This is a genomic window from Candidatus Saccharibacteria bacterium oral taxon 488 (assembly GCA_013099195.1).
Classification (GTDB): Bacteria; Patescibacteriota; Saccharimonadia; order Saccharimonadales; family Saccharimonadaceae; genus Nanosynbacter.
Genome location: CP039999.1, coordinates 1 through 115,343, shown reverse-complemented (window position 1 = coordinate 115,343; position 115,343 = coordinate 1). Strand labels below are relative to the sequence as shown.

The window sequence follows — 115,343 nt, the reverse complement described above, 5'->3', positions numbered from 1 at the left end:
TACGCAAATCATCACTCAAATAACACACATGATTCTCCAACGCTACGATCCAATAGCGGCACTCCAGTATGCCGCTCAGCACCGCCTCATCACTTCTCGACGACGCGGCGGGAGGTCTTCGACCGTTTACGTGCAGCCGCCCTCTGGCGAGCGTTAATCGCCGCTGTAGCTTTTTCGGTGACGTCAAACTTATCGAGATATCGCCCGACTAACAGGCGAGTCTGCGCGGCAAACGCCGCAGCAGAGCTATAGACAATAGACGTCACTGGCATCAGCACCCACTGTAAAAGCATCCAGACACTTCGACGTCGCGTGTAGCGAACTGGACGCGGTGGTAAAATCTTGAAAGCACTAAAAATCGCTATCGCCATACCAATCAACGCAATTTGCTGCAGCGTACTCACCGTATCAGGCAATTGATGCGCGGCGACACTACGAGCTGCTTCGGCATTAACAATAAGCGGCACCCAGCCACCAAAAGCAACTAGAACCGAATTGCAGGCTAACGTCACATTTCCATCAAGTAGCCGCACAAACCGTGAGAAACCAGCCCAAAATGGTACATTACGCTGCTTAGTAAAGACCCGTTCACCAACATACGCAACATCAGATGCCCCATACGCCCAACGACGAAACTGGATAAACTGCGCTTTGAGCGTTTTTATATACGTAGCTGACAATACCGCGTCTTGATAAATCGGTACATGGAGTGGCACGACCCCGTAGTTACCACCAAAATAGAAGTAGCTGCGCCAATACTGGTGGCCGTCTTCGACGATCGTTCGAACACTCCAGAAGTCCATCTCAACGAGCGCATCCATCGGCTGAGCATGTGAAGCAAAATTACGTAGCGAATGAGGGCGCATTGAGCTAATAATATTCCAGAATGAGTTACCCGTCGCGACCACACGCATCGGCGCCGGCACATCCCAAATATTACTAGTAAATAGGCAAACCGGTTGATACGAGTAGTGCTTACGGTCCTCGCGGACGATATATTCGTATGTCAGGTAGTCAAAGTAGGTTTCATGTGGCTTATTATCACAGTCCATCGTCGTGACAATAACATTACCGTACGGAATATGCTGCTTCTCAAGCCACCCCTTCAGCCAGCGCCCGGCATGTGTAATATTGCCACCCTTGCCGATCACCTCATTCGGAATGTCTTTTGGATGCTTGACGATATGAAAGGCGTGAAAATACTTGCCATAGCGTTTTTGCAGTGTCTTGGCAGTTGTGTCAATATCCTTACCGCCTCGCTCTTCATACGCAAATACCATAATCATACGCTTTTTATCATACGTAGTAGCGATTACTGCTTGAATGGCTGGTTCGATTACCTCAATGCTCTCATTATAGGCTGGCATGATGACTGCATTATAAATTTCAGATGGTTTCGGGAAAAACCCTGGCTGTGCAGAAGCAATGAGACGTAAGTTTTCTTTGTGCTCTGCAAAGCCGACCTCCTTCTGTCGCTGGTCACGAATACGTGCATATACCGCCTGCGGATCTTCGAGATCTTCAAGACGCGCATGCCAATTGATCAGACACGCCTTATCCATCCTGGCACGGCCAGCGACCATATGATAGGTAATGCCAACCACGCGCACCATCATCGACAGGATGATAATAAGCAGATAGAGTGACGCAAGCAGTGGACTAAAAATCGACAGTATGACAAGAAGAATAATTGCACCATAGCTCAACAGACCCGGCAGAATCTCTAAAAATCGATAGAGCGGCTTTCGTTTACCAAGTGGTATTTCTATATCCATAATTCTACACCACCGACGCGATTACGATTATTGAGTAAGCAAACAGTGCTAGTATAACTGATATAGCGATTGTGAGCCAAAGAAGTGCCAGTGCTAAGTCTCGACGCTGTACCACAGCAAGCTTAGCGCTCAATATGATGTGCCCAACCGTAATCATAAGCTGCAACACGCCATACGTCCAAAGCGAATACCAGTGACCACGATAAAGCCCCGTCACACTAAATGCACTATGCTGAACAATAACTTGGGTTTCTTTAGGCTTGATAGTAACAGCAAAGGAGATAATAATTATTGACGCTAGTAAGATATTAACAATAACAAGACCAAGTAGCCAGCGGTCTTTCATTATCTGTCGTAATGTGTTTGTAATATGGTTCTTCATGCTGTTCTGGAGCCGCTGACCGGATTCGAACCGGTGACCTACGCTTTACGAAAGCGCCGCTCTACCAACTGAGCTACAGCGGCACGTCTCCCCAAGAATTATAGCAGATGAGTGAGGCTTTCGCAAAGATGATGACGAGCAGGCCGGAGGCTATTTCTACTCACCAGACTCACCAGACTTTTGTTCGGCTGGCTGATCAAGATGAACGTAATAGGTAACTTTCTTGTCATTGATCAACTTATCAAAATTAGCTTTAAATGTCGTCAATGGAATCTTGAGGTATGAGTAGGTGATTGAACCGTTATCCCGTGAGCGTGGCTGAACAAAGTAGTAGCCATCGCCACCGAGCGGCTTAATAACCCCAGAGATCGTGCCATCTGCGGTTCTAATCGCCGCCTCGGTCAAGCCACCGTCTTTGTTGGTCTTCGGAACAACAGTCTCTGGCATTACTTGTACTCGTTCGCCTAACGCCGCCGCGACATCGGTCAACGATTTACCGGCCTTGAGCTGTGCTTCAACTTCCTTAACAAGGTTGGCCGCCGCTTCATCAACGGCAAACGATACTTCCCAGCGCAGCAGCGATGCCCTAATGCCATCACGCGCCTCATCAAGCGACCAGCCAATCATATCTTTTACCGCCGAACGGTAGGCTTCTTTTGACAGGCCGGCATCCTTTTGCTGGCGGTCCATCTCTTCATCAACTTTTCGATCATCAACTGATATACCCCTTTCTCTCGCTAGCTTACGCACATATGCATCCTGCACCGCTTGGTTCATGGCCCGCTGCCGCTGAAAAGCGACTTTATCACCAGCCTGATCTTGACCCTGAGTCTTAAGCACCGCCATATTACCGCGGTTATATAGTAAATAATCACTATAGCGCACAAATTCCCCTTCAACTGAACCGGCCGGTAGCGGCAAAATTTTGGTAATACGATATGCTAAATCGCTTGTGTCCTTCCAGACATAGAGTTGCAGATACAATAGGACAATCACCGTCACGAGTCCAGCAATACTAATAAATACCGTGTTCCAGACTAGTTTATGTTTGGAGTATTGTATCGGGTATTTGTGTTTGCGCCCACCAGCCAGCACCTTTTCGCGATGCTCCGCGACCGTGTCATTGGTAATCCGTGACGGCAGTGAGCGTTTGTCCTTTTTCTTACCCTTCGTTGTCTTCTTTAGCATGATCACTCCTTTCAGCAGCGAGGTCCACCGCATCTTGCAGCTTATTATAAATCTTATCTGGGTGCTCGACATTTTTAATGACAAGGTCCCCGACAAACGTCTGAATAACTATTGTACCAAATTTGAACATTTCGCCCGTAAAACCAGGCACGACATAACTGATATTCTGGACTTTCGCTAGTTTAAGTTCAATTACATCCTTACCAAAAAAACCATGCTGCGTTATCTGGCGAAGTCGCTGATTTGTCACAATGTAATATGTATAAAACCACATTAAAAAATGATAACCAAACAGAACGAGTCCAAAGATGAAGCTGCCGAGAAATACCCATAAAAGATTGAGATTATCCTGCCAAATAAGATACGGCAGCGCGCCAATCGTCATCGGGATGAGTAATAGATAAAAACCCTTACGCATAGCAATAATATGCCGGCGAAACACAAACAGCAACTCCTCGCCATCGCGCTGGCCATCAAATGATTTATCTAATTTGGCTTTCTTCGTCATAATTCTTTGGTACCCCGGGCAGGAGTCGAACCTACAACCTTATCCTTAGGACGGATCTGCTCTATCCAGTTGAGCTACCGAGGCACACATAAAAAACCACCCGTGTTAATTATAACACGGGTGGTCGTCGGTCGCGACAATGCTACCGAGTAAACTTTTCGTTTAACGTCGCATAATCCATCAACTCTTCGGGTTTAAACCAGTGGGCGACTTCTTGCGCCGCCTCGTCAGGATCACCCGATGCGTGAATCAAGTTCGGCACACCCTTCTGGCACTCGTTGGCGTAGCCAAAGCTAACATGCGAATAGTCACCACGAATCGTACCCATATCGGCAGACTTTGGCTCGGTTGGGCCAACAATTTTACGCACCACGGCAACCGCTTCAACTCCTTCAAGAACCATAGCGATAACCGGCCCGTCCATCATCATATCAAGCGTCATGTCAAAAATTTCTTCACCACGACGGGTCACCATCTTGCCAATCGTTTCGTAGTGCGCAAAGTAGTGCTCACGACCCGGAGCAACCATCTTGACACCGATAATCTTGAGGCCAACACGCTCAAACCGCTGCAGGATTTCGCCGACGATCCCCCGCTGTACTGCATCAGGCTTGAACACAATCAGTGTTCGTTCAATGCCACACATATTCTTCTTTTTTGACTCAGCCATACGCCTCCTTCGTGTATTATTTTCTTCATCATAGCAAAAACTAGCCATTTGATAAACGGTATAGATGTTGTTAAAATTAACCTATGTATTTCTCCGAAGCATTAGCAGATTTCCTGGAACACCTAGAAGTTGAGGGTGGACGCAGTCCTCGCACCATTGAGAACTACAAACTATACCTTGAACGCTTCATTGATTTTGCTGGTGATATTGATGTTGCAAAAATAACATCAGAGACAATTCGTAAATATCGCCTCTGGTTAAACCGTTATAAAAATAGCAACACCGGTGAAGAATTGTTGTTAATTACACAAAACTATCACTTGATCGCCCTGCGTGGATTATTGACGTATTTATCACAACGAGACATCTCATCACTGGCGGCCGACAAGATTACCCTACCAAAAACCGTTCGCAAACAAGTCACATTTCTTCACTACGACGAGGTGGTACGACTAATTGAGCAGATCCCGCTGGACAATGAGCCGGGCCTTCGCGACCGAGCAATCATTGAGCTTTTGTTTTCGAGCGGACTGCGCGTGTCGGAGCTTGTTAACTTGAACCGTGACCACATAAATCTCGCTCGACGCGAGTTTATGGTGCGCGGCAAGGGCCAGAAAGACCGGCCTGTATTCGTTTCAATGTCCGCTGCCGAGCACGTCAAAAACTACCTTGATGCGCGAAGTGACAGCTTGCCGGCTCTATTCATCAGCTATAGCAGGCGCCTAGCAAAGCCATCAGTTTCCGGCGATTATCGTCGGCTGAGTGCTCGCTCAATCCAGCGGATGGTATCGCACTATGCCCGACTTGCTGGCATCACCAAGCACGTTAGCCCGCACACTATGCGTCATAGCTTTGCCACCGACCTTCTGATGAATGGAGCGGACCTACGGGCGGTACAATCGATGCTTGGTCATAGCAATATCGCCACGACCCAGATTTACACACACGTCACCGACCAGCACCTCAAAGACGTCCACGAACGCTTTCACAGTGATACGAGATAGACCCCTAAGACATTACGGCCGACAGCTACCCGGCGTTACGCTGCCTTCGGTCACCGAAAAATCTTTACAGAGGCTGTTCTCAAGATCAATGGCATTTTCAGGATACGGGAAATCGTCACCTATCTGGAGGCGTGCTTCAACCCGCCGAAACACATTACTAGCACGACCAGTCGCATCGACCGCCGGCTGAACGCCATCAAACTTGACCGGTTCTGCACCATTACGCAGGGCAATTCGTACGTGTGACATGCGATATAGCGGCGTCAAACGCAAGAATGAATTAACGCTGGCGGCGACTGTAACAGGCGATATATCAATTGTGGCTCGGCACGAATAGCCACTATTAGCAAAATCCGGAGAACAGCTCACCGGTGTCGGAGCATTGTTAAATTGCCCACCACCGCCCGCTCGCGGTAGATTAATTGCCGATACACCTCCGTTCGTCGGCCCGGGAACACTCAGCGTCCGTGGATAAAGGAACATCGTCGCAACACGAGAGCTATCAAGACTAGCAAGGTCGAATGTATCACCTGGAAAAATCATCTGAGTGCGTAATAGCGCGGGTGCAGGACGAGACGGCGACTCATCCCAATCACTGTACGCCGGCAGCGAAGTTGACGCCGAAGCAGCATTCTTTACTCGCCCAGCAGCCACGTTACCGTTCGCATCCTCTTTAGTAAACCACTCGAGGACAATTTTATTAAATTCAGATTTGGCTTTTAGTGGTACGAGACGAGATGACCCTTCGGGTATGCTTACCAGGAAATCTTCCGTATCCATCGTAATATTGACACAGGTATAGGCTTGGTTGAACTCTTTACCATCCCCTGAGCGACGTGACTGAATCAGTGTCTCTTTAGCGGTCACATTACCGGCAACACCCGCACGTGCGACCACTTTGCAGTCATTAGGCAGTCGTAACTGCTCGCAAGCCTTACCGCCGTTATCTCCTTTTTGACAGGCACGCACGACTCGCTTGGCGTCTTCAACACCGGACAGGGCCGCATCGTACGCACTTTGTGACAGCTCATTATTCAGGGCCTGTCGCTGATCAACCATTATGAGCCGCATGAAGCCGAGCATCAAAACCGTTAGTAGCAGTGTCGCAAAGATCACTGCAAATAACGATACTGCACCTAATTGATTATTTCTCGCTATTTTATCCATTTGTCCTCACAATCATCTCAAAGCTATTTATTGCGCAAAAGTCGAGATTCTCACTGTTATCCGCCGGTGGCTTACAGGTGCCATTAGCTGTATTGACCGCCTCAAGCTGACTGGTTCCAAGGACAAATTCCAAACGATACAGACTGTCTGCCCCGCTATCACCCGCCACTCGCGCTGCTTTCATGTGATGAATTGCCAACACCACATCATTCGACCCGGCTGGCTTGAGAAGATGCGTCACCTTATCCGTCGCGACCGTTGACATATACGCCCCCGTTGTTTCATTTTTTTGGCACAGCATGCCATCTGGGTCAATCACTCGAGCAAAATTAATCGGACGACCAGAATGCGGCCCGCCAACCTCGGTAATAATACCCGCGCCGGACTTCACTTCTCCAGAGACAACCTTTGGCACATTCCAGACATATGAATAGTCACCGAGGCAGAGTCGGCCGCTCCGATCAGTACCACCCGCCTGCACCATGACAACGGCCGAACTAGCATTACCACTTATCTTGCCAGCATTAGCCTGCAAAAAGTCGCGCCGCAAGCTATCGCTAATTTCGCGGCCGGACTGATTGATACTTTTGAGCGTGAGACCTCGATTATACAGCTTGCCAGCCTGGATCGCTATCGTAGCAATCGCCAGTAGCAACACCGACACAAATGCCATCGCCAGCATCAGTTCAATCAAGGTAAACCCGTATCGTCTATACCGCTGTGTCATACATCCTCACAATCGTCCCCGTGGTCATTGGCCGGTCAGTCCCCACACTCATCCAGCAGGCCTGAATATACGCATCATAGGCGCGGCCGCCTTCAACACGCACCAGCTGGATTGAAATACCTAAAGAAATTGGATTTCGGGCAGTTGAAATCTTGGCATATGTCGGCGATAATTCATACCTATTGGTAATCAACTGAAAGGTATTTTTGCTGGGCGCTAGTGCAAATCCCCCACTCGGCATTGCCTCTGGACATCGATTAACATTCAGTAGCGAATTGGCGTGGTCAATGGTCCGACCTTTCATTGCGTCCCAGAGGGTAGCAAATGAGCTGCCGGCCTGAGACGACTTGTCGTGAATGTAGCGCAGCATTTCTGCTTGACTATCAATCTGTTGCCGCACAAGCGTCAACTCTAATGATCGCTGCGCCATAGCAATACCGCTGTTCATGAGTGCCATGATACCGATCGCCAGCATGCTAAACATTGCTACCGCCATTACCACTTCAATGATCGTGTCGCCGCGCGCGCTATGCCGTCGCTTCATTATCGCACCCCTTTGTCGCATGACCGACCGTCACTGCCTCGCTCGAGCCGGCCTTTGCCCCCAGAAAGACTGACAGCCTCTGGCCAACTGACCAGCCAGTATCATAGATACAAAACTCTCGCTGCCGCAGCTGTAAATCGGCCGTATACATACCGCCATTCGGCTGCATATTGCGAATAAAATTATTAATATTAGCTGGTGAATACGGCGCGTCATTCGTGCGTACGATAACCTGCCCGCTATCTGGATCGCGGTATATTAATAGAGCCAGTTCTCTACCAATCGTATTAGTTGCCGTGAGCGAGCGTACCTGCGCACCCCAGCCAACCGTGTAGGTACTTGCCTCACTCTCACTGTAACTATACGTCCACACTCCCGAGCGCTTCAGGGCGTACAGCGGATAGGCAGTAAATGAACGTGCCTCGGAATTCGTCGACTTGACATAGCGACCAACGACAACGCAATTCGACTGGCCCCGAGCTCCGTCGTTTGTTGCACCCTTAACAGGACACGTGTCGCGATCGCCCCGATCATTCTCGATACTAATCACTCGGCTATACTGATCACGAATAAAGCCGGCGAACGATTGAACAGCGTCATGGTATTGTTGTTGGCGCAGTGCAGCACTCACGCCAGCTAACAAGCCAACGGTCAACAGGCCAGTGATCGCCAAGAACAACACCACTTCAACGATTGTAAACCCGGATTGCCACCGCTTCATATGCTCATTATTATAGCATAAGCACTATCAAATCACGATAAGCCAATCCACGATCCTGGCACCAAAAAACCACGAGATAAGAAAGCCAACGATTAGTAGCGGCCCGAATGGGATTCGCGCTCCACGCTGCACCGTACCTCGAAGCATCCCCGGTAGCACTAGTAGCGTGCCGAGTAAATTTGCCAGAAACAGCGCAAGAAATGCTAGCCGCCAATCCATCAAAAAGAGGGCGAGGCCGAGTGTCAGCTTGACATCACCGAACCCTATCCAGCGACCACTCGACACGACGTAGAGCAATGCGTACATGCCACTGAGGATAACAACCGCCGCTACCAACCCCAGCACTCCGCCCGGCAGCTGGCCAGTCGCTACGTGAATCCCAGCAAATAGCGCCCCCAACATCACGAACGGCCAATTCGCCACGTCCGGAAGCAAAAACCACCGCTTGTCATACACGAACAGGAACGCTAGATATGATAGCCCCATCAGCATAATCGCGACCTTCGTTATCACTAGTGGCGCCGTAAGCGTCATCATGCTATGCCACGTCACCACTGTAAACAGCCCGGCCATCGCCACTTCGAGCCCCAGTTCCATCCAGCCAATCGGTGCCTGGCAATACCGACAGCGACCTCTAGCAGCCAGCCAGCTCACCACTGGCAGCAAATCATACCAGCGTAGCTCGTGCCCACAGGAAAGACACTGCGATCGATCTTTCTTGAGAGGTTTGAGCAGCAGCTTCAGGCGGCGTAGCTCCAGCGTATCAACCGGTTCGCCGGCCTGCTTGTCTTCAACGAGCTGCCGAGCACGGACTCGCCACACCTGAGCACCGATAAAGCTCCCCATCACTGCGCCAAGAATTGCCACACCCACCAGTATTGTCACTACCATCATACTGTTAATGGTAACAAGAAATCATGAAAAAAGCAGCCCCCTAATAGTAGGAGGCTGCTAATAATTCGTTGTCTCTGGCTAGTTTTGATTGTCTTTACAAAACGCACCGCTTCCTTCTAGCTGCACCTTGACAGCGAACGAGCGCGGCGAACCACTTTTAGCAACAATATTTTCGCCATCACATTGAGCGCTCGTGGCATAGACCATCTTCTCGGTCGTTGCCGAACCCTGCTGAGCGACACCAGTTACCACGCTGTAATTGTTGCCTGTCTGCGGATCCTTGAATTCACCGTTGCCACGCTTCATATACGAATCGAGGAAACTATTAATCGACCCCGTATCGGTTTTCGGGATGCTTCCCTTGTTATTTGTTGCATAACTATTCACCTGCGAGACGAACCGAGTCACGTCACTGCGTCGTTGTGTGTCGCGCTGGCTGCGCTGCAAGGCCGGCCACGCCAAGAATACCATCAAAAATATCAGTCCGGCGATCGCCAGCACCAACACGACTTCAATAATTGTAAACCCTCGATTTGCTTTTTGCTGAGCCATGAAGTTGCCCACCTTTCTGTGACTTAACTTTCTTTCGTTATTGTACCGTACTGCTTATGGATTGTCTAGAGGCTAATATCTCCGACCAGATTATAAATTGGAAAGATTATTGCACCCACCATCACGCCGGCCACGACCGCCAAGACCACCATCAGCACTGGTTCAATGGTCGTCGTGATCGCCTTGATCTCCTCATCCAGCTCTTCTTCGTAAATCTGCGCGCACTTGCCCATCATCTCATCAATCTTACCCGACTGTTCGCCAATCTTGATCATCTGCGGCACCATCGGCAAGATATAATCCTCATTTTTTAAGGACACTGACAGCGCCTTGCCGCCCTTCACCTTTTCGCTAGCATGCTCAATACCTTGACGGATAACTGAATTATTGACCGCCCGAGCAGTGATGCGCAGCATATCCAGCATCGCTACCCCGCTATTAAGAAGCGTTTGACCGGTACGAGTAAAGCGAGCCATGTACAGCTTGCGGAACATGGCGTCAAACACTGGTATGTTCAGCTTGAACGTATCTTTAGCGCGAATACCAGCCTCGGTTTTGAGATACTGCTGAAAGAAATATAAACCGATGCCAAGTAAAATCACCAACGCCCACCAAAACTGCGCCAAAAAACCAGCGACGCTGACCATGGCCTTCGTTGTGAACGGTAGCTCTTTGTGTAAGCTGCCATACAGTCCTTCGACCTGCGGCACTACCATCACGAGCATGAATACCACCACTGCGATGATCACTAACAGCACAATCGCCGGATAGACCATGGCGCCACGCACTTTGCTAAGCATCGCTGTATCTTTTTCTTGTTGTGACGCGATGCGCTTAAGCGCTTCATCCAACGTTCCTGATACCTCACCGGCCGCCACCAATGCTACATACACATTGTCAAATACTTCTGGATGCTTCTCGAACGCACTTGATAATTGCCGACCGCCCTCAATATCGGAAATTATCTCCTGAATGATACTCTGCATCCGCTTGTTTTGCGTCTGCTCCAGTACCGTATGCATGCTCTGCGCCAGCGGCAACCCCGCACCAATCAACGTCGCTAGCTGCCGCGTAAAGACGATCTTGTCCTTGGACGATATTTTATTTGACAATCGCTGAAAGAAGCCCTCACGCTCATCTTGAAGCTCAATTTTCAGCGGCACGAAACCCTGAGCGCTCAGCAATTTCGCCGCAGCGACCTCGCTCTCAGCCTGCACAACCGACTTGGTAATCTTTTGCGTGGCCGAATCCCTGGCTTCATAGTAATATTTTTTCATGTGCTATCCCCTGATAAGCCGCTCAAACTCCGCTAGATCAACCGCAAACTCACGGGCACTATCATAGGTAATCGTACCGTTTTGTACCAGATTTACCAGCGTCCGATCCATGGTCTGCATGCCCTGATCAGCACCTGTCTGAATGACGGCATCCAGCTGATGGCTCTTGCCCTCGCGAATAATGTTACGCACCGCTGGATTAGCAATCATGATCTCGGCCGCCACCACCCGACCGCCACCGATAGACGGCACCAGCCGCTGCGAACAAATTGCCATCAGAATGTTTGATAGCTGCGCCCGGATTTGCGGCTGTTGATGCGGCGGGAAGACGTCGATCATACGGTCAATCGACTGCGCTGCCGAGTTGGTGTGTAGCGTCGCAAACACCAAGTGCCCGGTCTCGGCAATGGTAATCGCCGCCGAGATTGTCTCGAGGTCGCGCATCTCGCCGATCAGCACCACGTCTGGATCTTGGCGCAGGCTCGAGCGCAGCGCCGCTGAGAACGAATAGGTGTCATAATGAACCTCACGCTGCACCACCACTGATTTTTTTGACTTGTGCGTGAACTCAATCGGGTCTTCGATAGTAATGATGTGCTGCGACTTTTCGGTGTTAATTTTATCGACCAGCGCCGCCAGCGTCGTCGATTTACCAGAGCCAGTCGGCCCCGTCACCAACACCAAACCGCGTGGGAAATCGGCAAATGTATTAACAATTGGCGGCATGCCCAGCTCCTGCGCAGTCTTGATCTCGTTTGGAATTAAGCGCAGCGCCGCTGCCAAATTACCCCTCTCATGAAAGGCATTCACCCGGAATCGTCCTAGTGTACCGAACGCAAACGAAAAGTCAAACTCCTTATCTTTGAGCAAAATTTGCCGCTGATCCTCATCAAGAATCTGAAATACCAGCCGCTCCACGGTTGCCTCATCAAGCGGCTGCGTGCCCGTTGCTGCGACCAACGTTCCGTCAATACGCAGCATCGGTGGCAGGCCCACTTGAATGTGAAGGTCTGAGGCCCGCTTTTTAACCACCTCTTCGAGTAAAATTTCGATGCGTAATTCTTGATTGTTCATAATCGTCCCCCTTTTCTTTTATGCTGTATCGGCTGCTACCCGATTTACTTCCTCTAATGTTGTCACGCCACTGAGCGCCTTGAGATAACCATCTTGACGCATCGTTATCATGCCTTGCTGAATGGCGAGCCGCTGAATCTCGGCGCTCGTTGCCCGCTTGACGATCAGGTTTTGAACTTCCTCAGTGACGTCCATAACCTCGTACAAACCGCACCGGCCAGAGTAACCTTGCGGCGTCTGCGGCATATCGCGGCCCCTGACTAAAGTATAAGCGGCTTGACCAGATAATGGCAAGGCCTTGTAGCCCAAATCCTGCGAAACAGTCGATATGTCAGCCTGGGTTTTTGGCAGGAGGTGGCCAACCGTTGACTGAATGGTCTCCGTTTCAAGTGGTGACGATTGATATGAATCATATTTTGGCGCCACCCGCCTGACCAGCCGTTGACCAATGATAGTATTTACGGTACTAGCAATCAAGAACGGTTCAATCCCCATATCCAACAGCCGCGGCAGCACACCCGCCGCCGAATTAGTGTGCAGCGTCGAAAATACCAAGTGTCCGGTCAATGCCGCTTGCACCGCCAAGTTCGCCGTCTCAGTATCGCGGATCTCACCGACCATCACCACGTCGGGATCCTGCCGGAGGATTGACCGTAAGCCCGATGCAAACGTCAGTCCAACATCAGCGTGCACCTGAATCTGATTGACGCCGTCAATCTTGTACTCCACCGGATCCTCCAGCGTCACAATATTGATCGAGTCGTCCTTGATTTCCTTGATCAGCGCATACAAACTGGTTGACTTACCCGAACCAGTCGGCCCAGACGTCAAAATCATTCCGCTCGGCCGCTTGATGCCTTTTTTGATGGCTCTCAGTGCCCGCCCAGCATACCCCATATCAGTCAGATCAAACGAGTTACCTGTCTTATCAAGCAGACGAATCACCACCTGCTCTCCCCATACCACCGGCGAAATCGCGATACGTAGGTCGACGTCCTTGCCAGCCACATTGACTGCAAACTGGCCATCCTGCGGAATTCGATGCTCATCAATTTTGAGATTTGATAGAATCTTAATACGGCTAACCAGCGCTGGTTCAATACTTTTTGGTAGCTGCATAATTTCCCGCAACACGCCATCAACACGGCAGCGAATTTTCAACGCCTTTTCTAACGGCTCAATGTGCACGTCCGAGGCATGGCTCTTTACTGCATACTCTAGGATTGTACTAAGCGCCCGCGAGATCGGCGAATCTTGAACGATCGTCACAATGTTCTGCGACGACTCATCCAGTGCTTCGCGCTGTGAGTCCTCCGCTGCCTCATTGACCGATGATAAGTCTGTTCTGTACTGGCCAAGGACATGACGGATGCTTTCTTCGGAGGCCATAAATACCTTCAGCGGCCGCTGAATACGATTTGCTAGGTAGTCAACCGCCTGGACATTATTGGCGTCAATCATCGCCACCGCCAAGCGCCCCTGCACCTCGGCCAGCGGTACCGCCATAAATCGCTCGGCAACATCCTCCGGCAGCAGGTTCAAGATGTGCTGCTCAATCACGCTGCTTGCGAGATTAACATACGGCACACCAGACAATTGCGCCACCGCATGCACCAATAATTCATTCTCCAAAAGGTGCTCCTCAGTTAGCAGTGACAGTAACGGCTTACCCGACTCGCCGGCGCGTTTTTGCGCCTCCTTAACGACCGACCGCTCAATCAAGCCCTCGCTCGTCAGCAAGCCAATCAATTTTCCCTGCATATCATCCGTCAGTAGCGCCATATCACCTCCGCGCTAACTACCAGTCGCTTTGCCAACAATTGCTTCCACCGTTGGGTTAATAGCTTCACGATTAAATACTGTCTTATCTGGCTGCTCAATATCTGGACTAATCTTTGATATCGTCTGTACTTCTACACCCGATGATGGTACGCGCAAGAACGGAATACTACTGGCAACGAAATATGCCACTACAACGCCGAGGCTGGCTATCAACACGATCATCGCTATATCGCTCTTCTTCATGGCTTGATCACCTTCTTTCCTAATCCAACTTTTTGCGCCGGCTCAAAATAGGCCTTGCCAGAGATATCCATCGTCATCTTGCCGTCCTCGCTGGCCTGCATCTCGATCTCGGTAATATTGATAACCCGAATTGATTTTTCAAAGCGCGTTAATAGCTCCTTGAGGCTTGATGACGTACCGCTCACTGTCATGGTGAAACTCACCGCCGAGCGACCATCACCAGCGTCCTCTTGCTCCGCACCCGACTCATTCGCCGTATAGTGGACCGAAATGCTTTCTAGTGACAGACCGGCGATGCCATTGACGAACTTCTTCTGAATGGACGCGCCGAGCGCATCGGCATTCGCACTAGCCGGCAGCGCATCAAGAATCGTTTGCAGTGGACTACTACTATCCTTTAACTTCACTGAGTTAAGCGCCTCATTCGCCTCTAGTGAACGCACATTATCTTTGAGCGACTCGGCCGCCTTTTTATTATTCTCCAGTGTGTTGATGGTGTCTTGCTTCGCGAGTACCACTGCGCCATGAAACAAAATCTGCCGCACGAGGAAGAACGACACCACAATCGCCACCCCGCTAACAAATGCCGCCCCCGCCACGAACAGAAACATGGTTTTCTTTGATGAATCAATCTGCTGGCGCTTACGGATGGCAACGTCTTTGTTTTCAGGCATTAGTTTTTCTCCTTATTTGAAGCGTCTTTTGGCTTCTTGGCAAATAGGCTCTCTGGCACCCCCAGCCGCGAATCAGTCACATCAACTTTACCGTTTGGCGTCGCAATCACCACTGAGTCGCTCGTTTTCGAGAACAATTCTGCCGGATAGGTAAACGTGAACGAGAAGCGCAACACCTTCTTACCGTTGGCATCTTCACCAAAGCTGGCCTCACCCGCCTGCAGATTCTCAGCCAGCGGCTGTTTAACCTCTTGCCCATTTTGTGTTGTCTGCACAGTCGTATTAGTAATCGTCTTCTTAAATATCTCCAGCGCAATATAGCCATTCTCAGCTGATCCCTCAATAGTAATTGTCCGTGACTCTGGCTTGAGTTTTAGCGTCGCAATTTTAATACTATTTGGCGCCACCGGATTGACCGCCGTCATCACGTCAAATAGCCGCGAATCGGCCTGACGCTCACTTGATAGTTTGTTAATTGTCGCCAGCTGATGCTGAATGGTCACTAACTTATCGAGATCTTCAATCGACGTCAGCTCGCGCGTCTTACTCTTAATTGTTCCATCATGCAGCGCCTCCAAGGCTATCTGACCACCAAAGATTAAGCCGAGAGCAACCGCCACTCCGACCGCGATCATGCTGACGGTTATCGACATCGCTGTCACGGTGTTGCGCATCATTTTTGCCCGAAGCAGCTCGCGCTTGACATCGGGAATCAAGTTAATCTCAATCACGACCCACTCCTCCGCTGCGCTAGACCAACAACCGTCGCAAACTCCGAGGCAATTGGTGCTAATTTTTGCTGATCGGCCTGCCCAAGACTAACATGCTGCCACGGATCAGCCGTAGTCGCCGGTATACCAGTCTTGTTAGTAATATAATTATCCATCATCGGTATCGCCGCGCCAAAGCCCGATAGTAGAATTCCTGACACGGAAATACTCGGATAGCGCGTCTGAAAGAACTTAATTGATTTAGTCAGCTCGGTCGCAAAATTATCCAGCACACCGTCAATCGCCCTGAGAACTTGCCCTTCAAGCCGGTCGGGCGCCAAGCCAAACTTGATAATAAACTGGCGAGCCTGATCATCCTGTACATTGAGATTTTGCACCGCCGCTCGCACCAACGCCTGCAGTCCACTCGGCACCGTGCGCACTAACCGCGGCATATCGCCATAAATGACCGCCAAATCGGTCGAGTGTTCGCCCATATCTAGTACTAATTTTGCGGTCGCTCCATCAGTCGGCGCTAATGCCCGAAGCATCGCGATCGGATCCGGCTCCTCAGCAACTACATTAAAGCCAAGACCTTCAATGAACTCGAGCCGCTCCTCGACATAGCTAATCGCTGCACTGGTCAACAACACCTCATACTGGCCTTGCTCACGCAAACTGTCGCCGAGCAGCGCCCAATCAACCTTGGCATCCTCAATCGCCATAGGAATGTACTGATCGACCTGGTATTTCATAGTCGCCTTTAGCTCTTGGTCTGACACTTTTGGCACATCAATAATCGCCGTAAAGGTCTTGCTCGACGGTAGCCCAATCGCTACATTTTGCGTCTTGATACCGCTCTGTCCGACAGCAGTCATGATCACTTCACCAAGCTTACGCTGCGCCTCTGGCGAATCACTACCTGTAATCTTCGGGTCGACAGGCGCATAACCATAATGCAGCAGATTCCATCCGTTGCTCGTTCGCACCAGCTGAACCACGCGCACCGCATTCGTCCCGATGTCTAATCCGAAAAAGTCGCCCAGCCCTTTAGCTATTTTCATACTATTCTATTATACATAAGCATATTAAAATGTAAAACCCTTAAAAACGTGGCGGCAATTCCTTTAGATGCATCGTTTTGATAGCCCCCGATTCTTTCGACCGCTCATTTCCCCACAAATATGCATCGGCACGCAAATTCAATATTTCCGCCGGCTCGCCCGGATTATTGCCAGAGGTATCGCCACCCTTGGTAAAGGTACGACGCAAAAAGAGGTGCTTCGCGATAATTGGACCGTTAATCCGCAGCTGTTTTTCGCAGGTTTTTGCATCCAGCCCCGACAGCCACTGGCGACTATCACGAACTATGGTATCACAGGTGTTAATTGTACCGTTCTTGGCCACCAGCCAAGCATCAAGCTGCGTCACATTCGGCTCAATGATAATATGCCGAGCGCTGATAATCAACTGCGGCAGATCCCGAGCCACCGAATAGTTACCGCCCTCCTGCTTCACATCACCCTTGATAGTCACCACGCCGCCCGATTTGATAACAATTTGCCGACCACGTTTAATCTCGCCACCAGTAATCGTCAGGTTGCCAGCCTGATACACGCCACCGGCCACGTCGCTCATAGACACCGCCCCGGATAAATTTCCCGTGTTCGTAAAATAGGCATCAGGTGTGCGTACGGTCGGCATCTTGTCGCGGAAATTACCAAACGGGGTGTTAGTGTTCTGAAATGTCAGATCATTATATTGCCGTGCCTCAATCGCCCCCGTTCGCCCTGTCGGCGCAGACGACAAGCCTGCCCCTGAGGAAGAAATAATTTGTCCAGGCGCACTAATAGCATATTCCGCCCACGATCCGTACAGCCGCGGCTCCCCCGGCACCGGCTGCCACCCCTTTGGCGCATACACACCGAGCAGCCACCGAGCAGCCACATTAGCGTTGGCGAGGCTAGTTGGAGCAATCGCATCTTGCACCTCTAGGGCAATCACATTATCACCAGCCCGTAAATAATCCGCGATGATTCTCTTCATCTCGACACCAGACGACGCTTTCGGATTAGCAAAGACTGGCTTGCCATTAATGTACACCGCAGCATAATCATCAACCGCCAAACGCAAGTATAGTCCCGATCGCCCGTCGTTCAACAAATCCAGCTGACGAATCTCTTCAAGCTGCTGGCTAGTCAGCCGGAATTTCTGCCGAAATAGTGTTACACCAGACGACTTCACGTAATTTCCACCGTTGGTATCAGCTTGCAGTGCATTATGACGCCGGGTCAGTACCTCTTTCAACTTTGTCTCGTCCTTGCAGCGCGCACCCCAGAGCGGCTTTGATTGGCCGCCTTGATCATACATTGACTGCCGAAAAGCCCCGTCAGTCGCCCACGCCGATGTCCCCGATTCCTTGGCAACCCCGCCGCATTCGGCAAACTCGGCCGCCCCAGCCGCGCCCGATCGCTGGGCGGGCACACCAAACGGCACTTTCGTCGTGGCATTAGTATCCGTCGCCCAGCCACCATAAGCTCGTGGATTAACGTATGCTCCACCCGCTAGACCACCGCTATTAGCCGCTACCACATCATCAAACCAACTCGGTGCTGGCGTCGCCGAAGACGTGCTATTTTCACCATCCGGTGCCGTCCATGTTGACACCGATCCGCTACACTTATCCTGACCAGCCGTCCGATTACCGGACATCGGTAATGGCAGCATCGTAAACCCACCATAATTAAACGTCCCGCCAATACCATCGACCACTGTCGTAGCATTTACGTTCACACGACAGTCAGATCCACCATCCCCGGCCGTTGGCCAACTACTAATCCGTTCTGGCGTCCCGCCGATCTGCTCTCTCTCGCCAACCGGATATTTCTCCCACGGCATGTGATACGACGTGGCTGGGTCATAACTACTGCCGCCCGGTGGCGTTGTCGTACTTGCTGCTAGCACCGCCCTCTCGACGTGAGTTACGTCAGGTGCTACTTGCGCCGTTACGCTGATATAATGACGCCAGATATACACTCCAAGGCTTCCGAATACCACTAGCCCAACGGCACCGACTCCGATCCACCACCTTCGGGTTTTTAACTGTAGCGCCATCTATCGCCTCACTCTCGTCAGTGATGTCCTGACTTCCGCATTATTATTACCCGCACTGCCGTCTATCCCGACACCAACTCGCACATCCGCCCCCCAAAACTGAACTTTTGGCCGTCCGGCAACCTTTGCACAATCTACCGCATAGCGAAACATACTGGTATTCACATGTTGGTTGTATGTACTCACAATAGTCATATAGCACAACTGGTCACCAGTCGTCATCGTCACTCCGCTCAAGTTATCCTTGCCAAGCGGAATTTCCAGCCCACCTCGCTGGATAATTGTTCCCGCGCCATTACGCGCCAAATTATTTGATGTGCAATCTGCCACCTGCAAACCTGGCCGACTATTTTTAATCGTGTTCTTGGCGATATAACAATCCCAATCGCCCACTAAATTACCCGGCGAACGTCTATCATACGGCACAACAACCCCCTCACCGCCCGGCACGGTATAATTTCCACCGCCCCTTAACACAAACCGCACCACAGCATAATTTGCCCGATTTGACCGTGTCGATCCTGTATGATTAATTCGCGCGGTCACGCCACTCACCTCAATCGTTCCTTCATTAATATAATCTGGCGCCTGCACCTCCGGTCGCAACTCATAATCATACGGCACCGACGCACAGGCATTCGATGAGACCCCCCAGCCATCAGTATTCCACGCGCCCGGCAGCCATAAAATCTTTTGACACACTGTTTTACCGACATCATCCTGCGTCACGATCCCCTCAGCCCCAAAGACATTATTATATGGCTTAACATCGCTCGGCTCATAAAACGTATTCCACGGGCTAGCACTACGCGTATACGGCGATGCCCACGCATGATGCGTTGTCGTACCATTAACATCCTGATTAATTCCTATGCGCTTTAGGGTGTAGGGAGGAATCGTATACGAAGAATTATTCCGTAAATAATGAAAAAATCGTACGCGCTGTCCTGGCGCAGCGGTCGCATTTTGCACTAAACTGCCACCATTGATTGATACTCGCGATTGTCCTTCGACAGTCCATTGGTTTGGCGCCTGCTCACGCTTAATCCACACCTCAACATCTTGTGTCGCACAAACACCGCTACCGCCTGGACTACTATAGAAACAGCGCCGCACCTGCAAAATGATACGGCCGGAACTTCCTGGCGCAACTACACCAGATATGTCGATCCCGTTTACTCGAATGCTGCTACCGCCATCAACCCAGTGGTACGCGCCCGATGGATGCGTCCCCCGATCAAGCGTACCGCCAGACAGTAATGTCCGACCATTCTGACTAACCGTTACATTTGTCGCCCACACCCGTGCTCGCGACTGACCGTTGCCGTTCACCGACCCCCTCAAGTCAAGTGATAATGACGTCGCATTCCAGCTAACGGTGTTAATAACATCATTCGTATACGACGTCCCAGGCGACGACATCCACATCGCACCGCACCGCGTTCCACCGCCCTTACAGATATATTGCACCGCAAACCGTTCACCATCATTGCGTGCATTAATACACATCAAACGTCGTCGACCGCTCAAACCGCTACAGTCTACCGCCTCTGCTCTATCCGCACCAATAATCGCCAACGTCGATGCGACAACCACAAGTGCCAGCATATAGCCAATAACGAGCCGTAGTCCGACCCTAACCCTGACCCGGTGTACCATCCTTATTCCCCACACCCGCATCAGCCTTACCGATCTCGACCAGTGCTTTTACCGTATCCTGATTAATACCCAGTCGATAAAACGGCTCGACCGCCTGACGCATCTTCATCGAGTTAACCAGCCCTTGATGAATCTGATCAATCCGCTGGCGATCATTCCGTAGCGATGCATCGTGAAGCACAATATAGTGACACACCGTATCGTCACCCGGGCCGCCACGCTCTGAAATCTTCTTCACCAGCCCCTCAAGCGCTGTCGGACCATACCCATTTGGCGCAGCGATAATCGATTGATATTCTTTTATCATATCCTCGCCACATATCATCTTAGCGGTTGGCGCGATATCTTGGCTCGGCTCTTTTAGTCCAACATGCAATCGCCCCGTCACCATCATGATAACGGCGACTATCACCCCGACACTCAACACGATACCCACTATCATAAATATTCGCGAGATAATAACCTTATTCATACTGCTTATTCTAATACATATTATATACTGAGGCAAGTTTGTATAATTTGTTATAATACACGATATGAGTCTATCAATCGGAATCGTCGGCCTGCCAAATGTCGGTAAGTCGACCATATTTAATGCACTTACTAACAATAATATTCTAGCGGCTAATTACCCATTTGCCACCATTGAACCAAACACTGGCATTGTGCCGGTCCCCGACGAGCGGCTTGATGTACTCGCAAAACTGTATGATACACAAAAAATTATCCCCGCGACCGTAACGTTCGTCGACATCGCTGGATTGGTGGCTGGCGCCTCAAAAGGAGAAGGGCTCGGCAATAAATTCTTGCACAATATTCGTGAATGCGACGCCATTATCCATATCGTTCGCGCCTTTGAAAACTCAGATATATTACGACACGACAATACCCCGATCAACCCTCAGGCCGACATTGATATCATCAACACCGAACTTATCCTTGCTGACATCCAAACCATAGAACATCGTCTGCCTCGTCTCCAAAAAGAAGCCAAAGCCAAGCCGGAGGCACGACAGGTCGCTACATACCTTGAAACACTCCTGACATCACTTAATTCAGGTACGCCGATAGCATCCTTAGAAAATATCAAATATGAGATAATTAATGATCTTCATTTACTCACCGCCAAGCCAATTATTTATACATTTAATGTTGACGAGGCGGGGCTCGGCGACCATGCCCTACAAGAAAAGCTTGCCAAACTCGTCGCACCAGCCCGAGTATTATTTATTTGTGCCAAGCTTGAAGAAGAGCTCAGAGAATTGTCCAATAATGACGCCTTGGAACTACTTGATAGCTACGGGGCTTCCGAAACTGGATTGTCACAGCTTGTCCATGCCGCGTACGACACACTTGGTCTACAAAGCTATCTCACGGCAGGTCAGAAGGAAGTTAGAGCATGGACAATACATAAAGGCTGGACGGCACCACAGGCTGCTGGCGTCATCCACTCAGACTTCGAGCGCGGATTCATCGCCGCGCAAGTAATTAGTTACCACGACCTTGTTGCCGCAGGTTCAGAAGCTAAGGCCCGTGAAGCGGGTAAAATACGTACTGAGGGTAAAAATTACATCATGCAGCCTAATGATGTCGTCGAATTTCGGTTCAATGTCTAATATTATTGTATAGTATACTACGTTGACTTAAGTACAACGATGCCATTTTTACTACAACTATTACCCCTGTTATTTTTTTAGTTGTAGCTTATAAAAGCGCTCGACATTACCTTTACTGCCAGCGACGGTGCTATCCTTTTTATCAAGAACTACAAAGTACTGTTTTGCCCATTGTTCAAAATCGGTCAGGATCTTTCGTCGTATAGCAGCATTTTTTACAACACCCTTTTGTACCAAATGACGCCCCGCCTCGAACTGCGGCTTTACCATTGCTACAAGCACCGTCGCACTACCCATCAGTCGCTTTGCAACGTGTGGTAGAATGTCGCGCAGACTAATAAATGACACATCTCCCACGATAATGTCTGGTGGGAAATCAAGCTCAAAGTCACGAATGTCTGTCTTTTCGTGTAATGTTATGCGCCGATCGTCACGCAGTCGATGGTGCAACTGATTCGTGCCCACGTCAACAGCATACACGCGTCGGGCGCCATGACGCAGCGCAAAATCAGTAAATCCACCAGTACTCGACCCTATGTCCAGCACTGTTTTCCCCTGAAAGTCCAACCGAAAACTATCCGCCACACTCGCTAGCTTGAGGCCTGCACGCGAAACGTACCGCTCACGAGTCAGCAATGTAATGTCTGCTGTCTCATTAACGAAACATCCGGGACGCGTCGCCACCCTACCATTGACCATGACTTGCCCTAAGCCTATCCAGTTCTCTGCTTCTGAACGCGATTCAACCAACCCGCGTTCTAGTATCATTTTATCTAATCGCTGCTTCATGTCACTTCTCATTGTAGCCTGAATACATATTTTTCTCAATCACTAGTGACCTATTGCGATAGCGAAACTGCTGTTATAGATACATCAATAACTATTCTTTCTTTTACCTATAGGCCGATCTTCGCTATCGTTAATTCTACGTTAACTAAAATACAACGTTGTGTACTACACATCAGTGTAATTTATACATCAATAGTTATATTTACCTCTGTAGTAGTCAAGAAGACTCTCACCATTATCGCAAATAGGCCCATAATTTTCATGAAAACAATTGTCGTATGTATCACCAAAAACACCCCACCAGCTATACATATATTACGTTGTATTTTTAGCATCAATATCTAAAATATCGTTCCATTCTTTATCGTTATTTGATGTATTCATAACAACAAAAAGCGTCGCCCGAACACCCTGGGCGACGCTTCCGACAAGAAGGCCCTTTTGTTATTTTTTGCGCTCTCGATATTCACCCGTCGCCGTGTCGACACTGACAATATCGCCCTGCTTAATGAATGCTGGTACCTTAATAACAAGACCCGTCTCAAGCGTTGCATCCTTAAGTACGCTCGAGGTTGTATCGCCCTTTACGACATCTTCAGTATATGTAACTTCGAGATAGAGATTTTTTGGTAATTCAACATTAATCACTCGCCCGTCAAACACCTGGAGATTCAACTCACAACCCTCTTTCAAATAATTTTTTGCCTCATCTACCACATCATTAGACAGCTCAAATTGCTCAAAATTTTCTGGATCCATGAAGCAGAACATATCTCCGTCATGATATAAATATTGAACAGTCTTACTAGTCACCTCAGCTGACTCAATTTTGTCTTGGCCCTTAAAGGTCTTCGGGATGACACTTCCGTCTAGTAAATTTTTTAATTTAACGTTCACAATAGAGCCTCCACGCCCCATAACCTTCTGTCCATATTCAATGACGCGATATGGCTTACCGTCAATCTGACAAACCGTACCCTTTTTAAGATCTGTCGGCTGATACATGTTGTTTTTCCTTTCCTATAACTATTAAGCTACCGTACCTAATTCTAACATTCTTTCGGACGGCAGAGTATTTCTTGTCGGCTGAACATATTTTTTACTCAAACATCCCGCAGTGGGTTTAGTGGTATCATAATACTATCCTGTATCAAAAATAAAAACACACTGTACAGCAGCCCACAAACAACAGTGGCCCGTGCCTTACCCTGCACAGACCACTCGACTCTCTTTCTTATCTATAAATACGTTCGGGGGCTAGAGAGTTCCCTCAATGTATACTTTTATTGCCCTTGCGATACAAACGGCAGCAATGCTAAGTGCCGAGCACGCTTGATTGCCACTGCCAAGCTACGCTGCTGCTTGACACTGAGACCCGTCTTCGCTATCGGCTCAATTTGACCATACGCATTAACATAGCGCATTAATGTTTTAACATCCTTATAGTCAAAAACCGTTGGGGTGTCCTTCTTTAATCGTTTTGCCATTTTGTTCTCCTTTAGAACGGTATCTCGCTAAGATCGATCGGCTTATCGTCAATATCCGCTACGGTCTCAGCCTGCTTAGTATTAGTATTACGTGGTGCGGTTGTATTCGCGCTATCGCCGCTCGGAGCGTCAAGGAATGTTACATCGGTCGCCGTCACTTCAATACGCGAGCGGCGCTTGCCGGTTTCTTTATCATCCCAGCTGTCCTGTCGCAACCGACCCTGGACCAACACGCGGCGGCCTTTTGACAGGTACTGCATCACCAGTTCGCCCAATTTTTCCCACGCGGTAACGTCGAAAAAATCAACTTGATCATCCTGTCCGGCACGATCAACCGCGATACTAAAGCTAACAACTGTCCGACCTGATGGCGTTGTCCGCTGCTCTGGATCGCGCGTTAACCGCCCTAGTAAAATAACTTGGTTGATACTTCGTGCCATGATGACCCTCCTTTTTTATTATGTATCGCGTCGAATATTAGGCTTCTTTATCAGCCGCCTCGGTAGCGACCTTAGCTTCGCGCTCTTTCTGCTCAGCAAGCGCTCGACGTGTCTTCTCGTCGGTCTTAACCAACAAATAACGAAGCACCTCGTCGGTGATATTCAGAACATTTGATATCTTGAGCGGCGCACTGCTTGGCAACTTCACCTCAAAGTAAACATACACCGCAAAGTCTTCACGACGAATTGCATAGGCTAGCTTTTTCTTGCCCCAATTGTCTTCTTTAGTAATTTCGCCACCATTGGTAGTGACAAGCGACCGGACCTTGTCTAGGGCCGTATCCAAATTTGCTTCCAAATCTGGGTGAATAAGAACAGTCAGTTCGTATTCGTTCATGTTTCCTCCTTTGGAATCCATTACGGATGGTTATGTCATCGCACATAACCTTAGGTTATTATTCCTCCGTATTATACGGTAATCTAATGCAAAAGTCCAGTGATGCACCCCGCCAGACCATGCTACAATAGGGTCCATGCGTATCGCCATTCAAGGACAAGCTGGGTCATTTCACGAACAAGCGGCAAAACAATGGTATGGATCTGACATCACCATTGTTCCGTGCATGACCTTTGGCGATGTCTTTCAAACCTATGCTCGCAGTAAGGCCGACGCCGTTGTCGTAGCAGTGGAAAATACCATTTACGGCACCGTCAACGAAACTTACCGTCACATTGAATCCTGCAGTGCTCCCATCGTCGGGGAAGTAACACTTACCATTCAACAAACACTCATCACCAATCTGGGCACAAAACTTGAAGACATTACCGCTGTCTATTCACATCCTGTCGCCTTGTCACAATGTCAGCGTTTTCTCCAAGAACGCCTACCGCAAGCTGCACAAATTGAATATTTTGATACCGCTGGCGCTGTCGAATTCATCAAGCAACAGGGTTCACCACACCTGGCAGCCATCGCCGGTGAAACCGCTGCCCAACTATACAATATGCCAATTCTCAGGCGGCACATCCAAGACGGTCAGGACAACATCACTCGTTTCCTCGTCCTTGATCCAACCGCCACAGTGACTAACGCTAATCGAGCAACGCTTGTGGTGACCACTGCCCATCAACCAGGCAGCCTCCTTGAAATACTCCGTACATTCGCCGATCAGTCCATTAACCTCACCAGCCTCCAGTCCCAACCCATCATCGGCCAACCATGGAACTACAAATTCTTCATGACCGTTGACGCTGCCGGCCCGTCATTGCATCACGCCATCAATAAAATTACCTCAACTGGTCACAAAGTAACATTACTCGGTGAATATCTGGCGGCACGTTAGTTTACTGAGAAGGCAAGATATCGGATATATCACCATCGGTCGCGAGCCGATCAAATAGGCTTTTTGCCGCATCATATACCTTAGCACTCTTCACGGCCCGACCGTTAATCTCTCCCTTAGCCGGTACCGCCGCTATGCTTTCATAATCTGGTCTCGATGGCGAGACAGACTTTGGTGAAACGATTGTAATTGCCTTAGTCTCCGACCAACCATCAGTGATCTGTCTGTGCGACCATTCCACTTTCGTCAGTAACACGCCTTCGAGGGCCGGTAGTAGTGCTTCTGGAGATTCAATATGCTGATGCGCCACAGGTTCTGGAGACAAAAAATCTAACCGCCACGTTATCCGGTCCGTCTGTCTACTCTTTGCGCCAACCTCAATCATATCAGTGGCAACTTCTACTGCGATCTCACTTCCACCAAGCCTTTTGTCGCCTTGAGTAACATCAACCGATACCACATTTCCCCTATCATCTGTAATCGCTATTGACTGCTGTTTAAGCCTATTGTGATCATCATGATAATCTTGGCGAGTAAGTCGAGCGGCCTTACTATCAACCAACTTCCCCGCAGCAGTAAGCACTCGTCCGGCAATACCGCGTGCCTGTCGAAGCATATCAGGATTCTTTAAAAAGACCTCTGCCTCTTGACGGCCTTCGGTGTCTGGTAGCGTAAATGTAATTTCTTCCGCTCTCGAACTATCATTGGACTCTTTGAATGTTCCACCATCGGTATTTTCTACTGATGGTGCGGGCGGAACATTGTGTGACCGGCCAAGACTATACCCAAGTATACCCGATACGGCTAACGTGACCGCAGCAACCCCCAGCACAAGAGGCTTCCTTAATCTGTCGCCTCTACTATTAGGGGATAATTCTCCATTATTTCTACAACTTATGTGCGCCATGTAGCCATCCTTCCACATACAAATCAACTTCTCACTTAGCGTATTATAACCTATAAAATAATTATGTCAAGCTAGCTATTGCCCTAGCTCATCGACACTTGAGACCAAAACATCACGAGCTTTTGAGCCGTTCGCTGGGCCGACAATACCACGCTCTTCCATCTCTTCAATCAGTCGCGCTGCCTTGCCGTAGCCAATCCGTAGCCGCCGCTGCAGATAGCTGGTAGAGGCCTTGCCGCCCTCAATCACCACTCGCACCGCGTCCATAAATGCTTCATCTTCACCGCCACCGCCAAAATCAACCGCCATGCCACCCTTGCCGTTCAGCTGAACTGGCTGCGCCACCACCTCATCATTGTACTGCGGTGCTGACTGCATCCGCAGGTGATCAGTAATTTTATTGACCTCGTCATCGGTCACCCACGCACCTTGAATGCGCTTTGGCTTACTCATGCTCGGCGTATACAGCAGCATATCACCCTGGCCAAGTAGTTTCTCGGCGCCAATTTGATCAAGAATGGTCCGCGAGTCAACCTGCGACGCCACGGTAAAGCCGATACGCGCCGGCACGTTCGCCTTGATCAAACCAGTGATCACGTCAACACTTGGCCGCTGCGTTGCCAAGACCAGGTGGATACCCACCGCCCGCGCTTTCTGCGCCAAGCGAACGATCAGCGCCTCGACGTCGCGTGCTGCCACCATCATCAAATCGGCTAGCTCATCAATTACAATAACGATGTACGGCATCGCCCCGTCTTCGTGCTGTTGAATGTTGCCATCGGCGTCCGCTACCGGGATTTTTTTAGCTCGCGTGGCGAGGCGCTGATTATACCCCTTGATATCGCGAATCTTCTCGGCCGCCAACAGCTTATAGCGCCGCTCCATCTCATTGACCGCCCATTTCAAGGCCGAAATAGTCTTTTCTGGCTCAGTAATCACCGGAGTCAGCAAATGTGGGATATCTTCGTACGGTGCCATTTCCACCTGCTTTGGGTCAACCAAAATCAATTTCATGTCGCTCGGACTGTTGCGATATAGCAAACTGGTCAGCAAGGTATTAATCATCACCGACTTACCAGAACCAGTCTGACCAGCAATCAACATGTGTGGCATTTTGTTGAGCTCGCCAACCACTGCTTCGCCAGAGATATCCTTACCGATGGCAAAACTCAATGGTTCACGAGCGTGCTTCCACTGCTTAGAGTCCAACACACCATACAGCCGCACATCAGCGGCTCGGCGGTTCGGCACCTCAATACCAACGGCTTTTTGCCCAGGAATTGGAGCTTCAATCCGCAAGCTCTGCGCCGCCAAATTCAAAGCAATATTCGTCTCCAGCGCCGTGATGCGTGTCAACTTCACACCGCTCGGCGGCCGCAAGGTATACTGCGTCACCTTTGGTCCAATATTTGCGTCTTCCATCTCCACATCAATGTTAAATTCTGCCAAGGTATCATGAATAATCTGCGCATTCTGCCGAATATCACCAGCATCAGCTGGACTTTGCTTCTTCTCCAATAGATCAAGGCTCGGTGCCTGCCAATTCGGGTCGTGTGCCGCCACCAGTGCTGCCTGCTCCTCAGCTGCCTTATCCCGTGCTACACTACCACGCAGACTGCTCAACGGCGATGCCTTTTTATCCTTTGGCGTAACCGGATCGACGGTTGGGACGCCGGCATTCAACTTGATGTCGCTCGATGATTTGGCGCTGGCCGCATCTTCACGAGCCGCCTTCTTCATCACCGCCGCATTGTTATCCTCCTCGGAGTGGTCGCGCTTGAGCGCCTCGGCGATTTTCTTGATCACCATAAACGGCGACGTCTGAGTAATAAATAGCGCCGTGATGATGATGAGGACCACATATATCAAAGCAGCGATGCCCGGGTCGACCATGGCGCTCATCGCCCGATTGGCCGTATCACCGATAAATCCACCAGCATTTGGGCGGGTTGGTGTCTTTAATAATCCAAACAAACCAGACAACCACACCACCTCGAGGATGGCTGCTAATTTCATCGCCAGCGGCAACCGATTATTCTCCGCCCGGAAAATCTCCACAGCAATATATATCAGCAAAATCGGCAATCCATACATCGCGTAACCAAGCATGCTCAGGGTCGCTTTGTGTAACCACCCCAGTACCGGACCACCAACACCAAACCACGCCACCATCAGAAGAAGCGACAACACAACGAGCAGTACCGCGCCGACTTGCGCCCAAAAGCCGCTCGGCACATCATGCTTTGGAGCTGTGGAAACTGATTTCTTACGGGTAGATTTTCGTTTTTTTGGCATAACTATTTTTATTATATCACTTTACCGACATTCACATTGTAGCATATTTTACAACAAATAGCAAGCGTGGACTAGTATGCGCGCACTCGGCCGACCTCTCGAGCCTTGGTATCATTCGCCTCGGTGTCTGGCACCTGGCGGCGCGGGAAGCGGCGGCGCGGCATAGTTGGCAGAGTCATTTTCGGTTCCGCCGCTGAAGCGATGGTAGGTTTTTTGCTGCGCACCGGTGTCTTTGCGATAGAAGTATTCGAAGCAGCAGTCGATTTTACCGTTTTCAGACCGCCAACCTCGTTAATTACCGGGATAACGATCGGCGTCCGCCTGGTCTGGTCATATAATATATGGGTAATTTCATCCTTAATTTCTTTCTTTACCACATCAAGGTCGTACTTGCCAGCAAAACTACGCGCCGCCTTCTGCTTCAAGTACTGGCGAATCATATTCATCAATTCCTCGGAATCGCGTAGATAGATGAAACCACGGGAAATAATGTCTGGGCTGGTTAGCAACCGTCCCGTGCCACGCTGTACCGTTAACACCACCACAAACATTCCCTCTTGAGACATATGAATCCGGTCTTTTAGTACCACCTCAGAGACGATAGCGCCCGTATCATCATACATCACGCCGCCAGCCTGAATCCGACCGGCTTTCTTAGCTTGCCGCTCAACGTCAATTTCAATAACATCGCCGGCGTCGCACACAAAGATATTCTTCCTCGGAATACCACACTCTTTTTCTGCCAGCCGCGCATTGTGCACCAGCATGTGGAATTCACCATGAATTGGCATGTAGTACGTCGGGTTCAATGCGTTAATCAGCTTGATGTGATCGTCGTAGTAACCATGGCCCGACAAGTGCAGCGGCCCAATCCCCGTCAGGTGCGTCTTGCCGTTCTGAATCACATCAGAGCCCTCGCGCATCAAGCCGTCAACCGTTCGCACCACGTTTTTCTCATTGCCCGGAATCGGATTGGAGCTAAACACCACTACGTCAGAGCCCTTAATCTTCATGTATTTATGCGCGCCAGTCGCCATGCGGCTCAGCACGGCATTAAACTCACCCTGCGAACCGGTACAAACCACGGTGATCTGACTATCAGGCAGCTTGATGATGTCCTCCATCTTCATGACGGTGTCTTTCGGAATCTTGATGGTGCCTGAACGCAGCGCCACCTCCAAGTTCTGAATCATCGAGAATCCAGCAAACGCCACCTTGCGTCCGTGCTTATGCGCTTCTTCCAAAATCAATTGTAGGCGGTGTACCTGCGATGAGAAACAGCTTAAAATCACTCGGCTGTTACTAAATTTATCCATCACCTGACCGATGGAATATTGAATATCAAACTCGGTGTGCGTGTGCGTCCCCTCTGATTCACAGTTGGTCGATTCGTTCATGAACATCAACACGCCTTCTTTGGACGCCACTTCAGTCATCCGTTTGAGGTCGAACTTCTGACCATCAACCGGACTTTCCTCAAATCGCCAGTCACCAGAGTCAATCACCACGCCCAGCGGCGTCCGAATCACCACCGCCGTTGAATCTGGAATCGAGTGATTCACCCGCACCAATTCTACCGAAAAGTGCTTCGACACCTGAACAACTTCGTGGCTCAATGGGTCCATCACCCGAAAGTCCGGCTGGAAATCAGTATCCGCGTCAGCCAGCGACTTATCTAGCATGCCGATGGTAAATTTCGATGCATAGACCGGTGCTGGAATCCGGTGGATAAAGTGCCGGAATGAACCAATGTGATCAAGGTGCCCGTGGGTGAACACATGCGCCTTGATCTTATGCTTATTTTCTTCTAGCCACGTGATATCTGGCGTGATGTAATTAATACCTGGATAATCGCTCCCCGGAAACAGGAAACCCATGTCCACAATGATAATCTCATCGTCATACTCAATGGCGTTCATGTTTTTACCGATACCCATTTCGCCGACACCGCCGATTGGGATAATCCTCAACTTCGGTTTGCCGCCGCGAGTGCGTTTTGGCTGCATTTTGGCGCTAAATTGCTCGCCGCCATAGCCGTTGTAAACTGATTTGTTGACCGGAATATCGATCACGTGCTGCGACGCCCTGAGATTAACGTTCTCACTCGTGCGCCGCTGCGCCCGAAACACTTCGCCCTTGCGAGTGGTGGTACTATTCATCACCGCTGTGTTACTTTTTTTTGTAGCTGGTCGTTTTGACTGATCATCGCCCTTCGGCGTCGCAAGTCGTCTCTGGCCCATGCGTATTGTTCTCCTTTTATAAAAATAAATACCTTGCAAAATTAGAATGACAGGCGATAGACATGGGGGCAACGTACGACAAATCTATCCCCTAACAATTGCGTTCATTATAGCACGGGGTGCCAGCTCTTGTCAAAAATAGCTCAGACGCTCGCCTGGACGGCCAATTGCGCCGCCCGCACAAAATCGTCAATTAACGTCTGCCGCAACGCCCCGTTATACAGCGCCGCTGCCGGATGATACAGCGGAATCACCAAGAACTTCAAACCGTTGAACTGTGCCCAGCGCGGATTGCCATGATCACGCGAGATCGCCAAGTCAGGAATAAATGCCATGCCGCTATGCCGACCCAGTGTGATGACTACCTTTGGTTGAATAATTTGCAATTGGCGCATCAAATACGGCCAAAAAGCGCGCTTCTCCTCCGGCAGCGGGTCACGATTGTTTGGCGGCCGATATTTAACGATATTGGTGATATAGACATCTTGACGACGTAACTGGGCTGCGGCTAACATCTCGTCAAGAAATGTACCAGCTGCCCCAACGAATGGTTTGCCCTGAAGATCTTCGTTTTTTCCTGGCGCTTCACCGATAAATACAATGTCTGCGTCAGCCCGACCATCACCTATCACCAGCTGCGTCGCCTGCAGCGCCAAGTCATGACAAATATCACCAGCGATAATCTCTGCCGCCAAAACCTCCAGTTGCGCTGCCTCATCCATATTTCTATTATACAAAACACCTCGTCACTATGCGAGGTGTTTTGCTTGATGCTGAGGCGAAAATTACTTTTCAGCTTTTTCTTTCACTAAATTGATGAATTCTCGCTCGTGTTTCTGTAGGTTTGACTCTTGAATCTTTTTAGCAAAGCCGGCCAGTGGATTTGAGCTACCCGACGGTAGACGCGGTACCCGAGTAGTGTAGTCTTTATTAGCGCGTGCCACGAAGTAATCACCCAGCAACTTGTAATACTCTTTCATTTGCTTGCCAAAGTCCTGTGCTTCTTTCTGTTCTGATTTGGCAACGTTATCGAGTAGCTTATAGCAGTCGCTCATCTTTTCATCGTAGAGTTTCTTTACTTCGTCTCCTGACTTACCGACATAGCCGGAGAAGCTTGGTGCGCACTTCTTAGAAAAGTCCTTCATATCTCCTATCAGACTGGCAATGGCAAGCAAATTCGGGCGTACTTTTTCGTAGGCAGTCTTGTATTCACCGAAAGATTTTTTGGTCTCCTCGTCGCGCATAATCTTTGATGCATCAAGTTTTTTCATCATTGTATCAGCACGCTCCACCGATTCCTCAATCAGCTTCTTTGCATTATCAGCGCTTGCCGACCTGAGTGCTGAATTAAGGCTACCACCATCAAACTCTTTCATGGCCTTAGCAGCTTCTTGGTAATCAGCCTTTGATGGCCCACCAAGGAATATAACTGCCAACACGATACCAACGACAATGACTATCAAACCAATTGAGCCACCGATGATACCCCATAGCGCACCCTTGCTCAAGCCCTTTTTGGGCTGCATTGGCACACCCTGCTGCAGCGGCTGCTGCGATTGTGGAGCCGATGGTACTGGCTGTGGTACTACTGGAGCAGCCTGCTCATTTGCTGCTGGCGGTGTTGCTGTCGGTTGTGGTACGTTTTTATTATTCTTATCGTCCATAATCCCCCTCAATTAGTCTTATATTCTCCTATTGTAGCGTACTTTGCTAAAAAGCAAAAGTTACAACCCGATCATCGTCAAGTTAATCTTACCGCGCTCATCGATGCCGGTAATTTTTACTCGAACCATCTGGCCTTCCTTGACCACGTCAGTCACCTTAGCCACGCGGTGATCGGCCAGCTTCGAGATATGTACCATCCCGTCAACTCCCGGCAGAATATTCACGAACGCTCCGAAATCTTTGATACTGACGACCTTGCCTTCGTAGATTTTGCCAACTTCTGGCTCTTCGACCAGGCTTTTAATCCAGGCAAGTGCCTTCTCAATCGACTCACTATTCGGACTAGCGATGGTAATCAGGCCGTCTTCCTTAATATCAATCTCAGCACCAGTCTCACTGGTAATCTTGTTGATTACCTCGCCGCCCTTGCCAATCACGGCGCCGATTTTATCCGGATCAATCTTTAGCTTTTCAATTCGCGGCGCGTACGGGCTAAGTGCTTCGCGCGGCGCTGGTAGTACGCTTAGCATATGCTGCAAAATATGCGCCCGCCCCGCCTTGCTCTGTTCAATCGCTTGGCGCAGCACTGCCACCGGCAAGCCATGCACTTTCATATCCATCTGCAGCGCCGTGATACCCTTGGCTGTACCAGTCACCTTGAAATCCATATCACCGGCAAAATCCTCAGCATCGGCAATATCACTTAGTATGTACGGCGTATCACCGTCCATCATCAGACCCATAGCAATGCCGCTAACCGGTGCCGAGAGAGGCACGCCAGCGTCCATCAACGCCAGACAGCTCGAACAGGTCGCTGCCATCGACGTTGAACCGTTTTGGCTCATAATTTCGGTAACGCTGCGAATGGCATACGGGAAGTCTTCTTCGCTTGGCAATACCGGCGTCAAGGCACGCTCCGCCAAGTAGCCGTGACCAATTTCGCGCCGGCCCGGACTGCCCATCCGCTTAACCTCGCCAACCGTATAGCCCGGCGCATTGTAATGGTGCATATAGCGCCGCTCGCCATCGTTAACTTCCATAGTATCAACCAGCTGCGCGTAACTCAGCGGCGCCAGGGTGACAATATTCATACCCTGCGTCACGCCGCGAGTAAACAAGCTCGAACCGTGCGCTCGCGGCAGCAAGCCGACCTCTGAGCTGAGCGGACGAATTTCCGTCAAAGCGCGGCCATCCGGGCGCTTGCCGTCCTCGACAATCCCGCGGCGGACATCTTTGTGTAGCGCCAGCGTGAACGCTTCATCATACTCGTCGCGTACTTCATCATACTCCTCAGCGCTCAATCCCAGCTTTTCGGCCATCGCTTCGTGAAATGCCCAGCGAATCTCGTTAACCACTTCGTTGCGCTCCGGGTACGGCAGGCGGATTTTCTCGCCCAGCTTGCCGTCAACCCACGCATCAGCCGTCTGCTGAATTGTTTCGTCGGGTAAAACTAATTCATATTCCTGCGCGACTGGCGCCACTTTGGCCGCCAGTTCTCGCTGCAAAGCAATCGCCGGCTGCATCATCTGGTGTGCCCAGGCCATGGCATCGACGATCACCTCTTCTGATACCTCCTTGGCACCAGCTTCCACCATGGTGATGCCACTCTCGATACCAGCTACTACCAAATCCAAATCAGATTGCTCACGTTCCTCTGGCGTCAAAAAGGCCTTAAACTCACCATTCACGCGACCCACCCGCAAGCCCGCTACCGGCCCGTCAAACGGCGTCCCAGTCAGCATCAAGGCGCTCGAAGCCGCAATCATCGCCACCACATCTGGACGGAAATCCGGATCCATACTCAGCACCGTCGCCACCACTTGCACTTCTTGGCGGTAGCCCTTTGGAAACAGTGGCCGAATCGGACGGTCGATCAACCGGCCGATCAGCACCGCCTCGTCGCTCGGCCGGCCCTCGCGCTTAATAAACCGCGAGCCAGAAATTTTACCCGCTGCATAAAACCGTTCTTCATAATCAATCGACAGCGGGAAATAATCCAATTGCACCGGCCGGCTGCCCACCTGAGCACTGCCCAAGACCACCGTATCGCCATAGCGCACCAGTACGCTACCAGTCGTCCGAAAACCAACACGGTTGACCTCCAGCGTCAACGGCCGCCCACATAATTCAGTAGTAACCGAAAAAATCTCCTTGCCACTCGGGTTAATAATTGCCATAGATCCTCTCTTTCTCGCAAAGACAGTAACAGGTGTATGCATGCTGGTTTACTATCAACACACCACACATCCATCACCGTCTGCGGGTTATGCTTCGTACCATCTATTATATCACAGCGCCGCACGCTTTATAGGAAGCCGGCCTGAGCAAACGCATCCCGAACCGCAGCGAGCTGCTCACTTACTCGATCCAAAACCTCTGGCGTTGGTGACAACACCTCCGGTGAGCTACCGCCAGCCGCACCAATGACTTGTTGTATCACATTAAAACTCTCCATTCCCGGCAGCATAGCAGTCCACTCATACGGCTGCTCACTAGTTGGCGCTGTCGGTTGCCTCTGAGATACTGGCACAAAGGATAGCATCAGCTCTTCCGGATCAATTTCATACAGTATACCCCGAAAGGCACGTTCTGTCGGTAACCCTCGCCTCGATACTCCCCAAACCGCCATCAGCTCAGCAATCTTAGCTTCGGGCTTACCTGCCAACAATTCAAACGCGACGGCTACGTGCACCCTACTATCATCACCCAAATCCGAAGAGACTCCCGTGCCTATCACTGCTCGCTCAGAATGACCGGCCTTACGAAGTAGCGCACCCCCCGTCATAAAACCACGCCTACCTCCGTCTCGAGAGACAGATACCGACGTGGGCGGTGGCAATATCGGCGGTATCTCACTCGTAAACACGGGCGCCTCCTCAATACATTGCCGAAACATGTCACGGGCTTGACCATATATCTCATACGCCCAATCAAGATCAAGCTTTGAAGCATTCGTCTCTACCGATAGTATCCGTTGACTTTCATCGCCACAGTTCATAAGTAACCCACCAGCTATAGCCGCCGCTGTCCCAACCGCACCACATAATAGACCGCGCCGACTTATTGGACTCTTTTTTTCCGATTGTTCATGACTCGTCATATGAAGCTCCTACAGACATAAATAAGCATGTGCGCTCGGACACCCAGCCCCAGCAGCATCTTGTTGAGTAACCGTATGTAGTGCCAGCACATAGAGCATAAACACTGCCTCCTTAAGATCGGTAAGGTGCTCTTCACCAGCTGCTGACTCCAGGGTAGCAAGTTTGTGGCTATCAATATTGGTATCCTCAAATAACATCCCAAACAACTGCTGAACCGATGTGAGGAGTTCTCCTCCTGTTTCTTTAAGCAGTTTTCGCGGCGGTTTATTTAGGACCGTTGGCCCCAATAAGTCATCCTCAAACATTTTATCCGGAAAGAAGTACTGCCAAAAATTATTAACAAATTTACTCGGCAGTTTTTCAGACGTATCAGAGCCGTCTTGCGACGGATTTGCTCGCGACGGATCCATGCCGTTTTTCCAAAAATCATCTGCATTCGTAAACCTTGGGCTATGGTCATCAGCGCTCGGCTCTTCCAACTTCTCAAGATGCAGCGGGCCATCACTTAATCGTCCCCCATCCGGACCAATCTGCTTCTTAACAGCAGCCACAACTTCACTGACTCTTGCCGCTTGTTTAGCCACATCTGGCGGTAATTTATCAGCCCGCGGCGCGTATTCATTCATACTTTGTAATTTAGCATAAAAACTATAAAAAGTCAAACAACACCAAAAAACAGATCGGCTCACCCCGGTAAAACAACGACCCATGCTGCTAGGCTGACCCGCCCATGCTACAATTAACAAGTGAAGCAGACAACCCACGCCAAAAACCGCCGCCGATGGCTCAGTATGAGTCTGGCTATCATCATGCTCGCTGGCGGCGGCTACACACTCATCACGGCGTTTAGTCCATTCTTTCGCGCTCAGCTCATTAACCCAACGCGCAACCAAGCCACCCAGCTTCTCGCCGCTACGCCAGAAACCAGCATCACCGAGGACCGCCTCTACATCCCCAAAATTGACATTAGCGTACCGTACGCTACTGGCGGCGCCGAAACTATGGAGCGAGGTGCATGGTGGCGTCGGCCAGAGAATGGCAATCCAGTCGACGGCGGCAACTTCGTCTTGTCGGCCCATCGATTTATCATGGGCCTGACGCCGCAGCAAACCATCCAAAAATCACCATTCTACAATATTAATAAGCTGCGCATTGGCGATGAAATAATCATTGACTACCGTGGCAAACGCTACAGGTACGTCATATCTCAGTTATTTGATGTCAAGCCAGATGCCGTTCACATTGAAAACCGAACCAACAAGCCACAGCTCACCCTCTATTCATGCACGCTTGGCGGCGCAGCCGACGGCCGGACGGTTTTTGTAGCTACGCCACGTTAAATCAAAATATCCACCTCGTGATATATCAAGGTGGATATCCGTACAACTACCGAGGCGCGACTATTTACGCAGACCCAGGGCAGCCACAACCGCTTTATAACTCTCAAAATCAGTTCGCTCCAGGTATTTGAGCAGGCGCTTACGCTTGCCAACCATCTGGATTAAGCCACGGCGTGCCATGAAGTCGTGCTTATTCGCCTTCAGGTGCTTTGTGACCTCTTTGATACGAGCCGTCAAGATCGACACCTGCGCCTGCGGGCTGCCGACGTCGTCCTTGTTGACCTGAGTCAAAGCAATTGCTTTCGCTTTATCGTCTTTGCTAATCATAGCCTCGTCATTATACCAATGCTACGCTAAAAACGCAAATCAGCTGCACTACTAAAAGGTTTGCACGTAGTTATAGGCTGGCCTACCCGTAGTCGGCACAGCGGCACCCGGAATGTTACAGGTCGCCTTGACCGCATTAACCTGAGCCGACTCCTGCGGCTTGGCGGAATTAAGGGCCGCAAATACCGCAATACCTGTTATCTTACCAGAGGTATCTTTGCATGGATACCAGACAAAAATATCGTCTGGACTAGACGCGTTCTTGCTGCTGACACCCTCACGATACCCCGGCTGGATATACTGTGGTACAAGCGAGTCAACGCTATTAGCGTTGTTGAACGTCCCCTGTCCTGACGGCAGCGTTCGCTTCTGTGTATCATATATCTGCAGCGCGTCCCCAGCGATCTTGACGATGGAACGGATCTTGGTATCGGTAGCGTCCTGGCGCACGCCCGAATACGCCACAATACCGATGGTTGCCAAAATCGCGATCACGACCATCACAATTAATAGTTCAACGATTGTAAAACCTGTCTGCCTACCCATGCTTTGATAATAGCACTTCAAGACGAAATCCCAAAATCTGCTAATGGTTTTGCCTGAGCGACGTCATATTCAGCGATAGCCTGGCGGCGCAGCTGGTGGCAGTAGGCCCCTGTTCCCAGCTTCTGACCAATATCAACCGCTAGGCTCCGAATGTACGTACCGCTCGAAACATGCGCTCGAATCACCAGACGAGGATACTCATACGCGACAAGCTCCAGGGCATAGATCGACACGGTGCGCTCTGGCATATCGACCGACTGACCCTGACGTGCCAGCTGATAGGCCCGACGGCCATTGATCTTGATGGCGCTAAATATCGGTGGGCGCTGTTTAATTTCACCCACCAATGTACTGAGTACCGCTTCAACCTCACTGCGAGGCGGCTGCCGCTCCGACACGCGAGTCAGTTCACCCTCAGGATCACCGGTCGTCGACGTCTCGCCAAGCATGATTTCTGCTTCATACCACTTATCAAGCTTCGTAAAGGTATCAGCCTCACGGCACTTCTTGCCCGTCACAATAATCATCAGTCCCGTAGCGAACGGATCAAGCGTACCAGTATGGCCAACTTTCACTTTCTTGCCCGCCGCCTGGCTGAGCACCCGCCGCAACCGCGCTACTACCCCGAAACTTGTCATGCCAGCCGGCTTATCAATGAGCAGCACCTCATCCATGGGCTATTTTTGCCCCGGGATCTGGAATTGGGACGGATTAAAGGTGCGCGGCGGCGCCGGAGCGGATGGCGCTGAGGGTGAGGTGTTCAACGCTGGCAGTCCCCCATCTGCAGCACCGACCGGAGCTGGTGGCAGCGGCGGCAAACCTGATCCTGAGAAGTCAGAGAAATCAGGCAGCGGTGGCAGGCCATGCATTACATTAGACTCAATATCGGCGAGCGTGGCCGGAGCAGACGACACTGTCGGTAGTGGCGAAGGTGAAACTGCCGGAGCGGGCGAAGTCGCAGATTCAAGCGGTGGTGCAGCAGCCAGCGCCTCGGTAATTGCCGCTCGGGCGTCGCGCTCAGAATCTGGCAGCGATGGCGGCGCGGCAGGTTGAGTCTGCTTGTCAGCCAGCGCCTGCGTCTCCTCCTTGAGTGCGGCAATGACCGCTTCGTCTTTGTTGGTGGTCGCAAACGGGTCAACGCTCGGCGGTTCATCAGACTTCCCCATGGCGGCATTCAACGGCGATTCGCCGAGGGCCGGCCGCGACGCACCGACATAGGTACCGTGATGCAAGATAGTCTTGTTTTGATCAGTATCAAGATCACGACGCTTATCCTCAGCCGCCCGCTCCGTCGTTGCGTTTAGCGTTCCACCCAAGAGCGGTGCGGCCGTTTCTGGCTCAGCCGACACCGACGCACTGATTGGTTGCGATGTTGATGGCGCACCGCTCCGTCCGCTCGTCACTGACGCCGCTCGAAGGCGATCAAGCTGCGCCGTGGCCGCGCGGGCCGCCGCATCTTGCTCTTCGGCCCGAGTCTGCTTGGCCACCTCATCAAGGCTACCCCGCCGCTCATGGCTGATTGACAACGCGCCATCATCTCTTTTTGACTCAGCCGGCTTTGAGCGTTTTCCCCGCTCGACCTTAAAATTAGCACCATCCTGGCCGTCATTATCGTGCATCTCATCATCAGCTGCATCGGCCGCTTGCTTTGATTGCTCTAGCTCTGAGTGCTCCTCGGCTTTAATCGCCTGCCCCTCGGCCAACTTAGTAGCAATCAATTGCTGGTTCGCGCCAACCGCCATCAGCTCTGCCGCCAACGTCATCACCCGCGACGAGGTTAGGTTATTACTAAACCGCTCCGTCGCCGCCACGACACCGGTCAGCAACGCCGTCGCGATCTGCTCATCCATGGTTATTTTCGGTGTTCGTAACTCATCGATCAGGTCAACCAGCATCTCGCTCACGCCTGACGCCTTATCATCATGCCAATCAACCGTCCCGAGACTACTCCTCACCATACCGGCGGTCACCGTCGATACCACTGCATCATGCAAAATCTTGCCATGAGCCGTCAGCGCCTTGTCGAGATGGTCCTGGCTCTCAACATTCAATGCGAGCACCAGTTCAATGTTATAATCGCCCTGCGAAAACTCTAGATCAGCCTCGGTAATTGTCGCCCGGTACGGCGTGATAAAAATCTTCACTGCATCATCAACCACCTTGTAGCGCAGATGGTCGGCTTTTTCCTTATCAAGCGCGATGATAAAATCACGCAGGCTATCCGCCGTGGCTTCAAACGTCTCGTCAGGCTCGAGGAACGAAATCGCCGGCGGGACTTTGCCACTAAAAACAGCCGTGGCGTGCTTGCCCAGTTTATTGAGGAAAATTGTCAGCCCCAACGCTGCCGATAGCTCGTCCACCGATGGATCAGCGCTTACCGTCACCAAGATATTAGTCACATCTTTGATGCTCTGAATGATCTGCTGCTTTTGTGACTGGCTCGCCATTGTTGTGTCCCTGTTTATTTTTGTTTATACCGTTGAATCACATTATACATAAGCATTTCAGGAAAGTCAATAGATTATCGTCAATGCGAGCCACTCTTTACTTTTATTGGGTTTTTCTGTATAATCCATCCTTGATTAGCGAAACAAATTTATAGAGGTAAAGGAAATCTATGCCAATCATCAAATCCGCCATCAAACGGGCAAAACAAACCCTAAAACGCCGCGAGCGCAATATCGGTATCAAGCGCGACATCAAGTCAGCCGTCAAGGCCTTCATGGCCGAGCCAAGCGCCGCAACGCTGGCCGCTGCCCATAGTGAACTTGACACCGCTGTCAAGAAGAACCTGCTGAAGAAAAATACTGCTGCCCGGCGCAAGAGTGCCCTCTCAGCTATCGCGAAAAAAGCCGGTGTTAAGCTTGAAGCGACCAAAAAACCAGCTGCCAAAGCCCCAGCAAAGACGACGGCAAAGACTACCACCAAGTCAACCGCTACCAAAAAACCAGCTGCAAAAAAGCCAGCAGCCAAAGAAGCTAAATAGCCATTCGGTTTGCATCAACAATTACTCCCGTCGGTTGGCGGGAGTATTTTACAATTTGTGAGCCCTAGTACCGAGAAAGTCTAGTGCTTGCTCGCGGGCCAATATCCTCCTTTATTCTATGGAACAAGTCGTCCATCTTAACCCGTTCCAACAGAGTCCCTTGTGGCAAGCCCTTATCTACCTCGAGCGTTGTTATCATCCGAGTTACGAGCTGTGGGTAATAATTGTCCGTCTCACAAAAAACTCCACGAATCACATGCTCTTTTTTCCCTATAACCAGCTTTACCGCATCATAAAGACTTTCATCAGCAATTCTCAGTGTTTGCTCCTGTAGCTCATCAATGTCAGACACTCGCCCTGAGTTAAGTCGCATTTGTTGATATATCTGACTCTGCGGAGAGTCTGGGTGATAAACATAATTAAAATGAACGGATGCCACGGCCATTTTGTCAAAAAATTCCTCAGGAAGCCCGTTCCCCATCATACTTTCATACAAATACTGAGTTTTATAACCGTCACCACGTGGACCTCTTGAGCCAATTGGCGGTGCAGCCCTTCCCTCGGCCCACGTATCATAGTTATCCTTGATCTCCCCGGCAATCTCATACAATTCTTCGGGTCTTGTTTCATTTAACCTTATGTCTATATTTGCCGCTAATGAGCTCAGATGTTTGTCAGATAGTCGCATACGTTTAGTCTCCTCAAATACCTGAACGAGATGAGGACACTCTTCGCCAACATACTTTGCCATCTCGGCGATCACTAACGCAGGCTCATTGTCAATAGCTCCTCGGCTAATCTCTGTTTCTTTTCTAGCCATTTTCTCCTCGAGCCCCAGCTCCATCCATTGCTTTTGCCGTTCGTCTAAAGACTGTTGTTTATCAGACCCCTGCGTATCAAGCTCCGTATCTTTGAAGACCATGGCTAATTCCTTTTTACCTTTCTAGTAAACTAATAGTAGTTTGCATTGTACTATATCATACTTATTTTGTCAAGCATATAAATGGCTTATGCTGGCTTAGCGATCTATCCTAGTCACATCAATCAGCGCCGCCTCAACCAACAGCCACGGCGACACACGGGTTGTCTTCATATGTTCATCAGCCTGCGCCAAGGCAGAATTAATTACCGCAAGTTGCGCCGGTGTCGTCCGCGCTGCATACGGCGCTACCTTTCTTAGCGCATACGGATGGGCCGCAAAATCACGAGCCACCGCCCCCGTGTCACCGCCAGATAGCACCAACGCGTTCAGCTGCACCGATTGCGAAACCAACAGCCCCAGCGTCTGGTACGCCCCATCATCACCGCTCTCCGCCTCGAGGTAGGCAATGATTGCGCGCACTTTTCCCTGGTCACCATCCATCATCGCCGCAAACAGCTCAAACGCACTTTCAGCCGGAGCGAGCGGCACCAGTGCATTAATTAGCTCATCATTCAACTCGCCAGCCAACGCCAACTGCTGCAGCACCAGATCAAGCCGTGATTGATCAAACCCCAGCCGATCGATCAACGTCGTTGCCTGTGCCGCTGTCAACACTGCCCCATGCACCGTGGCCCGCTCAACACACCACGCACTCAGCTGCGGTTTTTGGCGTTCAGTGAAATGAGCGTATTCCCTTACCTCGGCATGGTTTTGCAGCCACTTATACGTTTTCGTGCGCTTATCAAGCTTTGCCTCCAGAAGGACAACCGTGATCGCCGTGTCGCTGAGTAGCTCCGGCAACTCACGCCACAGGGCCACATTCTGACTCGCATCAGTAATGACCACCGCCTGCTCTAGCGTGAACAGGCTCTGCCCCATCACCACTTCACAGACCTCGGCGGCCGTCAGCTCTTCGCCGTCACGCCGCACCACCTCCATATCACCAACCAGCGCCGCAAGCGCCGCCCGTTTCTCAAACTCGTTGTCGCCGTGAAAGAGATGGATCATATAACTTCCACCTGGCACACTGGACAAACATGCGTACCGCGACCGCCGACTTTCAATTTGATAATCTCCTGATCGGGGTGGCGATGGCAGGCTTGACCTTCACGGCGAAACACATGAGCAAATGTCAGGTAATTCCCTTTCCGGCCTTCGGCATCAACATAATTTTTATCGGTCGAGCCGCCCTGGTCAATACTCAATTGCAAGATTTGCCGCAACTCGTTAAATAATGTATTCAGCTGCTGATCGCTGATGTTTTTTACCCGCGTTTGCGGATGAATCCGCGCCGCCCACAACGCCTCGTCAGCATAAATATTACCAACCCCGGCGATCACTGTCTGGTCAAGAAAAGCTGGCTTGATCATCGAATTCTGGCGGCGGCGAATCCGCTGGATGAAATCCTCGGCGCGTGTATTGGGATCAAGCGGCTCCGGCCCAACTTTTTGCATGAACGGCAAGTTCTTCACCTCATCAGTCGGCAGTAATTTTACCCAACCAAACTTACGTTGATCATTGAAAAATAGCCGTGACCCATCCACAAAATCAACCTGCACCCGCGTCGACCGATCCGGCAGCGCACCAATTAAGCTATCGTTCGGATGACCGCCAGCAAAGTCGTCGATTTCGCGAGCGGTATCCGCAAAAAAATCTTGGGCAACTTTACGTGGGCCCCGAGATTTTTTTGGGGATACCCGAGCGCTATGACGAGAGCTTTGGCGAAAAACTAGCTGCCCCGTCATCTTCAAATGCACCACCAGCGAATAATGCGTATCCAAATCAATCATCAGCACCTTTGCCCGCCGCCGCACCGCCGTCACGCGCGCACCATATAAAAATTGTTCAACATCAGCCGGCGCATTCGGAAAGCTTTTTGGCGAATCAAACACTGCCACTCGCGCCACCACTCGGCCCGGCAGTAACTCCGCCAACCCGCGGCGAACCGTCTCGACTTCGGGAAGTTCCGGCATAAGACGCTCCTAAAACTTGAACAGCGTATCCCGCTGATACAACCCAATAGCGGTGGCCATCTTGTTGCCATCAGGGATTTGCTTGATAAACATATCGACAATTTCCTCGACATTAGCAACGGCTGAGCCCTTGGAGCCGCCACAATCTGACGTCCATAGCGCCTTGATCGATGTTCCATTCATCAACAATTCGAACTTATATACCTTGCCTGTCGCACAAATACCGCGCAGGTCATTTTGCTCATCGCTCAACTGTCGCCCCTCCATCATCTTGCGCTTGTCCAGTGCGTACACCAATTCTTCATAAGCCTTGGCGTTATTATTCAGCTGCTTGGTGTTCAGCTGCTTCTCGACATAGCCTTCATACGTCGTCATCACCCGCGACGACGGCGCAATAGTTATTTGATACGAACGGAATTTCTCATTAGCGACAATCGGGCCACGCACTGTCAGCCTGACCGATCGACCTTCGTCGGTTTGTAGTAAGTCGCTTTTTTTCTGCTCAGTTGTTTCTGGCTGCTGCTTTTGCTCATTGCCACCAAATATTGACCGGCTAATGCTGATAATCGCGACGATGGTCACGATGGTGATAATGATAACGAGCAAAATTGGCACAAACCGAGAAAAAGAATTAAACGAATTATACGTACGCCTCATGGGTTGATTATACCATATTCTGTCAGTTTTGCACTTACCACCCCGGCTACACCTCGTCCCAGTGTAGCCCCACGCCGACGTCCACTTTTAGCGCAATCGGTAGTTCCGGACAAATGCCTTCCATTTCTCTGCGCATGATTTCACCGACTCGCTCAGCGTCTTCCGGCGAACATTCCACCAAAATCGAGTCATGAACCTGCAGGACTGGCTCGGCCAGCCCAGCCAACTTGTCCTCCAGCCGAATCATCGCCAGCTTCATCAAATCCGCTTCCGTTCCCTGAATCGGCATGTTCATCGCCGCCCGCTCCGCCGCTGAACGCACCATAAAGTTGCTCGACTTAACGTCGGGCGTTGGTCGGCGCCGACCAAAATAGGTCTCGACAAAACCTCGTTCACGCGCTTGAACTAAAATTGTGTCCAAATACTGGCGGATTGGCTGGCGCACTGCAAAATAGTGTTCGATAAATTTTTTTGCCTCAGTAAAGGTCATGCCGGTAGCTGCCGCCAAGCCGTGCGGACTCATGCCGTACAGCACACCAAAGTTGATCACCTTGGCCGCGCGCCGCTGCAATTTTGTCACCTCAGCCATTGGCACGCCGTAGGTCTCGGCCGCCGTCTTGGTATGAATATCCACGTCGCTATTAAAATCATCAATCAGCTGCTCATCACCCGCCAACACCGCCGCCAGCCGCAGCTCAAATTGTGAATAATCCACACCAACAAACACCTTGCCCTGACTGGGCACAAACGCCTGACGAATCTTCCGGCCCAGTTCTGTGCGCACCGGAATATTCTGTAGGTTGGGATTGGTACTACTCAACCGCCCGGTGCTGGTGACGTCTTGATTAAAGGTGGTGTGAATCCGACCGTCCTCGGCCACCAATTTCGGCAGCGCTTCAATGTAGGTACTGATCAATTTAGTCAGCTCCCGATACCGCTCAATCAGCTCAATGATCGGGTGTCGCCCGCGCAGCTTATCCAGCTCTTTCTGCCCCGTCGAATAGCCGGTTTTACCTTTTTTGATACCGGTCGTCGGCAGCTGAAGTTTGGTAAATAACACCTCAGACAGCTGTGCCGGGCTGGCGGCATTGAGTTCACGCCCAGCCATCGTATACATTTGTTGTTCAAGCTGGCTCACCTCCGCCCTCAGCTCCTCACCCATCTGTTCAAGGAGCGCCGTGTCCAGCTTCATGCCGCGCTTTTCCATCTGAAACAGCGGCCAAATCACTGGAAAATCAAACTCGTGAAGCACCCTGGCAATCTGCTGATGCGTCGCCATATAATCCTGCTGCTGGCGGTAAATCTGACGAAGCCGCGCCAACTGCCGCAACGCGGAATTATCCTCAGAAAAATCGCCCGCCAGCGCCGCTAAACGACGGTCGCGCCTCAGTGGATCGATCAAAAACGCCGCCTGCCCAATATCCCAGACCTCGTGAAACCGCACCGTCACACCGTGAGCGTCCAGCGCATGATACAGCTCCTTGACATCCGCCGCGATCACCACGCCCTGCGCCAACAGCTGCCAAACCGACCAGCCAATTTCACTAACCTTCGCTCGCCACGCCACGTCAGGCTTGGAATTAATATAGACTATGTCCGGCTCCGATGGATCAATATAGATACTATTTTCCGCCTCAAACAGTGGCTCAGTCGGCAGATTTTCGACGCGCGGCAATTCCAACTCCGCCGTCTCCACTGCCTCATCCGCCGCCTGCATTGTCTTTGGCAGCCGCCCAATCAGCGAATGAAACTCCAATTTCCGCAAAATCTCCGCCACCCGCGCAAAGTCGCAGTCGTTAACATCCGCCACCTCCCAATCCAGCTCCACTGGCGCATCCGTCCACAGCTCCGCCACTTGCTTGGTCAAATATGCCGACTCGCGACCATTTTCCAGCTTTGTCCGTAGAGCGCCTGTTTGCTCATCCACATGCGCATACACGCCGTCCAGCGTGTCATACGCTTGCAATAATTTCACTGCTGTCTTTTCACCAACGCCCGGCACGCCCGGCAAATTGTCGCTGGAATCGCCCTTCAGCGCCTTCAAATCCAAAAACTGATCCGTCCGAATGCCATATTTTTGTTCAAAATATTCCGCGGTAAATTCCTCGATATTCCTCAGGCCATTTTTCATGGCGTAGACTTTGGTGAGGGGCGACACCAATTGCAGCGCATCCAAATCCGACGTCAGCAGACAGGTTTGCACGCCGCGCGCTTCCGCTTGCCTGGCAAACGCACCCATGATATCGTCCGCCTCATAGTCATCCAACTCATACAGCGGCCAGCCAAAGGCATCCAAAAGTTCCATCAAAATCGGAATTTGCTGATAAAAATCATCGGGCGCTGGCTTGCGACCCGCCTTGTACTCTGGGTATAATTCCCGCCGCTTACGGATGTTAGTGCCGCGCTTGTCCCACGCCACCGCCACATAATCCGGCTCCAATTTCTTGATCAGCTCAATTGCCAAACTCACAAATCCATACACGCCGCCAGTCGGCGTACCGTCCGCCGTACTGAGACCTGGCATGGCATAATACCCTCGGTAAAACACTGATTTTCCGTCGATGACCGCCAAACGCTTCATATACTCAGTATAGCAAATTTGCTATACTAACAACATGACACAACCACATGCAAACATTATCGCCCTCGTCGGTCTGGCTGGTAGCGGCAAAAGTTCGGCGGTCGAATATTTCACCAAAAAGGGTATTCCGAAAATCTATTTTGGCGGCATCATCTACAAGGCCATGGAAGAAGCTGGCATTGAACCAACGTGGGACAATCAGCAAAAATTCCGCGAGGAAATTCGCCGACGCGAAGGCAAAGATTTCGTGGTCAAGCGCGTCGTTAAATCCGCGCATGATTTGATTGACGCTGGCCAAAAACTTATCGTCCTGGACGGGCTGTACACTTGGAGCGAATATAAAATTCTCAAGCACGAATTCCCTGGCCAGATGTCCGTCATCGCCGTCGTCACACCAAAACACCTGCGCTATCAACGCATGGCCAAACGCCCTGAGCGGCCAATGCAACCACGCGAAGTTGACCAACGCGATTGGTCGGAAATTGAAAACCTAGAAAAAGGCGGGCCTATTGCCATTGCCGACTATTTCGTAACAAACGACCGCGGCCTGGATGAGCTGTACGCGCAGTTAGAAGCCGTCACTCACCACGAACATTTTTGCAAGGCGCCTGAGCAGTGCTAAATCACAACGCACCAAAAAGGCCAGACATACCCGCCTGGCCTTTTTATTATCGCCCGTCAATCTAGCTCAAATACTCATACAACTTTTTAGCATCCTTGTGCTTCCTCAGCTTTGCCAAAGCCTTGGCTTCAATCTGGCGAATTCGTTCGCGCGTCACGGCAAATTGTTGGCCGACTTCCTCAAGCGTATGGCTTTTGCCGCCATTGTCCAGCCCGAACCGCATGCGCACAATTTTTTGCTCGCGATCAGACAGGCTTGACAGCACCTCGGCGACCTTTTCTTTCAGCAGCTGATTGGTCGCTGATTCTTCTGGCGAAATTGTATCTTCATCCTCGATAAAATCGCCCAACACCGAATCTTCCTCGTCACCATCACGCCCGATGCCAGCATCCAGACTCGACGTCTCTTGTCGAATTTTATTGATGTACTCAATCTTTTCCGGCTCCATGTCCATTTCCTTGGACAATTCTTCCATTGTCGGCTCGCGGTTCAGCTCCTGAGTAAGCCGTCGCTGCGTCCGCACTAGCTTGTTAATCGTCTCGATCATGTGCACAGGGATGCGAATCGTCCGCGCCTGATCAGCGATCGCCCGGGTAATCGCCTGGCGAATCCACCACGTCGCGTAGGTCGAAAACTTAAAGCCCTTGTCCGGATCAAACTTCTCCACGGCGCGCAGCAAGCCAGTGTTGCCCTCCTGGATCAAGTCCAGAAAATCCAACCCGCGGCCCGAATACCGCTTGGCAATCGACACCACCAAACGCATGTTCGCCTCGGCCATCTTGTCCTTGGCCTTCTTGTCGCCCTCGATGATTCGCCGCGCCAGCTCCATTTCCTCATCCGAACTTAATAGCGGGATTTTACCAATCTCACGCAGATACAACCGCACCGAATCGTCCGAAATATCATCCAGATACTGGCCGGTGCTTAATGCCTCGAGATCTTCCATCTCCTCGTCATCATGTACCGCCGTCAAATCTGGCTCAAGTGGATCGTCATTGGTCGGGGTGTATTGCTGGTCGTTGTTCACGCATTCTCCTTAATCAATGCGTTCAGCTGCTGCCGCAAGATGCGCGCCCGCGCCTCATCGCTGAGCTCCTCAGCCTCACGCAAATCTTCTAATAATTGTTGTTTTTTTGTGTCGCGGTGTTTACGTATCAATTGCTTTACCAAACGCGCCATTTCACTGTCCAGAGCTTCTGGTTCCCAGTCCATGTAGCGGCGTTCACTTTTTAACTGTACTATTTTCACATACTGCTCAAATTTTTGCAAGGGGCGTGGCAACTTTTCTCGATCAAGTAGCGGCTCAGCTTGCAGCGCCGTCACCACTGCTCGAGCTGGCTCGTCCAAGCTTGCCGCCTCAAGCGCCCCGACCCAGCGCCGCGTCGATGGTTGACTAAGCGCTAGACCGACGATGATGTCCGCTAATTCGTCACGAGGTTTACTCGGAGTCGCCTTTTCAATCTTTGGTTTTTTAAGCTGAGCGGGCGGCGTTGATCCGTCAGCGCCCAGCTTCGCCCGCAAGGCCGCGAGACTGGCGCCAGTTTCTTTAGAAATCACCGCCAAGTAATGCTCTTGCTCCACCGGATCTTTCAAGCCGCGCACAATTCTGAGTGCAGTTGTTGAAAATCGCCGCTTGCCTTCGGCCGTCGCCAAATCTTCCATCTCGGCGTGCCGAGCGATCACCCAGTCCACCGCCGGCTGCGCCTGCTCAACCGCCGCTTGCCATAACACTGGGTCTTTTTGGATCAATTCATCCGGGTCTTTCACGTCATCCGGCAGGCTCACCACCTCTAGTTCCACGCCAATTTCCTGCGCCAAATTGATCGCCCGCTCCGTCGCGCCCACGCCCGCCCGGTCGCCATCAAACGCCAGGCGAATTCGTCCCGCCAACCGGCTCAGCGCCTTCAAATGCTGCAGCGTCATCGCTGTCCCCGCCGTCGCCACTACGTTTTTAATGCCAGCTTGATGGCTACTAACCACATCCAAATTCCCCTCGACAATCACCGCCGCATCACTCTTACGAATCGCCTCTTTCGCCTGATACAGCCCAAAAATATGGCGCGATTTATCAAATAGCAATGTCTGTGGCGTATTCAAATATTTCGGCGCACGCGGATCGTCGCGAATAATTCGCCCCGTAAAGCCAACCACCTCGCCGCTGCCGTCGCTCAAGGCCACCATCATCCGCCCCCGAAACAAGTCGCCGCCAAACCGATTCACCAGCCCCGCATCAGCCAGTTCCCGGCGCGAAAACCCCCGCTTCTCCAGCGCTTTGGTCAGCGCATCGCCCTGATCTGGCGCATAGCCAATGACAAAATCACCGATCGTCTGCCGATTCAGCCGCCGTTTTTTCACCGCGTACTTTAGCGCCGCCGAATTTTTCACCAAGTTTTGCTGATAAAAATTTGCTGCTAATTTTAGCGCTTCCCGCGCCCGCGCCCGCCGCTTGGCCGCCCGTCCATCACCATGAGAAAACAAACTCAAATCCACGCCCGCCTTGCGCGCCAAATGCTCCAACGCCTGGCGAAAATCCATCCCCTCCACCAGCATCACGAATGTAAAGATATCGCCGCCCTTGCCCGAAGAAAAATCATGCCAAATCTGCTTTTCCGGACTGACCATAAAACTCGGCGTCCGCTCGTCAGTGAACGGACTCAGTCCCTTCAGATTACGACCCGCCCGCTTCAGCTGAACATATTCGCCGATTACATCCTCGATATTCAGCCGCGCTCGCACTTCTTCCTTGGCATCATTCATGGTTTTTATTATATCACTCTTTACCTCTGTTGTTGTTTATGCTTTAATGGGTATATGCAGCCACACAATGACTATGACGTGCCAACCGGTATCGATTATCTCAATCAAATTTCTGCACCGCCAGCGCCGCAGGGCTTTGATAAAAAGTCAAAGATTATCTTGCTCGTTCTCGGTATCATCGGGCTGCTCGGTCTGGTCTTTATTATTAATGCCGCCCAAAACGCTTCCCGCGGCCCCTCATTAAATAATCTCATTGCTCGTCTACAAAAACTCCAAACCGTCTCCGAGAAATTTACTTCCCGCCTCAAATCCAGCCAGCTCCAAGATGCTAATAGCTCGCTCACAGCTGTACTCACCACTGCCAATAAGTCCATCGAAACACCAGCCGCTGCCCAGAATATCGACGTCAAAAAAGACCTCAAAAACATCACCGCGCTCGACCCACCAACAAAGCTCGAGGAAAAATTTGAGGAGGCCTATCTCAACGCCGACCTCGACAACACCTATGCCTACACCATGAATACCGAGCTAGCCGACACTCTGTTGATGATGAATCGTATCAAAGAGGGCTCGCGCAGCAAAAGCACAATTGACTTTCTCGAAAAAACTATTTCCGACCTCACCAACGTACGCAAGCAGCTCATGGCGATCACCGGTGATTCGGAAAAGTCATAAGTTTTATTCACTCTGTCACCAGCTGGGGCAAATCAGCGCTACTTTTCTCAGCGATTAGCCCCTGCTGTTTTACTCACTTCGCCGCCAGCTGATAACTCAGTCGCACCAAATCAAAAATTTCTTCATCACTCAATTGCCCCGAACAAATGATGGTGTTCCAGTGCTTCTTATTCAGATGATACCCCGGCAGCACCGTCTCGTACTTCTCGCGGAGATTCTCAGCCAATAGCGGATCGCACTTCAGACTAACTCTGAGTGGCTTTGAGCCCTCCGTCACTAGCGCCACCATCTTCCCCACACCGTTATTGCTCTTGCCAAATTTATACACCGCAACATCCTCGCCAAACGGATAGTCCAGCCATACGCCAGGCAAACTGAGAATAAACTCTTCAAATTGTTTATGGGTCATGGTTTTACCTTTTTCAGATAATACTGAAGCTCCTTGATGCTACCGCGAATGTCCTCCAGCGCCCGATGATCCTCTGGTTTAGCGAACTTTTTGCCGTACTTGCCCTCAAACACCACTTTCCAAGCACTGACATCCAGCATCCGATAGTGTAGCCTTTTTGACAACGTAGACCACCACCCGTCAATAAACCGCCGATCCTGGTGAATTGAATTACCGCCCAGTAAAATCCGCGGCTCGTCCGCAAAATATTCATCGCAAAACACCAGCAAATCATGCTCCACCTCGGCCAGCGGCTTGCCCGAGGCATTTTGTTGCTCCAACCCACGCCGCGCCTCTGGATGTTCGTTCCAAAAGCTAGCATTTCGATCCAGCAATTTACCTAGCTTCTCTGAATCATGGCACACCACTCCCTCATACGTCGCAATCTCCGTAAAATCCCAATCCGTGACGATCGCCGCCACCTCCAAAATCTCATCACGCACCGGATCCAGCCCGGTCATCTCCAAATCCATCCATAAAATCTTTTTCGGCTTAAAACTGGCTTTCATGTTTCTATTTTACCACTTCCTTGCAGCGTGCTACACTAAAACCATGACCAAACGTATCCTTCTCAAATTATCCGGCGAGCAGCTCCAGGGCGAGTTCGCCAGCGGCTTTGATCCCAAACGTGCCCGTTGGATCGCCGAACAAATTAAACCAGCTCTAGAAACCGGCGCCGAAATCGTCATCATGGTTGGCGGCGGCAATTATGTCCGCGGCAACCAAATCATTGGCCACGGTATCCAGCCCGTCTCAGCCCACAATATCGGCATGCTCTCAACCCTGATGAATGCCATTGCCTTGGCTGATGTCTTCAATGACACCGACCTACCGACCCGCGCTCTCTCTACTGTCGAGATTAATCAATTCATCGACCAATACACCTTCCGCCGCGCCCTTAGTCATATCAAGAAAGGTCGCGTCGTCATCGTTGCCTGCGGCACTGGCCGGCCATTCTTGACTACCGACACCGCCGCCCTCAACCTGGCCCTCGAGATGCAGTGCGACGTTGTGATCAAAACAACGAAAGTCGACGGCGTATACGACAAAGATCCAACCAAATTCCCTGACGCTGTTAAATTTGACCATCTTAATTACAACCAAATCCTCACCAACCCCGATATCACCATCATGGACAAGGCTGCCATCGGGCTGGCCGCCGAAGAAAATAAACCAGTTATCATCTGCGACCTCCTCACCGACGGCAACATCGCCCGGGCCGCTCGCGGCGAGACAGTCGGCACGCTGATTTCCTAGCCCTGAGTACGGTACGCATCTTGTTCCAGCATAAATCGTTTTACATAAAAAATCCGCCGTATTTATCCGGCGGATCTGTTTTTAAGGCCCAATTAGTCTTTTTTCTTGTCTAATTTATCCAGCTTCAAAAAGTGAATAATCGCATACACCACAAACGCCACCGCTAACAAAGTGATCAGCGAGCTAACGAATGCACCGTACAGGAATTCACCCTTGCGACCAGCAATCTCAACAGAGAATGATGCTGCCTGCAGGCCTTCCTGCGAACCAACAATCAGCTGCACCAGCGGGTCGATAAACGCTGTCACCAACTTTTTCACGGTATCGCCGGCCGCAGTACCGATCGCCAGACCGACAGCCAGGCCAACCACGCCTTGCTCACGGATAAAGGTCATAAAACCGCCGCCATGGCCCTTGACCGCCGCTGCCTTTTCTTTCAGCGCTGCCACGCTTGGTTTTTTCACAATCGATTTCTTAGTAGTCGTCTGTTTGGTAGTCGCCTTCTTGGCTACTTTCTTCTCTGCCATAAAAACTCCTTTATGTTAAGTAGTACCTTGATTGTAGCATAAAACTTTACAAATTATCTAAAAGTTTTCTGGCTGCAGCAAGCTTACCGTTGTGCAGGCTATTTGGTGGATTCTCCCCGTATAGTTTAATAGCCCGCCAGGCAAGCTCCTTGTTTCCTGTCTGTTTGGCAATTTTTCGTATGATATCTGGCAAAAATAACTTATTTTTCGATTTATCGTCTGGAACCAAGCTCTCGTCCACCATAGTCGCTAAATCAATTGCTTCGTCATATTTTCCTGCCAATATTAGCTGACGACACAACCCATCAACTTCCTTCAGGCCATTTCGCGAATCAACATCAAGATATACCCCTGATAATTCTGATAGCCCTTTACTCGCTGCTTCGATCTTGCCCGACCCCGCTCGTCGGACGGCATTGTACTGCTGAATCAGCAACATACGCCTCGGTACTGAGGGTAATGTTAAGAATTGTAATATCCGATTTCGAGGCTCATGTTCATGAGATTGTGCTACGTCAATAGCATCAAACGACAACCATGGCCTTGAATTAATAAACTTTTGCCTATCAATCGACGGCGGTAGCCGTTTCAAGAGTTCTCCTGAAAAAAATGTATTCACTGCCCGCAACTCACCCATCGCTAGCTGGTCAAGCGGGTTGGGCGCACCGCTGCCAATCACGCCGGTCATATCACAACATAGCTCCTGCGTCGCCACATCAAGCAAAAAAGCTCGCCTACTACTCCAATCAAATAGTGTCACCATGGCATGCTGATTCGCATAACTAATACAATGCTCAATGCCGAGCTGCTCCAGACATTCTGAGGCAATAATGACATGGCCAAAACAGTTTGTAGCCTCACGATTGGCAACTTCAACTGCATCGAGTAGCGGTGAGTTAGCCAAAGTCGGAGCAAAATCCACCGTTTGTCGTACCACCCGTGCTATGTCAACCGCTGCCTTCGTCGCATCATCAAACGTCTGCGGAGACTGTTCATACACCGCACGAATTAATTTCAGCTGCTGCGAATCTAATAAAAACTCACGCCGTAGTCCTGGCTCGGCCTTGATCAATCGCTGCTTAGGCGTCATCAAATTAGCAGAAAGATACTCGTCCATCTCTGCTATATCATACAATTATTTACTAATATTTTACAACTTATCAGGGGCGACGATACCAAGAATGGTGAGTCCCGCCTTCAAGATATCAGCATACACCGCCACAATACCGACGCGGTGCGCTTCTTTGTCGCTGCCGACAACTTGATTCTTCTCATAATAACGGTTGAACTCCTGCGCCAATTCAAACAAATAGGTGCAGATATGATGTGGCTCCAGTTGCTCAACTGCCCGCTCAACAACTTCCGTATATTCAGTCATTTTCCGGATAAGCGCTCGATCCTCACCTTCAATCACCCTTGGAAAGGTAACGGACTCTGAAGATTTAGCGAGAATACCGCAAGCGCGAGCGTGGGCGTATTGCAGATAGCTACCCGTATTGCCAGTCAGACTGACCGCATCATTAACGTCAAAGACCACATCGCTACCAATTTTGACCTTCAAAAATTGATAGCGCAGTGCGCCAGCCACCACGTCATCTGTTGGCTCACCGCCCCGCTCACCAATCGCCTTACTAAACTCGTCAAACAACCAGCCAATGGTGATCACGTCGCCGTCGCGTGAACTCATCTTGCCAGTCGCTAGCTTGACGGTACCGGTCGAGATGTTTTCAGTCACACCCGTTAGCTCTGGTATACATAACTCTGCCGCCTTGATCACTCCCTGGAAATAGGCTTTTTGCTCCTCGGCGGTCACAATATAGCTTTTCTTGGCATGAAAATCATCGTTCTTCAGCGTCATCAGTCCCAAGTCGCGCGCGCCATACAACCCCAACCCCTGACTCGTCACAAATACATTGTCAAAGCTGCCATATTGGCTACCCGGAAACACCAGCGCCCCGTCACTTTCCTTGAACACCTTTGGTACATGCTTCTTGACAATTGGCACGCCTTTGTTATCCGCCTCGCTCTCCAGATAACGCCGCTCAATCGGCTGATTGCCGATACGCTGCATGTTGTGATCAATTTCGTCAAAACTCCACTGCTTGCAGGTTTCATACACTTGCCTATAGAGTGGGTCATCCAGCGTAAACGATTGTTTGGCAAGCTCGGCAATCTTGGCCTTTACCGCCTCATCCTCCTTGTATGCCCGAGCGCCTTCAGCATACATTTTGCTCATAAAAGGATTGCGCTCAGCTGGAACAATCTCATCAAGTTTTTTCACATCACCATCGATGTATTGCAGGATCGCCCACATACTTTTGCCGACATGCGCCCCAACGTCGCCGTGATAACTCACGCGGTGTAGCTTGGTGCCGGCAAGCGCCAACAAGTTAGCAATCGTATCTGCCACAATCGCGTTGAACGCGTGACCGATATGCATGGCCTTGAACGGATTTGGATTATTAGTCTCGATAACTACCGTCTCACCGCTGCGCGCGCTGCGTGGATAGGTTTTGAGCAGCTCGAGTATCGCCTGATCACGTAATTTCACATTGATGAAACCCGGCCCAGCCACGCTCACCTCACTCAGCTCCTGGTGGCCGCGCAGCTCTTCAGCAATCGCCTCAGCAATCTCACGCGGATTTTTGCACAGCGGCTTCGCCAGCTGCAGCGCCACGTTCGTCGCAAAATCGCCAAACTTTGGATCGGGGCGCGTTAATTGCACCGACACATCTCGATCAAAACGTTGCTTCACCGCCTGAGAAATAATCTGTTCCATACCTTCCAGTATAGCAGACAACAAGCAGTTTTACTCCTGACCCATTTCTTCCAGCTGCAGCAGCGTCACCGAACTCGGACTCGAGCCCTTGACGTGACGCAAAACATACCCAAGTGCCGAGGCATCGTCATGACTCAGCGTCGTCTTATCAAGCGGATCCTGCATTTCAATTGTTTCTTCAGCCATTTTTATTCCTTTTTATTTTAGGTACTATCTGGCTGTATGCTAGCATAAGTTTTTTACTTTGTCAAGGCAGCTCGAATCAGCCCGTCAAATAGCGGATGCGGTCGGAATGGGCGCGACTTAAATTCAGGGTGAGCTTGCGTAGCCACGAAATACCGATGATGCGGCGCTTCGATAAATTCCACCAGCTGGCCGTCCGGCGATGTGCCGGAAATCACCAAACCGCCCCGCTCAATCGCTTGAACAAACTCTTGATTCACTTCGTAGCGATGGCGATGCCGCTCAGTTACCTCTGTTAAACCGTATGTTTTAGCCACAAGTGAACCAGATTTCAGCACCGCCGGATAATCGCCGAGGCGCATCGTGCCGCCGGTCGACTGCTTGCCCTGCTGGCCGTCCATGATGTACACCACATTCGCGCCAGGCTCAGCGCCAAACTCTTCACTGTTAGCATTCGCTACGCCGCCAAGGCGCGCTGCCGCAATGACCGCCGCCTGCAGGCCAAGACAAATTCCTAAATATGGTTTGTTGTTTTTTATACAATACTCAGCCGCCTTAATCTTGCCCTCCACGCCGCGCGTACCAAAACCACCCGGCACCACGATAGCGTCAACGCTGGCAAAATCAGCTTCGCTCGCCGTCTCAGCGTTAATCCACTTGATAGAAATCTCGCTTTTGTTCGCCCAAGCGGCAGACTTTAGCGCCTCAGTCACCGACAAGTAGGTATCAGAATTATCAATGTATTTAGCCACCAGACCGACGGTTACCCGCTTGGCATACTCAGTTTTATCACGCTTTGCCAAACGTTTCCATCGCTGCAAATTCGGCTCCACTGAATTGTCGGTAAATTCGCCCAATAACTTGCCCAGATCGCGATACACCGTCAATGGCACTTCATATACCGTATCAACATTTGGCATCATAATAATTCCCTCCTGGCGCACGCCAGATGAAATAGCAATTTTTTCGCCGATACTGCGCGGCGGCTTGTCATGGCCCTCCGTCCGGACTGCCACCACATCCGGCATAATGCCAAAACCGCGAAGATCCGCCAGCGCATTCTGAGCCGGCTTGGTCTTATATTCATGAGATGCCTCCAAAAATGGTACATACACCACGTGCACGAACAGGCAATTTTCCCGCCCCACATCCAGCGCAAAACCGCGAATCGCCTCGATAAAACTTAGGCCTTCGTAGTCGCCGACCGTACCGCCAATTTCCACGATGTGGACGTCGCCCTCGGCCGCCTCGCGGATAGCCGCCTTGATAGAATTAGTCAAATGCGGCACCATCTGTACCGTCTGGCCGCCAAACTTACCGGCCCGCTCATTGGCGATCAAATCGCGCAGCAGCCGGCCCGACAGTGTGGTGTTTTTCCGCGTCAGTTCCAAATCCAAAAACCGCTCGTAATGACCCAAATCCAAATCGGTCTCGGCACCGTCCTTGGTCACAAAGCACTCGCCATGCTCTTTTGGGTTCAATAGTCCAGCATCAACATTCAGATACGGATCGCACTTTTGTGCCGACACGGCGATGCCTTTGGCCTGCAATACCGCGCCGATACTCGCCGCCGTGATGCCCTTGCCAACACCAGACAATACCCCACCGGTTACAAAAATATATCTCTTTGTCATCACTTCTCCAACCTATCAAAAGAGGCGTCGAATTGACACCTCTGTTGTTTTATTCACAACCGTCACACACTGTCAAACTTGCGGGATCGAGTGGCGCCGCAATGCCGCCAGACTTCTTTGCCTGCTCGTCGGCCACCGCCTGCGCTGCCTGCATCGCCGCATCAATGGCATTCAATTTTTCTTCCAAAGTCATGTCGTCAGAAATAATTTGACTTGCGTTCATGTTCCTGTCTTTCTATATATTTAGTATCTGCTTATGCTTATAATACGCTACATGTAGCGTTTATGCAACATAGTGCAGCCAATTTCCTGTTGTAGTTTTTTCATCAAGATTACCAATTGGCATGATGTAAATTTGCCTATTTTCCACGCGCGGCATGAAGTCGCCTAACTTATTGGCATACGCCTGCAAAGCCGCCGCCTCCTCTTCCTCTGGCAACTCTCGTACCTTTGTTGTCAAAAAGACAGCACTCTTTTGATCATTCCACACTACAAATTCTACAACACCGCTGCGGTAGGCATTAACGGCATGGCGAGACTGTCGGTCAGAAATCCAAATAATGTTGTCATTTTTATAACGTACAAAGTGGAGCGGCGTGATTAACGGCGTGCGATCGCGATTAACAGTCGCCAAAGCGCCAATTTCAACTGTATCTAAAATATCTGTTGTAATTTTGTCCATGGCAGTTACTTCGTGGTGTTTACTTCATAGCTGGTGTTAGTGCTTTCAAAGAAATTGACCAATTCCAAAGTGTCGTTTGCGGTGGCCATCCATTTGGCTGGGTTGGCTACGTTGTACTCCGGCTCAAATCCAAGTTCAACCAAGCGCCGGTCAGTCATGTGCATGACGTATTGATTGACATAATCAGCGTTTAGGCCCAAGATCCCCTTTGGTAACATGTCCTTGTTGTATTCTTTTTCCAGCTCAACCGCCTGCAGGATAAGCCCACGAATTTCCTCGGCAAATTCCTGGGTTTGCAGCTCTGGGTTTTCGTCCAAAATAGTCAGTAGCAAATTGATACCAAAGGTCAAGTGCAAGTTCTCATCCTTGGTGATCCAGTCCAGCAATGTACCGACATTGCGCAGCAAGTTGCGCTGACGGAAGCTCATGCCAACCATAAAGCCCGAGTAGAACCAGATACCCTCAAGAACAATGTTATAGGCCACCAGCGAGCGGACAAAGTCTTTTTTGCCCTCCAATGTATAGATGTCGAGGTTTGGATCCAGCATGACATCGAGGTGCTTGTTCTGGAAATCTGCCTTGTCAGCCAACGATTTCTTACCAAAGCCCGCCGCATAAATTTCCTCACGGTCAAACGGAAACGTCTCGATGATATATTCAAACGTCATGAAGTGATTGGCCTCTTCCCACATCTGCTTTGACAGATAGAGCTGCGCTTCAGCGGCATTGACGTACGGATAAATGCCAAATGCCAGCGACTTGTTGATCAGTAGCTCGTTTGGGTTAAGATAACTAATGACGGTTTTGAGCGCATGCTTTTCCTCGTCACTGAGTTTCTCAAAATCCGCCAAATCTTGTACTAACTGCACCTCGTTTGGGAACCAGGTATTAGCCACTGCTTGGTTGTATAAATCGTATGCCCACGGATAACGAATTGGGTGCAAGCTCAGCCCATCGCGCAAGCCTGAGCCCAAAATTCCCTGTTTAGGATGTTGATAATCTGCCATATTATTCTCCTCTTTTAACTTTAGCAAATCCAAACCCGCGCGTTTTAGCGCCAGTTCGAATCTTCTGTTCTGCTAATTTTTCCACTGAAACCGTGGTCTGCTCTGACTGATGGCGTGGCTTAACGTGCAAGTAGTAGGTGGTTTTTAGGCCACGTCGCCAAGCTTCAGAATAAATCTCCACATATTCATCAATATCACGAGTCTCAAGATACATATTACGGCTAATCGCCTGGTCGACCCATTTTTGTGCCCGGGCTGCTACTTCAATGAATGCATACGGGCTTAATTGGAAGCTGGTTTTATAGACATCTTTCAACTTCTGCGGAATAGCATCAATGTGCTGAATATCCCCTTGATTAGCAAATACTTCTTCCTTAATTTCATCCCACAGGTTCAACCGCTTAAGATCACGCACTAAATTATTGTTTACCTCTAAGAACTTACCGTTCAGCGTCGAGCGGCTAAAAATCTGAGCAAACTGCGGATCAATCCCTGGGGTCGTTCCTGCCACATGACCGATGTTAGCGGTCGGTGCAATGGCCATCAAAGTGGCGTTACGCATACCTTTTTTAACTTTTTTGCGTAGTTTATCCCAATCTAGACGGGTTTTGTTATCAATTTTCACCTTAACCTTGCGATTGTTCGACAATTCCGCCACCGTATCAATCGGCAAAACACCCTTACTCCAGCCGCTGCCGTTATATGTCGGATAGCTGCCTAACTTGGCCGCCAAATCCGCTGACTGGTCGATGGCGTGGTAACTGATAAACTCGGTCAATTGGTCAATCAACTCATAGGCTTCGCTCGATTCATAGCAATAACCGAGTTTTTCCAATACGTCCGAAAAACCCATCATGCCCAGCCCAACAGCTCTCGTCTGCTGATTGGCGTGCATTGCCTCTTTAACTGGCGTCTCAGTAATATCGATCAGATTATCCAATTGCCGAATCGCTGCCCGTGAAGCCTCTTGCAAACGATCCCAGTCCCAAGTCTTATCCTCACGCAAAAACGCTGACAGATTGATACTAACCAAGTTACAGGTGGCGATATTATCCTTGTCTTGAGGTAAGGTAATTTCCGTACACAGATTGCTCAGATGAATCGTACCGGTGTTATTGTTCAGCGCCCGCACATTGATAGTGTCCTTCCAGGTGAGCCATGGGTGGCTAGTGGCCTGCAGGCTAGTCAAAATCTGCTTAAATTGCTGGCGAGCCGATGTCTTCTCAAAGACGCGCATTTTACCAGCTTCAGCCAACTTGATGTACTCTTTGTAGCGCACGGAAAATTCTTCACCATATAACTCTGGCAAATCTGGCGTTTCCGCTGGGTCGAACAGATACCAATCTTGATCTTTCTGCACCCGCTTCATAAACTCATCAGAGATAAATACCGCGGTGTTGGCAAAGCGCGTCCGCATATACGGGTCGCCAGAATTGGAGCGCAAATCAATGAATTGCCCAAAATTGAGGTGCCAGTTCTCCATATAAATTGCTGCCGCACCAGCTTTCTTACCCTTACGGCTAACCGCAAACAGCGCGGTATCGATCATCTTCATGAAAGGAATTGGGCCAGTTGATTCAGTATTAGTGGTTTTAACTGGGCTACCGGCTGCCCGCAACTTCGTAAAACCGATGCCGATACCGCCAGTACCCTTGGCGATAAACATCGTATCCCGCACACTCTTGGCAATTGATTCCATATCGTCATCAACATTTAGCAAAAAACAATTGCTAAGCTGCGGGAACGAGCCGCCAGCATTGACCCGCGTCGAGCCGCCCGGCAGATATTCCAACTTACTCATGTGTTCATAAAATTCAATCGCTGCTGCAGTTGGATCCGGTTCGTTATAGCTAAGTCCCATAGCGATACGCATATGAGTAAATTGCGGCGTTTCCAACGGGTCGCCGCTTTGTTTGCGCAAGGCGTAGCGGTTTTTATTGGTCATCACACCGAGATATTTACTGAGATCGTCGCGTTCTGGCTGTAATGCTTCACCCAACTTTTTCAAATCAAACCGGTCATCACCCATCCGCTTATCGAGCAGACCGTCCTTGACCGCCGCTTTAACAAACTTCGGAAACTCCCGTGCATGCAATTTCTTTAATTCGTCGGCCGTCTCGTAGTCGCCCAAAATACTCTTATAAATAGTCTTTAGCAGTAAGCGGGCTGCGATTTTATCATAATCTGGGTCATCCTTGACATTCTGTAAAACCGTCTGAATCACCGCCTCGTCCAGCTGCTCGGTGGTAATCCCGTCAAATAGCGTCAGCTGCAGCTCGGTCGCCACCTGTACCACCTTAGAAACCTGATCTGGCAGCCCGTCGCAAGCCTTCAAAATCGCCGCGTTAATTTTATTGGCATCAAACGGCTCTTTCGTCCCGTCGCGTTTGATGACGTTGATTTGTTGCACCTATTTCCCTCCTCGATGCTCAGCAAAACTACCGCCGACCTCTCTGTGGTGGCGACTGACCCCTCTCGTCTATTTGCTTTTTGTTTAGTACCCTCTACACATTTAGTGTATGTATACTATGATAAAGCACTAGATGTGGCGTGACAAGAGGATTTGTGAATTTTACAATGAAAGCAGCTCGCTAACTGATTACTCTCCGCCAACGAGCCACGGAGGCAATCATTAGTGGTCGCCCCTCGAGGCGTATCGACGAGGATATAGCCCGCGGTTATGGATGACCACCAGCTAATATCGACGTCTTAGGGGTTCTCGCCATTCTGCACCACGCTACGAGCCGCACCCAACGCACGCTCCATTAACCGAGAATCGTATTCATCCATCATTCACCACTATACAGCTTTCCACAAGTCACTCTTTCAAACCCTAGAGACGAGTACATCTCCTCCACTGGCGAGTCCGCTTCAGTCTGCAGCAGAATTGTAGGATTGTCGTGCTTAAACCGCGCGTTTACCTCACGCGCTATTGCTTTTGTAGCAAGAGAGCCGTAGCCTTTTCTTCTGGAATCAGGGGCTGTTCCTACCGAGTAGATCGCCCCAACATCTGGCCCAATCAGGGCCGAGCCGACTGCGACACACCGACCGTCTACCGTAACCTTGCTATGTACGGCATGAATCAACGGATGCTTGGGCTCCTGTTGTGCATACGACCGCACATATGCAAAGGGGAGCCCAGAATAGCCAATCCCCTCGCCCTCCTCCTCGGAAGTGCCATACGCAGCCTCGAAGACCATCAACATATCCTTATCGGGCCGAGCCACGATCGTGATGGAAGCTCCCGAGGAATCGGTGGTGGAATAGCCTGTTAGCGCAGTGTTGTTGACCAAGACCATCCATGCTTCACGAGATTCCAGAGAAAAGGACACGTCGTTAAGCGAATCCGTAGTCCAGATGTTGAGAGGATATCCGTACTGCCTACAGTAGGTGGATATCTGCGCCATGTCCCCCTTCGAAGGCGCCCTCCCATCAACGCGGTAAGCGTAGTTCCAGTAGCAGTCGTCAATTCCCGACTGCCCTTGGGCATACCACCACCCATTCCCAATCGAATGAATCCCACGCAAAAAGACGCCAACGTTTGCTTCATTGTGGAATTGAACGAGTTTTGGTAAGATCATAATTTCCACTCTATCGATGATGCTGAGGAATAGGTATCAACTCTGGCGGAAGGACGGGGATTCGAACCCCGGAGGCCCCGTGAAGAGCCTACACACTTTCCAGGCGTGCCAGTTCAACCACTCCTGCATCCTTCCGTGATGCATATTATAACAGAAAGTCCGCTAGCGGTTGCAACCGGAGCGGCTTTTTGTCTATAATAAAAAGCAATGATGAACGATCCTTCAACGCGAATTAAACTTACTAATGTAACGAAACGATTTGGCTTCGGTGACGCCGAGCAGGTGGCGCTGGACAATGTCAATCTCGAGGTCAAAAAGGGCGAGTTCATTGCCATCGTCGGCCCGTCCGGCTGCGGCAAGACGACCCTGCTTAATATCCTCGGATTACTCGACCACCCGTCAGAGGGCGAATATTACCTTGATAATAAATCAGTCGAGGATCTGACGGCGACACACCACGCCACAATTCGTTCGCGCGATATCGGCTTTATTTTTCAACATTTCAATCTCATCCCGCGCCTGACGGTGATTGATAACGTTGCCCTGCCACTTACTTATAAAGGCATTAGCAAGACCAAGCGCCTCCAAGAAGCTAGCCGAATTTTGCGCAACTTCCATCTGGGCGAGCGCGAATATTATCTGCCGCATCAACTATCCGGCGGCCAGGTTCAGCGCGTAGCGATTGCCCGAGCGCTAGTCAACAGCCCATCAATCATCCTAGCCGACGAGCCGACCGGCAACCTTGATTCCAAGTCCAGCCACATTATCATGGAGGAGCTGTCCGACATTCACCGCCGAGGCAACACAATTATCATGGTGACGCACAATCCAGAATTATTGTCATATGCCAGCCGGGTGATTTCCATGCTCGACGGGCGCATCGACACCGATACGCACCACATCAAGAAGATCTTTAAGCAAAAGCTGGGCGGCGATGACCAGCCAGCAACCCCAGTGACTTCAACTCCGCCACGCACGACAGCCGCCAAAGATGAAAAAGCTAAGCCAGACGAGAAAACTGAGCCAGTAAAAACCCCAACTGAGAAACAGACACCCGAACAGCCAGTCGCGGCGACTACTCCCGACGAACCTGCTACCCCAGTGAAGTCCCCGGATGACCTCCCGCCAAAGCGACCGCTTGGCACCACCTCGGCCAAAGCGACCACAAAGACTGTTAAAGCCGACAGCGACCATAGTAAAAAATCAGCAGATTCTGGCGCCGCAAAAACCGCTGCTCCATCGACCGAGAAGAAACCCGCCCCTAAGTCCGATAAAGCCGACGACGCAAAAACCGATGCCGCCAAATCAACGAAGAAACCAGTCAAAAAAGAACGGAAAGCTACGAAAAAGTCATGAAAATGCTCCTCAATAATCACTTCGAGAACGCTACTGAGTCGCTCAAGTCAAATAAAGTCCGCACCTACCTATCGATTTTTGGCATCATGGTCGGCATCGCCAGCATTACTATTATCCTGTCATTACTGACCGGCACGAGCCGCCTGTTTGGTGATCAGTCCGCCAAGATCTCTGACACCACCGCGCTCATTCGCTCTGGTAGCGAGGCGCGGCCGGATTCATTGCTGTCACTCAGCTCCGGACACGCTGCCCAGATGGTGAATACACTGACCGAACAGGACGCCCGAGAAATTGCCAAGGCGACCAACAACAGCGCCGCACCGCTGGCAACATTTCACACTAACGTATCGACACCGGACGGTAAGACGAAGCTAGAACACATCACTGTTACCGGCAGCTCGGGCGAACTGGCAAAGCTCGCCGGCCTCAAGTTGCGCGAGGGACAATTCATCGACGAGGCCAATGGCGTCGTGATCGGCAAGCAGCTGTCAATTGACCTATTCGGCACCGAAAAATCCCTCGGCAGCGTCCTCAAGCTCCGCGGCGAAACGCTCACGGTCGTCGGCGTGCTCGACGAGCCAGAAACTGCACCTAGTTACCTCGGCGTTGATTTTAATCGCTCTATCATCCTGCCGCTGGCCGTCAGCAAAAAGTTCACCCAAAACACCGCCCAAATCCAGCAAATCCTCATCACTGCCGACAACGGCACGGCGTTGCAAACTAAAATTGATGCCGCCAAAAAGGTCCTCGCCCAGCAGCATCAGGGCGATACCGACTACCACACCCTGGTCGGCCAGGCCATCACCGCACCAAATTCACACCTAGTGAACGCGCTCTCAACAGCCATGGCGGTCATCGCCGGCATCTCGCTGCTAGTTGGCGGTATCGGCATCACCAACATCATGCTAGTTTCGGTTGCCGAACGCCAGCGCGAAGTCGGTATCCGCAAGGCCGTTGGTGCCACCAACCGCACCATTGTCGCCCAATTCCTCATCGAATCAGCCATCATCGGTCTATTTGGCGGTGTTCTTGGCTACGTTATCGGTCTCGGCGCGTCATTCCTCCTTGGTATGTATCTGCCATTCACCCCAGTTCTCGAATGGCAAGCAGCCGCCCTGACCATCGGTGGAGCCTTGATCATCGGTATGCTCTTTGGCATCTATCCAGCCAGCCGCGCTGCCGGTAAAGATCCGATTGAGAGCTTGCGCCACTAATAAATCCACCTGGTTCTAAAATAAAAAGCGACGCCCCATCTCCCTCGGGCGTCGCTTTTCATGTTCTAGATCAAATTGATTACGACAATTCTTTCTTTAGCTGCTCCACCAGCGCCACTGGCTCTGGATTAACACCGTTGAGAATGCCCGCATAGATACTGACTATCTCACCCAGCGCCAGACCCCACAGCAGCTGCTCAAGCAGCGTCTCGCCTTGTAGCTCGACTACTTCGGCCTTTGGGCGCATACCCGATAGCAACCGATCGGTCAGCTCCATCCGCTCCCGGATCCGTGGACGCTCAAGGCCGCTCCGAAAATCCACGACCTTATACGGCTTATCGACCGGATGTGATGACCAGCCGATAAACTCATTATGATTAAACTCCGGATACTGATTCCAAAACGCCACGTTTTTCGCTGACTCGTTAAAGCTAATCTTCCACTTATACGCCAGCGGCCACGTCAGCTCGCCCGCATAAAACACCTGGGTCGAGCCAATCAGTTTGAGCGCCAGTTGCTTGGCATAATTATCCGCCGTCGGCACCCCCTCAGCCCACTGGCTCAGCTGATCTTTCAGCCACAAACCACTGGTTGCGACCGCGTGGTACAGGCTATCGTCGATCACTTCAAACTGGCTGAGCAGCTTTAGCAGCCCGCGCAAATGATAAATCGTTGACATCCGTGGTTGACTGCCCGACGGGACACGCACCCGCGGCACATTGTCCGCCTCGGCCGCCGCAAACAACTTCCCACCCGTCGCCATCACCGCCAACTGACAGCCATGCTCACGGGCCTGCTGGTAACAGCTCATCGTCTCCTCGGTGTTACCCGAGTGGCTGATAGCAACAACCAGTGTTTTTTCATTCACAAAATGTGGCAACTGGTAGCCTTTCACTACCTCAAGCGGCACCATAATCCGATCAGCTGTCAGCACCTTGACCATATCCGCCGCCAGCGCCGAGCCGCCCATACCCGCCAGCACCACATTAGCCACCTCACCAGGAGTCGCCGGTGACTCCACCTCGGCCGCAAAGTCCGTCTGCGTTGTTACCGCCACCGCACCTATTCGTGTACTACCCGGGTCACGCTGCGCTAAAAGATTTTTATCGTCAAGCATCTTGAAATTCCTCCTTTTCCTGTGTTACAGTATAACATAGGAAGCAAGCGTAACCGTAATGTGAAAAGAGGTGGGGTATGACAATTCAAGACAGCGGACAAGTCAACAGCGATCAAGATCTAGCCAACGTGCTGGCGGGTGTCTCTGGTGGCAGTGATGACAATCTACGGTTTGAAGAGACTGGTGCACAGAGCGCCGACACAACAGGCCGCCCGGCCAAGCCGCAAACCAGCACCACGCCCGGATTGGTCACGCCAACACCGCGGCCAACCACCGACAACGCCAGCCGACCATACACCACGCCGACCGATATGTCACTTGATGATATCAAGCAAAATGCTCTAAATGAGCTTCGACCACTGGTCAACAAGCTCAACGTCTCGCCCGAGGAAAAGTTCGACACCTACCTCCTATTGCTGCGCTCAACTGACGACACCTCGCTAATCGCCCCAGCACACGAAGCGGCCGTCGCCATCCCCGACGAGACCCGCAAAGCCCAGGCGCTGCTCGATATTATCAAGGAAATTGATTTCTTGTCGCAGAGCTGAGACTGCAGACTCAAACATAAACAGAGCGCAGGCCCAAGGTCGGTAATTCACTTCACGAGCAATATAAAATGTCCCGCTTCATACGGGACATTTTACTGGTAGAAGCAAGAGTCTTACATCATCCCCATACCTGGCATGCCACCAGGCACAGCTGGAGCTTCTGGCTCTGGTACGTCGACGACCAGTGCGCCCATGGTTGCTGCGGTTGAGGCGATAGATACCGCGTTCTGCACTGCTTCCTTAGTGACGCGCGCTGGGTCGATGACGCCAGCTTTTTTGACGTCCACCAGGCCTGCTTCCGGATCCATGACATTAACGCCAAAGCCAGCCTTGCCCGCCTCGACTTGCGCTAGCAGCGCGTCGGCATTCAAGCCAGCGTTACGCATAATCTGTAGGAACGGCTGCTTCAAGGCATCCTTTAGAATCTGCCGGCCAGCCGCGATGCTATCTGCACCGCTCACTTTCAAGCCGCCAGCCAAATTCACCAGCGTGACGCCACCACCGGCGACAATTCCTTCAGCCAAGGCTGCCTTGGTCGCTGCCACTGCGTCGTCCACCCGGAACTTCTTTTCGTCAATTTCTGTCTCGGTCGCGCCGCCGACTTTAATAACGGCCACCTTGCCGCTCAAGGCAGCTGCCCGCTTGTCGAATTGTTCTTTTTCGTACTCGCTGGAAGCATTGTCGGACAGTGCTTTGATCTGAGCGATCTGCTCCTTCACGGCTGACGGCTTGCCCGCGCCCTCAACGATGGTGGTTTCATCTTTGCCGACAATCACCTTGCGTGCCGAACCCAAGACCTCCAGGCCAGCATTTTCAAACGTCAAACCGTGGTCCTCAGAAATCACCGTTGCGCCAGTCAACACCGCGATATCGCGCAAAATCTCCTTGCGGCGGTCGCCGAAGCTTGGCGCCTTAACAGCCACGGTGTTAAACACACCTTTCAGCTTGTTCAGCACCAAAATACTCAGCGCTTCACCTTCGACCTCATCAGCGATCAACACCACGTCCTTTTTCCCGCTTTGTGCCAATTTTTCCAGCATCGGTAAGAATTCCTGCACGCTGGAAATTTTCTTATCGGTAATCAAAATTGCTGGTTTTTCATACACCGCCTCTTGCCGACCAGTGTCGGTGACGAAGAACGGACTGACCCAGCCCTTGTCTAGGCTAAAGCCTTCAACGACCTCAGCCTCCAGCTCCAAGCCTTGGCCAGCTTCAACCGTCACCACGCCGTCTTTGCCAACTTTTTCGATGACACTGGCGATCAATTTGCCAATTTCCGCGTCGCCCGCCGAGATGGTTGCCACTTCCGCCACGCGCTCAGACTTGCCCTCAATTGGCTCAGCTAATTCGTTCAGCTCTTTGACAATTTCCGCGCCGGCCTGCTCGATACCCTTGCGCAGCTCCATTGGGTTGTGGCCCGCTGCGATCAACCGGTTGGCTTCCTTCAAAATCGAATAAGTCAGCACCGTCACGGTCGTGGTGCCGTCGCCAGCTTGCTTGTTCAAGTTCTTGGCCGCTTGTTTGATCAAATCAGCGCCGACCTTATAACCCAGCGTCTCGTCGTCGTTCTCTGGCAGTTCAATGCCTTCCGCCACTGTTACACCATCATGCGTCACTGTTGGCCCGCCAAAACCCTTGGCGATCACCACATTGCGACCCTTTGGCCCGTAGGTTACCTTAACTGCGTTATACAGCGCCTCGGCACCGCCCAACACGCGAGCGCGCGCATCATCATCGTAAAAAACTTTTTTTGCCATAATAAAAACTTCCCTTTTCTCAAACAACCGTTGCTAAAATATCTTCCTCGCGGACGATCAAATATTCCGTGCCGTCAATCTTTAGATCCGTGGTCGAATATTCCTTATAGACAATCTTGTCACCCACTTTCACATGTTTGACATCGCCGCCAACTGCTTTAACCTCAGCCACCACCGGCTTCTCCTTGGCGTTGTCCGGCAAATATAATCCGCTAGCCGTCTGCGTCTTCGCCTCCTCGCGCACCGCTACCACGCGGTCGCCGAGAGGCTTGATAGGTGTATCCATATCATCCTCCATTTCGTTAACAATACACCCATTGTACCGCACCAAATTAGCACTCGTCAAGGGTGAGTGCTAGAAAAATCCGCCAAAGCCAACACCAATACTGCTTGACTTTATAAATATATTGTGTTAATATTCACAAGATGTGTTTAGAAAAAACAACAACTCCAGATGGCAGAAGGGCTTCTAGGTACGTACAGGAGGTGCTCCATGTAGAGCGCAACGAACATGACTTACCTACCTGTGTTAAAACTCGCCTAGGCGATGTAGCACTCGAGGTTGCTAATTCGATACGATTTGAACGAACTATACACTATGAGGGGAATGCAGTATTTCCAGAGGGTGACAGTAGCGACACTGGTCATAAAGCTGAGTCAGCACCCTTTTCTCTAACAATATATGATGATACACATAACGATATAGTAGGAGAATTAAGACGACTGCAGGCCTAAACGGTTCTTATTTTCTGAGCCTTTCTAATACCCTCATTATGCTTACGCAGTAGCAGATTACTGTTCTTATTTCCGGAGGATGCCCCCTGTTTGCTCTTTAGATATTCTGCTTTTCTCTTCGCTCTCGTATCACTGCGCGTCATCATAAAATCATTTATGCTCAGATAGCTTAGAGTGGCTATATCCCTCTTCAGCCGCTTCGTCCTCTCATCGACATCAGCGCCGACATCTTCTGGTGTTACACTCTCAATAAACCACGCTATCCGCCTTCTCAGGTTTTCTTGCGTAGGATTTTCATGATACAGCCTATCCATTACTCCCAAAGAAGGGTCTGAAACCTCCCTTCCGGCCGGTGAGGTTTTATCGTACCAAACCGGTGTATTATGCATCTGACGCTGCACCGATCTTGTGCCATCTTTGTTATCAATCTCTATAGATTTTCCCTCACTATATGGCACAGACCAAAAATACTCATTTGTAAACTCAGCATCTGGGACTGCGCGAGACAGTAACTGCTGGGTCATATAAGCTGTTGCACCGCTACTTTTAATCTCATCTACAATTAACACTTTTTTACCATCAAGTGTAGTAGGTAATTTCCATACCTCGGTCTTATAGTTATCAGGCGTCAGATCACCAACTACAAACTTGGCACGAATGGCACTAATGGTTTCCTCGGAAATTTCATTGACATTAAACTCAAGTGGGTCACGATTTTCTTCACGAACTAGCGGACGACCGACACGTGCCCACCACTCTTTACGATCAATATGAATAAAATCAAAATGAGGCTTTTTTGCTCCCTCATCGGCCATTACTTCCCATAATGAATCAACGAGCCACGCAACAGGTCTAGCCGATTTATCTAGAAACAGTACCTCATCTGGCACAAAATCCGGCTGCTCATTCTCATAACCACCAAGATGCTGAATCATTGCATCTGTAAGGTCAAGATAGCATGACAGTATCCACTCCCTGCTCCACCGACCATTGAGTTCACTGCCACTAGGGGCATCCCAAGTTCCTTGTTGCTCAAGTACCCCCCCATTGAGATAGCTTAAAACTGCTTCATTATCCTCTAAACCAGTTGTAATAGCATCAGCGTGACTTGTTAATTTTTCTTTACTACCCATACGATGGATATTAGCATAAACTTGATAAAAAATCAAGTTCCTGGATCACTACCTATTTCAAAAGATGCTATACTATACTCATGAGACTCTTCAAAACCCTCATCTCGCGCATTCTCGCCCGCTCTGTCACTACGTTCTTCCTGCATAATCCGCACATCAAGCTCGTTGCCGTTGTCGGTAGCGTCGGCAAAACTACTACCAAATCAACCCTCGTCAGCGTCCTAAACTCCAGTTATAAAGTCCGCACCAACCGCGGCAACTTCAACGCCGAGTTTAGCGCGCCGCTGGAAATTCTCGGTGTCGATTCACCACAGAACCCCCGCTCGGTATGGAATTGGTTATCGGTCTTGGGCCGAGCCCGCCGTGCTGCCCGCCGCCAGCACGACCTCGACGTTATCGTTCAAGAATTCGGCATTGATCACCCCGGCGAAATGGCCGCGTTCGGCCGCTATATTCGCCCTGACATTACCATTGTCACCGCCATCGCGCCTGAGCATATGGAGTTTTTCGGCTCACTAGAAACCGTCGCCCGCGAGGAGTTCGCCCTCGCTGAATATAGCGAAAAAGTGATCTACAACCGCGACGACATTCGCCCCGAGTTCGTGGACTTCGCCGATTGCAGCCAAATCATTTCCTACGGCACCGAGCCGGGCGCCGACTACCAGATGGCTATCGGTAAATTTACCAGCGGCAAGGGCTTTCAGTGCCGGCTCATCCACGCCGACCAAACCTCGCGTCCATTCATCATCCCCGTTGTCGGCGCGCATCAACTCCGCGTTGCCGGCGGCGCAGCGGCGGTGGCGTTGGAGCTTGGACTTGACATCGAATGTGTGATGACCATGCTCGAGAATTTCACGCCAGTCAGCGGCCGCATGAATATCTTGCCCGGTATCAACGATGCAACCATCATCGACGATTCGTATAATGCCAGTCCCCTCGCTGTAAAATCCGCCCTGACAACCCTCTACCAGCTGCCCGCCAAAACCAAAATCGCCGTCCTTGGCGACATGAACGAGCTGGGCGAGACCGCAGCCGATGAACACGCCGCTGTTGGCGCACTATGCGACCCAAAGCAGCTTGACCACGTTATCACCGTCGGCCGCTTGGCCGAGCAATTCCTCGCTCCAGTTGCTCGCCAAAATGGCTGCACCGTCACCTCGTTCGCCAAGGCCACCGATGCCACTGAGTTCCTCGCCCGCTTAGCCAATAAAGACACCACATTCCTCTTCAAGGGCTCCCAGGGTGGCATCTACCTCGAGGAAGCCATCAAGCCGCTCCTCAAAAACCCCGCCGACCGCCAAAAACTCGTCCGCCAGTCAGACGCGTGGCTCGAAAAGAAACAGCAGTTTTTTGAAAGTAACCATTGATGACCGAAAATACTCCATCAAAAAAATCAATTACCACTCGCATCATGCGTTGGCTTATTTACGGCCTGACGATTCTCGTTTTTGTGCTTGCAACCGCCCATAATGACCACCTACACAAGCTCAACTCTGACCAATTTGGCCCGCCTGACTATTATTATGACTACTATTTGCACGACTCAATGTGGTTCATTGTGGCCATGCTTATCACTTTGCTGATGATAGGGATAACGGACCGGTCAATCACCGCCGCCCGCCACCAGAATCTACGCAATCGCTGGCCACTGGTTATAACAGGCATCCTGTTTTACCTCGTAATACTCATACTGCTTCTCGATGTGACAATCGGCGGGTGGGGTATTCCTGGGCGTTGCGGTAGCGGATTTTCCATAGGTAACTGCTTTCTGGCTGATGGACTCGGGGAATTCGTATACCTGTTCTGTATGCCGCCGCTTTTCATCTGCGGAACATCTCTTATGATTATCAATCGCCGCACCAAGTACCGCGAGAGTCGCAAAAAATCACTGCGATAACTTATAAAGGAACGCCAGCCAGAACAACGCCGCTACCGCGAGGCTACTGAACGCACAGAGTTTATATATACCCTTCAGCCATACCACCATCCACACCCCCGCCGCCGACAACAGCATTGGCAGCGCCATTGCCGCTATCTCAGTAACATGATATTCACGAATCCACCACGTATCCCACCTCGCCACAACAAAGAGCAGCACGCACAAAGTTATCGGTGCGACTACCAGCAAAATCACGACCGTATCGCTCAAATATGGCTTGTCTGTCGTCGCTACATCATCTTTCATAACCTACTCTTCATGATAAATCGGCTGTGTTAGTTAATCAATCTATCACTGCGACCAGACAGCTACCAAATGTAATGAACTTTCCTGGTCGTGTCCTTGGCGCTTTGACGTACTTGTTGGCTCATCTTCACAACTCACCCTACCAAACTCCATCAACGATTCACTCTAAACAGCTGAATACTCGTCAATACTATAGCAACGACACCAACTATGAGTCCGGTTCTCGCCCAATTAAAAAGCCCTTCAAAACCACTCCCAAACAAGGATGTCTGCAGTAGGAACAAAAATGACACGGGGACAAATAACCACAAAATAGCCGCCAGATGTGAAAGTGGAAAATTCTTTCTTCTATTCGCAGAAGTAAACAATAATAACAGACTAATCACGGCTGCAATACATTCTATAATCAGCCCTATTTGATATGTATCACCTCGCACCACGAGTAGCGGCATGGTAGCCATAACGGCCGCCAATAATATATTCTGCGTTATCTTTTTATTCTTTTTCACAACCACCCCCCTTCGGTAGCTTGTTTAGTTTTATTAATCTTCATGATGTGATTAACCATGCGCTACTTCACCGTCCCCCTGCGAATGGCTGTGAAAACCAAAAATAATGAAAACATCCTTCTGCCAGTGCAAATGTGCATACGATGAGCAGCACTACGGCAATGGAGCGTAGACTTTTTATAAAAATTACCGTGAGCAGGTTTATAGCTATACCGATCACACTTGCCCACACAAGAATGATTCCTAACAGTGAGTTAACTTGCCTCGGATTCATGTCTAGATTCAGTATTCCTACGAATAAGCAAAATGCCATTACCGCCAATAGACATGTATAAGTTATCGTGGCGTATTTTACAATCTTATTTTTCTTCACAGCCCACTTTGTTGAACATAACACATTTTACTTTCCAAGCTCACTAGAACCGTATCTCTTTTACAGTTTCGGACAAAAAATATCCAAAAACGAGTAATAAGCTGGCGACGATACTGGGCACACAACAAAATTTATAACCCCCAGAAGCTCTCACTAAAATGACAATGCCCACTATCATAAATATAGCACTCAAAGCTAGCAACGAGCATTGTGCAACAAATATACTGACACCATCAGCCAATAGCGGACCGATTATGTAGTATTCTAGCAACAATATTAACATTGGGACAATAATTGATAATCCCACAATTATTTTCTTATTCTTCACGGATCAACCCCATTTCCAGTTAACTGCTAGATAATAATGAAAACCACCGACCAAGCCAAACACGATACACAACATTAGCAGGACAATAGCCAGGGTCCTCAATGTTCTAAGCCTTATTGCAATAATCACATTTATAATAACTCGGCCACACCTAACCACCATATAGTCGCTCCCAGCAACATCCTGTCGTGTCTTGAAGCTGTATCAAGGTTTGGTATGCCTAGAAACTGGCACAATCCTAAAACCGACAGTATACCAGTATACAGCATGATTGAGTACTTTATAACTTTCTTATTCTTCACAACTTGCCCCCTTCGGTAGTGTATTTAGTTTTATTAATCCTCGTAGCTTGTAGTCTTTTGCTCCAGGTTTGAGTGCTGGTGATAGGTAGTCTTCTGGTTTTAGGGCATAGCACTTCTCGTTCACATCTTTGGCGAGAATAATCGGCGTTCCTTTTTTGATGTCACCGTCAGCTTCTTTCATAACGACCAGTTTATTGAATGCAAGTCCGCGTGTCTCTTCGCTTAAAGTATGTCCAATCAGTGCATCAGCATTGTTCTGGTTTTTCGACTTGTCAACGTAATCGTTCGTGACACCAGTCAAGTTAGCTGCTCGCGTATTGCGAAAGAGATAAATCCGATCCTCATCCTCGCCAAGCGACGATTTACCATTGCGAGCAGTGCAGAGGATGGGGTCGGTAATTTCAGGGTCGCAGGCGTCGTCGATGCCATCAAGGTCTTCGTCTTTATTAGCAGCTTGAGTGAAAGCTCCGCAGGGTTGAAGTTTGTCCGGCGTGCCATTTTCGTCGATATCCTGGGATTTTGAGACCATAGCCATATATTCTCCTCTTTTTCCCACCGCTAAAAACGTATATCGCTATGTAAGTCCCAGCCAATCCAATAAGTTAAGATTGCGACAAAAACAAGAACAATAAACACCCAGATAAGTCGTTGCCACCATTTTTTAAGTAGGAGGACATTTACAAGCGAGCACAAAATTACTACTCCTACTATAATTTTATAGAGCATAGAGGTTTGGTCACTTATTAGATTCGCTACCATCCAGCTATATAACCAGAATACGACTAGAAGTCCGGCAAAAGTTTGAGTATACAGACCAGCCACCCGTCTTTTTTTACTGATAGATTTTTTATTTATTAACTTACCAGATATATTATCATTAACCATTTCTTTATTCTTCACAACTCACCCCCTTCGGTAGTCTATTTAATTTTATTAATCCTCGTGGTTTGTAACCGTTTGATCCTGGCCTCAATGCGGGCGACAAATAGTCTTCAGGCCCCAAAGCGTAGCACTTCTCGTTGATATCTTTGGCTAAAACTATAGGCATACCTTTTGAAATATTATTATCTTTATCGTCTTCTTTTGCGATGACAAGTTTACTAAAGGAGAGGTTTTTGGTATCTTCTGTAAGACTGCTGGCAATGAGTGCTTCGGTATTATCTTTATTACTTGATTTGTCAATATAGTCATTATTTACACCTGTTAATTTCGCTGCTCTAGTATTGCGAAAGACATAGATTTTACCTTCGTCTTCATTAAACTCTGATTTACCATTGCGGGCTGTATAGAGAATTGGGTCGGTAATTTCAGGGTCGCAGGCGTCGTCGATGCCGTCAAGATCCTCATCTTTCCCCGAAGCCTTCAAAAAGGCTCCACATGGTTGATTAGCGTCTTTTACTCCATCATCGTCAAGATCTTCCTTATCTTTGCCCGTTACTAGCAGTGTCTGAGTAATCTTGATATCCTCGCCACTTACGGATTTGCCATACACAAATAGGGTGTGATAGCCGGCGGGAATGTTATCTGGGATAGTTATCGTTTCCCTCATAGATCCGTCACTTGACACAGTATAGCTGCCTAGGTCCACTGGCTTAGATCGAATCTCGACACGAGCCGAACTACCAGGTTGCAGCGAGCTCTTTGCCAGCGCAACTCTCTGCTTGCTGCCTTTTGAAGGTTTGGAGTTTGCTAGCATTGTAGTATTCACAGACGAAGGTGCACCTTTGTCAAAATAGATTGATGAAGGTGCGTTCACTGATTCATCGCCAGCAGTAGGGTATTTGCTATAAGTCGATAAATCCTCATTATCAAGTTGTTTTGCTATTTCAGCGAATATCTTAACATGACCAAGCTTGTTTGGATGGTAACTTTCTTGCTCACCCAAGCCTACTATACCTGTCATGTAGATCTGATGCTTCTCACACATCTTACCACCGTTCAGTGCTTGTGAAATATCTACATATTTTACACCAGCTTTGCGCGCAGCAGCTTCGATTACTTCGTTCATATACTGAGTAGCGTGGACTATCATGCGTCGCTCATCCAGGTCTATAGCTCCAGCATTCAGTCCACATGCGGCTGGCTCTGTATCTGTGATAAATTGTGGATATCCTATTGCATATATTTTTGATTTAGGGCTTGCAGCTTTTAACTCTTTATATAGTCCGACAAGGCGATCAAATTGACCCTTAATCTGCGACCCCAGGGTGTTCATCTCGTCTTTGGCCCAATCACACGTTCCTATGCTTTTAATATAATGAACGCAATCCTTAATCTTTTTACCAAACCCCACATCATTCCCTCCCGCCGTCAGCGTGATCACCTTTGGTTGGTATTTCTTTACGAACTCGACTTGCTTGACGCGCCCTGGGATCATCTCGTTAAGCGCCATCTTCTGCAACACTCCTTTGTTGTCATAACCGTGCAGCCGCCCGAGCGGACTGTCCTGCCCTTCATAGCCGCCCGAATTGTCCCAATTCATGTCGTACACTGTCGCCCCACTACACGCAACCGACGCCCACGCCGCCGACGGGCCGCTACCCAGCCCCATCCAATTCGCCAGCTTGTGCGGATACGAACGCGTGCTAACATGGCACTTTTCCCTTGGCGCGCCCTTCGCCTTATCTTCATTCACATCCGTCCACTGGCGATAATACTTCCGGTCGGTCGCCGGATTTTTATCAGTATCGCCTTCACCGCTGGAGAAGGAATCGCCAAGAGCGAGATACTTGATATTGCGTCGATCGCCAGGAATCGGTTTACCCTTATAGCCGTCTGGATACTCGACGTCGAAGGTTGAGGTGAAGATTTTCATATTATTGCCACCGCTCAACGGTATATACGACTCGTTAAACCGAGCAGTAGGTATATAGCCGTTTAGATAATTTCCCTGCAAAAACTCAACTTCACAACCGCCACGTCCCCAGAGCGGTCCAGTGCTACCTGCGATCATACCGTACAACTTTGCACTGCTGCCCCACTTATGTGTAATGGTAGCAACTCTGTACGGAGCATCACCGTAAAACTTAATATGAAAGTCATCTCTATTTTCTGACCAAAATACCGTTATGAAATAGGGGTTTACTGTTTTACCATTAACCGTCGTTTGTTCATAAGCAACAGCATACGCTCCCGTCGCCATCGCCCGTTCAAGACTTGCCATATAACTTTTATGATACTTATGATTGTCAGGAATATTGGGATACTTAAACGCTGTAAACCAACTGTTAGAATAGTCTGATGGTGCACAAAATTTCTTGTGATAATTTATGTAATTTATTAATTTTTTTACTGTTATTTTGTCTGTAAAATCATCATATTGAGACGAGTCTGGCCACCATCCGATCGCTGAGCGATTGTCCGGAAACTTGGGGCCTGCGTAGCCACTTGGATAGTCAACAGAAAACGTAGACGTAAAGAGTTTTTTATTTGATCCTACAGATATATTCATATCAGATATAAAAGCCTGCGAATGTTTATATCCCCACAAGTATTCAGGGTCACAATTACTACCATTACCACCTCCTAAAATCAACTTAGGGCTGGCAACGGTAGCCACATAAAGTCTCGACTGACTACCCTCCTTCCTCGTGAGATAAATCCCGCTTATTTGATGATTTTTATAAAAACGATACGTATAATCATTCCTACCGTCCTCTGTCCAAAAAACTTTTATGAAATACGGGTTTGACGTGTCGTTATGTTTATTGTTCTGCTCATAAACAACCGCGTACGCACCCTTTGGTGACGACATAGCACGCTCTAAACTTTCTACCGCCGCCTGGTGGTCTTTGGGGTCGCCTGAATAATATCTCTTTTGCTTAAAGGAAAATAACCACTTTTTTGCATAATCATCATTGGGACTTCCACAGGTCTTGCCATGATAATTATCAATATGATGAATTAGTGTTTTTGTTGAGACTTTATCAATAATATCATCATACTCAGAAGCCGCTTCAGCCGTCGCCGACACCGCGATGCACACCGCCAACGTAGCCCCAATAACACTAATAATAAGTTTCCACATAAGCGCCCCCTCCGTTATGCTTATGTCAAAATTGTACCAGACCGCCCCCGCGCGCAACAAGAAACTAGCCACTCGCCTGCTCAAACCGTCGCCGCAGCGCGATGATGTCCAGCCGCGCTAATTCCTCGGCGGGCAGCTGCCGCATATATTCAATCACCCGGGCTGCCAGCGCCGGATCAGGACAGTCGGGCCTCGTTGATGGCTGCCGACCAGCCTGCAGCGCCGCCAGTGCTGTTCGCATCTGCCGCCAAAAGCTATAATAATCAAGCTTGACCTTAACCTGATAGCCACGAGCATCTTCGAGCACAAATCCCTCAACCCGCTCACCCTGCCACCGATACCCCATGCCGTGAAGCTGATCAAGCCACGCCGCAAACTCCCTCCACGACGAAAACTCCGCCGCCAGACGCTTGCTGTTCGCCCCGATCTCGCGCGCAAATCGCTCCCGCTCCTGCCGGTCGACCGCCTCGTATGCAACCTGCCGCTTAACGATATCGAGCAGCACCAGCTGATCCGACTCATACGCGATAATATGCGGATCAAATCGCGGCAACACGACCTCAAACAATAGGCACGCATTATACCGGCGCAGATAATCAGTGATGGACGGTAGCTTGGCTCGAAATTGCTCCAAAAACTCTCGCCGAAAGGCCGCCGCATAGTCACCCTCGGTCGTCGACTTTGACGCCATCACCAGCCCACCCGCTGCCGAATCATACCCGACTAATCCTAAAAATCCATTCTCCTTCACCCACGCCCGCGCCGGAAAAGTCATCGTCTGCTCCAGCGCCGCTAGTTCAGTATCGCGCCGCTCGCCGATGTTAAAAAACTTATCATAGGCCCGAATCACGATTTCGTTTGTCAGCGTATTGAGAAACAGTCCGCGCGCCCGCATCGTTTGCGTCGTCCATGCCTGGCGATAAAATGCCTCGGGCTTGAAATTAAACGAGCTAATATCACCCGGCAGAATTGATTCATGAATGTAGCGATTCTGCCGCAGCTGGCTCAGGAACGCTGCGTTTTCTGGATATAGCCGCGCTGTTGCCTGTTGGTTTCGAATAGCGATCGGTGTCATGCCATTCTCGTCCAGCCGCACTGTTCGCAGCTCGCCACCAAACTCAACCTTTCCCTCCAAATTGTAGCACCGTTCGTTGTAGCGCGTGGGGTAATTTTGCCTGTTGCGATGTCCGTGAATCTGAAACGTCGCGTCATCAGTCTGCGCCATAAATGCATCATCCACCGCCCCAACCTCATCATACGCCCCCACGCCATGGATCAGCTGGCTGGTCGCCACCAATGGTAACCGCTCCGGCAGCGTACTGAGCCCGCCATGCGTCACCAAGACCGTTTGACCTCGAAACTGATACAAAATATATTGATCCATCCGCCGCATTAGCCGCACTACGTTACGCTTATCGATGCCCGCTGCCTCCAGCTGTGGCTGCGTTTGTTCGCTAAATACCCGCGCCGCAACCGGCTGATCAGTCGCCCACTGCCAGAGATACAGCTCGTGATTACCCTCGACGAACCGCACGTTTGGTCGGTCAAGCAACTCGTCACAAATAAATCGTATCACCGCATCATTCTCCGTGCCGCGATCTAATAGGTCGCCGACAAAAATATACAGTTCATCATCCCGAAGCGGATACCGCTCGAAATATTCCTTGAGCGGCGTAAAACACCCCTGCACATCGCCAATATGATGAATCGCCCGATACCTATCAACATTCTCCGGCTGATTAGTAAGCAGTTGATTCACCTCCTCGGCTGTCCGCACCACCGTCACCCACTTCGGCAGTGAACTCTGCTGCAGCCGCCGATGCATACGCTCAAGTACGCTACTCGGCACCACCTTATAGCTCGGCCGCTCTCGATTACGCTGCTGACATACCGCCAGCGGCACATCAGCAAAATCAATTACCACCAGCCGGTAGCGATATTTCCGGCACAGCTCGCCGTACGTCTTGAAATAATTTGGCGTCGTGTGTGTTGCATCAACCACTGTCGTCTCACCCCGCGTCATCCGCTGCTCCAGCATCTCGTGTAGTAGCCGCCACACCACTGCATCTTGACGCGACGGCATGGTCGTTTGTCCGTCAAGCGTCAACTGCGGCGACGCCAGCATCAATCGTATCGCGTCCGGCGACAACGTATAATTATCAAGCCCCTGCTCCGCGAGAAACGTCGACTTACCAGAGCCAGGAATGCCTCTGGTTACCAATAGTAGCCGCATGCCTCACGCCACCCGTTCCCGACCAACGATCTCGCGCACCACCTGGCTATCATTCCACGGCAGCCGCTGACCATTGACGATCCGATACTGCTCGTGACCCATACCGGTGATCAGCACCATATCGCCCTTCTTGGCGCAGCCAAGCGCTCGCTCAATCGCCTGATGCCGATCGGCAATTTCCGTCGTTTTTGCGTCACCGCGACCGCGCTCAATTCCCTCCATCAACATCCGCCGGATTTGTTCTGGATCTTCGTTATAGCTCTCCTCATCAGTCAGGAAAATCCGATCCGCCCCACGCGCCGCGATCTCGCCCATAATCGGTCGCTTGCCCTGATCACGATCGCCACACGCCCCGAACACCAAGATCACCCGCTGCTTGGTGATGCCGCGGGCCGCCGCCAGCAGTTTTTCCAGCGCATCCGGCGTATGAGCATAATCAACGATCACGTCATAGCCCAGCCCCTCGACCGCTCGCTCAAACCGCCCCGGCACGGCCTCGACATTCGCTACGCCCTCCTGGATATCCTCCAGCTTGACACCCAAGAGATACGCCAGCGTCGTCGCGGCCGTCATATTCATCACGTTGAACTCGCCCGGCAGATTTGTCGCCAACTCCAAGTGTGTCTGATGATCCAGCACTACGTCGGCCTCGGTGCCCTTGCGGTACAACTTGACGTGGGTAATCTTTGCCTCAGCCTCCACGCTTCGGCCATACGTCATCTTTTGCTCGCTGGCGACAAACTGATTGAAATAATCATACCACTCGTCATCGCGGTTGAGCACGATAAACCGCGGCCGCAGCTGAAACAGCTTGCCCTTGGCCGCCGCGTACTCTTCCATCGTCTTGTGATAGTCGAGGTGATCCTGTGTCAAATTCGTCATCACCGCCGCCTCGATCGGTACACCGTCCAGCTTATGCTGATCCAGCGCATGACTCGTCACCTCCAGCACTATGTAGTCAGCGTTCGCCCGCTTGGCATCGCGGAAAAACCGCTGCATCCGCGCCGTACTCGCCACCGTGGCATTGAGGTCGTTGAGTTTTCGCTCACCCGCCACCTCGATCACCGCTGTGGTAAACATTGCGGTCGTGAAATGAGCCTCTTTCAAAATCTCATTAATATAGCACGATGTCGTCGTCTTGCCATTCGTCCCCGTCACCGCGATTACCCTGAGGTGCTTTGACGGATTACCATACCGCGCGCTAACCAGCTTGACGCGCAACCGCCGATACCCATTCTCTAACCGCCGCAGCATCCCGCCCGGCAGTACTTTCCTTACAAACTTCACCAATATGGCTTTCATATCCCTATTTTACCACTTATATTTGCTATAATAAAAGCAAATGAGGATTTTGGGAATCGAGTCCAGCTGCGATGAAACAGCGGCGGCGGTCGTTGAAGATGGCGAACGCCTGCTTTCTAATGTGGTCAATTCCCAAATCGACATCCATGCCGAATACGGCGGCGTCATCCCGGAAATCGCTGCCCGCAGCCACCTGGAAGTTATCAACCCGGTCATTAAAAAGGCTTTGTCTGATGCCGGCTGCACCTGGGACGACATCGATGCCATCGCCGTCACCTACGCGCCCGGCCTGATCGGCTCGCTGCTCATCGGCACTCTCACCGCCCGCACCCTCGCCATCATTCACAATAAGCCGCTCTACAAGATACACCATGTCGAGGCGCATGTGTACGCTAATTTCATCACCGAACAGAGAAAGAGAGGCTCAAAACATGACAAATTGCTGGAATTAACAACATCTGCACAAACCCGAGAGGCGAGCTTGTCAGATTCCTTGCGAGACGAGGACTGTTTGAGCAAAGCGAGTCCCGCAGTCGCCAAAGAATCTGACGAGAAAGCATCTCGGCGTGCGGAAGCCGTTGTTAATTCCAGCAATTTGGCACTGTCTTTACCGCATTATCAACCCGCCTTCCCCCTCCTCGCCCTCATCGTCTCTGGCGGACATTCACAGCTGGTCCTATTCCAAGGTCACGGTGACTACCAACTCATCGGCCAGACCCAAGACGATGCCGTCGGCGAGGCGTTCGACAAGGTCGCTAAAATCATTGGCCTGCCCTACCCTGGCGGCCCTGCCATCGCCAAAGCAGCCGAGCTCGGCGATCCCCACGCTTTTCACCTGCCCATCGCCAAGCTTGATGGCGAGTACGATTTCTCCTTCTCTGGCCTCAAGACAGCCGTTCTGAGGACCGTTCAGCGCGAGGTGGGCAAAGACTTCACCTTTCCGTCGCACGAGCTTCCAGAGCTAGTAAACGACAGTCTAAGGCATAATATGGCAGCCAGTTTCCAGTACACCGCCGTTAAAACCCTGGTCGATAAGACCAAGAAAGCTTACGACAATTTCCAGCCTGCCTCCGTCGTCATCGCCGGTGGCGTCGCCGCCAATCAAGAATTACGCCGCCAACTACGCCGGGCCTTGCCTATCGATATCGAATACGCGCCCATCCAGCTCTGCACCGACAACGCCGCCATGATCGCCGCGCTCGGTTATTTCCGCGCCCAAATCGACAAGCCCGCCGACCCGTACGACCTGGAAGTGCAACCAAGTTTATCAATGACAGCAATCTAACGTTGTGAGGATTACAACATGAACCAACATTTTTTACAATCAACCGCCTGGCAAGCCTTTCAAGGGTCGCTCGGGCGCACCACCTTTCGCGATAGCGGCCCGGACTGGGAATACTTGGCTATTTTAGAGCGCAGCACTGGCAATTCCCGCCTGTATTGCCCATACGGTCCTACTGCCAATGACGAGCATTCGCTCGCAGCAGCCCTTGATTCCCTAGCTCAGCTTGGTAAAACACACCGCGTTACTTTCCTGCGCGTTGAGCCAACCAACCTCGACTTTACCGCCCATCTGCAAACTCACGGCTGGAAAAAGGTCACCTACCAAAAGCTCCAGCCCGAGCACTCGCACGTCATCGACCTGACCCAGCCGCAAGACCAGCTGATCGCCCATATGGCACAGCCAGTTCGTAATGTGTACCGCAATTATCATAAAAAAGGCGTCTCTGTCCACCGCTCGACCGACCCGCATGACATTGATATCTTGCTAAAATTTGTCCACGAGGTCGCTCAGCAGCGCGGCATCACACCACACCCCGATAGTTATTTCCGCCAGCAAGCCGCCACTCTCTTCCCGCTCGGCGCAGCCACGCTGTATTACGCCGCGCTTGATGATCAGCCCATCGCCGCTGCCCTGTTTTACCACAGCAGCGACACGCTATATTACGCCCACGCTGGCGCCTCATCAGACCCAGCTCACCGCAAACTTAACGCTGGCACTGCCCTACTGGCCGAGGCAATTATTGACGCTCAGCAGCGCGGATTAACCAAAGCTGACCTCTACGGCATCGCCCCCGACGGTGCCGACAAAAACCATCCGTGGGCTGGCTTCACCAAGTTCAAACGCTCATTTGGCGGACATGACGTCACCTTTGCCGGGGCTTGGGATTTGCCATTACAGCGCTGCCGCTACTGGCTGTACCGCGCCTACCAAACGCTGCGTTAACACCCCCAGCCAGGCATCGTCCGCGGTTTTGCCGCCCCTTTTTCTGTGGTATAATTGGCTTGGTAATATAACCGCGTGGAGAGATCATTTACGCCTATTGTCTGAGTTTTCACGTGAAAAATCTTGACGGTAGCGATGCTCGCTTTTCACGTGAAAAGTAGGAATTATTCATGCAATTAGCCAAACAATACACCCCAAACGATTACGAACCAAACATTTACGCCATGTGGGAAACTAGCGGTGCATTAGAGCCGACTGGCACTGGCAAACCGTACTCCATCGTCATGCCGCCGCCCAACGCTAATGGTAACTTGCACATTGGCCATGCCCTAGACATGAATTTGAAGGATATTATGATCCGCTATCACCGCATGAAGGGCGACGACGCGGTATTTATTCCTGGGGCAGATCATGCTGGCTTTGAGACATGGGTAGTTTATGAAAAAGAACTGGCAAAACAGGGAAAAAGCCGTTTTGACTTTTCACGTGAACAACTGTACGACCAGGTTTGGCAATTTGTTGAAGAAAAACGCGGCAACATGGAGTTGCAGCTGCGGGCTCTGGGCGTCAGCGCTTCTTGGCGGCATTTGACCTTTACGCTGGACGATAAAGTCATCGCTACAGTGTACGAGACCTTCAAAAAGCTGTGGGATGATGGTCTGGTATATCGCGGTGAGCGGATCGTTAATTATTGCACCAAACACCAAACCAGCTTCGCCGACATTGAAGTTGAGCATAAAAATGAAAAGGGGAAGTTGTGGCAAATCGCTTACCCGACGCTGGATAAAATCGGCGAAATCGTAGTCGCCACCACGCGGCCGGAGACCATGCTAGGCGACGTGGCAGTGGCTGTCCACCCGGATGACGAGCGCTACAAACACCTCATCGGTACGCGAATTTTATTGCCAATCACCGACGAGGAAATCCCAATCATCGCCGACGAGTACGTCGATATGAACTATGGTACTGGCGCAGTGAAAATTACGCCAGCGCACGACCCGAACGACTTCGAAATGGCCCAGCGCCACCATCTGCCGCTCAAACAAATCATCAGCCAAGAAGGCAAGATGGTCAACGTACCGCCGCAATTCCTAGGCCTGACGCCGGCAGAAGCCCGCACCCGCGTGTTGGCGGCTTTGGAGTCGCTAGAGCTGCGCCGCGGCGAAACAGACATTGAACATGCCGTCGGACATTGTTACAAATGCGGCAGCGTGATTGAGCCGATGGTTAAGGAGCAGTGGTTTATTAAAATGCAGCCGTTGGCTCAACCAGCCATTGAAGCCTTAGAGAGGGAAGAGATTACCTTTTATCCAGCTGCCAAACGCAAAGAACTCATCGCTTATCTTAAACAACTGAAAGACTGGAATATCTCCCGGCAAATCCCATGGGGTATCCCGATTCCCGCATTCGTCAATGAAAGCGACCCACGCGACTGGATATTTAACATTCGTACTGACGAACGAAAGATAGTTGTAAATGGTACAACATATGTCAGAGAAGAGGACACTTTTGATACCTGGTTCTCATCTGGCCAGTGGCCGTACATCGTTACCGATTACCTAAACGGCGGGGAACTAGCCAAATATTTCCCAACCAGCCTGATGGAAACTGGTATGGACATTATGCGGGCGTGGGTAGCACGCATGATTATGCTTAGCCTGTACCGCACCGGCAAACTACCGTTCAAGGATGTTTATCTGCACGGTATGGTCAACGACGAACATAATCAAAAAATGTCCAAATCCAAGGGCAATGTCATAAATCCAATGGAGCTAGTGTCAGAATTTGGCTCGGACGCCACTCGCATGGGCATCATCGCTGGCCGCGCGCCGGCACAGCACCAGGCATTTAACAAGGGCGCGGTCATCGCTGCTCGCAATTTCTGTAATAAGCTGTGGAATATCGCTCGTTTCGTCGAGGCGCAAATCGGCGATGAACATCAAATCGTTGACCTGGAGCCGCAGACGCCGGCCGATCACTGGATTATCCGCCAACTGAATGACGCCGCCAATAACGTCGCCGTCCGCCTGGAGCAGTACCGCTTTTCTGAAGCCGCGGATACGGTCTATCACGCTATTTGGGACGACCTAGCTGATTGGTACATCGAGTCATCAAAAACTGCTATCAATCGCCCATTACTGTCATGGGCGCTGGCAACCAGCCTGAAAATCGCTCATCCGTTCGCGCCATTCGTTACTGAAACTATTTGGCAGACGCTTAATTACACCGACGGTATCTTGATGCGCGACCACTGGCCGACCCCAGAAAAGTTCGACCCTATCGCCGCCGAGCAGTTTGAACAGCTGAAGACGCTGGTCGCGGAAGGCCGCTGGGTGATCGCTGAACTGCCAGGTAATAAGAAATATCGACTACTATACGGTAATGACAGCCTCATCGCTGATAATCAAGACACCATTAAACACCTCATGCGCCTGGAGTCAATTGCACACACCGATCAACCGCGAGGCCTTAGGTTGGCGGCGGCAAACAGGGAAGCGTGGTTGGATATTGACGAGGAGACACTCTATCAGCACCAGACCGATCTGGAAGTGCGGCTAGGTGAAGCGCGGCGAACCCTGTCAAACCTCCAAGCACGGCTGGATAATCCAACTTATGTTGAAAAGGCGCCAGCCCATCTCGTCGAGGAAACTCGCCAGCAGCTGGCCGAGCAAGAAAAGCTCATCCAGCGCTTCATCGGCGAGCTCGAAGTCATCAGCTCACGCTAATCGGATCGACTATCAGTCGATGCCCATCAATGTCACCATCGCCACCACGACTGACAAGCTTGGTGTGTAGGTGTTTGCGATCAGCGCTGCGCGGCGTCGTCCGCGGATGAGTTTGTCCGTCCTTTAGCACCCCTGAAAAATCATGATGGTCAGAGTGAGTGTGCGGTGAGGAATGCGGCTTGCTGTGATGGTCGTCATCAACCTGGCGCGCATCACTCATGAGTTGCCAAGCAGAAACAATCGCTTTATCAATATTCGTATCGTGTAGAAACACGCCGAGGCTGGTCGACAGGCCCAGTGCCATCGTGGTAGTAGTAATAATGTGTGATAAATATTTCATATTCTTTTTATGTTTATCTGTATGGATCTGGCCATAGCAATGTTAGGATAATAGCATAAGGTTTTTAATTTGTCAATAATATTTCCTGATTTAGATGGTGCCATCGGCCCAAAATTCTATTCGATACCCACTCCGCGTACTAAACAAAACAATAAAATAAGTCCCGGATAAACCGAGACGAGAGCGGCATAACTCTGGCGGAGGAGGGGAGATTCGAACTCCCGCTACAGGTCTCCCCGTACTAACGATTTAGCAAACCGTCCCCTTCAGCCACTTGGGTACTCCTCCATGAGCCAAAAATAGTGTATCATAGAAGCAGTGGTCTGGCTAGCCCTGCGGCTAGCAGGCGGGCCGCAAAACTTGACAATAAACCTAAGAGAGAGGATAATAACGCGCATGAAGAGGTTTTTCGCAGGTATCGTTAGCATCATGCTGACCATCGGTGTCGGCACGGTAGTTTTGAGCACTCCAGCGTTCGCGCTCGGCGAGGGCGGCGTCACTCGTGGCATCAATGATGCGCGTGGCGACGGCGTGCCAACCAACTTAACTAACGGTGACAGCTCGTTGGTGAAAAAAATTATCAACATCATGCTCTATTTCATCGGTATCCTCGCTGTGGTGATGCTGATTTTTGGTGGTTTTCGCTACGTTGTCTCTAGCGGCAACAAAGACGCCGTCACCTCGGCAAAGAACACCATTCTCTATGCCGTCATTGGTCTGCTCGTCGCCCTATTTGCTTACGCCATCATTCAATTTGTCCTCAATACCGTAATTGGTCTTGGCGGTAATTCTACCGACGTATAGCAGATCATACCGCTCGTGGTATACTAGACATATGGAAGAGCAGCCACACGCAACCGACACCGAAAACACCCAACAAGACGCGGCCCAGCCGATGACTGACTTATCGCAGCCCATCGCCTGGCAAGCTCCCGAGGGCGTGCAGGCCCACCGCACGACTGGCTGGTATATTGCTGTTGGTTTCGTAGTGCTTGCCCTGATGGCGCTGGCGATCTTTGTTTTTAATAGCTGGACATTCGCGATTTTGCTGCCGATTATGGCGGTGGCGCTCGTACTACTTCGATCCAAGCCATCAGTGATGGTCAATTACGCCATCAGTCCCAAGGGGGTTTACGTCGCCGACCGCTTGTATGATTTTAGTGAATTTCGAGCCTTTGGGCTGGGGCAAGACGGCGATCAGCACTCGGCAATTTTACTGCCGGTCAAGCGGTTCTCACCGGCACTGACCATCTATTTTTCTGAGGCCGAGGGCGAGACCATCGTCGACATGCTGGGGGCACGACTACCGATGCAAGAAATCGCGCCAGATGCGCTGGAGAAGCTCATTCGGATCATCAGGCTATAGCTTGCCCCGAGTTAACAGGTGTGCTAGAATACAAAAGTTCATTGCCGCTGGCATTGAAAGTTCTTTATATTTTTGTTATAGCCAATCGGATTTCCGAAAGGCTGTATGCACCCGTAGCTCAGCTGGATAGAGCGTTGGCTTGCGGAGCCAAAGGTCGTACGTTCGAATCGTGCCGGGTGTACCATTTTTATTTGGAGAGGTGCAGGAGTGGTTGAACTGGCCGCTCTCGAAAAGCGGTATGGGGCAACTCATCGAGGGTTCGAATCCCTCTCTCTCCGCCAGAATCCAGTCGCTACGATTAATTGGAAGGGTGACCGAGTGGTTGAAGGTACCGGTCTTGAAAACCGGCGTGCGCTAACACGTACCGAGGGTTCGAATCCCTCCCCTTCCGCCAGACACGATATCATGGGAGAAAGATTAGAAACATTAGCCAAACGGGGGGTCGCTACGATAGCGGCCCTCACTTCATTAGCGCTATCAGCGTCCAGCCGCCCGATCATCTCGCCCGAGCAAGCAAAGCACACTTACGTCGTTGGCATGGGCGATTCAGTCGCCAGCGGGGCAGGGCTAGGAAATTACGACGACACAACAACAGAGTGCCGGCGCTCACCAGAAGCTTATGCGCGGCAACTCGAAGCGTCTGGCATTCCCCCGGGTAACATTACCCTCGTGGCCTGTCGTGGCGCCGGGCCAGAGCATATCTCCGACCAGCAGTTTGACGACCAGCCACCGCAAATCAACGCCCTTAGCCCCGAAACCGATATCGTCACACTGTCGCTTGGCGCCAATATGGTTGATCTCAACGTAGTGTTCGACGCCTGTCTGCACGGACGATGTGGTACGCGCAGCGAGATGTATATCGATGTCTTTCGCCGACTGTACTCAGACGAATATCGTCAGTCGCTCGAGCAAGCCTACCGCGCCATTCTTGAACATGCCCCCAACGCCCAGCTATACATCAATCTCTACACCACGCCCATTCAGCCACGCGACATCTGTCCAACGATTATCAATAACGATACCGACCACTTTGTCGCCAGCTTTATCGAGACGGTCAATCAAGCTATCCGCGACGTTGTGGCCAGTATGCATGAACCGCGGATCACCTTGGTCGAGCCGCCAAAGAACGTTGATGCTTGCGCCACGTTTGGTCTTGGTGTGGTAGCCACGGGTGATGACGTCGGTCATCCGACCGCTTATATCCATCACCAAATCGCCAAGGCAACCGCCGAAGCCATCTTGCATGATAATAACGCCCCACCGAAAGCCCGCACATGAAAATTACTATTCTCACCATCGGCAAGCGGCACGAGCCCTGGGTGGAACCAGGCATTAAGCGCTTTTTAGAGCGCCTCAGAGCGCCATTTGTCGCAGAAATGATCATCATCCCACATTCCGGCCAAATCGGCGACAGAGCGCGCCAGGATGAGTCAGAGCGCCTGATGTCTCGCCTCAAGCCGCACGATTTCATCATCCTTCTCGACGAGCGCGGCCGCAACCTGAGCTCGCCAGAACTATCGCGGCTCATTCTTGATCACACCGATCAGCACATCGTCATTATCATTGGCGGGGCCTATGGCGTTACCGAGACGCTTCACCGGCGAGCCGACATCGTTTGGTCGCTATCACGCCTGGTGTTTCCACACCAGTTGGTACGGCTCATGCTCGCCGAGCAGCTGTACCGCGCCCAAGAGATCGCTCGGGGCGGTTCGTATCATCACGACTAGGATGTGGCGGCGTTTTTACAGTAGCCTTTTTATTGTTCCCCTGGCGAGCAATAATCCCCACGCGAATGTCCCGCGCACCAGCCGCTCGTAGCGTTTGGGCTGCCGCTGTAATCGTTGAGCCAGTGGTGAAAATATCATCCAAAATCAGATAGGGAACATCGGCCCGAGCACTGCGCATGCGGAAAAACTGCTGCGCCTGCTTTCGACGCTCAGCCGCCGAGCGAGCATAATGCTGCGTCACATTCGTCTGTCTGACCAAGGGTCGCTCGACCCTCAGTCCCCGCCGCCGGGCAAATTGCCGAGCAACCAGCAACATATGATCATAGCCGCGCTTACGAATATTGGCAGGAGCTGTCGGCACCGATACAACCACCGTCGAGGCGTCGTATTCTGGGAGCAATTCGTCTAGGATCCTAGCCAACACCCCACTGGCGGCACGCACGCGATGGAACTTATAATCATCAATCAACCGCGCCACCGCACCTCGCCGCCACAACACACAGTCGAGCGCTTCGTAGGGCAGGGCATGTCGCCGACAGGCATTGCCATTAGCGCACGGCTGTCCACAAATCACACAGACCTGATAGCGGCTCCGCTTTTCTGCCGCAAGACACAACCGACACAAAAGCGAGCCAGTTGCATCGCAACCATAACAATAATGCGGCGCGATATATGATAATAACGTATCAATAGGCATTTTTCGCTTTTTCGCCTTTCACTCTTGATTATAGCGCACATAACCGTTATACTAATAGATGATATTGTCAATCAGCCTATAAAGGCGGAGGAAACATGGCACGCAGAAACGACGATTTGTTAATCGAAGATGAGCTAACCGCAGCTTTCTTGAATGATGATCTGGCTAATGACGCGCCGCAACCAGCCGCACCCGCAGCAGCACCGGCTACCGCAGCGCCCACTCCTGAGGATGACTGGGAGGATGAGGCCGATGATTTGATGGGGCAGCTAGCGGTCGATGTATTTGAATCAGAAACCGAACTTATTATCAAAGCCCGAACCGCTGGTGTTGATCGTAACGACCTAGACGTTAGCATCTCCGACGGCATCCTCACGATCAGCGGCACCCTATCAAGCGGTGACGAGACCGACGTCAAGAACTGGCACATCCAAGAATGCTACTGGGGTGAGTTTAGCCGCACCCTGGCGCTACCCGTCGCGGTCAACGAAGAAGGCGTCAAGGCCGAACTCAAAGACGGCGTGCTCACCATCACTTTCGAGAAAATTAAACAAGAACGTGCCAAGAAGATCCAGGTCTTGTAGTAGTCCTTCGTCAAACCCGTTGGTGTCGTAGTCGTCGTATTTGACGCCGCCGGACAACCAGAATAAAACACCCTCGCCATAAACGAGGGTGTAATTTTGTCTCGTAAAGTAAGCCGTCTTATGAACTCACGCCGCGTGATGTTGTGAGGACGAAGTTAACGATCGCATAGGCAAAGATCGCCACCACCAGACCAATCACCGCGTACATGATGGTGTTTTTGGCAGTAGTCACCTTATTCGAGTCACCAGATGAAGTCGTGTAAAGGATACCGCCCCAGATCAACATAATCACTGACAAGATACCGACGAAGTAGAGAATACCGTTGACGATACCCTTGACCAGCTGCTGTGGATCATCGACCTTCTCGGCAACCCGGTCACCCTTTGAGTCACTGATACCCTTATCCAGGTTGTAGTCTGCATGAGCTATTGGGACCGTTGCAAATGCCAATGCCAGAGTGGCCACAACGCCGACAACAATGAGTTTTAACTTGTTCATTCTTTATTCCTCGTTTATTATTTGATATGGTTTCAGCTGTTATTCTATCATCATTTAGCTACTTAAACAAGCCAAAGACCCAGTTAACAATAGCATACGACATGACCACGACGACGATACCAATCACCGCGTACATGATGGTGTTTTTGGCAGTGGTTGCTTTTTGGCTATCGCCTGACGAGGTAATGTACTGAAAGCCACCCCAGATCACAACAATAACCGCCACCGCACCGACAAAGTAGAGAAAGATATTAACCACCTCGCCAATGGTGGTGCCGATAGGCTTCGTGCTCATCTCATCCGTTCGAGCTGCATCCAAACCGCTCTTAAATTGGGCCGACGCGGACGGCAGGGCGATCGGCATGACGACGGCCACGACAGCAACTGCTAATGACAAAACGGCGGCTACTAGGGTTTTTCTATATCGTTTCATACATTTCTCCTTTTTTCTTATATTTTGCCAAACACAAAATCAACAATGGCATACGATAGAAGCGCTACAGCAACACCGATTACCGCATACATGATGGTCGACTTGGCAGTCTTGACCTTGTTAGAGTCGCCAGCCGAGGTCACATACTGAAAGCCACCGATGATGATCATGATGACAGAAATGGCGCCGAGGATGAGCAAGATAGCATTGATGAGATTCTTAAACAGCGGCTGCACCGTTGCGCCACGGTTTTTACAGACTTCACCACTGGAGCCCGAGCAGGCACCGTAAATGTCGACACTCTGGGCGGATACACTTGATGCCACCACTAGTGGGGCGACGAGCGCCGCTATCACACCGATAATGACTGTGAGTTTTTTCATATTGCCGATCCTTTCATGCCACTGATGACAAAGTTAGTTATGAGAAATGCGGAGAGAATGATAATAATGCCGATAACGGTACCGAGGATGGTATTTTTCGCCTTGGTAAGCTTGTTAGTGTCGCCGCCCGAATTGGCGTAATTGATACCGGCCAGCACCAACATCAAAATCGCGATCGCCCCGGCAAAGAAATACACCGTATTGAGAATGTTACCCAGTGCATCCGCTGAAGCACTGTTCGTCGGAATGCCCAGCGAATCTGGCGACCCCAATACACCGGCTACAAATCGCATCATGACCGTGGCAACCCCAATCCGTCAGCCACAACATTCACCAGTGCCACCGAGGCGATAGCGATCACTAGGCCGATCGCCGCATTAATCACCGTTTTCATGCCATTGGCCATCTGTCCCGGCTCACCATTGCTCGTCAAGTACAAAAAGCCGCCGTATATCACAAAGCCGACCGTCACAAAGCCCGCCAGCTGCAACAGATCCTCGACAACATTCAGTATCGCCCGCCAGATAAAGCCGTTGAGCGTGGCGTAATTACCCGGGTCGTTTTGGGCGCGCTTATCGTTATTGTCGACGATCGCTTTGAGATTACAATCCGACTTGGTCAGCCCATCGTACCACGGCTTGAGCGTCAAGATGTTGCCGCCACAAGCTGCGCTGGCCGGCGTTGCTTGAATCACCGACAGCATCAGTGACCCCGCGATCATCAGCCCCAGCGCGATCACAATATGCTTCATCAGAACACCCCCCCAGGAATCAGGAAATTAGTGATGGCTACAAAAAACGCGAATATGATGAGGCCGATGGCGGTGTTGACCCAGAGCTCTTTGGCCTTTTTGATATTGTCCGGACTACCGCCAGACGCAGAATAGAGAATACCGCCGTATATCACCGTACCGACCGCCAAGATGCCGATACCAGCAGTCATGATCTGGATAACCATTTTGATGATACCGAGAATAGCAGTATCGCCAGTCGCACCGCCACAGTTAATGATTGAGGTCTTTGCGCCGCCGCATTCAATATCAGCGAACGCAGGCATACCAGACAGCACGACGCCACAGATAATGGTTGCGAGAAAGATAGCGATGATAAAAATATTTCTTTTTGTCATATACGAATCTCTTACCCTAAATTGTAAAATAGTGACAGGAAAAATGCAAACGATTTCTTGAAAAAGCCATAAAAGTTTGCTATCATACGGAAAGTTATGCGCCCGTAGTGAAGTTGGCCTATCACGCCTCCCTGTCACGGAGGAGATCGCCGGTTCGAATCCGGTCGGGCGCGCCAGAATTAGCACTATTGTTACCTAGCAGCCCATTTCTTGTGAGATAGGGGCTGTTTTCATTTAATTTATTACTTAGGGTATTGCTAAATTTACAGAATGTGTTACAATGACACTATTCAGATTCAGAGTTTAGATCATCTACTCTGAGATGGATTAAAAACCATTCGTATGACTGGCCGCCGGCCAGAGAAAGGACTCCAAGCGTTATGGCAGGACACAACCATGACCCAAGTAGTTCATTAGAAAAAAGCTTATCTCGTCGCAAGGTGTTGGCCGGACTGGTTGGCGGAGCAACTATGCTGCTTGCCGGTTGTGGTAAAGGAGATCGAATAGCCGTTCCCCCAGACTACTCTACACAAAGCGCTTCACCATCAGAGTCACCATCCGCCCAACCATCATCAACTGAGACTATTGATCCAAAAGACTTGGCCGAGGAAAGATATAAGCAAACTAGAAAAAAGTATGCGGACATAACCCCCGAAGGGTTTGCTAGGCTTACGGACGAAGAGCGCTTGTTACCATGCAAGGAAGAGTTTCTTCTTGCAGAGGCGTGGGGAATCATACATAACCCAAACAATAGTTTATATAATCCATCAACGGGGGTTAAACCTGGTGAATTTTACGGAATACCCGCATCACCAACAGATTCCCCCGAAGAGGTCGCGGGCAAGCTATTTCTTCCTGTGGTCGCGGCTTTCGATGTTGGTCCGTGGGACCCTAACTTTGCAAGATATGTAGCATCTGCGGCAATCTATGGCAATCCTGAGTTAAGAATATCCGTCCTAAACGATATGTTGCGCAATGGAAAGATACCAGGCCCAGAGTACGACGGCAAAAAGGCCATAGCGACACTTCTAGAAGCTAAGGACGAGAAAGAAAAATCGAGCTACAAACATAAGGTGCCCGGCTCAAATATGTTTCCGATCCTTAAGCCAAGGTTTTGTAGTGCCAAACCCGTTGTGGATACAAAGACTGGCAAATCACTACCAACGGAAGGGCTCCAGATTTTTACCGAGGCAGAAACCACCGGCACAATTCTTGGTATGGCCTGGAGGGTTGTGATAGACAATGGATTGTGGCGAATCGTTGACAACGAGGTTAGCGACCTTAAGTCTACCCTCGATTAATTAAGAGACATAGCCGCATCGCCACAGTAAATAATAAATAATACCTCAAAAAGAGAGGCCACTCGGGGTTTCTCTTTTGAAATTATAGCATAAGCATGATACTATATTACACATAATGCTTGCGCAAAAGAAAACCTCGCATAAACGTATTCGCGCCATTCTAATCGGACTTGCCGCACTATTAGTCGTTCCGATGCTCATGACGTTTTTCGCGCTGTCGCCGACCGCTAACGCGGCTCGGGCGCGCCTTGATTATTCGCCATACCTCACTCAAGTCAAACAGCGCTCTCTCGCGTTGGCCATGAGCAACTGTATTAGTCATCGTCAAGGATTTGATGGCGGACTCACTCCAGCAAGAATCGCCAGCGGCGATTGGGGCGGCAGCTTCACTACTGTCACTACCGTCGGTCCAGTTGCTGACGGTGACGATGGGCAGTTTAGCTGTAAAGAACTAGTGTCCGCCACACGAGATACATTTGGCTACAGTTCTTTTACCGACATGTTCTGCGCGCTAAAGGGTGAGTGGCGAGATGACGCCGGCCTTGACTGTATTAGCAATATAACCAAGGGCGAGTACAGCGGTGGTAGGTGGAATATACCAAGGGACAGGGGCACGTACGCAATTCAGGTTCTTGAAAAAAAGGCTGGTAAAAGCCTAAAATTCGACTCGGCATTGGTTAATTATTCCACGGCGATGGCAGCACTCTTGTCGGCCCAAAACGCTGGTTGTAAGGCCGAGTGGCGAGGATATGATAGCGGGGATGACGCCGCAAGTAATGACATAAAGGCCGATCAGCGCAATAAAAAAATAGCGGTTGCTTTAACTGACAGTACGGCAGCTTATGGATATTTTTATCTCCCGGATGCAGGTAAAAGAGTTCGTATGTTTCATGGAGCTGACTCGCCTTATGGTCCTTCTGGTGGTGCAAAAACAGAGATGTCATGTGCGGAGATTGCACAGTGGGCATCAAACAACGCTGAAGCAGCCGCAAAATCAGCAAAAACCGACTCTACTGAAAATACCCGTAAAGCTATCCGTAGCGCCCTCATAAAGAGGTGTGTCCAGTCACGAGGCGGAGGGCCTGCACAACAAATTTGCGAAAGCCAGGTTGACAGCTGGATGAACGCCTGTAAGGATAAGATGCCATCAAGTGGCAACGTGGCAAACTCTAGTGAATATGTTGATTGTCTGAAAAAACAATCAGGGTATTCTGAAGACGACATAAAAAGCTCTCTTTCTAATATAACCGCCGACACCCCATCCGGTCAAAGCGATAATGGTAATGACGACAGACCCGACTGCGCCGTTAAGGAACTCGGCTGGCTCGTCTGCCCGGTGATTAATTTTATGGCACGTATAGCAGACGCGGCTTTCGCCATGATCGCCGACAACTTCCTAAAGATTGAGCCGGGCCTTGCTTCTGGGGGTGAGGTACAGGCAGCTTGGGGGATCATGCGCAACATTGCCAATGGTGCATTTATCATCATGTTCCTGGCAATTATCATATCTCAGCTCACTGGCTTTGGCATCTCAAACTACGGCATCAAAAAGATGCTGCCACGGCTCATCATCGCCGCAATCTTGGTGAACTTATCAATTTACATCTGTCAAATTGCCGTTGACTTATCTAATATCCTTGGCTACGGCCTGCGAGCAGGCCTGGGTGGTATCGGTGACGGTATTAGTGCTGCTAATAGTGTCCTAAAGTCAGGACAGGGAGGCGAAACCTGGGGAGGCATAGCATTAACTGTCCTCGCTGGGGCTACGGCCGCAGTTCTCGCTCTTGCGGTTCTAATCGGAGCGCTTGTTTCCGGACTGGTCGTAATGGTGACTATTGCCGCCCTATTGATCGCCCGCAAGGCACTCATCGTCATCCTTATCGTTATTTCACCGCTGGCTTTTGTTGCCTTTCTATTGCCGAATACCGAAAAATTCTTTAGTAAATGGCGCTCAACCTTTGTGGGGCTACTCATGGTCTTTCCAATCGTTGGATTGCTATTCGGCGGTGGTATCTTGGCAGGATCAATTGTTAAAGCGGGAGCTACAGATGCCGATAATATGGTCATGCAGATTGTCGGTGAGCTAATCAAAGTCCTGCCACTCATCGCCGTGTGGAGTGTCCTCAAGAAAGCTATCGACGTTGCTGGGGCGATCGGTCAGCACATCAACAACGCTGGCGGTAGTCTCGGTGGCGGCGCCAAAAACTGGGCAAAGGATAGGTATGCCAATTCACGACTTGGTCAGATGCAAGACTTTCGCAAGAAGCAAGTAGCACGCCGCAAACAGCTCATGCGAGCCGGGGCCTGGAAGGGTAGCGGACTTATGGATCACATATGGAGAAATCGAATGTCTGGGCTTAATGAGAAATTCAACAGGAGCAGGTTGGCAAATAATAAATTCCTCGGAGCGGGCAAAGACGTAAATTACGGCATCCGGAGTGCAGCCGCGGGTCAAGATGCCGTGGACAAAGAAGAGCTCGAGGCAGCAGAAGATCTACTTGCCTACCAATTCAATGGTGATGCGGCCGCTGCACTGAGAAACGCCGGGGACAATGAGATACTTAAACATGTTGCCTTTAAGAAATTAGAGTCAACTGGTAAGCGCGGTGCCGAACAAATGTACGAGTATCTCCAGGGTGGTGGAACCATCAGCAACCGCCGCATGGCAGAAACCCTTACCAGAATGAAAGATGACCATGCCGGTCTGTTTGAAATGGGTAGAACGGCTATCGACCAGATGGAACAGGACGGAGCAACCTCGGTCAGCTTTAGCCAGCAACAAATGGCCGAACTGACCGCCAAGGGAGTCAGCGGATTAAGTGATGAAAAATTGGCACGACAGACATCCAGTGCAATTAAGATCGCTGGTGAAACTGAATTCACCAAGGGCGACCATAAAATGGTCGGTGTCTCCGCCGAGAGGGCAGCCTCAGTGCTTGACAATAAACGTATTAATACCTCGATATCAGGTAGTGCGCGCAAAGAGCTTGAAAATATACGAAACAGTGATAGAGCAGCCGAACCTCAGGAGCTGCGAGTACCACATGACATGAGTGGCGTAACAGCAGATGACGTCAAAAATGCGATTAATTCTACGGTAGAAATTAACAATATCACCGAGGCAGTCCCGTCAGACACCCCGACGGGGAGAACATTCGTTGCCGGAACAGGCAGAGGGCCAGCTCCACCGCAATCCCCACCTTCAGCACCGCCAAATAATCAAAATAACCGCGATAATCGAAACAATAATCCACCTGCCACCAGCTAAAACTATTGACTTTTCTCTATAAAAATGCTACCATTGCCAGTAATGGAGTGGTTACGTTCACGAGAGCGATCGTCAATGCGATGGTTGCAGTGGTTTATATTGCTGGCGGTGGGCCTCCTAGTCAGTATTTTTTTGAGTACGGTCGTAACCTCGAGCCAGGCGCTGGCGGCGGACGCGAAATGGGATAGTAGCAAAATATCCTACGACAACGAGACCTTTGAGCGAGTTTCCGACGTCGACAAACTAAAGGCCCTTGACTTAGGGTCTGACCAAGTGGTCTACATGTCCAAGAAAACTGTGGCCAATAATCAAGACGTCCGCGTCATTCACTTTCCGTCAACAGGCGACCTCGGATCGATGACCTCGGTGTCCCTAACGACATTCACGTACACTGCGCCAAACACTTACACCAAGAAGGAATCGACCACACTATCAATTGACCCTCCGAGCCAAAACTCTGCCTCTTCGTGCGAGGTTGCCGGCGGCATTGGCTGGATCCTTTGTCCCGTTTCGGCGTGGTTAGCTAGCTCCATCGACTGGATGTTTGGGGTGCTTAAAAGCTTCCTTGTGGTGCCGCCGCTTCAGACGGGTAATCAGACCAGTGGCATCTTTCTGGCCTGGAACATCGTTCGCAATATCGCCAACGGTATCTTTATCGTCATGTTCATAGTCATTATTTATTCACAAATTACTTCTATGGGCATCTCCAATTATGGCATCAAAAAGATGTTGCCTCGGTTGATTGTCGCGGCGATACTGGTTAATTTGTCGTTCCACGTCTGCGCCATCCTCCTCGACCTATCAAACATCGCCGGAAGTGCGCTCCAAGACATGTTCATGAATATTCGTAACACAGTCGCCACCCTGGGCGGATCGGCGCCAGCGTCTGAACCAATGACCTGGCAAGAGGTCACCTTCCAGATTTTGGGAGGTGCCGCTGGCGGTGCGGCGCTGGCTGCGGGGCTCCATATGCGAGCCGAGCTACTTCCTTTTGTTGTGCCGCTTTTGTGCGGCATTGGACTTGTTATTCTTCTCGTTGTTATCATTATGGCCGCCCGTCAGGCGTTGATCGTTATTTTGATTATCATTTCACCGCTGGCTTTTGTGGCTTACTTGTTGCCGGGGACAGAAAAGTGGTTTGATAAATGGAAGGACGTCTTCTTGACGATGCTAATATTCTTCCCGGGGTTTGCGGCGGCCTTCGGTGGGGCACAGCTGGCGGGCTCAGTCATTATGCAAAATGCCGCGGGACCGAACGGGGCAGTGATGTATATCCTCGGTATGGCAGTCCAGATCGCACCACTCGCCCTAACGCCGTTGATGATTAAGTTGGGCGGCGGACTCCTCGGCAAATTCACCGGCCTCGTTAATGACCGCAGCAAGGGATTATTCGACCGATCTAAGAACTGGGCAAAAGAGCAGAGCGAGATTACGAAACATAAAAAACTCAACAAACGTCCAAATAGCAAATTTACCCCAACGGCATGGCGACGCAGACTGGCGCAGTCATCGCAAAATCGTAAGGATAGGCTAGAGGGGCTGCGTAATCAGTCAAACGTACAGCGCACCGAAACCACTAACTACAGGAAGCTTGACCAGTTTAGGCGCTCTGTTGAAGAAGATAAAAATATCGCCGAAGGAAGGCTGCAATCAGCATGGAACGCACATCAAAGCACCAACCAGGCGGCCATCGTTCAGGATTTCCAGTCACGGTCTATTCGTCAGATGGTTGATGCTGAGAAGCAGGTGCTCGACAATCGCTTTACGGCGCTTCAGACTGGACACGGGGAATTGCCAGAAAATGTTGCCGATAACACCGCAGTCCAAGAGGCTGTACAACGAGCACGCGATTCACATCAAACTCTAGCGGTTCAAGGTTTGCGCAAGAGTGGTATCGATCGCGTCCTTAATGATCAGTTCGCCCGCGCCATGCGTGATAACAATACCGGCGCAGAGCTTCGATCGGCCGCTGGTGGTATCGAGGACGCTTACTATGCATCAATTCCAGGTATGAGTGATGACCTTGGGTCGCGGCGCGCCGCCGCTGCTGCCGCTCAAACGGTGAGTGCCGCCTATGAAGAATCGGTCAAGAACGCCACTGCTATCCTTAACGGCAGCAATGTGAGCGATGCCGATACAGTAAGCCTCATCGGCGGCAATGCTGTTGGCAATATCCCAGCAACTGACGACATCAGGAATGCAGCTGGTCGCAAGATCGCAAGCAGTCGTGGTGCTAAACCGCTACTCGATATGCTCAGCAAGGTACAGATGAACAATTTGACAGACGACCTCGCTCAGGAGCTTGGTGTTGCGCTGAAAAACAATAGTGCACGACCATGGTGGCTAGGTGGATCGGAGTGTGTTGATATACAGGCCAATGCCATCAAGGATACTGGTGACGCCTTCAAGGTGCGCAATATGATAAAGGCTTTTGAGAAGGGTAAGTTGAGTGCTGACAAAGCCCTGGCAAGTGACGCGGTGTTCCTTGAGGATACGCTTGATATGATGCAGAAGCATAATATTGCCGCACAACTGACACCAGAGGCGAAGAAATTCCTTAACAAGAGCATTACAACTGTTTTAACTGATAAGCTATACAGGGGCCGATATAGTCGTGAGCAGGGAGACGCCCTCAAAGGCATTCAAAATCTGCTATAATAGTACCCAATGGCTGTCTACAAAGTTCCCCAGGATGTGGAAGCTGAAGACAAGCTGCTCGGGCCGTTTAGTTTCAAGCAGTTTATTTTCTTGATCGTCGCGATCGGCATGATTGCGCTGGCGTGGGGGCTATTCTCGGTGCTGCCGCCGCTGGCGATTATCCCGGTGCCGGTTGCGCTATTTTTCGGGGCGTTAGCCTTGCCGCTGCGCAAGGATCAGCCGATGGAGGTGTACCTCGCGGCGGTTATTTCGTTCATTCTTAAGCCCAAGCAGCGACTGTGGCGAGCTGATGGCATTGAGCGAATGGTCGAGGTGATCGCTCCGCGGGTTGAGGAAAAACAGTACGGCAAGGGGTATGACCAGGCCGAGGTCAATCGCCGGCTGTCGTATCTGGCGACGCTGGTGGACACGCACGGTTGGTCGGTGCGCGGTGTCGATAATCCAAACAGCTCGGTGATGAACAGCTCAATGCAGGCGGATTGGTACAACGAGGCCCAGACCGCCCAAGACCCGCTCGACCCAAGCAGCAAGACAGCCCGCGCCTTTGAAACACTCATTGAGCGAGCCGACGAAAGACGCCATGATGAAATTGTCCAGCAAATGCAGCGAGCCCAAACTACCCCAACCACCCAGACCACCCAAGACAGCCAAGACGACCAAGTCTACTCGCTACAGACCTCGACCTTCAACCCCTATCCAACTATGCAGCAGTCCATCATTACGCCCATCAGCGAGCAGGCGACCACGACGACCCACGCCGACCAGGTGCCCCCTAGCACAGCACCCGTCTCGCCTGCTATAATGGACTTAGCGCGTAATCACAGCGATCTGTCAGTCGCCTCGCTCCAACGAGAGGCCGGTCGCATCCAAAAAGAACATGATAAGGAAGTCGTGATTTCGCTTCACTAGGTGGGATGTCATGCAACCAGATCAGCAACAGCAACCATATCACTATCCACCAGATGCAGCCGCTGCACCACCGTTTGGCGCACCGTCAAATCCGCCAACCATGCCGGGGGTTATTGCCTCTGGGCCCGACCCAGTCTCCGCAGAACCAACCTCACCGTACGCTCAGTACCCTGATCAGTTCAGCCCGCTGCCACAGCAATTACCGCAGGCGCCAGCCCAGCCGACGCCAGGCGCACAGCCGACAGCGCAACCAGCCCCCAACCCACCGTCCGCATCCGAGCCCAACCAGCCACAGCCAGCCCCGCAACAGCCCGCCAAGCAGCCAACTAACCAGGCAAAACCCCAACAAAAAGGTCCGACCAGCACCCAGAACACGCTGCTATTTTCTGAGATGCGCGAGAATATGATCATCATGAATGACGGCAGCTTTCGGGCGATTGTTCAATGTCAGTCAATCAACTTCGATCTGATGAGTGGCCGCGAGCGGGAGGGAATTGAATTTAGCTACCAAAACTTCCTTAATTCGTTATATTTTCCGGTTCAAGTGCTCATTCGCTCGCGTCGCGTTGACATCGGGCCGTATATCGACCGCCTGATTGACATCCGCCGCAACCAAGACAATATGCTCCTGAACGTGCTGATGGACGACTATATCAACTTCATCGATGTCCTCGCCCAAGAAGCCAATATTATGGATAAGGATTTTTATATCGTGGTGCCGTATTATCAGAGCGGCGACATGCAAGTTATTAAACAGCAGGCCAAGGGTCTGTTCGATAGTTTTTTTGGCGGCAAGAAAGACAACACCGTCACCAAGATTGAACAAACCGCCTACGAGAAGGCCAAGGATGAAATCAAGAACCGAGTTGATTCGGTAATGAGCGGACTGTTTCAGATGGGCGTGAAGAGTTCGCAGCTTAATACCAAACAGCTGGGCGAATTATTCTACAGTTCATACAACCCTGACGTGGCACCGCAACAACCATTGAGTGTTGGCGCCGATGAACTAGCGACGACCTATGTCCGCAAGGGACGAGGCGAATCGCCACATGGATATGGAGGAGTACGACATGGCTAGAAAAAAGAAGCTGGACGCCATTGATATCGCCGCCCAACAGCGGGCCCGCGAGCAGGCCGAGGTTGAGCAGGCTTTTCTCACCGGTGTGAGAACCTTGCGCGACTTTATCGCCCCGAGCAGTCTCGAGCTCAAATCCGACCACTTCCGCCTCGGTTCAAAGTATGGGCGCACCATGTACGTCTACGGCTATCCGCGCGAGCTATACACCGGTTGGCTCAGCTCGGTGATCAACATCGACGAGGTGCTAGATATTAGCATGTTCATTTATCCAGTTGACACCCAGGTGGTGCTCAACAACTTACGCAAGAAAGTGACGCAGCTCGAGGCTAGCCTCAGCATCAATTCCGAGAAGGGCAAGGTGCGCGACCCAGCGATGGAAGCGGCATTGCAGGACGCCGAGGAACTACGCAATCAGCTACAGATCGGCTCGGAAAAGTTCTTCCGCTTTGGCCTTTACATCACGATTTATGCCGACAGTATTGATGAGCTCAACTTTATCCAGCACAAGATCGAGACAATTTTTGGCCAGCAGCTGGTGTTCTCTAAGGTTGCCTCGGCCCAACAGGAGCAGGGCCTCAATAGCACCATTCCACAGCTGACCGACCAGCTCCAGGTTCGCCGCAACATGAATACTGGCGCTATTTCTACCAGCTTTCCGTTTACCTCGGCCGATCTAACTGACGGCAAGGGTGTGTTATATGGTATTAATATGCATAATAACGGCTTGGTGATTTTTGACCGCTTTTCCCTCGAGAATGCCAACATGGTAGTGTTCGCTAAATCTGGTGCCGGTAAGTCGTTCACCGTCAAGCTGGAGGCGCTGCGCAGCATGATGCTTGGTTCAGACATCGTGATTATCGACCCAGAAAACGAATACCAGAAATTATCCGACGCCGTTGGCGGCAGCTACATTCGACTCAGCCTCAACAGCGACACCCGCATCAATCCGTTTGATCTACCGCGAGTAATTGATACCGATGAGGCGGACGATGCGCTGAGGGCGAATTTAGTGACGCTGCATGGACTGTTGCGGCAGATGCTGGGTGGCTCACAGACGACGGCGGGCGGGCAGATTATCGCTGGACTGACAGCCGCTGAAGAGGCTGATATTGACCAGGCACTGATTGACACCTACGCCCGCGTCGGCATCACCGCTGACCCGTTGACCCACCATTCGACACCGCCAACTATCGCCGACCTCTACGATACACTGCTTCATATGGGCGGCACCGGGCCAAGCCTCGCCCAACGGCTCCGCAAGTTTACCTCGGGTACTTTCGCTGGTATCTTTAGTCAGCAATCAAACATCGATATCAATAACACCATGGTGGTCTTTAATATCCGCGACCTCGAGGACGAATTGCGGCCGATCGCCATGTATATTGTCCTCAATCACATTTGGAATATTACACGCACCGACCAAAAGCGGCGCATGCTCATCGTCGATGAGGCGTGGCAGCTGATGCGCTACGACGACTCGGCCAACTTCCTGTTTTCTCTCGCCAAGCGCGCCCGCAAATACCAGCTCGGCCTCACGACCATCACCCAGGACGTCGAGGACTTTATGGGTAGCAAGATGGGTCGGGCCATCGTCGCTAACTCGTCGATGCAGCTATTGCTCAAGCAGTCAACCAGCGCCGTTGATGTCCTTTCCAGCGTCTTCAAGCTAACCGAGGAAGAGCAAAAGCGCCTCGCCAATTTCCCCGTGGGGCAGGGGTTATTCTTTGCCGGACAAAACCACGTTCACATCCAGATTCAGGCCAGCGATACCGAATACGAACTCATCAACACCTCGCCGATCTCTCGACATCAACTACCATCAGAAACGCCGCTCGGCGGGTACGGGGCAGTGTAGTATAATTGGAGGCATATGGCAACAGCAACAAAACCGCCGCGATTTGACACCACGACCGACTCTGATGCTGATGGACGAGCAAATCCGTTTGAGCTACATGATGGCCCCTCGGAGAGACTGAATGCTGGTGAGCAAGCAGCGCTTGACCAGATAGAGGCTGGTTTAAGGGATGATGGCCTTGACGGTGACCAGTTCAGCTACCGGTCAGATCGAGATACCGGTGTTGAAGATGCCGCGCAAAAAATAACAGACAAAGAGAATGGTACTGCAAATCAAGGACCACAAAGTGGTTTTTATCAACCAGAAAAATCTAATCGAACTATGCCCAAAAGTCAAGCCGCTAAGCTCATCGCTCTTGCTAAAAAACGCGGCGGTATCGCTGGTTTAATGATATTATTTGGTGTTGGTGGTGGTCTACTGGCTTCGGTGTTTGGTCCGGCATCAATGCTCATCAATCTCATGGAAAACCTAACTCTTGGCAACGATTCTAGTTCAGTTGTCTCTGAACGACGTCTCGCAAAAAACTTGGCGAATATGATCACAAAGCCCGGCGTTTGCAATAGTAAAAAGATGAAGTGCAAGGCCGGCACGATTTCAAATAAAGGTTTACGCCGTCTCGCAAAGCACGGTGTCGTGGCGGCCGATGCTAAAGGCAAACCGCTTAACCTGAAAAGATTTGGCTACCCCGATGGTAACCCCGAAAAATTTATTGTTGACGGCAAACACATCAAGGCTCAAGACTTGCCTGGTTTTTTAAGCGCTAAAGAAAACCGCGGCCTTGCCGCCAAGGTTCTTGGTCGATCGGGTGCATTTAATATGCGGTTTCGTGTCTGGTCAAGTAAATATCTCGCCAAAAAGTTCTTTAGTAAGTTTAAGCGTATAAAACGAAACGGAGGAGCGGCCACATGGGCCGAAGAAAACAAAAAGAATAACCGACAAAATCAAGGCTCAACAGGCTCTGACGGTGAAAAAAAGAAGACCCCATCCGAAGAATATCGTGCTGATGATAAAATAAACCAATCAGACATTGAAGAGTCGGGCAACAAAGCCAAAGCACATGCCGATAAAAAACTAAAGCGTGCGCGGCGTGCTGGTTCGGCCTATACCCTCGCAACAGGCGCCTGTATCGCCGGACACATACCTGATTTTGTTGTTGGAGGTGTTGCCGGAGCGCAAATGGCAGCACTTATTCCACCAATAGCCAACATGGTTCTCTCGCCGGGATCACAACAAAAAGCTTCAGGCCTTGATCCGCGTTTCGCAATGACTGCTGCCGGTATGGAATTCGTTGGTACAATGTTGACCTCTCGCCACAAAGGCAGCAATGGCAAAGCCGAGTCGGCTCTTGATTCACCACTTCTGCTCTCCGCTATGGGTGTCAATAAAAATAAAGTTCCGCTATCTGAAAAGTTTGCCCCCGGGCTTAAGGTTCGTCGCCACCCAGCCATCCAGGCAATGTATCAATACAAAGATGCCACCAAGGGCGCGTGCAACGTCATCATGAGCGATCAGGCTATGTATTCTGCTATGGCCGTCGATGCAGCAGCGACAGCCTTAGCAGCGCCGACACTTATCGGTGGTATTGTCAAGGCAGTGGGTAATTTCGCAATCTCTCAGATCACCTCTGTCATTGTAGGCGAAATAACCAAAGCAGCCACAAGTGCAGCAGTTCAGGCAATTTTTAAAGCCATCGTCGGTGATAATGATATTGCGAATGCCAAGGGTAGGGAGTTTGGTGACATGCTCGGAACATCGGCTGGTGCATTTTTTGCTGCAGCAAATTCAGCAAAACATCTGCCGGTATTATCTAAAAAAGGCCTCTCTAGTTTTAATCAAGTTCGTCTCGCTAACGAGCGACAACAACGTGAATACGACCTCGCCTCGCTCAGCCCATTCGATACCTCCAGCCGCCACACATTCCTTGGTAGCCTTACCTTTAACTTACGTCAGATGATGCTCCAATCTGGCAGTTACAATAATTCTTTTGCTTCAATCTTCTCTAATATTATCCGCCTCCCAGCAATGGCGCTTTCATTTGGAACCGCCGCCAACGCGAGCGATAACTACTCGGCAAATTACTGTGGTTATGCCGAAGACTTTGGCTTAAAGTCCGAGGTTAATGGCCGCGACGTTACCCCGGCAGTGAACTTTGCCGGCGCTGGGTGTACGGGCTTCACTAAACAGCAGGACGATATGGGTATTGAGGAGGCACGAGAGATCCTGGCAAAGGCTGGGTGGATTGATGAAAGTGTTGATATAGAAAAAGAAGACGACATTGAGGCATTGGTCAGTAAAGGATATATAAAAGACAATACGCCGCTAAAATCGTTTATTGAATCTTGTAGCGATGTCAGCTCAGCAGAATACTCGACCAATATGACCGGCTGCGTTCTCGATGAATCTAGTACCAGGCAAAGTACTGGCAAGCTCTCCAGTGGCGGTTATCGTCCTGTTGTCGAAAGCGAAAATGGCAAAACAAGCGCCGACACCGACTTTGGCTCAATCGACACCGCCGACAGCAGAACCCTCGCCGCCATCTCCGTCTTTTTAATGGATTATCAGATCCAAAACTCCATCAACGGTGAAGACGACGAAGAACTTGTTGGCAGCAATCAGTCTAATAACGCCTCAAACTCCCAAACTGGCGAAAATCTCGACCAGATCAAGATGTACTATCAGTCAGAAGAGCCGTGGAAGAATAAAAAATACGGCATTGGTAATATTGGTGAGTGTGGCTGCGCACCAACCTCTATGGCCGCTATCGTCTCGACTGTCGGCAATACAACCGTTGATCCAGAAAAAATGGCTGAGTTTTTCCACCAAAACGGTGGCCAGATAGGCGGTGGACGTTGTGGCTCGAATTGGATATGGGAAAGTAAGGCCCAGCTATTTAATGATAAGTTCGGTATTACGATCAAGAAAGTGCAGCCAAGTGCCGAAAATGCCTCAAAAGGCCTGTCCGAAGGTGGCCTGGTTCTCATATCGGTCGGTGGCGCAACCCCGTTTATTCGTGGTGGTCACATTATGTTTATTCGCGGAAAGACTGCTGATGGTAAGTTCCTCGTTGGCGACCCGAATAAGCGCTCAAATACTGAAAATAAAGCCGGCTTTGATGCGAGCCAGTTCCACTTTGGCGAAGGAAATGGTACACCGGGTATGTGGGTAATCACTGGACCGAAAAAAATTGGAGGGCAGTCGTCGTGAGAGACTTCCTTTTAGCACACAAAACAGCAATTATTGCTACGCTATCATTCCTCACACTCTCCGCCTCGGTCGTTGTCGTCATTCTGCTGCTACCCACAAACCCGTCGACTCCGCCGCAGTCGTCTAATGATAGCTCTACCACCCGGTCGGGAGGTGGGCAGTACGAGGGACCAACCGGCGGCAGTGGCCAGCCAACCACACAGCAGTTAGTCCTCAGTGGGTGGGATACGAAGAATAGTGCCAATAAAACACTGGCTGCATTCATCAATGATGACACCCAAAATTCGCTCGTTGTAGCAATTCTTCGCCACTACGTAAGTAAACATGTGACCTCTGATGCCCTTGTGTCTGGGACGATCACTAATGTGGTTTTTAACGAAAAGACAATATCATTCACCGTAACTGTTAAGAACACCGCCGCGTATGTCGTGCAGTTTACTATCGCGGATAACGCCGTCACCATTCGAACCGCAAGTGGGGAGCCAGTAGCGTTATGATAGATAACATGAGTTATTACTCCCAGCAGCCACGTGACGATAGGCGATCGTTGACGATTATGGCTGGGCTATGTATTGCAGCAATTGCACTGATAATCGTCATTATTCTAGTTGTTATCCGCAACAACACTCCATTAAATCCAGGACCAACTAAAAATCTTACAATCCCAGAAAAAATATTGCGCGAATCGGCTTCCGCTGCTTTTACCAACCTACAAGTTACGACAACACCGCGACAAACATTTCTCGAAAAAATTGACTTCGAAAATGAGTGGATTTTTCTGAAAGCAATTGCCGCCAATATTGCGACCAACAACCCATCGCGCACATTATATGTCATATTAAAGAAAGATGGTCACGGCAATTTGCAGCTCATCGCATACTCAACCGGCAAAGAGGCGTGGCAGACAACCAGCGGTAACACATTACCAGATAACGCAAGAGAGCGAGCGAGAAAATTATGGAACGAAAATTAGCCTTTCAAAGAGTCGCTGTTATTATATCAATCATTTCGCTTCTTTTTGGGAGTTCACCAGTATTTGCCGAGTTAAATACCGATCAGCTGCGGGCAACATTTGAAGACAACAACATTCTTTTTAGCAATAATTCTGAGGATACAAACTGTTCACCAAATGCCGCACAGTCAGCGAGTGGGGCGGCAGGCGAGCTAGTCGGCGAAGATAATCTAAAGAAAGCATTTAATTACTTTATATCCAAAGGTGCGCCAAAGTTTGTTGCAGCAGCAATCGTTGGTAATTTATATCAGGAGTCAAAAGGTAACCCAATTCTTCGTCAAAATAAAGGCTCCGAGCCAAATCCGCTCAAGGCCGGCGGTAAGTATCACCCGTGGAACCCGAGTAAACCGGCTGGTATGGGCGATGCCTGGGGAATCGCCCAATGGGACCCTGGCGTAGCCGTCCTCTACTGGCAACAGCAGGCTGGCGTCCAGGGTGATGTTACCAGTCTCGAGGTGCAACTAGCTATCGTCTGGTGGCAACTCCAGAACCTTGCACCAACTTCACGTAAAAACGTGTTAGCTGAGATGGTAGCATCAGGCAACGCCGCAGCTGCTGCTGTTATTATGGTAAAGAAATTTTTTGGTGCTGGCATTCCACAGACTATAGTTCGCGTAGCTTATACCATGAAAGCTATGAGTTGGGAACCAGATCCGTCTAGCGCGGCCGCTGCCGCTTCTGGTGCTGCCACTAACTGTAGTGACGGTAGTGGAGGTGGAGGCGGCACCATCTCCGAAGGCGGTCTCAACGAAGAGCAAGCGAAGAAATTCATGATGAATTACGGCGAAAATAAAAATAATGAAAGCCGCAAAGCTATGGGTGACTACTTGTGGAATACTTGTAATGGTGGGGGATCAAACTGTGTGTCGTTCTCTGTATTCTTCCTTGAAAAATTTACTTCAACAAAAAACCTCGGCACCACAGGTAATGGCGAACACGTTGTTAAGCACTTAAGAAATGCTCGAAAGCTACCGACCGGTAAAACACCAAAAGTCGGCGCTGTGTTTAGTTGGTCTGGTGGACGCTATGGTCACACCGGAGTTGTCCTCGGCATTCAGGGCGATAATGTCATCGTTGGCCACGCAAGTTGTGGTAATTCAGGTAAGGGCCGCGGTGATGGCACGCAACGAGGTGGCGGATCTGGATTTATCCTTACGGGTAAGGTTAATGATCCAAAAACTTGGCTCGGACATCTTCCGGATGAGTTTGCCTACCCAGAAGTTGATATGTCAGCAGTGGCGAGCTATGTTGGAGCAAATACAAGTAGAGGTGGCGGTAATGTTGCACTATAATAAAAAACTAATTTTCATTATCTTGGGGTTTATCGGCATTGTTATTATCGCTACGATTGCCTATACACTACTGCTACGCAACCCTCTTGGTGGAGAAATGCATATCGAAAATCTCAGTACATATACAAATGGTAAACCGACCGACACTAAAACCCTCGAAACAATTCGTCACGCATTATATACTACCATCCGCAACAACTACACGGGTGATTTACCAAACAACTCCATCAAAGACATCCTTATCCGCGACGGGTCGTTTAAGCAAACTCATGATCAAGCAAAAGATATCCACACTGTTAACTTCATTGTTGATATTAAAAGCCTACAGCAGTCGTATCTCGTTGAATATACGTGGTCACAAAAGACCAATCTTGACGATGATGCTCAGTATCAATATGGCACAACCGTTTCGTGTCTACCAACCGATCAGCTAATATACGGTTATTTTGGCTGTAATGATGACTTCTCGCGAATGCGTGGACTACGAAGCCCGTACTTAGTCATAAACTGGGGTGGTGAAAAAGACCAGTATGACAACTCTTTGTCCGACCAGCTAACCGGCAATGACACTGACTACATTGAAAAGCTAATCATGAGTGATTATTCTTATGACCATAGGCTATCGCGCATCGCCACGCAAACAACGATAAAAAATATTACACGCGATACATCAACAGGAAAAAATACACTATCATTTACTATTACCGTCGAGGATAAATTAGCCTACAACGTCACTATTGATTACGATAATAATCGACGAATTACCATTACTCAAGACGGTCGATCACTTAACTAACCTAGCGCTTCAACGGCATAACAATATGCATACAATCTGGCGTAGGGGTCTGCTCGCAGATGACGCATGGCGACAGCTTACCGTTAAACGAGAAGGTGACAGTCTCGCCATCAGTGGCGCCGAGCGACTCGATCAGATAGCGAGAATTGAGCGTAATCTCACCGTCGCTCGACACCTCGGCGCTGGCCTCAGAAGTATTCTCGCCGAGTTCCGAAGCGATTGAATGGATTGATAGTAGCGCTTGCTCGTGACTAGCCGTGAGGGTGATACCACCACCGGACTCGCGCGCAAATAGACTAGCAACCTTGGTGATGCGCAGGAAATCGGCTTTTTTAATTACCACCTCGGTCTCGGCGAGTTTAGGAATCAGTTGACGATAGTCGGGAAACTTGCCATCGATCAGCCGACTCACGATCTCTAGATGATCCGTCCGAAACCCGACCTGTGTTTCATCAAAAAACAAACTTACGTCACTTGTTTCGGTATCGAGACTCCGCAGCACCTCCTGGAGTGTCGATGCTGGCACGATGGCGGTAATTTCACCGTCAAATCTCATCAGCCGTTTCTCCGCCAACCGATAACCGTCCGTGGCCGCTAGATACAACTCACTATTATAGGTATGCCAGTACACACCAGTTAACACCGCCCGCGTGGCGTCGCTAGATGTCGCGATAATGGTTTGCGAAACTGCCTTTTTTAACTCATCGGCGCTCATATCCAGTCGTACTGCTGTCTGCTCGTCCACTGTCGGTAGCTCCGGAAACTCATCCGCCACGACACCATTAATAACGGATGAAAACTTGTCTGCGGTCAGATGTAGATGCTCGTCCTTAACCTCCAACTCGACCGTACCACTTGGCAGGCTGGCGACAAACTCGCTCACTAGTCGGGCTGGGATAGTTATCGAGCCGGGCCTCTCGACCTTGGCGCCAACATACTGGGTAGAGGCGATCTCCAGATTCGTCGCCGCTACGACCAGCCGAGAGCCATCGGTTCGTAATAAAATGTTATTCAGTATCGCCAGTTCGTTACGACTAGCGGCGATGCGCCCGACATTAGCGAGGGCTCTGGCGAGGTTTTCTTGGGTGACGGTGAGCTTCATATTCTTATTATAATCCTTTTCTTATTTTTATTCAGTGGTTAGTAATAATAGGTGCTGTGGAAACTGGGTAAATATTGTGTTCAAACAGGGGTGGTAACAGTGCTGTGCCGGTGGAAAAAGTAGTGGATTGGCTGTGTATCATGTCGTGGATAATATGCTGATTATCCACGCGGTGGTGTGAGGTTTGTCTGCGCACGGCCAAGGTGGTGGATAGTCGTTCACAAGTTTGTCGCTGGTTATGCGCACGTTTTACCCAGGTTTTACACATAGAGTTTGTCTCGGATGTCATTAATTTGTTCACGAATGTTGACGCTGATAAGCATCTCCTTGCTAATTTTGTCAACCGAATGAATGGCGGTGGTGTGGTCTTTGCGGCCAAGCTCTTGGGCAATTTTTGGAAAGCTCATCTTGAGCTCGCTCCGCAGCAGGTACATGGCGATTTGGCGTGGCTGCATGATGTATTTATCGCGCCTTGGCGAACACACATCCTTGACCTCAACACCAAAGTGGCGAGCGGTTTTGTCAATAATTTGCTTGGCGGTGATATGTTGCGGGCGAGAACGCTTGATATTACCAAGTAATCCCTCGGCGGTTTCGGCATCGGGTGTGATGTTCTGCATCTCGGCGTAGGCAAGTAGCTGATTGAGCGCCCCCTCGAGCTCGCGGATATTAGTCTTGAAATTGGTAGCGAGGTATTCGATAACGTCGGCGGATAATTCAATATTGCTCAGGCCAGCCTTGGCGGTGACGATAGCGCAGCGAGTTTCATAATCGGGCATCTGCACGTCAATCGTCATACCCCACTCAAAGCGACTACGCAGGCGGTCGGTCAGGGTGGGGATGCTTTTCGGCGGCTTGTCAGAGCTGATGATGATCTGCTTGTCGTTTTGGTGTAGGTCGTTAAAAGTGTGAAAGAACTCGTCCTGAGTTTTTTCCTTATTGGCGATAAACTGCATATCGTCAACGATCAGGACATCGACGTTACGATATTTATCGGAAAATCCTTTTTTCTTGAAGCGAATCGAGTCGAGAAATTCACTGACAAAGGTCTCGGTAGTGGTATATAATACGCGAGCGGAGGGTTGGCGTTTGATAATCTCATTACCAACAGCTTGCATCAGATGGGTCTTGCCAAGTCCCGAACCGCCATAGAGATAAAGCGGATTGTATTTAGTGCCAGGATTAGCGGCAATCGCTTGACAGGCGGCGTGCGCCAGGTCATTACTCGAGCCGACGATAAAGTTGTCAAAGGTGTAGCGCGGGTTGAGGTTGGTTGCTGATTTTTTAGACTGCTTGATGATCGGTTGGGTGGCGGCCGCTGAATTTGGTTCATCACGGCTGAGGCGCTGCTTTCGAACAGCTGTTTTTTTGGGTCGAAAATGAATCGTCGAGACCGCAAGGCCGCTTCGCTTTAAGCCGTCAGCGATGCGCTGATAGTAGCGTTTTTCCAGTTGTGTCAACACGAAAGGGTTGGGTGACAGGACGGCCACCTCGTTATCGGAGATAATGTCAAGCTCAGTCGACTTAAACCAAGTCGAAAATGACGATGGCGGAATTGAAACTTCAATTTCACCCAGCACTCCCTGCCAAATAGCTTGACTATTCAC

Annotated in this window: 107 protein-coding genes, 8 tRNA genes and 1 pseudogene; 36 read left to right on the top strand and 80 right to left on the bottom strand. The window is 50.6% G+C overall.

Annotation, left to right across the window (positions count from 1 at the left end):
• Positions 1-89: 89 nt before the first annotated feature.
• The 7 genes from FBF28_00580 to FBF28_00550 all read right to left on the bottom strand — a co-directional run bounded on the left by FBF28_00580 (position 90) and on the right by FBF28_00550 (position 4,499).
• Positions 90-1,775: a hypothetical protein gene (locus FBF28_00580; protein QJU08072.1), complete on the bottom strand. Its 1,686-nt coding sequence runs from the start codon at positions 1,773-1,775 to the stop codon at positions 90-92.
• Positions 1,776-1,779: 4 nt separating this feature from the next.
• A complete protein-coding gene (locus FBF28_00575) occupies positions 1,780-2,121 on the bottom strand; it encodes a hypothetical protein (protein QJU08071.1) in 342 nt (113 codons plus the stop codon).
• 43 nt (positions 2,122-2,164) lie between these two features.
• Positions 2,165-2,240: transfer RNA gene (locus tag FBF28_00570), tRNA-Thr, on the bottom strand.
• A gap of 73 nt (positions 2,241-2,313) precedes the next feature.
• Positions 2,314-3,345, bottom strand: coding sequence for a hypothetical protein (locus tag FBF28_00565; GenBank protein ID QJU08070.1), 1,032 nt, complete (start codon positions 3,343-3,345; stop codon positions 2,314-2,316).
• Positions 3,320-3,853, bottom strand: a complete 534-nt coding sequence (locus FBF28_00560; GenBank protein QJU08069.1) for a PH domain-containing protein — start codon at positions 3,851-3,853, stop codon at positions 3,320-3,322. Before FBF28_00560 ends, FBF28_00565 begins: the two co-directional genes overlap by 26 nt.
• 7 nt (positions 3,854-3,860) lie before the next feature.
• Positions 3,861-3,937, bottom strand: a tRNA-Arg gene (locus FBF28_00555).
• A 58-nt stretch (positions 3,938-3,995) separates the two neighbouring features.
• On the bottom strand, positions 3,996-4,499 hold the full coding sequence (locus tag FBF28_00550; protein ID QJU08799.1) for a nucleoside-diphosphate kinase: 504 nt from the start codon (positions 4,497-4,499) through the stop codon (positions 3,996-3,998).
• Positions 4,500-4,606: 107 nt separating this feature from the next.
• Here FBF28_00550 and FBF28_00545 point away from each other — a divergent pair, with 107 nt between their 5' ends.
• Positions 4,607-5,527 carry a hypothetical protein gene (locus FBF28_00545; GenBank protein QJU08068.1) on the top strand — a complete coding sequence of 307 codons (921 nt, stop codon included), beginning with the start codon at positions 4,607-4,609 and terminating at the stop codon, positions 5,525-5,527.
• Positions 5,528-5,539: 12 nt separating this feature from the next.
• Here FBF28_00545 and FBF28_00540 read toward each other — a convergent pair whose 3' ends face one another.
• The 16 genes from FBF28_00540 to FBF28_00465 all read right to left on the bottom strand — a co-directional run bounded on the left by FBF28_00540 (position 5,540) and on the right by FBF28_00465 (position 21,107).
• Positions 5,540-6,694 (bottom strand): hypothetical protein, encoded by a 1,155-nt coding sequence (locus tag FBF28_00540; GenBank protein ID QJU08067.1) that lies wholly within the window; start codon positions 6,692-6,694, stop codon positions 5,540-5,542.
• Positions 6,687-7,421, bottom strand: coding sequence for a prepilin-type N-terminal cleavage/methylation domain-containing protein (locus FBF28_00535; protein QJU08066.1), 735 nt, complete (start codon positions 7,419-7,421; stop codon positions 6,687-6,689). The genes FBF28_00540 and FBF28_00535 overlap by 8 nt, the downstream gene beginning before the upstream one ends.
• On the bottom strand, positions 7,405-7,965 hold the full coding sequence (locus tag FBF28_00530; GenBank protein QJU08065.1) for a type II secretion system protein: 561 nt from the start codon (positions 7,963-7,965) through the stop codon (positions 7,405-7,407). The genes FBF28_00535 and FBF28_00530 overlap by 17 nt, the downstream gene beginning before the upstream one ends.
• The gene (locus FBF28_00525) at positions 7,949-8,686 is read right to left on the bottom strand and encodes a type II secretion system protein (GenBank protein ID QJU08064.1); all 738 of its coding nucleotides are present in this window, start codon (positions 8,684-8,686) and stop codon (positions 7,949-7,951) included. Before FBF28_00525 ends, FBF28_00530 begins: the two co-directional genes overlap by 17 nt.
• A gap of 27 nt (positions 8,687-8,713) precedes the next feature.
• Entirely contained in the window at positions 8,714-9,580 is an 867-nt protein-coding gene (locus tag FBF28_00520) for a hypothetical protein (GenBank protein QJU08063.1), read from the bottom strand.
• 78 nt (positions 9,581-9,658) lie between these two features.
• Positions 9,659-10,132, bottom strand: a complete 474-nt coding sequence (locus tag FBF28_00515) for a type II secretion system protein (protein ID QJU08062.1) — start codon at positions 10,130-10,132, stop codon at positions 9,659-9,661.
• Between the two features lie 65 nt (positions 10,133-10,197).
• The gene (locus FBF28_00510) at positions 10,198-11,409 is read right to left on the bottom strand and encodes a type II secretion system F family protein (GenBank protein ID QJU08061.1); all 1,212 of its coding nucleotides are present in this window, start codon (positions 11,407-11,409) and stop codon (positions 10,198-10,200) included.
• 3 nt (positions 11,410-11,412) lie between these two features.
• Positions 11,413-12,483, bottom strand: coding sequence for a type IV pilus twitching motility protein PilT (locus FBF28_00505; GenBank protein QJU08060.1), 1,071 nt, complete (start codon positions 12,481-12,483; stop codon positions 11,413-11,415).
• Positions 12,484-12,501: 18 nt separating this feature from the next.
• On the bottom strand, positions 12,502-14,265 hold the full coding sequence (locus FBF28_00500) for a type II/IV secretion system protein (protein ID QJU08059.1): 1,764 nt from the start codon (positions 14,263-14,265) through the stop codon (positions 12,502-12,504).
• Positions 14,266-14,277: 12 nt separating this feature from the next.
• Entirely contained in the window at positions 14,278-14,508 is a 231-nt protein-coding gene (locus FBF28_00495; protein QJU08058.1) for a hypothetical protein, read from the bottom strand.
• A complete protein-coding gene (locus tag FBF28_00490; protein ID QJU08057.1) occupies positions 14,505-15,182 on the bottom strand; it encodes a hypothetical protein in 678 nt (225 codons plus the stop codon). The genes FBF28_00495 and FBF28_00490 overlap by 4 nt, the downstream gene beginning before the upstream one ends.
• Complete coding sequence (locus tag FBF28_00485; protein ID QJU08056.1) at positions 15,182-15,913, bottom strand: hypothetical protein; 732 nt, start codon at positions 15,911-15,913, stop codon at positions 15,182-15,184. The genes FBF28_00490 and FBF28_00485 overlap by 1 nt, the downstream gene beginning before the upstream one ends.
• Positions 15,910-16,956 carry a type IV pilus assembly protein PilM gene (pilM, locus tag FBF28_00480; GenBank protein QJU08055.1) on the bottom strand — a complete coding sequence of 349 codons (1,047 nt, stop codon included), beginning with the start codon at positions 16,954-16,956 and terminating at the stop codon, positions 15,910-15,912. Before pilM ends, FBF28_00485 begins: the two co-directional genes overlap by 4 nt.
• 40 nt (positions 16,957-16,996) lie before the next feature.
• Positions 16,997-19,006, bottom strand: a complete 2,010-nt coding sequence (locus tag FBF28_00475) for a hypothetical protein (GenBank protein ID QJU08054.1) — start codon at positions 19,004-19,006, stop codon at positions 16,997-16,999.
• On the bottom strand, positions 19,007-20,614 hold the full coding sequence (locus FBF28_00470; GenBank protein ID QJU08053.1) for a hypothetical protein: 1,608 nt from the start codon (positions 20,612-20,614) through the stop codon (positions 19,007-19,009).
• Positions 20,615-20,642: 28 nt separating this feature from the next.
• Positions 20,643-21,107: a hypothetical protein gene (locus FBF28_00465; protein QJU08052.1), complete on the bottom strand. Its 465-nt coding sequence runs from the start codon at positions 21,105-21,107 to the stop codon at positions 20,643-20,645.
• Between the two features lie 94 nt (positions 21,108-21,201).
• Here FBF28_00465 and ychF point away from each other — a divergent pair, with 94 nt between their 5' ends.
• Positions 21,202-22,281 (top strand): redox-regulated ATPase YchF, encoded by a 1,080-nt coding sequence (ychF, locus tag FBF28_00460; GenBank protein QJU08051.1) that lies wholly within the window; start codon positions 21,202-21,204, stop codon positions 22,279-22,281.
• A gap of 69 nt (positions 22,282-22,350) precedes the next feature.
• On the opposite strand, the gene FBF28_00455 is transcribed toward ychF, so the two are convergent.
• The 5 genes from FBF28_00455 to rpsF form a co-directional block, all read right to left on the bottom strand.
• On the bottom strand, positions 22,351-23,082 hold the full coding sequence (locus tag FBF28_00455; protein QJU08050.1) for a TlyA family RNA methyltransferase: 732 nt from the start codon (positions 23,080-23,082) through the stop codon (positions 22,351-22,353).
• Positions 23,083-23,514: 432 nt separating this feature from the next.
• The gene (gene efp / locus FBF28_00450) at positions 23,515-24,075 is read right to left on the bottom strand and encodes an elongation factor P (protein QJU08049.1); all 561 of its coding nucleotides are present in this window, start codon (positions 24,073-24,075) and stop codon (positions 23,515-23,517) included.
• A 278-nt stretch (positions 24,076-24,353) separates the two neighbouring features.
• Positions 24,354-24,557: a 30S ribosomal protein S18 gene (rpsR, locus tag FBF28_00445; GenBank protein ID QJU08048.1), complete on the bottom strand. Its 204-nt coding sequence runs from the start codon at positions 24,555-24,557 to the stop codon at positions 24,354-24,356.
• 11 nt (positions 24,558-24,568) lie between these two features.
• A complete protein-coding gene (locus tag FBF28_00440; GenBank protein QJU08047.1) occupies positions 24,569-24,997 on the bottom strand; it encodes a single-stranded DNA-binding protein in 429 nt (142 codons plus the stop codon).
• A 37-nt stretch (positions 24,998-25,034) separates the two neighbouring features.
• A complete protein-coding gene (gene rpsF / locus FBF28_00435) occupies positions 25,035-25,415 on the bottom strand; it encodes a 30S ribosomal protein S6 (protein QJU08046.1) in 381 nt (126 codons plus the stop codon).
• Positions 25,416-25,530: 115 nt separating this feature from the next.
• Between rpsF and FBF28_00430 the strand changes: the two genes are divergently transcribed.
• Positions 25,531-26,340, top strand: coding sequence for a prephenate dehydratase (locus tag FBF28_00430; GenBank protein QJU08045.1), 810 nt, complete (start codon positions 25,531-25,533; stop codon positions 26,338-26,340).
• Between the two features lies 1 nt (position 26,341).
• Here FBF28_00430 and FBF28_00425 read toward each other — a convergent pair whose 3' ends face one another.
• The 8 genes from FBF28_00425 to FBF28_00390 all read right to left on the bottom strand — a co-directional run bounded on the left by FBF28_00425 (position 26,342) and on the right by FBF28_00390 (position 37,174).
• Positions 26,342-27,172 (bottom strand): hypothetical protein, encoded by an 831-nt coding sequence (locus FBF28_00425; protein QJU08044.1) that lies wholly within the window; start codon positions 27,170-27,172, stop codon positions 26,342-26,344.
• A gap of 150 nt (positions 27,173-27,322) precedes the next feature.
• On the bottom strand, positions 27,323-29,542 hold the full coding sequence (locus FBF28_00420) for a hypothetical protein (GenBank protein QJU08043.1): 2,220 nt from the start codon (positions 29,540-29,542) through the stop codon (positions 27,323-27,325).
• A 71-nt stretch (positions 29,543-29,613) separates the two neighbouring features.
• The gene (locus tag FBF28_00415) at positions 29,614-31,782 is read right to left on the bottom strand and encodes a ribonuclease J (GenBank protein QJU08042.1); all 2,169 of its coding nucleotides are present in this window, start codon (positions 31,780-31,782) and stop codon (positions 29,614-29,616) included.
• Positions 31,783-31,925: 143 nt separating this feature from the next.
• Positions 31,926-32,504: a uracil-DNA glycosylase gene (locus FBF28_00410; protein ID QJU08041.1), complete on the bottom strand. Its 579-nt coding sequence runs from the start codon at positions 32,502-32,504 to the stop codon at positions 31,926-31,928.
• 63 nt (positions 32,505-32,567) lie between these two features.
• Complete coding sequence (locus FBF28_00405) at positions 32,568-33,446, bottom strand: hypothetical protein (GenBank protein ID QJU08040.1); 879 nt, start codon at positions 33,444-33,446, stop codon at positions 32,568-32,570.
• A 60-nt stretch (positions 33,447-33,506) separates the two neighbouring features.
• Positions 33,507-35,624, bottom strand: coding sequence for a polyribonucleotide nucleotidyltransferase (locus FBF28_00400; protein ID QJU08039.1), 2,118 nt, complete (start codon positions 35,622-35,624; stop codon positions 33,507-33,509).
• Positions 35,625-35,752: 128 nt separating this feature from the next.
• Complete coding sequence (locus tag FBF28_00395; protein QJU08038.1) at positions 35,753-36,232, bottom strand: hypothetical protein; 480 nt, start codon at positions 36,230-36,232, stop codon at positions 35,753-35,755.
• 324 nt (positions 36,233-36,556) lie between these two features.
• Positions 36,557-37,174, bottom strand: a complete 618-nt coding sequence (locus FBF28_00390) for a hypothetical protein (GenBank protein QJU08037.1) — start codon at positions 37,172-37,174, stop codon at positions 36,557-36,559.
• 120 nt (positions 37,175-37,294) lie between these two features.
• Here FBF28_00390 and FBF28_00385 point away from each other — a divergent pair, with 120 nt between their 5' ends.
• Positions 37,295-37,888 (top strand): sortase, encoded by a 594-nt coding sequence (locus FBF28_00385; protein ID QJU08036.1) that lies wholly within the window; start codon positions 37,295-37,297, stop codon positions 37,886-37,888.
• 60 nt (positions 37,889-37,948) lie between these two features.
• Here the strand turns inward: FBF28_00385 and rpsO are convergent, their stop codons facing one another.
• From rpsO to FBF28_00365, 4 genes are read right to left on the bottom strand one after another with little or no spacing between them, the layout of a single operon-like run.
• Positions 37,949-38,215 (bottom strand): 30S ribosomal protein S15, encoded by a 267-nt coding sequence (gene rpsO / locus FBF28_00380; GenBank protein ID QJU08035.1) that lies wholly within the window; start codon positions 38,213-38,215, stop codon positions 37,949-37,951.
• Positions 38,216-38,266: 51 nt separating this feature from the next.
• Positions 38,267-38,761 carry a prepilin-type N-terminal cleavage/methylation domain-containing protein gene (locus FBF28_00375; protein ID QJU08034.1) on the bottom strand — a complete coding sequence of 165 codons (495 nt, stop codon included), beginning with the start codon at positions 38,759-38,761 and terminating at the stop codon, positions 38,267-38,269.
• A gap of 17 nt (positions 38,762-38,778) precedes the next feature.
• The gene (gene truB / locus FBF28_00370) at positions 38,779-39,435 is read right to left on the bottom strand and encodes a tRNA pseudouridine(55) synthase TruB (GenBank protein ID QJU08033.1); all 657 of its coding nucleotides are present in this window, start codon (positions 39,433-39,435) and stop codon (positions 38,779-38,781) included.
• Positions 39,436-39,438: 3 nt separating this feature from the next.
• Positions 39,439-41,208, bottom strand: coding sequence for a hypothetical protein (locus FBF28_00365; protein ID QJU08032.1), 1,770 nt, complete (start codon positions 41,206-41,208; stop codon positions 39,439-39,441).
• Between the two features lie 170 nt (positions 41,209-41,378).
• Here FBF28_00365 and rpsT point away from each other — a divergent pair, with 170 nt between their 5' ends.
• Positions 41,379-41,747 carry a 30S ribosomal protein S20 gene (gene rpsT / locus FBF28_00360; GenBank protein QJU08031.1) on the top strand — a complete coding sequence of 123 codons (369 nt, stop codon included), beginning with the start codon at positions 41,379-41,381 and terminating at the stop codon, positions 41,745-41,747.
• A gap of 64 nt (positions 41,748-41,811) precedes the next feature.
• On the opposite strand, the gene FBF28_00355 is transcribed toward rpsT, so the two are convergent.
• The 5 genes from FBF28_00355 to polA form a co-directional block, all read right to left on the bottom strand.
• Positions 41,812-42,669: a hypothetical protein gene (locus FBF28_00355; GenBank protein ID QJU08030.1), complete on the bottom strand. Its 858-nt coding sequence runs from the start codon at positions 42,667-42,669 to the stop codon at positions 41,812-41,814.
• Between the two features lie 96 nt (positions 42,670-42,765).
• A complete protein-coding gene (locus tag FBF28_00350) occupies positions 42,766-43,677 on the bottom strand; it encodes a hypothetical protein (GenBank protein QJU08029.1) in 912 nt (303 codons plus the stop codon).
• The gene (gene mutM, locus FBF28_00345) at positions 43,674-44,642 is read right to left on the bottom strand and encodes a bifunctional DNA-formamidopyrimidine glycosylase/DNA-(apurinic or apyrimidinic site) lyase (GenBank protein ID QJU08028.1); all 969 of its coding nucleotides are present in this window, start codon (positions 44,640-44,642) and stop codon (positions 43,674-43,676) included. The genes FBF28_00350 and mutM overlap by 4 nt, the downstream gene beginning before the upstream one ends.
• A 9-nt stretch (positions 44,643-44,651) precedes the next feature.
• A complete protein-coding gene (locus FBF28_00340; GenBank protein QJU08027.1) occupies positions 44,652-45,299 on the bottom strand; it encodes a hypothetical protein in 648 nt (215 codons plus the stop codon).
• Between the two features lie 46 nt (positions 45,300-45,345).
• Positions 45,346-47,880: a DNA polymerase I gene (gene polA, locus FBF28_00335; GenBank protein QJU08026.1), complete on the bottom strand. Its 2,535-nt coding sequence runs from the start codon at positions 47,878-47,880 to the stop codon at positions 45,346-45,348.
• Between the two features lie 34 nt (positions 47,881-47,914).
• Between polA and FBF28_00330 the strand changes: the two genes are divergently transcribed.
• Positions 47,915-48,502 carry a dephospho-CoA kinase gene (locus FBF28_00330; protein ID QJU08025.1) on the top strand — a complete coding sequence of 196 codons (588 nt, stop codon included), beginning with the start codon at positions 47,915-47,917 and terminating at the stop codon, positions 48,500-48,502.
• Between the two features lie 61 nt (positions 48,503-48,563).
• On the opposite strand, the gene rpoD is transcribed toward FBF28_00330, so the two are convergent.
• Both rpoD and dnaG read right to left on the bottom strand, forming a co-directional pair.
• Entirely contained in the window at positions 48,564-49,448 is an 885-nt protein-coding gene (gene rpoD, locus FBF28_00325; protein ID QJU08798.1) for an RNA polymerase sigma factor RpoD, read from the bottom strand.
• A gap of 77 nt (positions 49,449-49,525) precedes the next feature.
• Positions 49,526-51,259 (bottom strand): DNA primase, encoded by a 1,734-nt coding sequence (dnaG, locus tag FBF28_00320; GenBank protein ID QJU08024.1) that lies wholly within the window; start codon positions 51,257-51,259, stop codon positions 49,526-49,528.
• 54 nt (positions 51,260-51,313) lie between these two features.
• Here dnaG and FBF28_00315 point away from each other — a divergent pair, with 54 nt between their 5' ends.
• Positions 51,314-51,934, top strand: coding sequence for a hypothetical protein (locus FBF28_00315; GenBank protein ID QJU08023.1), 621 nt, complete (start codon positions 51,314-51,316; stop codon positions 51,932-51,934).
• A gap of 73 nt (positions 51,935-52,007) precedes the next feature.
• On the opposite strand, the gene FBF28_00310 is transcribed toward FBF28_00315, so the two are convergent.
• The gene (locus FBF28_00310; GenBank protein ID QJU08022.1) at positions 52,008-52,343 is read right to left on the bottom strand and encodes an MmcQ/YjbR family DNA-binding protein; all 336 of its coding nucleotides are present in this window, start codon (positions 52,341-52,343) and stop codon (positions 52,008-52,010) included.
• Complete coding sequence (locus tag FBF28_00305; GenBank protein QJU08021.1) at positions 52,340-52,891, bottom strand: oligoribonuclease; 552 nt, start codon at positions 52,889-52,891, stop codon at positions 52,340-52,342. Before FBF28_00305 ends, FBF28_00310 begins: the two co-directional genes overlap by 4 nt.
• Before the next feature lie 43 nt (positions 52,892-52,934).
• Here FBF28_00305 and pyrH point away from each other — a divergent pair, with 43 nt between their 5' ends.
• Positions 52,935-53,639: a UMP kinase gene (gene pyrH / locus FBF28_00300; protein QJU08020.1), complete on the top strand. Its 705-nt coding sequence runs from the start codon at positions 52,935-52,937 to the stop codon at positions 53,637-53,639.
• Positions 53,640-53,731: 92 nt separating this feature from the next.
• On the opposite strand, the gene FBF28_00295 is transcribed toward pyrH, so the two are convergent.
• The 9 genes from FBF28_00295 to FBF28_00255 all read right to left on the bottom strand — a co-directional run bounded on the left by FBF28_00295 (position 53,732) and on the right by FBF28_00255 (position 64,167).
• Entirely contained in the window at positions 53,732-54,166 is a 435-nt protein-coding gene (locus FBF28_00295) for a hypothetical protein (GenBank protein QJU08019.1), read from the bottom strand.
• A gap of 46 nt (positions 54,167-54,212) precedes the next feature.
• A complete protein-coding gene (locus FBF28_00290) occupies positions 54,213-55,283 on the bottom strand; it encodes a hypothetical protein (GenBank protein ID QJU08018.1) in 1,071 nt (356 codons plus the stop codon).
• Between the two features lie 33 nt (positions 55,284-55,316).
• Complete coding sequence (gene argS / locus FBF28_00285) at positions 55,317-56,945, bottom strand: arginine--tRNA ligase (GenBank protein ID QJU08017.1); 1,629 nt, start codon at positions 56,943-56,945, stop codon at positions 55,317-55,319.
• 239 nt (positions 56,946-57,184) lie between these two features.
• A complete protein-coding gene (locus FBF28_00280) occupies positions 57,185-58,762 on the bottom strand; it encodes a CTP synthase (GenBank protein QJU08016.1) in 1,578 nt (525 codons plus the stop codon).
• Between the two features lie 283 nt (positions 58,763-59,045).
• Positions 59,046-59,444, bottom strand: coding sequence for a hypothetical protein (locus tag FBF28_00275; GenBank protein QJU08015.1), 399 nt, complete (start codon positions 59,442-59,444; stop codon positions 59,046-59,048).
• Between the two features lie 5 nt (positions 59,445-59,449).
• Positions 59,450-60,451 carry a ribonucleotide-diphosphate reductase subunit beta gene (locus tag FBF28_00270; GenBank protein QJU08014.1) on the bottom strand — a complete coding sequence of 334 codons (1,002 nt, stop codon included), beginning with the start codon at positions 60,449-60,451 and terminating at the stop codon, positions 59,450-59,452.
• A 1-nt stretch (position 60,452) separates the two neighbouring features.
• Positions 60,453-62,843, bottom strand: a complete 2,391-nt coding sequence (locus FBF28_00265; protein QJU08797.1) for a ribonucleoside-diphosphate reductase subunit alpha — start codon at positions 62,841-62,843, stop codon at positions 60,453-60,455.
• A gap of 397 nt (positions 62,844-63,240) precedes the next feature.
• Positions 63,241-64,032 carry a GNAT family N-acetyltransferase gene (locus tag FBF28_00260; protein QJU08013.1) on the bottom strand — a complete coding sequence of 264 codons (792 nt, stop codon included), beginning with the start codon at positions 64,030-64,032 and terminating at the stop codon, positions 63,241-63,243.
• A gap of 43 nt (positions 64,033-64,075) precedes the next feature.
• Positions 64,076-64,167: transfer RNA gene (locus FBF28_00255), tRNA-Ser, on the bottom strand.
• 75 nt (positions 64,168-64,242) lie between these two features.
• On the opposite strand from FBF28_00255, the gene FBF28_00250 reads away from it, so the two are divergent.
• On the top strand, positions 64,243-65,388 hold the full coding sequence (locus FBF28_00250; protein QJU08796.1) for an ATP-binding cassette domain-containing protein: 1,146 nt from the start codon (positions 64,243-64,245) through the stop codon (positions 65,386-65,388).
• Complete coding sequence (locus FBF28_00245) at positions 65,385-66,602, top strand: ABC transporter permease (GenBank protein QJU08012.1); 1,218 nt, start codon at positions 65,385-65,387, stop codon at positions 66,600-66,602. Before FBF28_00250 ends, FBF28_00245 begins: the two co-directional genes overlap by 4 nt.
• A gap of 79 nt (positions 66,603-66,681) precedes the next feature.
• Here the strand turns inward: FBF28_00245 and FBF28_00240 are convergent, their stop codons facing one another.
• Positions 66,682-67,719: an SIS domain-containing protein gene (locus tag FBF28_00240; GenBank protein QJU08011.1), complete on the bottom strand. Its 1,038-nt coding sequence runs from the start codon at positions 67,717-67,719 to the stop codon at positions 66,682-66,684.
• Between the two features lie 77 nt (positions 67,720-67,796).
• On the opposite strand from FBF28_00240, the gene FBF28_00235 reads away from it, so the two are divergent.
• A complete protein-coding gene (locus FBF28_00235) occupies positions 67,797-68,267 on the top strand; it encodes a hypothetical protein (GenBank protein QJU08010.1) in 471 nt (156 codons plus the stop codon).
• A 113-nt stretch (positions 68,268-68,380) separates the two neighbouring features.
• On the opposite strand, the gene groL is transcribed toward FBF28_00235, so the two are convergent.
• The 3 genes from groL to FBF28_00220 all read right to left on the bottom strand — a co-directional run bounded on the left by groL (position 68,381) and on the right by FBF28_00220 (position 71,892).
• Positions 68,381-70,024, bottom strand: a complete 1,644-nt coding sequence (gene groL, locus FBF28_00230) for a chaperonin GroEL (protein QJU08009.1) — start codon at positions 70,022-70,024, stop codon at positions 68,381-68,383.
• A gap of 19 nt (positions 70,025-70,043) precedes the next feature.
• Positions 70,044-70,310 (bottom strand): co-chaperone GroES, encoded by a 267-nt coding sequence (locus FBF28_00225; GenBank protein ID QJU08008.1) that lies wholly within the window; start codon positions 70,308-70,310, stop codon positions 70,044-70,046.
• 445 nt (positions 70,311-70,755) lie between these two features.
• Entirely contained in the window at positions 70,756-71,892 is a 1,137-nt protein-coding gene (locus FBF28_00220) for a hypothetical protein (GenBank protein ID QJU08007.1), read from the bottom strand.
• 80 nt (positions 71,893-71,972) lie between these two features.
• Between FBF28_00220 and FBF28_00215 the strand changes: the two genes are divergently transcribed.
• Together FBF28_00215 and FBF28_00210 are read left to right on the top strand one after the other, a co-directional pair.
• Positions 71,973-73,259, top strand: coding sequence for a UDP-N-acetylmuramoyl-tripeptide--D-alanyl-D-alanine ligase (locus tag FBF28_00215; GenBank protein QJU08006.1), 1,287 nt, complete (start codon positions 71,973-71,975; stop codon positions 73,257-73,259).
• A 44-nt stretch (positions 73,260-73,303) separates the two neighbouring features.
• Positions 73,304-73,789, top strand: a complete 486-nt coding sequence (locus tag FBF28_00210) for a hypothetical protein (protein QJU08005.1) — start codon at positions 73,304-73,306, stop codon at positions 73,787-73,789.
• On the opposite strand, the gene FBF28_00205 is transcribed toward FBF28_00210, so the two are convergent.
• The 7 genes from FBF28_00205 to FBF28_00175 form a co-directional block, all read right to left on the bottom strand.
• Positions 73,778-74,077, bottom strand: coding sequence for a hypothetical protein (locus FBF28_00205; GenBank protein QJU08004.1), 300 nt, complete (start codon positions 74,075-74,077; stop codon positions 73,778-73,780). The genes FBF28_00210 and FBF28_00205 overlap by 12 nt on opposite strands.
• A 152-nt stretch (positions 74,078-74,229) precedes the next feature.
• A complete protein-coding gene (locus tag FBF28_00200; GenBank protein QJU08003.1) occupies positions 74,230-74,586 on the bottom strand; it encodes a hypothetical protein in 357 nt (118 codons plus the stop codon).
• 992 nt (positions 74,587-75,578) lie between these two features.
• On the bottom strand, positions 75,579-76,124 hold the full coding sequence (locus tag FBF28_00195; protein QJU08002.1) for a hypothetical protein: 546 nt from the start codon (positions 76,122-76,124) through the stop codon (positions 75,579-75,581).
• Between the two features lie 23 nt (positions 76,125-76,147).
• On the bottom strand, positions 76,148-76,489 hold the full coding sequence (locus FBF28_00190) for a hypothetical protein (GenBank protein ID QJU08001.1): 342 nt from the start codon (positions 76,487-76,489) through the stop codon (positions 76,148-76,150).
• Entirely contained in the window at positions 76,479-79,616 is a 3,138-nt protein-coding gene (locus FBF28_00185; GenBank protein QJU08000.1) for an SGNH/GDSL hydrolase family protein, read from the bottom strand. Before FBF28_00185 ends, FBF28_00190 begins: the two co-directional genes overlap by 11 nt.
• 64 nt (positions 79,617-79,680) lie before the next feature.
• Positions 79,681-81,849 (bottom strand): phosphatase, encoded by a 2,169-nt coding sequence (locus tag FBF28_00180; protein ID QJU07999.1) that lies wholly within the window; start codon positions 81,847-81,849, stop codon positions 79,681-79,683.
• A 3-nt stretch (positions 81,850-81,852) separates the two neighbouring features.
• Positions 81,853-83,151: a UDP-N-acetylmuramoyl-L-alanyl-D-glutamate--2,6-diaminopimelate ligase gene (locus FBF28_00175; protein QJU07998.1), complete on the bottom strand. Its 1,299-nt coding sequence runs from the start codon at positions 83,149-83,151 to the stop codon at positions 81,853-81,855.
• A 40-nt stretch (positions 83,152-83,191) separates the two neighbouring features.
• On the opposite strand from FBF28_00175, the gene FBF28_00170 reads away from it, so the two are divergent.
• From FBF28_00170 to FBF28_00160, 3 genes are all read left to right on the top strand, one after another.
• Positions 83,192-84,436: a tRNA (adenosine(37)-N6)-threonylcarbamoyltransferase complex transferase subunit TsaD gene (locus FBF28_00170; protein ID QJU07997.1), complete on the top strand. Its 1,245-nt coding sequence runs from the start codon at positions 83,192-83,194 to the stop codon at positions 84,434-84,436.
• Positions 84,437-84,454: 18 nt separating this feature from the next.
• Positions 84,455-85,378 (top strand): peptidoglycan bridge formation glycyltransferase FemA/FemB family protein, encoded by a 924-nt coding sequence (locus FBF28_00165; GenBank protein QJU07996.1) that lies wholly within the window; start codon positions 84,455-84,457, stop codon positions 85,376-85,378.
• A 170-nt stretch (positions 85,379-85,548) separates the two neighbouring features.
• Positions 85,549-88,104: a valine--tRNA ligase gene (locus FBF28_00160; protein ID QJU07995.1), complete on the top strand. Its 2,556-nt coding sequence runs from the start codon at positions 85,549-85,551 to the stop codon at positions 88,102-88,104.
• On the opposite strand, the gene FBF28_00155 is transcribed toward FBF28_00160, so the two are convergent.
• Both FBF28_00155 and FBF28_00150 read right to left on the bottom strand, forming a co-directional pair.
• On the bottom strand, positions 88,091-88,444 hold the full coding sequence (locus FBF28_00155; GenBank protein ID QJU07994.1) for a hypothetical protein: 354 nt from the start codon (positions 88,442-88,444) through the stop codon (positions 88,091-88,093). The genes FBF28_00160 and FBF28_00155 overlap by 14 nt on opposite strands.
• A 195-nt stretch (positions 88,445-88,639) precedes the next feature.
• Positions 88,640-88,732: transfer RNA gene (locus FBF28_00150), tRNA-Ser, on the bottom strand.
• Between the two features lie 108 nt (positions 88,733-88,840).
• Between FBF28_00150 and FBF28_00145 the strand changes: the two genes are divergently transcribed.
• The 7 genes from FBF28_00145 to FBF28_00115 all read left to right on the top strand — a co-directional run bounded on the left by FBF28_00145 (position 88,841) and on the right by FBF28_00115 (position 91,537).
• Positions 88,841-89,248, top strand: coding sequence for a hypothetical protein (locus FBF28_00145; GenBank protein ID QJU07993.1), 408 nt, complete (start codon positions 88,841-88,843; stop codon positions 89,246-89,248).
• Positions 89,249-89,279: 31 nt separating this feature from the next.
• Positions 89,280-89,810, top strand: a complete 531-nt coding sequence (locus FBF28_00140) for a hypothetical protein (protein QJU07992.1) — start codon at positions 89,280-89,282, stop codon at positions 89,808-89,810.
• A 107-nt stretch (positions 89,811-89,917) separates the two neighbouring features.
• Positions 89,918-89,994, top strand: a tRNA-Arg gene (locus FBF28_00135).
• A gap of 9 nt (positions 89,995-90,003) precedes the next feature.
• Positions 90,004-90,091 (top strand) — tRNA-Ser (locus FBF28_00130).
• 23 nt (positions 90,092-90,114) lie between these two features.
• A tRNA-Ser gene (locus FBF28_00125) sits at positions 90,115-90,204 on the top strand.
• 11 nt (positions 90,205-90,215) lie between these two features.
• The gene (locus tag FBF28_00120; GenBank protein ID QJU07991.1) at positions 90,216-91,088 is read left to right on the top strand and encodes a hypothetical protein; all 873 of its coding nucleotides are present in this window, start codon (positions 90,216-90,218) and stop codon (positions 91,086-91,088) included.
• A complete protein-coding gene (locus FBF28_00115) occupies positions 91,085-91,537 on the top strand; it encodes a 23S rRNA (pseudouridine(1915)-N(3))-methyltransferase RlmH (GenBank protein ID QJU07990.1) in 453 nt (150 codons plus the stop codon). Before FBF28_00120 ends, FBF28_00115 begins: the two co-directional genes overlap by 4 nt.
• Here FBF28_00115 and FBF28_00110 read toward each other — a convergent pair.
• Entirely contained in the window at positions 91,470-92,234 is a 765-nt protein-coding gene (locus FBF28_00110) for a ComF family protein (GenBank protein ID QJU07989.1), read from the bottom strand. The two genes, FBF28_00115 and FBF28_00110, sit on opposite strands and share 68 nt — an antisense overlap.
• 95 nt (positions 92,235-92,329) lie before the next feature.
• Between FBF28_00110 and FBF28_00105 the strand changes: the two genes are divergently transcribed.
• Positions 92,330-92,818 carry an Hsp20/alpha crystallin family protein gene (locus tag FBF28_00105; GenBank protein ID QJU07988.1) on the top strand — a complete coding sequence of 163 codons (489 nt, stop codon included), beginning with the start codon at positions 92,330-92,332 and terminating at the stop codon, positions 92,816-92,818.
• A gap of 118 nt (positions 92,819-92,936) precedes the next feature.
• Here FBF28_00105 and FBF28_00100 read toward each other — a convergent pair whose 3' ends face one another.
• Genes FBF28_00100 through FBF28_00075 form a run of 6 tightly spaced genes read right to left on the bottom strand, consistent with a single transcriptional unit; the run spans position 92,937 to position 95,261 of the window.
• Positions 92,937-93,317, bottom strand: a complete 381-nt coding sequence (locus FBF28_00100) for a hypothetical protein (protein QJU07987.1) — start codon at positions 93,315-93,317, stop codon at positions 92,937-92,939.
• Between the two features lie 58 nt (positions 93,318-93,375).
• The gene (locus FBF28_00095; GenBank protein ID QJU07986.1) at positions 93,376-93,750 is read right to left on the bottom strand and encodes a hypothetical protein; all 375 of its coding nucleotides are present in this window, start codon (positions 93,748-93,750) and stop codon (positions 93,376-93,378) included.
• Between the two features lie 17 nt (positions 93,751-93,767).
• Positions 93,768-94,133 (bottom strand): hypothetical protein, encoded by a 366-nt coding sequence (locus tag FBF28_00090; GenBank protein QJU07985.1) that lies wholly within the window; start codon positions 94,131-94,133, stop codon positions 93,768-93,770.
• A complete protein-coding gene (locus tag FBF28_00085) occupies positions 94,130-94,429 on the bottom strand; it encodes a hypothetical protein (protein ID QJU07984.1) in 300 nt (99 codons plus the stop codon). Before FBF28_00085 ends, FBF28_00090 begins: the two co-directional genes overlap by 4 nt.
• Positions 94,426-94,884 (bottom strand): hypothetical protein, encoded by a 459-nt coding sequence (locus FBF28_00080; protein QJU07983.1) that lies wholly within the window; start codon positions 94,882-94,884, stop codon positions 94,426-94,428. Before FBF28_00080 ends, FBF28_00085 begins: the two co-directional genes overlap by 4 nt.
• On the bottom strand, positions 94,884-95,261 hold the full coding sequence (locus tag FBF28_00075; protein QJU07982.1) for a hypothetical protein: 378 nt from the start codon (positions 95,259-95,261) through the stop codon (positions 94,884-94,886). The genes FBF28_00080 and FBF28_00075 overlap by 1 nt, the downstream gene beginning before the upstream one ends.
• 98 nt (positions 95,262-95,359) lie before the next feature.
• Here FBF28_00075 and FBF28_00070 point away from each other — a divergent pair.
• The 12 genes and pseudogenes from FBF28_00070 to FBF28_00015 all read left to right on the top strand — a co-directional run bounded on the left by FBF28_00070 (position 95,360) and on the right by FBF28_00015 (position 112,634).
• Positions 95,360-95,437, top strand: a tRNA-Asp gene (locus tag FBF28_00070).
• 204 nt (positions 95,438-95,641) lie between these two features.
• Positions 95,642-96,562: a hypothetical protein gene (locus FBF28_00065; protein ID QJU07981.1), complete on the top strand. Its 921-nt coding sequence runs from the start codon at positions 95,642-95,644 to the stop codon at positions 96,560-96,562.
• A gap of 1,738 nt (positions 96,563-98,300) precedes the next feature.
• A pseudogene (locus FBF28_00060) lies at positions 98,301-98,570 on the top strand (hypothetical protein).
• A 1,302-nt stretch (positions 98,571-99,872) separates the two neighbouring features.
• Entirely contained in the window at positions 99,873-102,488 is a 2,616-nt protein-coding gene (locus tag FBF28_00055; GenBank protein QJU07980.1) for a hypothetical protein, read from the top strand.
• A 9-nt stretch (positions 102,489-102,497) separates the two neighbouring features.
• The gene (locus tag FBF28_00050; protein ID QJU07979.1) at positions 102,498-103,397 is read left to right on the top strand and encodes a PrgI family protein; all 900 of its coding nucleotides are present in this window, start codon (positions 102,498-102,500) and stop codon (positions 103,395-103,397) included.
• 187 nt (positions 103,398-103,584) lie between these two features.
• Positions 103,585-104,475, top strand: a complete 891-nt coding sequence (locus FBF28_00045; GenBank protein ID QJU08795.1) for a hypothetical protein — start codon at positions 103,585-103,587, stop codon at positions 104,473-104,475.
• Positions 104,468-106,330, top strand: a complete 1,863-nt coding sequence (locus tag FBF28_00040; protein QJU07978.1) for a DUF87 domain-containing protein — start codon at positions 104,468-104,470, stop codon at positions 106,328-106,330. Before FBF28_00045 ends, FBF28_00040 begins: the two co-directional genes overlap by 8 nt.
• 15 nt (positions 106,331-106,345) lie before the next feature.
• The gene (locus FBF28_00035; protein ID QJU07977.1) at positions 106,346-109,534 is read left to right on the top strand and encodes a hypothetical protein; all 3,189 of its coding nucleotides are present in this window, start codon (positions 106,346-106,348) and stop codon (positions 109,532-109,534) included.
• Positions 109,531-110,031: a hypothetical protein gene (locus FBF28_00030; GenBank protein ID QJU07976.1), complete on the top strand. Its 501-nt coding sequence runs from the start codon at positions 109,531-109,533 to the stop codon at positions 110,029-110,031. The genes FBF28_00035 and FBF28_00030 overlap by 4 nt, the downstream gene beginning before the upstream one ends.
• Positions 110,032-110,090: 59 nt before the next feature.
• Complete coding sequence (locus FBF28_00025) at positions 110,091-110,507, top strand: hypothetical protein (protein ID QJU07975.1); 417 nt, start codon at positions 110,091-110,093, stop codon at positions 110,505-110,507.
• Positions 110,492-111,838: a CHAP domain-containing protein gene (locus tag FBF28_00020; GenBank protein ID QJU07974.1), complete on the top strand. Its 1,347-nt coding sequence runs from the start codon at positions 110,492-110,494 to the stop codon at positions 111,836-111,838. The genes FBF28_00025 and FBF28_00020 overlap by 16 nt, the downstream gene beginning before the upstream one ends.
• Positions 111,825-112,634, top strand: coding sequence for a hypothetical protein (locus FBF28_00015; protein ID QJU07973.1), 810 nt, complete (start codon positions 111,825-111,827; stop codon positions 112,632-112,634). Before FBF28_00020 ends, FBF28_00015 begins: the two co-directional genes overlap by 14 nt.
• A gap of 1 nt (position 112,635) precedes the next feature.
• Here FBF28_00015 and dnaN read toward each other — a convergent pair whose 3' ends face one another.
• Together dnaN and dnaA are read right to left on the bottom strand one after the other, a co-directional pair.
• A complete protein-coding gene (gene dnaN / locus FBF28_00010) occupies positions 112,636-113,736 on the bottom strand; it encodes a DNA polymerase III subunit beta (GenBank protein ID QJU07972.1) in 1,101 nt (366 codons plus the stop codon).
• 260 nt (positions 113,737-113,996) lie between these two features.
• Positions 113,997-115,343, bottom strand: coding sequence for a chromosomal replication initiator protein DnaA (gene dnaA, locus FBF28_00005; protein ID QJU07971.1), 1,347 nt, complete (start codon positions 115,341-115,343; stop codon positions 113,997-113,999).

Excerpts from the sequence above, each read along its gene's own strand:
- FBF28_00095 (QJU07986.1), bottom strand. The coding sequence starts at position 93,750 with ATGAAACGATATAGAAAAACCCTAGTAGCCGCCGTTTTGTCATTAGCA.
- FBF28_00545 (QJU08068.1), top strand. The coding sequence starts at position 4,607 with ATGTATTTCTCCGAAGCATTAGCAGATTTCCTGGAACACCTAGAAGTT.
- FBF28_00560 (QJU08069.1), bottom strand. The coding sequence starts at position 3,853 with ATGACGAAGAAAGCCAAATTAGATAAATCATTTGATGGCCAGCGCGAT.
- FBF28_00340 (QJU08027.1), bottom strand. The coding sequence starts at position 45,299 with ATGAGGCGTACGTATAATTCGTTTAATTCTTTTTCTCGGTTTGTGCCA.
- FBF28_00020 (QJU07974.1), top strand. The coding sequence starts at position 110,492 with ATGGAACGAAAATTAGCCTTTCAAAGAGTCGCTGTTATTATATCAATC.
- FBF28_00415 (QJU08042.1), bottom strand. The coding sequence starts at position 31,782 with ATGGGCCAGAGACGACTTGCGACGCCGAAGGGCGATGATCAGTCAAAA.
- FBF28_00330 (QJU08025.1), top strand. The coding sequence starts at position 47,915 with ATGACACAACCACATGCAAACATTATCGCCCTCGTCGGTCTGGCTGGT.
- truB (QJU08033.1), bottom strand. The coding sequence starts at position 39,435 with ATGGATGAGGTGCTGCTCATTGATAAGCCGGCTGGCATGACAAGTTTC.
- FBF28_00290 (QJU08018.1), bottom strand. The coding sequence starts at position 55,283 with ATGGACGAGTATCTTTCTGCTAATTTGATGACGCCTAAGCAGCGATTG.
- FBF28_00295 (QJU08019.1), bottom strand. The coding sequence starts at position 54,166 with ATGGCAGAGAAGAAAGTAGCCAAGAAGGCGACTACCAAACAGACGACT.
- FBF28_00530 (QJU08065.1), bottom strand. The coding sequence starts at position 7,965 with ATGAAGCGACGGCATAGCGCGCGCGGCGACACGATCATTGAAGTGGTA.
- argS (QJU08017.1), bottom strand. The coding sequence starts at position 56,945 with ATGGAACAGATTATTTCTCAGGCGGTGAAGCAACGTTTTGATCGAGAT.
- dnaN (QJU07972.1), bottom strand. The coding sequence starts at position 113,736 with ATGAAGCTCACCGTCACCCAAGAAAACCTCGCCAGAGCCCTCGCTAAT.
- rpoD (QJU08798.1), bottom strand. The coding sequence starts at position 49,448 with ATGGAAGATCTCGAGGCATTAAGCACCGGCCAGTATCTGGATGATATT.
- rpsO (QJU08035.1), bottom strand. The coding sequence starts at position 38,215 with ATGATTAGCAAAGACGATAAAGCGAAAGCAATTGCTTTGACTCAGGTC.
- rpsF (QJU08046.1), bottom strand. The coding sequence starts at position 25,415 with ATGGATTCCAAAGGAGGAAACATGAACGAATACGAACTGACTGTTCTT.
- FBF28_00280 (QJU08016.1), bottom strand. The coding sequence starts at position 58,762 with ATGACAAAGAGATATATTTTTGTAACCGGTGGGGTATTGTCTGGTGTT.
- FBF28_00420 (QJU08043.1), bottom strand. The coding sequence starts at position 29,542 with ATGCCAAAAAAACGAAAATCTACCCGTAAGAAATCAGTTTCCACAGCT.
- FBF28_00400 (QJU08039.1), bottom strand. The coding sequence starts at position 35,624 with ATGGCAATTATTAACCCGAGTGGCAAGGAGATTTTTTCGGTTACTACT.
- FBF28_00260 (QJU08013.1), bottom strand. The coding sequence starts at position 64,032 with ATGATCTTACCAAAACTCGTTCAATTCCACAATGAAGCAAACGTTGGC.
- FBF28_00500 (QJU08059.1), bottom strand. The coding sequence starts at position 14,265 with ATGGCGCTACTGACGGATGATATGCAGGGAAAATTGATTGGCTTGCTG.
- dnaG (QJU08024.1), bottom strand. The coding sequence starts at position 51,259 with ATGAATGATGCCAAGGAAGAAGTGCGAGCGCGGCTGAATATCGAGGAT.
- FBF28_00100 (QJU07987.1), bottom strand. The coding sequence starts at position 93,317 with ATGAACAAGTTAAAACTCATTGTTGTCGGCGTTGTGGCCACTCTGGCA.
- FBF28_00465 (QJU08052.1), bottom strand. The coding sequence starts at position 21,107 with ATGATAGTGGGTATCGTGTTGAGTGTCGGGGTGATAGTCGCCGTTATC.
- polA (QJU08026.1), bottom strand. The coding sequence starts at position 47,880 with ATGAAGCGTTTGGCGGTCATCGACGGAAAATCAGTGTTTTACCGAGGG.
- FBF28_00350 (QJU08029.1), bottom strand. The coding sequence starts at position 43,677 with ATGATCCATCTCTTTCACGGCGACAACGAGTTTGAGAAACGGGCGGCG.
- FBF28_00110 (QJU07989.1), bottom strand. The coding sequence starts at position 92,234 with ATGCCTATTGATACGTTATTATCATATATCGCGCCGCATTATTGTTAT.
- FBF28_00185 (QJU08000.1), bottom strand. The coding sequence starts at position 79,616 with ATGTGGAAACTTATTATTAGTGTTATTGGGGCTACGTTGGCGGTGTGC.
- FBF28_00025 (QJU07975.1), top strand. The coding sequence starts at position 110,091 with ATGGCTGGGCTATGTATTGCAGCAATTGCACTGATAATCGTCATTATT.
- FBF28_00310 (QJU08022.1), bottom strand. The coding sequence starts at position 52,343 with ATGACCCATAAACAATTTGAAGAGTTTATTCTCAGTTTGCCTGGCGTA.
- FBF28_00090 (QJU07985.1), bottom strand. The coding sequence starts at position 94,133 with ATGAAAAAACTCACAGTCATTATCGGTGTGATAGCGGCGCTCGTCGCC.
- efp (QJU08049.1), bottom strand. The coding sequence starts at position 24,075 with ATGTATCAGCCGACAGATCTTAAAAAGGGTACGGTTTGTCAGATTGAC.
- FBF28_00245 (QJU08012.1), top strand. The coding sequence starts at position 65,385 with ATGAAAATGCTCCTCAATAATCACTTCGAGAACGCTACTGAGTCGCTC.
- FBF28_00235 (QJU08010.1), top strand. The coding sequence starts at position 67,797 with ATGACAATTCAAGACAGCGGACAAGTCAACAGCGATCAAGATCTAGCC.
- rpsT (QJU08031.1), top strand. The coding sequence starts at position 41,379 with ATGCCAATCATCAAATCCGCCATCAAACGGGCAAAACAAACCCTAAAA.
- FBF28_00165 (QJU07996.1), top strand. The coding sequence starts at position 84,455 with ATGAACCAACATTTTTTACAATCAACCGCCTGGCAAGCCTTTCAAGGG.
- FBF28_00275 (QJU08015.1), bottom strand. The coding sequence starts at position 59,444 with ATGGACAAAATTACAACAGATATTTTAGATACAGTTGAAATTGGCGCT.
- FBF28_00215 (QJU08006.1), top strand. The coding sequence starts at position 71,973 with ATGAGACTCTTCAAAACCCTCATCTCGCGCATTCTCGCCCGCTCTGTC.
- FBF28_00140 (QJU07992.1), top strand. The coding sequence starts at position 89,280 with ATGGAAGAGCAGCCACACGCAACCGACACCGAAAACACCCAACAAGAC.
- FBF28_00055 (QJU07980.1), top strand. The coding sequence starts at position 99,873 with ATGGAGTGGTTACGTTCACGAGAGCGATCGTCAATGCGATGGTTGCAG.
- FBF28_00495 (QJU08058.1), bottom strand. The coding sequence starts at position 14,508 with ATGAAGAAGAGCGATATAGCGATGATCGTGTTGATAGCCAGCCTCGGC.
- FBF28_00540 (QJU08067.1), bottom strand. The coding sequence starts at position 6,694 with ATGGATAAAATAGCGAGAAATAATCAATTAGGTGCAGTATCGTTATTT.
- FBF28_00015 (QJU07973.1), top strand. The coding sequence starts at position 111,825 with ATGTTGCACTATAATAAAAAACTAATTTTCATTATCTTGGGGTTTATC.
- FBF28_00475 (QJU08054.1), bottom strand. The coding sequence starts at position 19,006 with ATGGCGCTACAGTTAAAAACCCGAAGGTGGTGGATCGGAGTCGGTGCC.
- groL (QJU08009.1), bottom strand. The coding sequence starts at position 70,024 with ATGGCAAAAAAAGTTTTTTACGATGATGATGCGCGCGCTCGCGTGTTG.
- FBF28_00520 (QJU08063.1), bottom strand. The coding sequence starts at position 9,580 with ATGATGGTAGTGACAATACTGGTGGGTGTGGCAATTCTTGGCGCAGTG.
- FBF28_00065 (QJU07981.1), top strand. The coding sequence starts at position 95,642 with ATGGCAGGACACAACCATGACCCAAGTAGTTCATTAGAAAAAAGCTTA.
- FBF28_00305 (QJU08021.1), bottom strand. The coding sequence starts at position 52,891 with ATGAAAGCCAGTTTTAAGCCGAAAAAGATTTTATGGATGGATTTGGAG.
- FBF28_00180 (QJU07999.1), bottom strand. The coding sequence starts at position 81,849 with ATGCGGCTACTATTGGTAACCAGAGGCATTCCTGGCTCTGGTAAGTCG.
- FBF28_00390 (QJU08037.1), bottom strand. The coding sequence starts at position 37,174 with ATGAATGAATACGCGCCGCGGGCTGATAAATTACCGCCAGATGTGGCT.
- FBF28_00035 (QJU07977.1), top strand. The coding sequence starts at position 106,346 with ATGGCAACAGCAACAAAACCGCCGCGATTTGACACCACGACCGACTCT.
- pilM (QJU08055.1), bottom strand. The coding sequence starts at position 16,956 with ATGAAAATAGCTAAAGGGCTGGGCGACTTTTTCGGATTAGACATCGGG.
- FBF28_00240 (QJU08011.1), bottom strand. The coding sequence starts at position 67,719 with ATGCTTGACGATAAAAATCTTTTAGCGCAGCGTGACCCGGGTAGTACA.
- FBF28_00145 (QJU07993.1), top strand. The coding sequence starts at position 88,841 with ATGAAGAGGTTTTTCGCAGGTATCGTTAGCATCATGCTGACCATCGGT.
- FBF28_00515 (QJU08062.1), bottom strand. The coding sequence starts at position 10,132 with ATGGCTCAGCAAAAAGCAAATCGAGGGTTTACAATTATTGAAGTCGTG.
- FBF28_00315 (QJU08023.1), top strand. The coding sequence starts at position 51,314 with ATGCAGCCACACAATGACTATGACGTGCCAACCGGTATCGATTATCTC.
- FBF28_00085 (QJU07984.1), bottom strand. The coding sequence starts at position 94,429 with ATGATGCGATTTGTAGCCGGTGTATTGGGGTCGCCAGATTCGCTGGGC.
- FBF28_00575 (QJU08071.1), bottom strand. The coding sequence starts at position 2,121 with ATGAAAGACCGCTGGCTACTTGGTCTTGTTATTGTTAATATCTTACTA.
- FBF28_00510 (QJU08061.1), bottom strand. The coding sequence starts at position 11,409 with ATGAAAAAATATTACTATGAAGCCAGGGATTCGGCCACGCAAAAGATT.
- FBF28_00525 (QJU08064.1), bottom strand. The coding sequence starts at position 8,686 with ATGAAGCGGTGGCAATCCGGGTTTACAATCGTTGAAGTGGTGTTGTTC.
- FBF28_00050 (QJU07979.1), top strand. The coding sequence starts at position 102,498 with ATGGCTGTCTACAAAGTTCCCCAGGATGTGGAAGCTGAAGACAAGCTG.
- rpsR (QJU08048.1), bottom strand. The coding sequence starts at position 24,557 with ATGGCAAAACGATTAAAGAAGGACACCCCAACGGTTTTTGACTATAAG.
- FBF28_00195 (QJU08002.1), bottom strand. The coding sequence starts at position 76,124 with ATGGCTATGGTCTCAAAATCCCAGGATATCGACGAAAATGGCACGCCG.
- FBF28_00430 (QJU08045.1), top strand. The coding sequence starts at position 25,531 with ATGCGTATCGCCATTCAAGGACAAGCTGGGTCATTTCACGAACAAGCG.
- FBF28_00490 (QJU08057.1), bottom strand. The coding sequence starts at position 15,182 with ATGCCTGAAAACAAAGACGTTGCCATCCGTAAGCGCCAGCAGATTGAT.
- FBF28_00160 (QJU07995.1), top strand. The coding sequence starts at position 85,549 with ATGCAATTAGCCAAACAATACACCCCAAACGATTACGAACCAAACATT.
- FBF28_00455 (QJU08050.1), bottom strand. The coding sequence starts at position 23,082 with ATGAGAAGTGACATGAAGCAGCGATTAGATAAAATGATACTAGAACGC.
- FBF28_00120 (QJU07991.1), top strand. The coding sequence starts at position 90,216 with ATGGGAGAAAGATTAGAAACATTAGCCAAACGGGGGGTCGCTACGATA.
- FBF28_00270 (QJU08014.1), bottom strand. The coding sequence starts at position 60,451 with ATGGCAGATTATCAACATCCTAAACAGGGAATTTTGGGCTCAGGCTTG.
- FBF28_00075 (QJU07982.1), bottom strand. The coding sequence starts at position 95,261 with ATGACAAAAAGAAATATTTTTATCATCGCTATCTTTCTCGCAACCATT.
- FBF28_00535 (QJU08066.1), bottom strand. The coding sequence starts at position 7,421 with ATGACACAGCGGTATAGACGATACGGGTTTACCTTGATTGAACTGATG.
- FBF28_00105 (QJU07988.1), top strand. The coding sequence starts at position 92,330 with ATGGCACGCAGAAACGACGATTTGTTAATCGAAGATGAGCTAACCGCA.
- FBF28_00115 (QJU07990.1), top strand. The coding sequence starts at position 91,085 with ATGAAAATTACTATTCTCACCATCGGCAAGCGGCACGAGCCCTGGGTG.
- FBF28_00210 (QJU08005.1), top strand. The coding sequence starts at position 73,304 with ATGCGTTGGCTTATTTACGGCCTGACGATTCTCGTTTTTGTGCTTGCA.
- FBF28_00470 (QJU08053.1), bottom strand. The coding sequence starts at position 20,614 with ATGCTGGCACTTGTGGTTGTCGCATCGACGTTGGCGATTATTGGTGCG.
- FBF28_00155 (QJU07994.1), bottom strand. The coding sequence starts at position 88,444 with ATGAAATATTTATCACACATTATTACTACTACCACGATGGCACTGGGC.
- FBF28_00220 (QJU08007.1), bottom strand. The coding sequence starts at position 71,892 with ATGGGTAGTAAAGAAAAATTAACAAGTCACGCTGATGCTATTACAACT.
- ychF (QJU08051.1), top strand. The coding sequence starts at position 21,202 with ATGAGTCTATCAATCGGAATCGTCGGCCTGCCAAATGTCGGTAAGTCG.
- FBF28_00505 (QJU08060.1), bottom strand. The coding sequence starts at position 12,483 with ATGAACAATCAAGAATTACGCATCGAAATTTTACTCGAAGAGGTGGTT.
- FBF28_00205 (QJU08004.1), bottom strand. The coding sequence starts at position 74,077 with ATGAAAGATGATGTAGCGACGACAGACAAGCCATATTTGAGCGATACG.
- FBF28_00170 (QJU07997.1), top strand. The coding sequence starts at position 83,192 with ATGAGGATTTTGGGAATCGAGTCCAGCTGCGATGAAACAGCGGCGGCG.
- FBF28_00355 (QJU08030.1), bottom strand. The coding sequence starts at position 42,669 with ATGGTCTTCAAAGATACGGAGCTTGATACGCAGGGGTCTGATAAACAA.
- FBF28_00565 (QJU08070.1), bottom strand. The coding sequence starts at position 3,345 with ATGCTAAAGAAGACAACGAAGGGTAAGAAAAAGGACAAACGCTCACTG.
- FBF28_00405 (QJU08040.1), bottom strand. The coding sequence starts at position 33,446 with ATGGACGATAAGAATAATAAAAACGTACCACAACCGACAGCAACACCG.
- FBF28_00080 (QJU07983.1), bottom strand. The coding sequence starts at position 94,884 with ATGAAGCATATTGTGATCGCGCTGGGGCTGATGATCGCGGGGTCACTG.
- FBF28_00365 (QJU08032.1), bottom strand. The coding sequence starts at position 41,208 with ATGGCGAGCCAGTCACAAAAGCAGCAGATCATTCAGAGCATCAAAGAT.
- mutM (QJU08028.1), bottom strand. The coding sequence starts at position 44,642 with ATGCCGGAACTTCCCGAAGTCGAGACGGTTCGCCGCGGGTTGGCGGAG.
- FBF28_00040 (QJU07978.1), top strand. The coding sequence starts at position 104,468 with ATGGCTAGAAAAAAGAAGCTGGACGCCATTGATATCGCCGCCCAACAG.
- FBF28_00375 (QJU08034.1), bottom strand. The coding sequence starts at position 38,761 with ATGGGTAGGCAGACAGGTTTTACAATCGTTGAACTATTAATTGTGATG.
- FBF28_00395 (QJU08038.1), bottom strand. The coding sequence starts at position 36,232 with ATGACGGGGGGTGCGCTACTTCGTAAGGCCGGTCATTCTGAGCGAGCA.
- FBF28_00225 (QJU08008.1), bottom strand. The coding sequence starts at position 70,310 with ATGGATACACCTATCAAGCCTCTCGGCGACCGCGTGGTAGCGGTGCGC.
- FBF28_00250 (QJU08796.1), top strand. The coding sequence starts at position 64,243 with ATGAACGATCCTTCAACGCGAATTAAACTTACTAATGTAACGAAACGA.
- FBF28_00580 (QJU08072.1), bottom strand. The coding sequence starts at position 1,775 with ATGGATATAGAAATACCACTTGGTAAACGAAAGCCGCTCTATCGATTT.
- FBF28_00550 (QJU08799.1), bottom strand. The coding sequence starts at position 4,499 with ATGTGTGGCATTGAACGAACACTGATTGTGTTCAAGCCTGATGCAGTA.
- FBF28_00440 (QJU08047.1), bottom strand. The coding sequence starts at position 24,997 with ATGGCACGAAGTATCAACCAAGTTATTTTACTAGGGCGGTTAACGCGC.
- FBF28_00175 (QJU07998.1), bottom strand. The coding sequence starts at position 83,151 with ATGAAAGCCATATTGGTGAAGTTTGTAAGGAAAGTACTGCCGGGCGGG.
- FBF28_00410 (QJU08041.1), bottom strand. The coding sequence starts at position 32,504 with ATGGATGAGGCAGCGCAACTGGAGGTTTTGGCGGCAGAGATTATCGCT.
- pyrH (QJU08020.1), top strand. The coding sequence starts at position 52,935 with ATGACCAAACGTATCCTTCTCAAATTATCCGGCGAGCAGCTCCAGGGC.